Genomic DNA, 115,343 nt, shown 5'->3' on the forward strand with positions numbered 1-115,343 from the left:
TCGGCGTCGTCCTGCGTGGGACAGGCCACCCGGACGATCTGGCAGCCGGACGCCGTCAGCTCGGCGATCTGCTGGAGCGTCGCCCCGATGTCGGAGGTGCGGGTCGTGGTCATGGACTGCACCGACACGGGGGCGTCGCCGCCCACCGCCACGGGCCCGACCTGGATCTGCCGGCTCTTGCGGCGCTCCGCGAGCCTGGTCGGAACGTCCGGCATGCCGAGAGAAATCGCAGTCATCTGCTGTGCAACCCCAAGTCGTGGATCAAGGTCCGGTCCCGTTCAGCGGCGGGCTCCGGCCTTCGAGATTACGGCACGGACCTGGACGCCGGGCACACGGCGTACGGGAGATGCACCCTTTGGCGTCCAGTTGCCGGGCGGACGGAGTGAAGCCCGGCCCGGAGGGACATGCTCTCCGGATCGGGCTTCTCATCGGATCGTCCGGATGGTCCGCACATCAGGTGACGCGGGCGGTGGGCACGTCAGGTGATCCGGACCGGGTTGACGACGTCCGCCACCAGCACGAGCAGCGTGAAGCAGACGAAGACGCCCGCCACCACATAGGCCACCGGCATCAGCTTCGCCACGTCGAAGGGCCCGGGGTCGGGCCTGCGCAGCACCTTGGCCGCGCTGCGGCGCAGCGACTCCCACAGCGCGCCCGCGATGTGACCGCCGTCGAGCGGCAGCAGCGGAAGCATGTTGAACAGGAACAGGGAGAGGTTGAAGCCGGCCACCAGCATGACGAACATGGCGAGCTGCTGGGTGGGCGGTATGTCCAGGGTGGCGATCTCGCCGCCGACGCGGGCGGCACCGACGACGCCCATCGGGGAGTCGGCCTCGCGGGGGCCGTCGCCGAAGGCCGCGTCCCACAGGGCCGGGATCTTGGCGGGCAGCGCGGCGAGGGAGTCGACGGCGTCGCCGATCCGGTCGCCCATCCAGGTCACGGACTGGCCGAAGTCCTGTTTGACCACGCCGGTGGCGGCGCTGAAGCCGAGGAAGCCGGCGGTGACGTACTCGCCCTGGACGATCTGCCCGTCGGAGTCCTTCTTGGCGACCTTGTTGGTGGCGATGGTCGCGTGGAGGGTGATCTCCTCGCCCTTGCGCTCGACGACGATCGGCACGTCCTCGCCGGGGTTGGCGCGGATCAGGTCGGACAGCCGGTCCCAGTCGTCGGTCCGTACGCCGTCGAAGGCGATGATCTCGTCGCCCGCCCTGAGGCCCGCGGCCGCGGCCGGGGAGGCCGGGTCGGACCTGGTGCAGTCGTCGCGGTTCTCGGACTGCGAGATGACGCACCGGGAGACGGAGCTGACGGTGGTGGTCTGCTGCGAGATGCCGAAGCCCATCAGCACGGTGAGGAAGAGCACCACCGCGAGGACGAGGTTCATGAACGGGCCGGCGAACATCACGATGACGCGCTTCCACGGCTTGCGCGTGTAGAAGAGGCGCTTGTCGTCACCGGGCTGGAGTTCCTCGAAGGCGGCCGAGCGGGCGTCCTCGATCATGCCGCGCCAGGGCGAGGTGGAGCGGGCCTCCATACGGCCGTCGGGGCCGGGCGGGAACATGCCGATCATGCGGATGTAGCCGCCGAACGGGATGGCCTTGACGCCGTACTCGGTGTCGCCCTTCCTCTTCGAGAAGATCGTCGGCCCGAAGCCCACCATGTACTGCGGCACGCGGATGCCGAACAGCTTGGCCGTGGACAGGTGGCCCAGTTCGTGCCAGGCGATGGAGAACAGCAGGCCCACGGCGAAGAGGACTATGCCGAGGATGAACATCAGGGTCGTCATGCACGGGCCTCCGCCGTCTGTGCCGCCAGTTGCCGGGTCCGGGCGCGTGCCCAGGACTCCGCTTCGAGGACGTCCGCGACGGTGAGCGAGGTTCCCGTACCGGGGGTGCCGTGCTCCTCGACCACCCGCGTGACGGTCTCCATGATTCCGAGATACGGCAGCGCGCCGCAGCGGAACGCCTCGACGCACTCCTCATTGGCGGCATTGAACACCGCCGGGGCCGTGCCCGCGAGCTGTCCGACGTGCCGGGCCAGGTTCACCGAGGGGAAGGCCTCGTTGTCGAGAGGGAAGAACTCCCAGGTCGAGGCCTTGCTCCAGTCGAAGGAGGGGGCGGCGCCGGGAACGCGTTCGGGCCAGCCGAGGCCGATGGCGATGGGCCCGCCCATGTCGGGGGGCGTCGCCTGGGCCAGGGTCGATCCGTCCGTGAACTCAACCATCGAGTGGACATACGACTGGGGGTGCACGACCACCTCAATGCGGTCGAAGGGAATGTCGTAGAGCAGGTGGGCCTCGATCACCTCCAGGCCCTTGTTGACGAGGGTCGCGGAGTTGATCGTGATCACCGGGCCCATGGCCCAGGTGGGATGGGCGAGGGCCTCCTCGACGGTGACGCCGGCCAGCTGCTCCCTGGTACGCCCCCGGAACGGGCCGCCGGACGCGGTGACGACCAGTTTGCGCACGTCGGTGCGGGTGCCGGCGGCCAGTGCCTGGAAGAGCGCGGCGTGCTCGGAGTCGACCGGGATGATCTGGCCCGGCTTGGCCAGTGCCTTGACCAGCGGGCCGCCGACGATGAGCGACTCCTTGTTGGCGAGAGCGAGGGTGCGGCCCGCCTCCAGGGCGGCCAGGGTCGGCGCGAGTCCGATGGAGCCGGTGATGCCGTTGAGGACGGTGTGGCAGTCGGAGGCGGCGAGCCGCGTGGCCGCGTCCGGCCCGGCGAGGATCTCGGGGAGCGGCTCGCCCGTGCCGTACTGGGCGGTGAGCGCCTCCCGCAGCGCCGGTACGACGTCCTCGCGGGCGACGGCGACGGTCCGCGCCCTCAGCCGGTACGCCTGCTCGGCGAGGAGGGCGACCCTGCCGCCGTTGGCGGACACGGCGGTGACCCGGAAGCGGTCCGGGTTGCGCAGCACGAGGTCGATGGCCTGGGTCCCGATCGACCCGGTGGACCCGAGGATCACCACGTCCTTCGGGCCGTCGCCCGCCACCGGGTCGTAGACGAGGTGGGGGTCGGCGAGTGGGGCTGGACTGTCGCTCATCCCCCCATTGTGGCCGCAACGGCCCTCCGGGAGGACAGCGCGTCCCTCGCACGGGTGTCGGGGGCGCGGACCGGCGGCCCGCCGTCCCGCACGCGCGCCTGGGCACCGGCGACCGGCGCCCCGCTCGCGGCACCGCGCACCGACGGGGCGATCCCGTCCTGTCCGACGGGGCGGTCCCGTCCTGTCCGGCAGGGCGATCCAGGCGCGTCCGGCAGAGAGGGCCCGGCACTCCGCCCGGCAGCGCAACCGGGTACCACCCGGCAGAGCAACCGGCACACCCACCCGGCACCGTGCCCCGGACTCGCCGACAGGGCGGCCCGGGCGCACCCGACGGGGCGATCCCGTCCTGTCCGGCAGGGCGATCCAGGCGCGCCCGGCAGAGAGGGCCCCGCACTCCGCCCGGCAGCGCAACCGGGTACCACCCGGCAGAGCAACCGGCACACCCACCCGGCACCGTGCCCCGGACTCGCCGACAGGGCGGCCCGGGCGCACCCGACGGGGCGATCCGGTCCTGTCCGGCGGTGCGGTCCTGGCGCGCCCGGCCGGATCGCCCCGCCGGTCAGCCGATGCGGCGACGCGCGTTTTCCCGCCGGGCGGGGCCCGGTGCCGCGTCCGCGATCCAGGGGCCGTCGCCGGACGGGTCGACGACGCCCTGCTCCAGCCACTCGTAGGCGCCGCCCAGCACGCCCTTGACGACCTTGCGGTCGAGGTCGTCGGTGTTGGTCCACAGGCGGCCGAAGAGTTCCTCGACGCGGATGCGGGACTGGCGGCAGAAGGCGTCGGCGAGCTGGTAGGCCTCGCGGCCGTGCTCGTCCCTGGTCCGCAGGTGCTCGGCCCGCACGCAGGCGGCGCTCATCGCGAACAGCTCCGCACCGATGTCGACGATCCGGCCCAGGAAGCCCTGCTTGGTCTCCATCCGGCCCTGCCAGCGGGACATGGCGTAGAAGGTGGAGCGGGCGAGCTTGCGGGCGGTGCGTTCGACGTAGCGCAGGTGCCCGGACAGGTCCGGGTGGCCGGAAGGGTGGAAGTCGGCGTACGAGCGCGGGAGTTGGCCCGGCCCGGCGACCAGCTTCGGGAGCCACTTGGCGTAGAAGACGCCTGCCTGCGCGCCCGCCTTCGCCTTGTCGGACAGCGTCTTGTCGGGGTCGATCAGGTCGCCGGCGACGGAGAGGTGGGCGTCGACGGCCTCGCGCGCGATGAGCAGGTGCATGATCTCGGTGGAGCCCTCGAAGATCCGGTTGATGCGCAGGTCGCGCAGGATCTGCTCGGCGGGGACCGCGCGCTCGCCGCGGGCTTCGAGGGAGGCCGCGGTCTCGAAGCCCCGGCCGCCGCGGATCTGGACCAGTTCGTCGGCCATCAGGCAGGCCATCTCGGAGCCGTAGAGCTTGGCGAGGGCGGCCTCGATGCGGATGTCGTTGCGGTCCTCGTCGGCCATCTGGGAGGAGAGGTCCAGGACGGCCTCCAGGGCGAAGGTGGTCGCCGCGATGAAGGAGATCTTGGCGCCGACCGCCTCGTGCAGCGCGACCGGCTTGCCCCACTGCTCGCGCACCGCCGACCACTCGCGGGCGATCTTCAGGCACCACTTGCCGGCGCCGACGCACATGGCGGGCAGCGAGAGGCGGCCGGTGTTGAGGGTGGTGAGGGCGATCTTCAGGCCGGCGCCCTCGCGGCCGATGCGGTTGGCTGCCGGCACGCGCACCCGGTGGAAGCGGGTGACGCCGTTCTCCAGGCCGCGCAGGCCCATGAAGGCGTTGCGGTTCTCGACCGTGATGCCCTCGGAGTCGGCCTCCACGACGAAGGCGGTGATGCCGCCCTTGCGGTCCTCGGTCTTCGGGACGCGGGCCATGACGACGAGGAGGTCGGCGACGACGCCGTTGGTCGTCCAGAGCTTCACCCCGTCGAGGACGTAGTCGTCCCCGTCCGGTACCGCGGTGGTGGCCAGCCGGGCCGGGTCGGAACCGACGTCCGGCTCGGTCAGCAGGAACGCCGAGATGTCGGTGCGGGCGCAGCGCGGCAGGAAGGTGTCCTTCTGCTCCTGGGTGCCGAACATCTTCAGCGGCTGGGGCACGCCGATCGACTGGTGGGCGGAGAGCAGTGCGCCGATCGCGGGGTTCGCCGATCCGGCCAGAGCGAGGGACTTGTTGTAGTAGACCTGGGTCAGGCCCAGGCCGCCGTACTTCGTGTCGATCTTCATGCCGAAGGCGCCCAGCTCCTTCAGCCCGGTGATCACGTCGTCGGGGATCCGTGCGTCGCGCTCGATCACGGCCCCGTCGATCTTCGTCTCGCAGAAGTCGCGCAGTTTGGCGAGGAACTCCTCACCGCGCTGCACGTCCTCGTCGGCCGGGAGCGGGTGGGGGTGGAGGAGGTCGAGGCGGAAGCGGCCGAGGAACAGTTCCTTGGCGAAGCTGGGCTTGCGCCAGTCCTGTTCCCGGGCCGCCTCCGCGACCTGACGGGCCTCACGTTCGGTGACGGTGGGTCGGGAGGAGGGGGTGGTTGGTGCGGACATGAGGCTCACCTCGCCGCGAATCGGCATCGGGGGAAGGTACGGTCCGAACGATCGCGGTGGTGCGTTCCGCGCGAACGAGCGGACGTACGTTACTAGTCGGTGCTACCCGATCGTATGTACCCGATCCGGGGCGACCCCACCACCCTTCGTGCGGCCGTTCGGCCGATGGCCCGGCGGGAGGCGGGGAGAGGAAGAGACAGGAAGGGGCGCGGAGAAAGGCGTCGAAGCGCTTCGACGTGCCCTGGACACTCATGCCTGCCGAGGCTACTGTCGGACCACCCTCACCTGCCATTGTCCACCCTGCGCTCTGTCGAAGCGCTTCACTTAGCTTGGAGAGCCGGATGGTCACCCTCGCGGAGGTCGCCCAGCACGCCGGAGTCTCGGCGAGCACCGTGAGCTATGTCCTCAGTGGCAAGCGGTCCATCTCCACCACCACCAGGCAGCGGGTCGAGGAGAGCATCAGGAAGCTCGGCTACCACCCGAACGCCGGCGCCCGCGCACTGGCCAGCAGCAGGTCGAACATCATCGCCCTCATGATCCCACTGCGCACCGACATGTACGTGCCGGTGATGATGGAGATCGCCATCGCGGTGGCGACCAGTGCGCGCACCCACGGGTACGACATCCTGCTGCTCACCGGGGAAGAAGGTCCCGACGCGGTACGCCGGGTCACCGGCAGCGGGCTCGCCGACGCCATGATCCTCATGGACGTCGAACTCGACGACGAGCGGCTGCCCCTGCTGCGCGGCACCGACCAGCCGTCCGTACTGATCGGCCTGCCCGCCGACACCACCGGGCTCACCTGCGTCGACCTCGACTTCCGGGCGACCGGCGCGCTGTGCGTGGAGCACCTGGCGGAGCTGGGACACCGCGACATCGCCGTCATCGGCGAGGCACCCGCGGTCTACGAGCGGCACACCGGCTTCGCCGAGCGCACCCTCGACGGTCTGCGCACCCGCGCGCGGGAACTGGAGCTGCGGCTGCTGCACCGGCCCTGCGAGGGCGGGTACGACGCGATGGCCGCGACCCTGGCCCGGGTCTTCGACGAGCGTCCGGACACGACCGGGTTCGTGGTCCAGAACGAGTCGGCGGTGGAGCCGTTGCTCGCCCTGCTGCGCCAGCAGGGCCGGGCCGTGCCGGAGGACGTGTCGGTGGTCGCGGTCTGTCCCGAGCAGGTCGCCGTCCAGGCCTCGGTACGGCTCACCTCGGTCGCGCTGCCCGCCCAGGAGATGGGCCGGCACGCCGTGGAGCAGCTGCTCGCCAAGCTCGACGGCCGCGGGAGCGACGAGGTCGTGCTGCTCGCGCCGGAGCTGACCGTCCGGGCCAGCTCGGGCCCGGCGCCCGTCCGGCCGTAACACCGCCCGGTCCCGCTGTTCTGCGGGACGGGACGGGACGCGGCTGCCGGTCGCGGAGGAGGCGGGAGGGGCCGGGCGGGACCGGCCCCTCGGCGTGGCGCGGTGGGTCAGCCGCCGCTGACCGTCAGGTGGTTGGTGCGGAAGTCCAGACCCCCGGGCGACGAGGTGACCTCGTAGCCGAACTGCACGTCACCGATGGTCTCGTTGCCCATCCAGCCCTTGGTGTCCTTGATCCACTTCAGGATCGGCAGGATGTCGACCGTGCCCGAGTTCGAGTCCGAGGTGCGCAGGAACGAGAAGACCTCGTTGGCGCCGTTGTTCCCCTTGTAGACGTTCCAGGAGTGGCCGCCGAGGCGGACGGTTCCCTGCGAGGTGCCGAGCGGGCCGACGGCTCCGTTGTGGTTGACCCACAGCATGATCTCGTAGTCGTAGTCCGTGTCCCAGATGTCGTACGACGTGTTGTACGCGCCGGAGGACGGGACCGTGACGTTGTAGCTGCTGCCGAGGGAACCGAGGGAGGTGATCGGCTTGTTGATCACCTTCTTGGCGTTCGGGTAGGACTTGATGCCGCCCGTGCCCGGGTGGTCGGCCCAGACGCCCCAGTTGGTGCCGGAGTTGGCCCAGACGCACTGGCCGCCGGCTCCGGAGCCCCAGATGTTGTTGTAGAGGGTGTAGCCGTTCAGGCTCGTGTTGCCCCACTGGTCGCAGGAGTTCCAGACGGCGGCCTGGGCGGGGGCGGAGGCGAGTCCGACGGTGGCGCCGAGCGCGAGGGCCGGGGCGAGGAGGGCGGTCAGGGTGCGGATGCGTGGTGCCATGGGGTTTCCTTCCATGGGTGGGGGGAGTTGCGGTGCCGCTGCCGCGCCGTGACGCTGATGACGCGGTCCTCTCCGGCGACCAGGTCGAGCGGTTCGGCGCCGGAGGAGGTCCTGAGTTCGATGCGGTGGGTGCGGCCGGGGCGCAGGACGGCCGTCGCGTGGCCGTCGGGGGCCCAGGTGAGGTCGACCCGGGCCCCGAAGCGGGTGCACACGCCCCTGAGTTCGCCCTCGGGGCAGGACTCCGGGAGCGCGGGCAGCAGGACCAGCCGGTCGGGCGTGGACTGCACCAGCATCTCGACGAGCACCGCCGGGAGGGCGTGTGCGGCGTCCGCGTTGTAGACGTCGCGGTGGGGGTAGTGCGCGCTCATCAGGGACGCGTGGAAGTAGTCGCCGTCGAGCACCTGGCCCAGGGCATGGGCGACCCGGGCGCCGTCCCGGAGGCGGGCCGCGACCAGGGCGTGGTGCAGGTGGCCGTGGGCGGAGTCGTTCTCGGCGCCGCGCAGTGCGAGGGCGCGGTGGGCGGCCCCGGCGAGTACGGGGGTGTCGTACGGGTTGATCTCGTCGAGCGGCCAGACGCCGTAGAGGTGGCTGAGGTGGCGGTGGTCGTAGGTGTCCGCGAGGTCCGGCCGCGCCCACTCCGCGAGGGCGCCGTCGGCGTTGACGCGGTGCGATGGGAGGCGTTCGGCCAGGGCCCGCCAGCGGTGGGCGTGCTCGGGGTGGCGGTCGGCGGCGGTCAGCAGGGCGTGCCGGGCGGCGGAGAGGTCCATGGCCGCGTCGAGTGCGCCCCAGCTCGCGTTGGCCGGGCGGTTCTCCGGCGAGTAGGAGGGGACGACGACCAGGTGTCCGTCGGCGTCGGTCCGGGTGAGGAAGTCCTCGTAGAACAGGGCCGTTTCGGCGAGCGCGGCGGTGGTGCGGGGGTCACGGGTGCCGTGTGTCTCGTCGTGGTCGACGAGGGGCTTGAGCAGCCAGTCGGCGCCCGCGGTCCACAGGTGCAGGGGGTACTCGCGGCTGAAGTGGTAAGTGTGCCCGGTCACGCCGTCGGTGTGCGCGGGGGCGACGACGCCGCGGGTACCGAAGAGCGCGCGGGCGTTGTCCCGCCAGTCGGGGAGCTGCCGGTGGACCAGCGCGGCATGCGCCTCGGTGACCTCGGGGAGGGCGGCAGCGGCGGCGGACGCGGTCTGGAGGTTGAGGTTGGCGTTGGTGGTGAAGGCGCCGGACCAGGCGGTGTTCCAGTCGCCGGTCCACAGGCCGGTCAGGCGGGGCGGGAACAGGCCGCTCGCCGACAGCAGATGGTAGCGGCCGGCGGCGAAGAGCCGTTCCAGCAGGGCCGTGCTCCGGGGGCGTGCGAGCAGTTCCGAGCCCGGCAGGGCGCGCTCGGCGGGATCGGCCGCGAGGTCGAGGGTGACGCGGCCGTAGGCGGTGCGGTGCGGGGCGAGGTGGCGGCCGAGGAGTGTGTCGTACGACGCCCCGTCCGGCAGCAGGGCGCGCAGGGCGCGGCCCTCGGCGACCACGTCCAGTTCGCCCGTGTGCCGCCGCACCCGGGTCAGGACCAGCACCTCGGTGGCGTCCTCGACGAGCACGCCGGGCGGCACGAGTCTCGTGGTGCCGCCGGTGACGGCGATCAGGGTGACGCCCGTGTACGCCAGGTCGCTGCCGGGATATCGGGCGCGCAGGCTGAGCAGGGCGCCCTCGGGGACGAGGACGGCGCCGTGGCCGACGCCCAGCCCGGCGGGGGCGCCGGGGAGGTGGGGGTCGAGGGACAGGTCGAGGGTGAGGTGCGGGGCGGTGACCTGCTGGACGATCACGTCGTCGGCGCGGGAGACGAAGACCCGGCTGGTCCAGTCGGCGCGGGAGGCCGTCGCCTCGCCGGTGGTGAAGTCGACCGAGCGGCGGTAGGGGGCGCGGGGGTGGCCGGACGGCCTGTTCAGGCGGAGCTGGAAGGCCGGATGGAAGGGGCGTACCCAGCGCAGCGGGCGGCCGTCGGTGAAGGCCTCGGCGGCGGTGGCGTCGCCGGCCAGCAGGCGGTCCCGGAGGGCGGGGAGCCCGGCGGCGAGCTCGGGCGGACGGCGGTGCTCGTCGTCGCCGTCCGGGCGGACCAGGGTGTGATGGGTGACGACGACCCGGTCAGCGTCCGGATCACCGAACACGAGGGCGCCGTGGTGGCCGTTGCCGCTCAGGAAGGCGTCCTCCCAGCGGGTGGCGGGCTCCGCCTCCCAGGTGCCGTGCACGGGCCCGCCGGACAGGGGTGTACCGGTCATGAGGTCCGCTCCGGTTCCGCCTGGGTGAGGACCGCCACGCCGTGGCGGCCGAGGGTGACGCGGTCGGTGACGGTCGCGTCGGTGAGCAGGTCACGGTGGGTGCCCGGGACGTCGACGGCGACCGGGTCACGGCCGTGGTGGAGGAGGAACAGCAGGTCGCCGCGGCGTACGGCCTCGACGTCGGCCGGGAGTCCGTCGAGCGCCGGGCGGGCACCGGCACCGGCGGCGGCCCGGGTGAGCAGGTCGCGCAGCGCCGCCGGCTCGGGAAGGGTGGAGAGGTACCAGGCGCGGCCCTTGCGCAGCACGGCCGGAAGTCCGTCCAGCTCGCCGCCCTTGTACGGGATGGTCTCGTCGGCGGTGCCGTCGGGTTCGATCTCCTCCGACCACAGGGTGCCGCGGAAGCCGTCGCAGTCGGCGGTCTCGTCCGCCTCCAGGGGCCACCACTCGTGCAGGGTGCGGATGCCGAACAGCTCCCGCAGCCGTGCGTCCATGCCGCCGGGCCGCACGCGGTCGTCCATGTCGGCGACGCCGGTGAGGAAGCCGCAGACGAGGGTGCCGCCGCCGCGGACATAGGCGAGGAGGCGCTCGACCGCCGCGTCGGAGAGCGCGTAGAGCTGCGGGACGACGACGGCCTTGTACGGGGCGAGGTCGTGCTCCGGGTGGGCGAAGTCGGTGGTGAGGTGGGCCTGCCACAGTGCGCGGTGCCAGGCACGCAGGACGTCCGCGTGGTCGACGCGGTGGGAGGGGCGGGCCTCCTGGGCGGCGGCCCACCAGGAGTGCCAGTCGTGCAGGACGGCGACGTCGGCCTCGACCGTGCGGTCCGCCGCGTACGGGCCGAGCCTGGCGAGGTCGGCGCCCAGCTGGACGACCTCCTGGTACGTACGCCCCCGCTCCCCCGCGTGGGAGACCATCCCGGAGTGGAACTTCTCGGCGCCCTGCCTCGACTGGCGCCACTGGAAGTAGCAGACGGCGTCGGCACCGCGGGCCACGGCCTGGAGGGACCACAGGCGGTTGAGCCCGCGGGGCTTGGGGTGGTTCACGCCGCGCCAGTTGACGGGTCCGGCCGCCTGTTCCATGAGCATCCACGGGCCGCGTGCCTGGGAACGGGTCATGTCCTGGACGAGGGCACCCTCCTGGGCGCCGAACGGATCGCGCGGGTCGGGGTAGAGGTCGACGGAGACGACGTCCTCCTCCTCGGCCCAGCGCCAGGCGTCCTGGCCCGGCCACAGCGGCATGAAGTTGGTGGTGACCGGGATGTGCGGGGTGTGGCGGCGGACGATGTCGCGCTCGGCGGCGTAGCACTCCAGGAGCATGTCGGAGGTGAAGCGCCGGAAGTCCAGGACCTGGGTGGGGTTCCTCAGGTAGTGGGCGTGGCGGGGTGGCGCGACCTCCGCCCAGTCGCCGTAGCCCTGGCTCCAGAAGGCGGTGCCCCAGGCGGTGTTCAGGGCGCCGAGGGTGCCGTACCGCTCCCGGAGCCAGCGGCGGAAGCGGGTGGCGGCCTCGTCGCCGTAGTCGTAGGTGCAGTACTCGTTGTTGACGTGCCACAGGGTGAGGGCGGGGTGGTCGGCGTAGCGCGCGGCGAGGGCCTCGGTGACGGCGGCGGCGTGGCGGCGGTAGGTGCTGCTGGAGTGCGAGAAGTGCTGCCGGCCGCCCCACCACTCGGTGCGGCCGTCCGCGTCGCGGGGCAGGGTGTCGGGGTGCAGGTGGCCCAGCCAGGGCGGGGGTGAGGCGGTGGGGGTGGCGAGGACGACGCCCACGCCGCCCTCGTGCAGCAGGTCCATGAGGCGGTCGAGCCAGGCGAAGTCGTACGCGCCGGGGCGGGGTTCGAGCTTCGACCAGGAGAAGACACCGAGGGTGACGGAGTTGACTCCGGCGGCCCTCATCAGGCGGACGTCCTCGGGCCAGGTTTCCTCGGGCCACTGCTCGGGGTTGTAGTCGCCGCCGTAGAGGATGCGGTGGCGGGTGGCGTCCGACAGGTTCGGCATCAGCCCTTCACCGCCCCCGTGAGCATCCCCTTCCTGAAGTGGCGCTGGACGAACGGCGACAGGACGGCGACCGGCAGCAGGGCCATGACCATCACGGCCATCTGGACGGCCAGGCCGGACAGTTGACCGGTCTTGATGGCCTGGCCGAGGCCGACCGGGGCCTCCTGCTTCTGTACGAGCTGGATCATGACGTTCTGCAGGGGCAGCATGTCCTGGTCGTTCAGGTACAGGGAGGCGTTGAACCAGGCGCTCCAGTAGCCGACGGCGTAGAACAGCGTGATCACCGCGACGACCGCACGGGAGAGCGGCAGGACGATCTGCCACAGGATGCGCAGGTCCCCCGCGCCGTCGATGCGGGCGCTGTCGATGAGCTCCTGCGAGATGCCCATGAAGAAGCCGCGCAGTACCAGGATGTTGAAGACGCTGACGGCGCTGGGCAGGATCAGCGCGAGGTAGCTGTCGGTCAGCCCGAGGGACTGCACCAGCAGGTAGGTGGGGATGAGGCCCGCGCTGAAGAACATCGTGGCCAGCAGCACCATCAGGATCCAGCGGTGGCCCAGCGAGCCGCTGCGGGAGAGCCCGTAGGCGCACAGCACCGACACCGCCATCGAGAACAGGGTGCCGGCGAGGGTGACGCCGATGCTGACGAGCGCGGCGCGGGTGACCTGGCCGCCGCTGAGGAGCTCCTGGTAGGCGACGAAGGTGATGTCCTTCGGGATCATCACCAGGCCGCCGGCCTCGTCGATGCTTCTGCGGGAGGACAGGCTGGTGACGACGACGATCCACAGCGGGAACAGGATGCCCAGGCAGGCCAGGAGGAGCACGAGTCCCTTGGCGGCGAGTCCGGCCCGGCCGGGCCTCTCCTCCCACACCGGCCGGGGCGGGGCCGTCCACCGGCCGGGCGTGCGCGCGGGTTTGTCGACGACCGCGGTCGTGGCGGTCGCTTCCGGTACGGCGGTCACTTCTTGTACACCCCCTGCTCGCCCATGAGGTGGGCCACCTTGTTCGCCACCAGGACCAGACCGAGACTGATGACGCCCTTGACGAGACCCGCGGCGGCCGCGTAGCCGAAGTCCTGGTTGCGCACGCCGTTCCACCACACGAAGGTGTCGAGGACCTCCGCGGCTCCCGGCCCGACGGCGTCGCGTTGCAGCAGGATCTGTTCGAAGCCGACCGTCAGGGCGTCGCCGACGCGCAGCACCAGCAGCAGGGCGATCACGGGGCGCAGCGCGGGCAGGGTGACGTGCCACATGCGGCGCCAGCGGTTCGCGCCGTCCATCGCGGCGGCCTCGTACAGGTCGGGGCTGACCGAGGCGAGGGCGGCGAGGAAGACGATGATCCCCCAGCCCGCGTCCTTCCACACGCTCTGCGCGGTGACCAGGAACTTGAAGGTGTCCGGGTCGGTCATGAGGCTGAGCCCGTCGTACCCGTGGTCGCGCAGCAGCTGGGACAGCAGCCCGGCCCCGCCGAGCAGTTGCTGGAAGACGGCGATGACCAGCACCCACGAGAAGAAGTGCGGCAGATAGAGGATGGCCTGCGAGATCGCCCGCACCCGGGGCCTGACCACGCTGTTGATGAGCAGCGCGAGCGCGACGGGGATCGGGAAGTACAGCACGAGCTGGAGCAGGAAGAGCACGAGCGTGTTCCGCACGGAGTTCCAGAAGGCGGAATCCTCGAAGATCCGCTGGAAGTTCTCCGGGCCCACCCAGGGGCTGTGCAGGATGGAGACGATCCCGTTGTCGCTGATGTAGGGGTCGTACTCCTGGAAGGCGACGACGTTGCCGAGGATCGGTACGTAGTTGAAGAGCAGCACCAGCAGCACGGCCGGCAGCGTCATCAGCAGCAGTACGCGGTCACGCCGCAGCCGCAGCCGCAGGCCGGCTCTGCCCGGGTGCGGCCTTCCTCCGCGGGGGCCGGCGGCGTCGCCGGACGCCACCGGGGTGTTCTTCGTCGCATCGGCCTCGGCCCTGGTCCGAGGCACCGTGCTGTGGGACACGGCGGTTCTCCTTGCCTCGGTACCGGTCAGCTCGCCGCCGTGCCGTTCTCGTCGAGGATCTTCTGGTACCAGTCGCGGAGCTCGTTCCCGCCCTTGCTCTTCCAGTCCGAGACGGCCTGCTGCATGTCGCCGATCCTCTTGCGGCCGCGGACGATGTCGTCCTCCAGCTGCTCGAAGTCGTTGGCGAGGTTGGTGTAGCGGGCGGGCTCGGTGATCTGCATGCCGTAGAAGGCGGGCTTCCTGGTGACGGCGCCCATCCGCTGCTGCCACTCGACCTGGCCCTTGGCGACCTCGGGGAAGTCGGGGTGGGCGATGGTGGCGGCGGGGCTCGCCACCATCACGAACGCGTTCATCACGTCGATGTTGCCCTGCTCGGTCTTGGTGGGCACGCCGTCCCTGACGGTGTAGTGAGTGCCCTCCACGCCGTAGTTGGTGGCCATGTACTCCTTGGTGCCGTACGGCGCGGCGGTGACGTTGGCGACGGCCAGCACGTCGCGGATCACGGACTCGGACGCCTTCTTGTTGACGAAGGCGAAGATGCTCGCCGGGTTCTGCGCCCACAGGGTGGGGTCGCCGCCGTCGTGGCCGAAGATGTCCATGCCCCAGATCCTGAACTCGGGATTCTGTGCCGCCTGTTCGGCGGTACGGCTCCACCACTGCGAGGTGTCTTGGTTGTAGATGAGGAACTCGCCGGCCGCGAACTTGGGGCCCGGGTCGGCGGCGTTGCTCTTGCCCAGCTCGGCGTCGGGGTGGACGACGCCTGCGGCGAACAGCTTGCGCGTCCACTCCAGGGCCTCGAGGTACTCGTCGGTCTCGATGCGATGGACCAGCTTGCCGTCCACCTCGTTCCAGCCGAGCGACTTCTCGTTGCCGGAGAGCACGCCGAAGGCGTTGAAGGCGGTCCACTTCATGTCCAGGCAGGCCCAGCGCTTGGCCCTGGCATTGGTGGCCTCCTTGGCCAGCGCCATGAACGCGTCGCAGGACCGCGGGACCTCGTAACCCTCCTTCTCGAAGATGTCCTGCCGGTACAGGGGCACGATGCCGGTCACGTAGGAGGACGGCATCGGCAGGCCGCGGAGCTTGCCGCCGAAGATGGACCGCCGCCAGGCGTCGGTGGGGATCGCGGCGAGGTTCGGATACTCCTTGACCGCGTCGCCGGAGAGGTAGGGGCCGAGGTCGGCGAACTTGCCGATGACGGCGCTGGGGATCTTCCCCGTCATGTTCCAGCCGGGCACGACCACCACGTCGGGCACCTCGCTGGAGGCGAGGACCGCGCCGAGCTTCTGGTCGTAGGTGTTGCCGTCCTGGTTCTGCCACGACACGTCGACGCCGATGAGGTCGTTCATCGCCCGGTAGTAGGCGTTGTCCTCCTTGGGCGGCGAGCCCCAGAACGGCGACATGACGGTGACCTCGCCGCCCTTGCCGAGCTTCTCCGGCACCGAGGTCTTCAGGTCCGCGAGGTCGAGCCTGCTCGTGAAGCCGACCGCGGAGCCGTTCCTGCTCGGGATGTCGGGGGTGACCACGTTGCCCGCCACGTACGCCGGCAGCAGCTTCCCGGCGTCCTTGCCGGACGTGGTGCCCTCCCGCGAACCGCCGTCGGATCCGCCGCAGGCGGAGAGCAGCGGCATCCCTCCCGCCACCGCTGCGGTGGCGGCCGCCGTGGAGGCGAGGAACTTTCTCCGGCTGGGGCCGGAGGCGGCGTTCGGCGTCATTGCGTCAACCCTTCGTGGCGCACCAGGACACCCCGGCGGTGGCCGTCGGCCGCGGTGTCTCGAGTGGAACTGGCTGAGCCGAAGCGGTCCTCGGAGGAGTGCCCGGTCCTCGTCGCACCTCAGGTGCGTTTCCGGGTGGGAGCCTCGCAGTCGAAGCGCTTCGAAGTTGCTGCGAGGTTAAGTGAACGCCTGGGGGTGCACAAGGGTCGATTCCATAATTCCTCCGAGGTATCGAGAGAACGAGACCGACCGAACACCTACATGTGGTATCTGGGTTGTAACGAGAAGTCGGAGGTGGTGCGGACAAGTGGCTTGACACCCGTCCCTGCGACGATTGAGCATCGAAGCGCTTCGAAAGCGCCCGGCCGCTCCAATGCAAGGGGGACCCCACGTGACCGCGCCCACGCCGCCCACGCCGCCTTTCCGTGATCCGCACCTGCCGTTCGCGAAGCGCGTCGACGACCTGATGTCGCGGCTCACGCTCGACGAGAAGACCGGCTTCCTGCACCAGTTCGTGCCCGCCGTCGAGCGCCTCGGCATCGCCGCCTTCCGCACCGGCCAGGAGGCACTGCACGGCGTGGCCTGGATGGGCCCGGCGACGGTCTTCCCCCAGGCCGTGGGCCTCGGCGCCACCTGGAACGACGAACTGGTGCGCCGGGTCGGCGAGGCGGTGTCCAAGGAGGCCCGGGCGATGCGCGCCCGCGACGACCGCGTCGGCCTCAACGTCTGGTCCCCGACGGTCAACCTGCTGCGCCACCCCCTGTGGGGCCGGAACGAGGAGGGCTACTCCGAGGACCCGGGACTCACCTCGGCCATCGCCACCGCCTACACCCGCGGCCTGCGCGGCGAGCACCCGTCGTACTGGCGCACCGCGCCCGTCCTCAAGCACTGGCTCGCGCACAACAACGAGACCGGCCGGGACACCTCTTCGGCCTCCGTCCGTCCGCGCGTCCTGCACGAGTACGATCTGCGCGCCTTCCGCGAGACGGTCGAGGCGGGCGCGGTGGCCGGCGTGATGCCCGCCTACAACCTGGTCAACGGCCGCCCCAACCACCTCTCGCCGTACCTCGGACGGCAGCTGCGCGACTGGACGGCGGACGATCTCCTGGTCTGCTCGGACGCGGGCGCACCCTCCAACCTGGTCGACTCCGAGCACTACTTCGACACCCACGAGGAGGCGACCGCCGCCGCGCTGCGGGCCGGGGTGGACAGCTTCACCGACCACGGCACGGACTCCTCGCAGATCGTCGCGCGCGTCCGGGGCGCCCTGGAGCGGGGCCTGCTGACCGAGGCGGACATCGACGCGGCCGTGCGCCGGCAGCTGTCGGTCCGCTTCCGGCTCGGCGAGTTCGACCCGGAGCACGACCCGCACGCCGTCACGGCGGACACCGCCACCGCTTTCGACACGCCGGAGCACCGGGCGCTCGCGCGGGAGGCGGCCGAGCAGGCGGTGGTCCTGCTCAAGAACGACGCCGGCGTCCTGCCGCTGGCCCCCGGCACCCGCGTCGCCGTCGTCGGACTGCTCGCCGACGAGTGCAAGCTCGACTGGTACAGCGGCACGCTCATCCACCGCTCCACCCCGCTGGAGGGCCTGTACGAGCGGTTCGGCGCCCCACACGTGAGCTTCGCGGAGGGCGTGGACCGGGTCCGGCTGCGCGCGGCCGACGGTACGTTCCTGCACGTCCTGCCGTCGGACGACTCCCCCGGCCGGGCGCCCGGCACCGAGGGCGCCCTGGACCCGGCCCTCCTCGCCGGCCGCACCGACCTGCCGCCCCTCACCACCGAAACCACCGGCACCGAGCTGGCGCTCATCGACTGGGGCGAGGGCGTCCTCACCCTGCGCGCCCCCGACGGCCGCTACCTCTCGGTCGCCGAGGACGGCTTCGTCCGGGCCTCCGCCGACCAGCCCGGCGGCTGGGTCGTACAGGAGACGTTCCGCCTGGAGCCCCACGGGAACGGGCACCTCCTGAGGCACAGGGGGACGGGTCGACACGTCCAGGTCGCCGCCGACGGCGTGAAGGTTGCCGCCTCGTCCCCCGGGACGCCGGAGGTCTTCGAGCTGGTCGTCACCGAGCGCGGCGAGGACGCGGTGGCGCGGGCGGCCGCCGGGGCCGACGTGGTCGTGGTGGTCGCGGGCAACGACCCGCACATCAACGGCCGGGAGACCGAGGACCGTACGACGCTGCGGCTGCCCGGCCACCAGGAGCGCCTGCTGCGCGCGGCCCGCGCCGCCAACCCGGCGACCGTCCTCGCACTGGTGTCCGCCTACCCGTACGCGGTCGACGTGGAGGCGCTCCCGGCGGTGCTGTGGACCGCGCACGGCGGCCAGGCGGCCGGCACCGCGCTGGCCCGGGTCCTCGCGGGCGACGTCTCCCCCGCCGGACGGCTCCCGCAGAGCTGGTACGCCGACGACGCCGACCTGCCCGACCTGCTGGACTACGACATCATCGGCGGCCGCCAGACGTACCTGTACTTCGAGGGGACACCGCTGTTCCCGTTCGGGCACGGTCTGTCCTACGCGTCCTTCGGGTACGCGGACCTGTCGGCACGGGTGGAGGAGGGGACGGTGTCCGTGTCCTTCTCGGTCACCAACACCGGGGAGGTGGCCGCCGACGAGGTGGCCCAGCTCTACGTCCGCGCCGAGGACCCGTCGGTTCCGCGCCCGCGCCGCGAGCTGCTGGCCCACCGCCGGTTCGCCCTCGCCCCGGGCGCGTCGGAGACGGTCTCCTTCGAGGTCCCGCTGTCCGCCCTCGCGTTCCGGGACGTCGCGCACGACCGGTGGCGGCTGGAGCCGGGCCCGTACGCCCTGCTGGTGGGTGCCTCCAGCGAGGACGTGCGCCTGTCCACGACCGTGATCCTCGACGGCGAGGCCGCCGCACCGCGCCCGGTCGGCGTACGCGGTCTGGAGGCGGCCGACTTCGACGAACAGAGCGGCACGGAGATCGTCGACCGGACGAAGGCCGTGGGCGACGCGGTGACGCCGGTCGCCGGACGGACGGGCGAACTCCTCTACCGCGACTGCGACTTCGGCACCGGTGTCACGGGGGTGACCGTGTCGGTCGCGGGCGGCGGCACCGTCGAGGTCGGCCTCGACGGGGGCCCGTGGGTGGCGGCCCTGTCACCGGCCGCACCCGCACCGGGCCCGTACGACTACGTGGAACTCGGCACCGCGTTCGCCGCCGAGGGTGTCCACGATCTCCGCGTCAGGCTGCGCGGCGCACTGCGGCTCGCGCACGTCGGCTTCCCCGGCTGAGGGTCCGCAGGAGGCCGGCAGGAGGACGGGGCCCGGTGCCGGATGGCGCGGTACCGTGCCCCTGGCTCACCGTCCGCACACCGCGATATCCGCTTGCGCCGTCCCGTACCGCGGGTCACCGTCTCCCGTACACCCCAGGAAGGCGGGGAAGATGACCGCGCGGACCCACCCCGTCGACCACGAACTCGTCCGGGGCCGCGGCGGACGTCGCCCGCACCCGTTGCCGGGGCGACAACCACACCATGGCGGCCCTGCGGCCCGTACCCGGGACGGCCGGATCGTCACGGCGGTCAACGCCTACCCCTTCACCGGCGGGCCCTGCGCCGAGCTGGTGCTCGTCGGCGCCGCGGCGGCCCGGGGCGCCTACGAGCTGGAGACGATCGTCGCCGTCGGCGACCGCGACCGCGGGGTCGTTCCGCCGCGCGGCCGGTGCCGCCGGGTCCTGCTCGACTACTTTCCCGGCCTCATGGTGATCGTCGGCGACGGGGAGCACGTCCGCGCCCTCCCCGTCACCGACCCGCTCCCCGAGACCTACGTCCGGGCCGGCCACCAGCCCGACGCCGGGCGACCGGGCGTCAGAGCGCGAGCCCCGTCAGGACCAGCACCCGCTCGTAGGTGTAGTCGTCCATCGCGAACCGCACGCCCTCGCGGCCCACGCCGGACTGCTTGGCGCCGCCGTACGGCATCTGGTCGGCGCGGTAGGAGGGGACGTCGCCGATGACCACGCCGCCGACCTCGAGAGCGCGGTGGGCGCGGAAGGCGGCCTGCACGTCGTGGGTGAACACGCCCGCCTGGAGGCCGTACTTGGAGTCGTTGACGGCGGCGAACGCCTCGGCCTCGCCTGTCACCCTCTGCACGCTCAGGACGGGTCCGAACACCTCCTCGCGTGCGAGGGTGGTGTCGGCCGGAAGACCGGTCAGGACGGTCGGCGCGTACGAGGCGCCGTCGCGCTTGCCGCCGGTGTGCAGCGTGGCACCCGCGTCGACGGCCTCGCGCACCCACGCCTCGACGCGCTCGGCGGCGGCCTCGCTCACCAGCGGGCCGACGTCCGTCGCGTCGTCGTTCGGGTCACCGGTGACCTGGGCCTCGACGGCGGCGACGACGAGCGGCAGCAGACGGTCGTACACGGCGGAATCGGCGATCACGCGCTGCACGGAGATGCAGGACTGGCCGCCCTGGTAGTTGGAGAAGGTCGCGATGCGGTTCGCGGCCCGTGTCAGGTCCTCGTCGCTCGCCCAGTCGCCGAGGACGACGGCCGCGCCGTTGCCGCCCAGCTCCAGCGTGCAGTGCTTGCGCGGCACCGAGTCCATGATCGCGTAACCGACGGTCTCCGAGCCGGTGAAGGAGATCACCGGGAGCCGCTCGTCCTGGACCAGGGCGGGCATGCGGTCGTTGGGCACCGGGAGGATGCTCCAGGAGCCGGGGGGCAGCTCGGTCTCGGCGAGCAGCTCGCCGAGGACCAGGCCGGACAGGGGGGTGGCGGGGGCCGGCTTCAGGATGATCGGGGCGCCGGCGGCGATCGCGGGGGCGATCTTGTGGGCGCACAGGTTCAACGGGAAGTTGAAGGGCGCGATGCCGAGGACGACGCCCTTGGGGAAGCGGCGGGTGAGGGCGAGACGTCCCCGGCCGCCTGCGTCGGTGTCCAGACGCTGGGCCTCGCCGCCGTTGAAGCGGCGGGCCTCCTCGGCCGCGAAGCGGAAGACGGAGACGGCGCGGCCGACCTCGCCGCGGGCCCACTTGACCGGCTTGCCGTTCTCGGCGGAGATCAGGCGGGCGATCTCCTCGGTGCGCTCCGCCAGGCGGCGGCTGACATGGTCGAGCGCGGCGGCCCGGACGTGGGCGGGGGTGGCGGCGAACTCGTCCCGTACGGCGTACGCGGCGGCCACGGCCTCCTCCACCTGGGCGTCGGTCGGGAGGCTCACCGTGCCGACGTGGCTGCCGTCCCAGGGGGACGTGACGTCGAGGTCCGCCTCGCCGGTGGCCGGGCGGCCGGCGAGCCAGAAGGCGTGGGTGGAGGTCATTGTGAGTTCCGGCCCTTCCGCGTGGGGTGCGTGTGCGTGTACGGGGTTGCGGGTCCACGGTAGGGCGCGGGGCGGCCAGGGGCGCTTGGCCGGTGTGTAGTGCTGGGGGCGGGTTGTTCGACGGTGTGGCCAGGTGAGGGCGGGTGGGGGCGGCGCGAGTGGGAGCGCCGGGGCGAGCAGGCGCGGCGGCGCGAGTGGGGGGCGGCAACCCGAGCAGGCCCGGCGGCCCGAAAAGCAGGCGGCGGCCCGAGTGGGGCGCTGGGCGCGGCGGTCGTCTTCCCGCCCCGCCGGACGCGTTCATTCGGCCGATGTCGCCTTCAGCGCCAGCCAGAGTTCCATCCGTACGTCCGGGTCGTCCAGGGAGCGGCCGAGGATCTCCTCGACCCGCCGCATCCGGTAGCGCAGGGTGTGGCGGTGGACGCCGAGGTCGGCCGCGGCGGCGTCCCACTGGCCGTGGCGGGAGAGCCAGGCGCGCAGCGAGGCCACCAGGTCGCCCCGGCCGGTGGCATCGTGGTCGCGCAGCGCCCGCAGCAGGCCGTCGGCGAAGGCGCGCACCGCGTCGTCGGCGAGCAGCGGCAGTACCGAGCCGGCCGCCAGGTGCTCGTGCTCCACGCAGACGCGTCCGCGCCGGCGGGCCACCGACAGGGCCTGTTCGGCCTGTCGGTAGGCGGTGGACGCGGCGATGGGCCCGGACGGCGCCGACAGACCGACGACCAGGCCCTCCTGGTCACCGCCCGTCATCGGCTCCGGCGCCGGACGGCCTGCCTCCAGCGCCGACGCGTGCTCGGCGCAGGCGGCGACGGCCGCGCCCCCGTCGGTGGCCAGCACCACCAGCCGTTCGCCCTCGGGGACGACCAGCACCGCCTCACCGGACCGGGCCGCCGCCGACTCCACCACCTCGACGAGCGTTCCCAGCGCGCCGAGCGGTTCGCCGGCCGGGCCTGCGGTCGACGAGGCGTCGGTGCCGGGCCCGCTCCTCGCGGCGGCCGCGCGCGCGTGCGGCCCGGCGTGCGCCCGCGCGGCGGAAGCGGAGGCCTGTTCGGCGACGATCATCCGGAACGGCGCGTCCAGCAGGCCGCCGTACAGGTCCCCGGCGACCGTGCGCGCGTGGTCGGGTTCGCCGGCCAGCAGCATGCGCAGCACGGCGGCGTCGATGCGCAGCCCGGCCTCGTGCAGCGAGCGGGAGCGTTCCGTGGTGAGGGTCAGCAGGGCGATGGCGGAGTGGACGGCGTACCGCTCGGCGGTACCGAGGGCGGCGGCGGTGCCGACGGCGAGCGCGGAGCGGGGCCTGCGGGAGGTGCCCAGGGAGTGCAGCTCGACCCGGTCGGCGTTCTCGGGGTGCTCGGCGTTCCCGGTTCCGCCGACGACGGAGGAGGCGGGCGCCGGCCGCTCGCGCAGCCGCTGTACGTCCGCGGTGAGCCGCGCGGCCCTGCGGCCCGCCCACTCCGGTGCGGTGGCGACGACGGCGCCCGAGGCGTCGTACAGCGCGGCCCAGCCGTCGACCTGGGCGGCTAGCGCGGCCAGCAGACCCTCCGGGCCGTGGGCCAGGGTCTGCCGGGTCAGCTCCCGCTGGGCGGCGAAGCCCGCGGTCACCGCGCGGTACTGGTCGGCGGCGATCGCGGCGGAGACGGCCTTGCTGATGGCGAGGAAGGGGGTGCGGCGCGGCACTTCGAGGAGCGGCAGCCCTTCCTGCCGGGCCGCTGCGACCAGCGCCTCGGGAACCTCGTCGTAGTTGACCCCGACGGCGAATCCCAGGCCCACCACCCCGGCGCCCGCCAGCCGCTTCACGTACCGGTGCATCGCCTCGGAATCCTCGGCGTCCAGCTTCAGGGCGGTGATCAGCAGCAGTTCCCCGCCCTCCATGTAGGGCACGGGGTCGGCGAGTTCGCTGACGTGCGCCCAGCGCACCGGGACGTCGAGACGGTCCTCGCCCGCGCGCACGGTCAGCTTGAGCGCCGAGTGGTGGACGAGCGAGGCGAGCGTGGGGGCCATGGGAGCCTGGGCCTTCGGGTCTGCGTCAGGTGGGCGGGACGATCGCGCGGCCCCGAGTGCGGCCGCTGTGATCTTTTGGCCGCCGCGTATGAACGACCTGTGTCGATTCTGCCTCACTGTACGGTCCCGGGGCGCCCCGCCCAGGACGGTCACCCGCGCAGATCCACCAGCAGCGGCGGCGCGTGCTCCCCCTCGACGCTGGTCAGCGACAGCACCGCGTGCCCGGCCGGCACGGCGTGCGCCAGCTCGGACGCGGACCAGCGCTCCCGTTCGACCTGGCGCACGGTCACCGCGTCCGTCGTCACCGCCTTGCCCGTCACCAGCTTGCGCACGGCGTGGAAGAAGCGCGTCATCGGCTGGTCGGCGAAGACCGTGTGCTTGGCGACCTCCGTCGTCTCCACCCACTCGGTGCCCCAGGCCTGCGCGAACCGGCTGCCGTCCCAGGTGGAAACGCCGCAGAAGGCCATGCGGCAGCCCACGGCACCGTAGAGCGGACCGTGCAGCGCCTCGGGGACGTCGGCGACGGTTCGCAGCGCCAGCAGCACGCCCGCGTTCTGCGAGCGCAGTCGCTGGATGCGGCGCACGGACTCCGGAGTGACCGCGCCCGTCGCGTCGTCCAGGACCAGGCAGGCGAAGTGCTCGCGCCTGCCCTCCCTGACGACGGCGTGGAACTGCGCGAGGATCAGCCGGGTGATCAGCCGGGAGGCCTCGTCGTGTCCTCGCTCGGGCACATCGATCCGCACCCGCAGGGGGTGGTGCGCCACCGCGCGCAGGGAGAACGACCGGCCCGGTCCGCCGCCGCCGAAGAAGTCGGCGAACGCCGGCCGGTTCAGCAGCGCCAGCCGGTCGGCCAGGGCCCGGCCCGCATCGCCCGGCACGCCGGTCTGCCGGACGCGCGCGTCGAGTTCGCGGCGCATGACGTCGTTCCCGCTCGCGGCAAGCGCCTCCCCCAGCCGGGCCAGCTCCGTCTCCTCGCCCTCCAGCAGCCCGTGCAGCTCCGGCAGGGAGGGAAATCGGCCGTGCACCGCCCGGAACGGGCCCAGCAGCTGGGCCAACGCGGTGACGGCGCCCTGCGCGCCCACCGTGTCGAGGTCGCCCACCAGGGCCTCGGCAAGAATCGCGGCCGCGTGGTCCGGGTCGTCGGATTCGGCGTACGGGTCGAGGTCGTGCACCGAGGAGGGATCACCGATTCGTACGATCACGTCGAAGGCGTCGTCCTCGCAGACGCCGCTCCCGGGGGCGGACACCGCCACGACGGCGCAGCCCCCGGCGAGCGCCCGGAGCGCGAGTGCCTCGGTCACCGGCTCGACGAGGGTCCGGGTCTTGCCGGACCCCGAGGGGCCGACGGCGAGCAGCGAGGTGCCGAGTACGTCGGGGCCGAGGGCCGCCCCGGCGTCGTGGTACGGCAGCGGGGCTTGCTGGGCGGCCGTCCAGCGGCCGATGCGCACCTGCCCGGCCAGCAGGTCGTGGCGGGCGGCCCGGCGCGGCAGGTCCCGGGCACCGGACGGGTGGGTCCAGGCCGCACCGCCCTGGCGCAGGACGGTGTCACGGAAAGCGTCCAGGGTGGCGCGGCGCCGGGCGGCGGCGAGGGCGTTCTCGACTCGGGCGCAGTCGACGTCGTTCATGCTGCCGCGGGCGACCTCGCGGGTGAGCAGCTCAGCGGCCTCGTACTGGCCGATGTCACGGAGGGCGGGCCACTGGGAGCGGGGTCGCGCGGGCACCGGAACGCCGTGGGCGACGCTGGTCCCGCGGGCGGCGAACCGCGTGCGCGCATACGGCAGCCAGCCTCCGAGGCGGGCGAACGGCCACACCACGAGCAGGGTGACGACCGCGTACAGCGTGTCCGTGTACAGGCGGGACGTCATCAGACCGTAGCCGTCGGAGACCAGCACGGTGAGCGAGAGAAGCGGATCGACGAGCGGCACCGCGGACCATCCGACGACCGGAAAGGCGTCGGGGAAGACGAAGCTGAGGGCGACGAGGGCGAGGATGGCCGCGATCAGGGCGCGGGCAGGCTGGGGTCTGCGGATCACGTAGTGGCTGACGACGGCGCGCCAACTGCCGAGCACTGCCACCAGGAGGACGAGCACGGCGAAGGCGAGGCCCTCGTAGATCACCAGGGCTTCCGCCCCGGGGGCCGCCACCTCCCGCCCGTCGAACACCCTGGGCGACACGAGCGTGCCGCCCCACCACCAGTCGTCCGGCGTGAACAACCGCAGGGGTGCGTACTGGTACGACGTGACACCGCGCCGCCACAGCGACCACACCAGCATCGCCAAGGCGAGTGGGACCAGCATGCCGACGACCGTCACCGGGGCGACCCTCTCCGGAGCCCCCTTGGGCGGCCGGTAGCCGAACCGCCAGATCCCGGGGCGGGCGGGCGGCCGCTCCGCGTCCAGCCAGGCGGCAACGGCGGAGGAGGGCCGAGGAGCCTGTTCGGGCACGGGAGGCGCGCCCGGCGCCCGCGTCGGCCGTGGCGGCACCGCGGGTGCCTGCGCGGGCGCCTCGGGAGGCCCCGCCGGGCGCGGCACAGGATTCGCATGCGTGCCCCGCGCGTCCCGGTTCCCGTCGCCGTCCATCGCCCTTGCCCCCTGACCAGCCGCTCCGTCCACCATCAGCGAGCCAATCTAACGCCCTCCCAAGGGGAGTTCACCGCTTACGCGGCCGGGCTCGCGTCGACGTGTCCATTTGTCGCCGTACCCACCACCTGTCCACGACGGACAACCGGCCTCCCGGACAACGCCCACATGGAGCATGCCCACCCCACCCCGCCGGTCCTAGCCTGCGAGAAAAGAAGGCAAGCGTCCGTAAGATCCCGCGGAACCCGCGGCCACACCAGGTGCCGCGGATCCGGCAAGACCCCAGGAGCCCCCATGACCGCACTTCCGCAGGAGCGCCGCGTCGTCACCGCCATTCCCGGCCCGAGGTCGCAGGAGCTGCAGGCCCGCCGTACGGCCGTGGTCGCGCAGGGTGTGGGCTCCACGCTGCCGGTCTTCGTCGCGCGCGCCGGCGGCGGCGTCATCGAGGACGTCGACGGCAACCGTCTGATCGACTTCGGCTCCGGTATCGCGGTGACCTCCGTCGGCGCCTCCGCCGAGGCCGTCGTGCGCAGGGCGTCCGCTCAGCTCGCCGACTTCACCCACACCTGTTTCATGGTCACGCCGTACGAGGGCTACGTCGCCGTCGCCGAGGCGCTGGCCGAGCTGACGCCGGGCGACCACGCCAAGAAGTCGGCCCTGTTCAACAGTGGCGCCGAGGCCGTCGAGAACGCCGTCAAGATCGCCCGTGCGTACACCGGGCGGCAGGCCGTCGTCGTCTTCGACCACGGGTACCACGGCCGGACCAACCTGACGATGGCGCTGACCGCGAAGAACATGCCGTACAAGCACGGCTTCGGCCCGTTCGCGCCCGAGGTGTACCGGGTCCCGGTGGCCTACGGCTACCGCTGGCCGACCGGCCCGGAGAACGCCGGTCCCGAGGCCGCCGCCCAGGCGATCGACCAGATCACCAAGCAGGTCGGCGCGGAGAACGTGGCCGCGATCATCATCGAGCCGGTGCTCGGCGAGGGCGGCTTCATCGAGCCGGCCAAGGGCTTCCTGCCCGCGATCCGCGAGTTCGCCTCGGACAGCGGCATCGTCTTCGTCGCCGACGAGATCCAGTCCGGCTTCTGCCGCACGGGCCAGTGGTTCGCCTGCGAGGACGAGGGCATCGTCCCGGACCTGATCACGACGGCGAAGGGCATCGCGGGCGGTCTGCCGCTGTCCGCCGTCACCGGCCGCGCCGAGATCATGGACGCCGCGCACTCCGGCGGTCTCGGCGGTACCTACGGCGGCAACCCGGTGGCCTGCGCGGGCGCGCTCGGTGCCATCGAGACGATGAAGGAGCTGGACCTCAACGCCCGGGCGAAGCACATCGAGGCGGTCATGAAGTCCCGTCTCGCCGCCATGGCCGAGAAGTTCGACGTCATCGGCGACATCCGGGGCCGCGGCGCGATGATCGCGGTCGAGCTGGTCAAGGACCGCGACACCAAGGAGCCCGACCCGGCGGCGACCGCCGCGCTCGCCAAGGCCTGCCACCAGGAGGGCCTGCTGGTCCTGACCTGCGGCACCTACGGCAACGTGCTGCGCTTCCTGCCTCCGCTGGTGATCGGGGACGATCTGCTGAACGAGGGTCTCGACATCATCGGGCAGGGCTTCGCCGGCCTCTGAGCGAGGCCGGGAGCGCCCTTGTCCCAGGTCGCTCCCGAGCACCCGCACCGGCGTCCGGACGCGCATCCGAGCCGCGTTCCGCACGCCTGGCGCGGCGAGCGGCAGAGCGTGTGAAGAACGTGTGCGAGGTGGATGTCAGTACGCCGATGACACTGTCCTGAGCGCACCCCCTGCCGTAGGTTCTACGCAGATGAGAGATACACCCCGCCCACAGGGGACTGTGGGCGGACCGTCAGGACGGGGCTTCCCCAGCTTCGACCTGGTCGTGCCTCGCGCACACAACCGGAGCCCTGGGCTCCGGCTTCCTCACCGATCGGACGGTCGCCCGCCCCAGACCCCCCGGGGCGCGCGGCGTTCCGGTCAGGACGGCCGCCTCGGCACTCGGGGCGGCGGTTCACCGAAGGGCCGGCACACTCCCCCCCTTGTGCCGGCCCTTCGGTGTTCACTCGCCCGGTTCTCCTCGGGACTCCTCGCGTGGCTCCTCCCCGGTGACGCGGGCGAGCAGAGCGCGCGCCTCGCCGAGGCGCGGATGGGAGGGGTGCAGCTGCCGCTCGCAGTCGGTCAGCGCGCGCCGTGCGGTCGTCTCCGCCTCGGCGCGGCGTCCCAGGCCGGACAGGGCCTCGGCGGTGACCAGGTCCACGTACCCGCCGGCGTAGCGGGGCGGGTGCGGCACACTCCGGCGGACCTCGGTCAGCGCCTCCTCGTGGCGGCCCTGGCCGTTCAGACTGCGCGCCAGCGTGGCGTACAGGACGGCGACGGCGGGACCGTCCGTCCGGGGCAGGTTCCCGCGCGCGACGGCCTCCGCCTCCTCGTGGCGGGCCAGCCCGCACAGCACGGCGGCCAGGTGCCCCAGGGTGTTCGCCTCCAGCCGCGACACCGGGGCGCGGTGGGCGATGCGGCTCAGTCCGCGCAGGATGCCGAGCGCCTCGGTCTCCGCCTCCGCGTACCGCCGCAGGCCGGACAGGGCGACCACTCGGTTGCCGCGGGCGGTCAGTCGCAGCATCTGCGAGTTGAGGCCGACCGGCTCCAGTTCCGCGATCAGCCGGTCCAGTTCGTCCAGCGCCTCGGTCACGCGGCCGTGCATGACGGCCGTTCCCGTGGCCAGTACCCGCGCCTCCCAGTGCGGCGGACGCCTCCGCCAGGGGCGTCGCGGGAGCGCGGCCAGGGCCCGGGCCTCGGCCTCGACCTCCTCGTACCGGCCCTGCCTGGTCATGGTCCGCAGCCGTACGAAGGTCTCTTGCCACTCGCTGTCCCGTGCCGTTCGTATGCTCGTCACGGGCGGTGAGACTACGCGAGGGCGGGCCTGCGAAGCTGGGCGTCATGCCGGTCTCCGCCCCTTTTCGCACACTGTCCGCCCTCGTCGGGCTTCCCCTGCTCCTGTTCGCGCTGATCACCTGGCAGGTCGTCGCCGACGGCCCGCTGGTAGGGGTGGACGAGCGGCTGAGCGGGGCGCTCGTCCACCCGGACCGGCTCTCCGAACTGCTGGCCGACCTCGGCAACGTGCAGGTGGCCGTGCCCGTCCTGGTCGTGGCGCTGGCGTACGCCGCGTGGCACGGGCGGGCCACGGGTGTGGACCGCTGGTGGCTGCCGCCCCTCGCGGGGGCACTCGTGATGGTCCTGGTGCCGGCGCTGGTCGTTCCGCTGAAGGAGTGGACCGGCCGCCCCGGCACCCCGGCGGTGCCCCCGGCGGTCGGCTACTACCCCTCGGGCCACACCGCCACGGCGGTGGTCGCGTACGGCACGGCGACGCTGCTGCTGCTCGGGCGGCTGCGCTCGCCGGGTGCACGCCGGGCGCTGGTCGTGCTGTGTGCCGTGCTGGTCCTGGGCACCTCCTACGGGCTGGTGCGGCGGGGCTACCACTGGCCGCTTGACGTGGTGGCCAGTTGGTGCCTGGGGGCGGTGCTGCTGGCCGGGGCCGGGCGGGTGGCCCGCCGGGCCGGGCCGACGGTCAGCCGAAGTACGCGTCGAAGTTCTTCTGGAACTCCCAGTCCGAGTACCGGTCCCAGTTGATCGACCACGTCATCAGGCCGCGCAGGGCGGGCCAGGTGCCGTGGGTCGCGTACGAGCCGCAGTCGGTCTTCTTCGTCAGGCAGTTCAGGGTCTTGGTGACCTCGGCCGGGGAGACGTGGCCGTTGCCGGCGTTGGTGGAGGCCGGCATGCCGATCGCGACCTGGTCCGGGCGCAGCGCCGGGAAGACGTTGTCCGCGTCGCCCGCGACCGGGAAGCCGGTGAGCAGCATGTCGGTCATGGCGATGTGGAAGTCGGCGCCGCCCATGGAGTGGTACTGGTTGTCGAGCCCCATGATCGGGCCCGAGTTGTAGTCCTGGACGTGCAGCAGGGTCAGGGCGTCGCGCAGGGCGTGGATCACGGGCAGGTACGCCCCCGCCCTCGGGTCCTGGCCGCCCCACTTGCCGGTGCCGTAGTACTGGTGTCCGAGCTGGACGAAGAAGGTCTCCGGGGCCATGGTCAGCACGAAGTCGGCGCCGTACCTGGCCTTGAGGGTCTTCACGGCCGAGATGAGGTTGACGATGACGGGGGTCTTCGGGTTCTTGAAGTCCGTGTCGTCGGCGTCCAGGGAGAGCGAGTGGCCCTCGAAGTCGATGTCGAGGCCGTCGAGGCCGTACGTGTCGATGATCGCGGAGACGGACGAGACGAACTTGTCGCGGGCGGCGGCGCTCGTCAGCCGCACCTGGCCGTTCTGGCCGCCGATGGAGATCAGCACCTTCTTGCCGGCCGCCTGCTTGGCCTTGATCGCGGCCTTGAACTCGGCGTCGCTCTCCACGGTGGGGCATTCGGTGACCGGGCAGCGCTCGAAGCGGATGTCGCCGGAGGTGACCGAGGTGGGCTCGCCGAAGGCCAGGTCGATGACGTCCCAGCTGTCGGGCACGTCGGCCATGCGCGTGTAGCCGGAGCCGTTGGCGAAGCCGGCGTGAAGGTAGCCGACCAGGGCGTGGGCCGGGAGGCCGGACGATCCGCCACCGTCGTCCGGGCGCTGGGCGGTGGTCGCCGTGACCGTGGCGGACCGCGCCGACTCGCCCGCGTCGTTGACCGCGGCGACCTGGAAGGCGTACGCCGTCGAGGGGGTCAGCCCGGTCACGGTGGTGGAGGTGCCGGTGACCGTGCCCGCCTTGGTGCCGTCGCGGTAGACGGCGTAGCCCGTCGCGCCCGGCGCCGGGGACCAGGACAGGGCGACGCTGGTGGAGGTCACGGAGCCGGTCGTCAGACCGCCGGGAGCCGCCGGGGGCTGCCCCGTCCCGCCGCCGGGGCCGGTGAGGGAGATGTCGTCGGCGTGGTAGGCGCCGGTGCCGTACCAGCCGTGGGTGTAGACCGTGACCCTGGTGGTCGACGGGCCGGTACGGAAGGTGGTCGTCAACTTCCGCCAGTCGGGGGCGGACTGGGCCCAGGTGGAGACGTCGGTGGTGCCGGTGCCGCTCGCGCCGAGGTAGACGTAGGTGCCGCGGACGTATGCGGAGAGCGTGTACGCGGAGTCCGGTCTCACGGACACCGTCTGGGCGCAGCGGGCGTTGTCGGCGCCGGCCGGGGTGGCCTTCAGGGCCGCCGTTCCGCTGTGGACGGGCGAGGTCACGGTCGTGCCCGCGGTACAGGTCCAGCCGTCGAGGGCGGACTCGAAGCCGCCGTTGCGGGCGAGGTCCGCGTCGGCCGCACGGGCGGCCGACGTGAGGGCGGTCAGGCCGGACACGGCGAGGGCAGCGGCCGTGAGCAGCGTGACGAGGGGTCGACGGGCGAGTGGTCTGGAGCGTTCCACAAGTGCCTCCGGACAGGGGGGAGATGGGGAGGGCGGAGCGCGCCCAACTTGGTCCAGACCAATTCTGTTGTCAACCCCTCGCGCGGCTCCTCGTCCGTCTCCTCGCACACCCTCCCGCGCCCCTCACCCCTCGTTCTCCTCCACCGCGAGAGCCGCCGCCGCCTCGTGCATCGCCAGCTCCAGGAGCGACGGATCGGTGAGGGTGCCGCTCCCGTCCGGCGGGATCAGCCAGCGGGTGCCGCCGGACGACAGCCCGCCGGGGTACGGCACCACGATCCAGGTGCCGGGTCCGGCCGTCCGGATGCCGGTGCCCAGCCAGCGGGCCGCCGTGCCGGGCGGCACGAAGAAGCCCGTGCGCGCGTCACCGAAGTCGGCGAGCACCGGGCCGGGCTGGTCCAGGACGCGGGAGAGCACGTCCAGGGTCGGATAGCCGAGCCTGCTCGGCAGGATGAGCACGTCCCAGGCCCTGCCCGCCGGGAGGAGCACGACGCCCGAGGGGTCGCGCTCCCACTCCCGGCGGCAGGACTCGGGATCCGGTGCGACGGATGCCAGCCAAGCGACCGCCGTCTTCGCACCAGGCATGTGAGACCTCCCCTTCACTCGTGGACGCGGGGTGCGTCACAAGGGAGAGGGAGGTCTCCCGGTGAGCATTACGCGGGTTGCCGCGCCTCGTTGGGGTGAACCGGGTCACACCCGGGGCGGAAACCGGCGACCGGGTCAGCTGTCGAAACCGAGCCCCAGCCGGTCCATCGTCCGCAGCCACAGGTTGCGCCGGCCGCCGTGCGCGTCGGCGCGGGCCAGCGACCACTTGGTGAGCGTGATGCCGGTCCAGGCGAAGGGCTCGGGCGGGAACGGCAGCGGCTTTTTGCGGACCATCTCCAGTTCGGTGCGCTCGGTGCGCTCCCCCGCCAGCAGGTCGAGCATCACCTCGGCGCCGAACCGGGTGGCGCCGACGCCGAGGCCGGTGTACCCGGCCGCGTAGGCGACCTTGCCCCGGTGCGCGGTGCCGAAGAACGCCGAGAAGCGCGAGCAGGTGTCGATGGCGCCGCCCCAGGCGTGGGTGAAGCGGACGCCTTCCAGCTGCGGGAAGCAGGTGAAGAAGTGCCCGGCGAGCTTGGCGTAGGTCTCGGGGCGGTCGTCGTACTCGGCGCGCACCCGGCCGCCGTACGGGTAGACCGCGTCGTAACCGCCCCACAGGATCCGGTTGTCGGCGGAGAGGCGGAAGTAGTGGAACTGGTTGGCGCTGTCCCCGAGGCCCTGCCGGTTCCTCCAGCCGATCGAGGCCAGCTGCCCGTCGGTGAGCGGCTCGGTCATCAGGGCGTAGTCGTAGACGGGAACGGTGTACGGGCGCACCCGCCGGACCAGGTTCGGGAAGATGTTGGTGCCGAGCGCGACCGTGCGGGCGCGGACACCGCCGTACGGGGTGCGGACGGCCATGCCGGCGCCGTACGGCCGCAGGGTGAGCGCCGGGGTGTTCTCGTGGACGCGCACGCCGAGTCGGAGGCAGGCGCGCTTGAGGCCCCAGGCCAGCTTGGCGGGGTTCACCATCGCCACGCCCCGCCGGTCGTGCAGTCCCGCCCGGAAGGTGGGTGAGTCGACCTGTTCCCGTACGGCTTCGGCGTCCAGGTAGTCGATGCCCTCGGCGAGGCCCTCGGCACGGATCTGCCCGTACCAGTCCTCGAGTTCCCGGGCCTGGTAGGGCTCGGTGGCGACGTCGATCTCGCCGGTGCGTTCGAAGTCGCAGTCGAGTCGGTGGCGGGCGACCGCCGCCTCGATGGCGTCGAGGTTGCGGGCGCCCAGTTCCTCCAGCCGGTGGATCTCGTCGGGCCAACGGGTGAGGCCGTTGGCCAGGCCGTGGGTGAGGGAGGCGGCGCAGAAGCCGCCGTTGCGGCCGGAGGCGGCCCAGCCCACCTCGCGGCCCTCGGTGAGCACCACGTCCCGCCCCGGGTCGCGCTCCTTGGCGATCAGCGCGGTCCACAGTCCGCTGTAGCCGCCGCCGACGACCAGCAGGTCGCAGGTGTCGGTGCCGGTGAGCGCGGCCTCGGGGCGGGGGCGGCCGGGGTCGTCCAGCCAGTACGGGACCGGCTGGGCGTCGGAAAGGGATCTCGTCCAGTCGTTGCTGCGGCTCATGGCGCTCGGGGCCATGATTTCAACTCCCTACGAATGCGCTGATGCGCTGTGTTCCGTGCTGCTTACGCCTGCGCCCTACGCCTTACGGCGATTTCGGCGGTTGCCGATGACCATGGAGGCCAGCACGAACAGTACGGCGACGACGAACATGGCCGTACCGACGACATTGATCTGAACGGGCGTTCCGCGCTGGGCCGATCCCCAGACGAACATGGGGAAGGTGACGGTGGAACCCGCGTTGAAATTGGTGATGATGAAATCGTCGAAGGACAGCGCGAAGGCGAGCAGCGCGCCGGCCGCGATCCCGGGAGCCGCGAGGGGCAGCGTGACCCGGACGAAGGTCTGGAAGGGACCGGCGTACAGGTCCTGTGCCGCCTGCTCCAGGCGGGGGTCCATCGACATCACGCGCGCCTTGACGGCCGTCACCACGAAGCTGAGGCAGAACATGATGTGGGCGATCAGAATCGTCCAGAAGCCCAGCTGAGCGCCCATGTTGAGGAAGAGGGTGAGCAGCGAGGCGGCCATCACGACCTCGGGCATCGCCATCGGCAGGAAGATCAGCGAGTTGATCGCGCCCCGTGCGCGGAAGCGGTAGCGGACCAGCGCGAAGGCGATCGCGGTGCCCAGCGCGGTGGCGCCCAGCGTCGCCCAGAAGGCGATCCGGAGGCTGAGCGACAGCGAACCGCACAGCCCGGCCACCCCGCAGGGGTCTCTCCAGGCATCCGTGGAGAACTGCTGCCAGGCGTAGTTGAAGCGCCCGTTCGGCTTGTTGAACGAGAACACCGTGACGACGGCGTTGGGCAGCAGCAGATACGCGAGCGTCAGCAGTCCGGCGATCACGACCATATTGCGCTTGAACCAGTTGACGAAGGCCATTTAAACCAGATCCTCCGTCCCCGACTTGCGGATGTAGATGGTGACCATGGCGAGGATCGCGGCCATCAGGATGAAGGAGAGCGCCGCCGCCGTCGGATAGTCCAGCACCCTGAGGAACTGGGACTGGATCACGTTCCCGATCATTCCCGTGTCGGCCGAGCCGAGCAGCGACGCGTTGACGTAGTCGCCGGTGGCCGGGATGAAGGTCAGCAGCGTGCCGGAGACGACGCCCGGCATCGAGAGCGGGAAGGTGACCTTGCGGAAGACCGTGGACGGCCTCGCGTACAGGTCCCCCGCCGCCTCGTGCAGCCGGCCGTCGACGCGCTCCAGGGAGGTGTAGAGCGGCAGGATCATGAAGGGCAGGAAGTTGTACGTCAGACCGCAGACCACCGCGAGCGGCGTGGCCAGCACGCGGTCGCCGGACGTCCAGCCCAGCCAAGCGGTCACGTCCAGGACGTGCAGCGTGTTCAGGGCACCGACCACCGGGCCGCCGTCCGCGAAGATCGTCTTCCAGGCCAGGGTGCGGATCAGGAAGCTGGTGAAGAACGGCGCGACCACCAGGATCATGATCAGGTTCCGCCAGCGGCCCGCGCGGAAGGCGATCAGATAGGCGAGCGGGTAACCGAGCAGCAGGCACAGCACGGTCGCGGAGGCCGCGTAGGCGACCGAGCGCAGGAACTGCGGCCAGTACTCGGACAGCGCGTCCCAGTAGGTGGCGAAGTGCCAGGTGACCTTGTAGCCCTCCTCCAGCGAGCCCGTCTGCACGGAGGTGGAGGCCTGGTAGACCATCGGCGCCGCGAAGAAGACGACCAGCCACAGCAGGCCGGGCAGCAGCAGCCAGTACGGCGTCCAGCGGCCCCTTGCGCGCGGGGGCTTCTTCTGCGGCGCGGTCGGGGTGAGCGGCGGTGGCGCCTCGGTGAGCGTGGACATCAGGCGGCCTCGCCCTCGGTCACGCCCGCGTCGATGTCCTGGCCGGCGTCCAGGCAGAAGGTGTGCGCCGGGTTCCAGTGCAGGACGACGTCGGCGCCGGGTGCGAGGCGGGCGTCGCGGTCGATGTTCTGGGCGTAGACCTCGAATTCGGGGCAGGCCGCGCAGTCGACCACGTACTGCGTGGAGACGCCTATGAAACTGGTGTTGCTGATCTTGCCGGTGACGCGGTTGCGGCCCTCGGGGATCGATCCGGCGTCGTCCGCGTGGGTGAGGCTGATCTTCTCCGGGCGCACGCCGACCAGTACCTTGCCGCCCGCCTGCGCCGGCGCGGAACACCGGGCGCCGGGCAGGACGAGTCTGTCACCGGCCGCCCGCACCACGATGTCGTCGCCGCCGCGGGTGTCGACCTCGGCCTCGATGAGGTTGGAGGTGCCGAGGAAGTTGGCGACGAACGTGGTCCGCGGGTTCTCGTACAGGTCCGCGGGGGCGCCCAGTTGCTCGACGCGGCCCGCGTTCATCACCGCGACCCGGTCGGCCATCGTCATGGCCTCCTCCTGGTCGTGCGTGACGTGCACGAAGGTGATGCCGACCTCGGTCTGGATGCGCTTGAGCTCCAGCTGCATCTGGCGGCGCAGCTTGAGGTCGAGGGCGCCGAGCGGTTCGTCCAGGAGCAGCACCTTGGGGTGGTTGATCAGGGCGCGGGCGACCGCGACGCGCTGCTGCTGGCCGCCGGAGAGCTGGTGCGGCCTCTTGCGCGCCTGTTCGCCGAGCTGGACCAGGTCGAGCATCTCCCCGACCTGCTTCTTCACGCTCTTGATGCCGCGCCGGCGCAGGCCGAAGGCGACGTTCTCGAAGATGTCGAGGTGCGGGAAGAGGGCATAGGACTGGAAGACCGTGTTGACCGGCCGTTTGTACGGCGGCAGCGCGGTCACGTCCTGGTCGCCGAGGTGGACGGTGCCGCCGCTCGGCTCCTCCAGTCCGGCGATCATGCGCAGGGTCGTGGTCTTGCCGCAGCCGGAGGCGCCGAGCAGGGCGAAGAAGGAGCCCTGAGGAACGGTCAGGTCGAGCGGGTGCACGGCGGTGAAGGAGCCGTAGGTCTTGCTGATGCCGGCGAGGCGGACGTCGCCGCCGCGGTCCGTCGCATCCGTCCGGGCCTTGGTCGTATTCGTCGTCATCGTCGTCACGCCCCAGTGAGCTTCGCGAATTTTTCTTCGTAGGCCGTCTCTTCCTTCGCGCTCAGGGAGCGGAAGGCATGGGACTTCGCCTGCATGGCCCCGTCGGGGATGATCAGCGGGTTGTTCGCCGCATCCTCGTCGATCTTCGCGAGCTCGTCCTTCACACCGTCGACGGGACAGACGTAGTTGATGTAGGCGGCGAGCTGCGCTGCCGGGCCCGGCTCGTAGTAGTAGTCCATGAGCCGCTCGGCGTTGGTCTTGTGCCGGGCCTTGTTGGGGACCAGCATGTTGTCGCTGGACGTGATGTATCCGCTGTCCGGGATGAGGAAGTCGACGTCCGGGTTGTCCGCCTTGAGCTGGACGACGTCCCCGGCCCAGGCCAGACAGGCCGCGAAGTCGCCCTTGCTGATGTCGGCGGTGTAGTCGTTGCCGGTGAAGCGGCGGATCTGGCCGCGGTCGACGCCCTTCTGGAGGCGGGCGATCGCCGCGTCGTAGTCGTCGTCGGAGAAGCGGGCGGGGTCCTTGCCCATGTCGAGCAGCGTCATGCCGACGGTGTCGCGCATCTCGGTGAGGAAGCCGACGCGTCCCTTGAGCTTCGGGTTGTCGAGCAGGTCGGAGACCGAGGCGACCTCGATGCCGTCCAGCGCCTTCCTGTTGTAGGCGATGACCGTCGAGATGCCCTGCCAGGGGTACGAGTAGGCGCGGCCCGGGTCCCAGTCGGGGTCGCGGAACTGGGGCGACAGGTTGGCGAAGGCGTGCGGCAGGTGGGCCGGGTCCAGTTTCTGGACCCAGCCGAGGCGGATCAGGCGGGCGGCCAGCCAGTCGGTGAGGACGATGATGTCGCGGCCGGTCTCCTGGCCCGCGGCGAGCTGCGGCTGGATCTTGCCGAAGAACTCGCTGTTGTCGTTGATGTCCTCGGTGTACTTGACCTTGATGCCGGTACGCCCGGTGAACGCGTCCAGGGTCGGGTGCCGCTTGCCGCTGTCGTCGACGTCCATGTACTCGGTCCAGTTGGAGAAGGAGACCTCCTTCTCCTCCTTCGACCGGTCCTCGGAGGACACGCCTCCCTCGGTCTTGCCGGCCGCCGGGATGCCGCAGCCGCTCAGCAGGCCGAGTCCGCCGACCGCGAGCGCGCCGCCCGTGGAGGCGCGCAACAGCGAACGGCGGGTGAGGGCGGCTCTGCCGCCCGTGAGACTGCGCCGCATGGCGGCCGCTCGGGCCGGGGACAGGCGGTCGGGCTCGTACTGCTCCATGCGCGTGGTTGCCCTTTCGGGTGGGTCGGCCGTGGTCGGCGGCCTGGCGTGATGGCTATCGGTCCCCGAAGACGGTGCGGTGCCAGTCCTTGGCCGCCACCGCGGTGTTGTCGAACATGACGTGCTTGACCTGCGTGTACTCCTCGAAGGAGTAGGCGGACATGTCCTTGCCGAAGCCGGACGCCCGGTATCCGCCGTGGGGCATCTCGCTGATGATCGGGATGTGGTCGTTGATCCACACGCAGCCCGCCTTGATCTCGCGGGTGGCGCGGTTGGCCCGGTACACGTCCCGGCTCCAGGCGGAGGCGGCGAGCCCGTACGGCGTGTCGTTGGCCAGACGGATGCCTTCGTCGTCGCCGTCGAAGGGCAGCACGACCAGCACCGGACCGAAGATCTCGGCCTGGACGGCCTCGCTGTCCTGCGCGGCGTCCGCGATGAGGGTGGGCCGGTAGTAGGCGCCGTCCACGAGGTCGCCCTGCGGTGCCTCGCCGCCGGTCACCACGCGCGCGTAGGAGCGGGCCCGGTCGACGAAGCCGGCGACGCGGTCGCGCTGCACATGGCTGACCAGCGGGCCGAGGTCGGTGCCGGGGGCGAAGGGGTCGCCGACCCGGACGGTGTCCATGAGCGCGGCGGTCTTCTCGACGAAGGCCTCGTACAGGGGCCGCTGTACGTACGCGCGCGTGGCGGCCGTGCAGTCCTGGCCGGTGTTGATGAGCGCCCCCGCGACCGCGCCGTGGACGGCCGCGTCGAGGTCGGCGTCGTCGAAGACGAGGAAGGGGGCCTTGCCGCCCAGCTCCAGGTGGAGGCGCTTGACGGTGGCGGTGGCGACCTCGGCGACGCGCTTGCCGACACCGGTGGACCCGGTGAAGGAGGTCATGGCGACGTCGGGGTGGGCGACGAGGCGCTCCCCGGCCTCCCGTCCGGTGCCGCTGACGACGTTGATCACGCCGTCCGGGACGCCGGCCACGGTCGCCGCCTGCGCGAACATCAGGGAGGTGAACGGGGTGATCTCGGCGGGCTTGAGCACGATGGTGTTGCCGGCCGCGATCGCCGGGAGGACCTTCCAGGCGGCCATCTGGAGGGGGTAGTTCCAGGGCGCGATGGACCCGACGACGCCGATCGGCTCGCGGCGGACGTACGAGGTGTGGTCGGCGGAGTACTCCCCCGCCGACTGGCCCTGCAGATGCCGGGCGGCACCGGCGAAGAAGGACGCGTTGTCGACCGTGCCCGGCACGTCGAACTCGCGGGTCAGCTTCAGCGGCTTCCCGCACTGCAGGGACTCGGCCCGGGCGAATTCCTCGGCGCGCTCCGCGAGCACGGCGGCGAACCGGTGCAGGGCGTCCGAGCGCTCGCCGGGGGTGGCACCGGCCCAGCCGGGGAAGGCCGCCCGCGCGGCGGCGACGGCCGCGTCGACGTCGTCCGGACCGGCGAGCTCGTAGGTCAGGACGTCCTCGCCGGTCGCCGGGTCGACGACGGTGTGCGTGTGTCCGGAGGTGCCCTTCGTGAGACGGCCCGCGATGTACTGGGCCCCGTCCGCGAAGCGGTCCTGGGCCGGGAATCGGTCCGGGGTGGCGTTGCCCGGGTTGTGCATGTCGGCTCTCCTCGGTCTCCCCGTGGCGGGGGCCGGCGTGGCTCAGGCTCGATGTGAGTGCCGATCCTGACAGAGCACTAGGCCTCCAACAAGTGATTCCGTTGTTGCCATTTGGTTACGCGACGGAATCTGTCGACCAGGTGTCGAGTCGCCACGGAAAAGGGCGGACGGAGTGTCAGTGGCGCGTGCCACACTCGCGTGCATGAAAAGGACCACGGGGGCGGACCGGATCGCGGAGGCGGAGCGGACCGCGGGAGCGGCGGTGGAGGGCGTCGACGGCTGGGAAGCGCTGGTCGGGCGGGTCGGGGCGGGGGCGCGGATCAAGTACCTGTGCTTCTGGGGTCACCGGCCGCTCCCGGACGGCCGGCTCGGGCCGGGCTGTCTCAGCCAGTGGTGGCCGTCGCCCTTCACCGTGGCCGGCGTGGAGTACGCGACCGCCGAGCACTGGATGATGGCGGGCAAGGCCCGCCTCTTCGGGGACGCGGAGGCCGAGCGGCGGGTGCTGGCGGCCGCTCACCCCGCCGAGGCGAAGAGGGCGGGCCGGCTGGTGCGCGGCTTCGAGGAGGCGGTGTGGGAGCGGGAGCGGTTCCGGATCGTGGTGGAGGGCAGCGTCCACAAGTTCGCCTCGGACCCGGCGCTGCGGGCGTTCCTGCTGGACACGGGCGAGAGGGTGCTGGTGGAGGCGAGCCCCGTGGACCGGGTGTGGGGCATCGGCCTGGCCGCGGACGACGAGGCGGCGAGAGACCCGGAGCGCTGGCAGGGGCCGAATCTGCTGGGGTTCGCGCTGATGGCGGCCCGTGCGCGGCTGCGCGCGAGCGACTGAGGGGGCGGCCCGCGGGGCCACCCCCTTCGCCGGCTACCGGGCCGGTCCCCTACGGACCCGGCTCGGGCGCGGGACCTGGCTCCGGACCGGGACCACGCTCCCGGTCGTGATCGGACTCCGACTCGGAAGGCTCCGACTCGGAATCGGGACCGGGCTCAGGACCGGGCTCGGGCTCGGGCTCCGACCCGGAATCGGGCTCAGGCTCGGGCTCCGACCCGGAATCGGGCTCAGGCTCGGGCTCCGACCCGGAATCGGGCTCAGGCTCGGAATCGGGCTCAGGCTCGGGCTCCGACTCGAAACCGGGCTCAGGCTCAGGCCACGCTCATCAGGCTCGCGAAGGCGAGGAAGCCGAGCAGCGGCAGGATCACGGTGGCCGTGATGCCGAGCACGAGCCCGGCGGTCGCGGCGCCCTTGTTGGTGGCCTCGCCCCGGTTGGCCTTCCCCCGGCCGATCGCGCCGAAGATGATCGCGAGGATGCCCAGGATGACGCCGAAGAACCACAGGAAGAAGGTCAGGCTGCAGACCACGCCGATGATGCCCAGCACCAGCCCCGTGGTCCCCAGACCATTGCTCGGCTGCGCCGGCATGGCATAGCCGGGGGCCTGCGGGTAGCCGACCGGTGGGGCGGCCGGGTACGCCGGTCCCTGGTTCGGATAGCCGTACCCGGGCGCGGACTGCGGATAGGCGTATCCCCCGGCGGGCGGCTGGCCCGGCTGCGACGGCGGCCCGGAACCCCCGGGTCCGGGATTGTTCTGCGACATGAACTGCTCTCCCCTCGTTGGCGCTTGACATCGTAGAGGCATCCCTGCGGAGGAGAGCTCAGAATTCCGCCGTCACCGAGACCGGCACCGGGCGCGAGGACCCGTAGTAGGGGTCGTCGTAGTCCGAGTCGTCGTTGATCGCGGCGGTGATCCCGACGGCGATCAGCACGATCACGGCGATGCCGAGGACGATGCCCACGATGCCCATGACGAATCCGGCCTGCGCCTGCCCGTGGTTGCTGGCCAGCCCGCGCTCCGCCTTCCGGCGGCCCTTGATCCCGAAGACCACGGCGAGGACGCCGAGCACCAGGGAGACCACGCCGTACAGGCAGAACAGGGCGCAGGCGAGGATGCCCAGCACCATCGACGCGGTGCCCAGGCCGTTCTGCGGAGGCATCGGCATGCCGGACCAGCCGTAGCCCTGGCCGTATCCGGGGTAGCCGTACCCGCCCGGGGCACCGGCACCACCGGGCGCGACCGGCGGCGGGGGCACCGCGGATTCGGGGGCGCCGAACCCCGCGGCGGGCATCGACGTGACCGTGGCCTGGTCGTGCACGGCCGGCGGCGGCTGCCAGGGCGGCGGCGCGCCGGAAACGGGAGGCCGCGGCTCCTGCGGCTGCCCCGCCCCGGCGCCGGCGCCCTTGTCCAGGGACGGCCCGCTGTCCGGGGGCGCCCAGGGGTCGTGGTCACCGGCGGGGTCCCCGTCCGGCCGTATCGCGTCCGTCATTCCTTGCCCCCTGGGTCGTTCGTGCCCGTCATGCTACGGTCCCGGGCCGCCGCGCGTGAGACCGGCCTACGATGATCCCCGAAACACCGATCAGCCGATCACCCGCGTCCCACCGCCGCCGCGCGCGGCCCGGGACGCCACCGCGGGGAGGAACCCTTGACCGAGCACCTCGTCGACCCCGACGTTCCGAGCGACCTGCACGCCTTCATCGCCGGGCTGCCCAAGGCCGAGCTGCACGTCCACCACGTCGGCTCCGCCTCCCCGCGCATCGTGTCGGAACTGGCCGCGCGGCACCCCGACTCCAAGGTCCCCACCGACCCCGAGGCACTGGTCGACTACTTCACCTTCACGGACTTCGCGCACTTCATCGACGTGTACCTGTCCGTCGTCGACCTGATCCGCACCCCGGAGGACGTCCGGCTGCTGACGTACGAGGTGGCCCGGGAGATGGCCCGGCAGCAGGTGCGGTACGCCGAGCTGACCATCACACCCTTCTCCTCCACCCGGCGCGGCATCGACGAGGGCGCCTTCATGGACGCGATCGAGGACGCCCGCAAGGCGGCCGAGGCCGAGTTCGGGACCGTACTGCGCTGGTGCTTCGACATTCCCGGCGAGGCCGGTCTGGAGTCGGCCGAGGAGACGGCGCGGCTCGCCACCGACGACCGGGTGCGCCCGGAGGGCCTGGTCTCCTTCGGGCTCGGCGGTCCCGAGGTCGGCGTGGCCCGCCCGCAGTTCAAGCCGTACTTCGACCGGGCGATCGCCGCGGGCCTGCACTCGGTGCCGCACGCAGGCGAGACCACCGGACCGCAGACGGTGTGGGACGCCCTCACGGACCTGCGTGCCGAGCGCATCGGGCACGGCACCAGCTCCGCGCAGGACCCGAGGCTGCTGGCCCACCTCGCCGAGCGGCGCATTCCGCTGGAGGTGTGCCCGACCTCGAACATCGCCACCCGCGCGGTGCGCACCCTGGACGAGCACCCGATCGGGGCGTTCGTCCGTGCCGGTGTCCTCGTCACGGTCAACTCCGACGACCCGCCGATGTTCGGCACCGACCTCAACAACGAGTACGCCGTCGCCGCCCGGCTCCTCGGCCTCGACGAGCGGGGCCTCGCCGGCCTGGCCAGGAACGGCGTCGAGGCCTCGTTCCTCGACGCGCCGGGCAAGGCGCGGATCATCGACGAGATCGACACGTACACCGCCGCCTGGCTCGCCTCCTGAGGGTTGCCGCCATCATGAACACCCCGCGCGGTCTGACCGCCGTCGCCCACCGCGGCGACCCCTACCGGCACCGCGAGAACACGATCGACTCGCTGTGTTCCGCCCTGGACCGCGGCGCGGACGCGGTCGAGACCGACGTACGCCTCACCCGGGACGGCGTGCCGGTGCTGCTGCACGACGAGACGCTGAAGCGGTTGTGGCAGCGGGACCGGCCGCTGCGCTCCCTGTCCGCGGACGAGGTGCGCGGTCTGACGGCGGGCGGGGTGCCCACGCTCGCTCGGGCGCTGGCCGCGACCGGGGGCGGCCGGCTGATGCTCGACCTGCCGGGGGCGCCGGGTGAGCGAGCGGTGCGGCGCGTCGTGGACGTGGTCCGCGAGTGCGGGGCGCGGGACCGCGTGTACTACACCGCGGGTGCCGCCGCCATGCTCGCCGTGCGAGCCGCGGACCCCGCCGCCGAGATCGCCCTGACCTGGACGACGGCCGCCCCGCCCCGGCCCGCGCTGCTGGCGGCCGTGCGGCCGCGGTGGCTCAACTACCGCTTCGGCCTTGTGGACCGGGCACTGGCCGACCGGGTCCACGGCGACGGCTTCCTGCTGTCCGTGTGGACGCCCGACACCCGCCGCACCATGCGCCGCCTGCGGACCCTGAACGTCGACTCGATCACGACCAACCGCATCGACGTCCTGTGCGCGCTGCGCGACGCGCCTGTGGGCCGGCGGCACGTCCCGTAAGGGAGATCCCGGACAAGTCGTCTGCCGTGTAGGGGAGTTCCCCGACCCTCCCACCGGGGCGGGGACCCTCCTCGCCGACGATCCGGTGCTGGGCACGGCGTATGAGGATGATCGGCGACCGTCCCGCCCCGGAACCTGGAGCCGTCGATGCGTGCCCGTACTTCCTCCGTCCTCGCCGCTTCCCTGGTGCTCGCCCTGTCCGCGGGCCCACTGGCCGCGCCCGCGTTCGCCGCGCCGGCCGTCGCTGCCGCCGGCACGTCCCGGCCGGCCGGACCGAACGGGGAGGCGCTGCGTGCCGCCCTCGCCATGGTCCCGGGTGAGCACGCCACGGCCGCCCTCGTACGGGTCGGCGGCAGCGACGGCGGCTGGCGCGGCAGCGCGGGCGTGCGCGACCTGGCCAGTGGCCGGCCGGCGTACCCTCATGCCCTCTTCCGGGCCGGTTCGATCACCAAGGTCGTCACGGCCGCCACCGTGCTGCGGCTCGCGGCGCAGGACCGGCTCGACCTGGACGCACCGGTGCAGCGCTACCTTCCCGGCCTGTTCACCCCGGCCTTCGACGAGCCGATCAGCGTGCGCCGGTTGCTGAACCACACCAGTGGCATCCAGGCGGGCGACGGGCTCGGCGACGACTTCGCGGAGCTGTACGCGCACCGTTTCGACACCCTCACCCCGCAGGAGGTCGCGGCGTCGGCGATCGCCAGGGGACCGGAGTTCGGCCCGGGCGAGCGGCAGCACTACCTCAACATCAACTACACGATCCTCGGCCTGCTGATCGAGAAGGTGACGGGACGCTCCTACGCCGCCGAGGCCACGCGCCTGGTCCTGCGCCCGGCCGGGATGCGGCACACGTACTTCCCGGGCACCGACCCCGCCGTCCGGGGCCCGCACAACCGGGGTTACCAGACGGTGGAGCGGCCGGACGGGACGACGGAGCTGTTCGACGTGACCCAGTGGAACCAGGCGGACCGCTGGGCGGCCGGTGACATGATCTCGACGGCGGCCGACCTGGAACGGCTGCTCACCTCGCTGTTCCGCGGGCGGATCGTGCCCGAGCCGCAGTTGGAGGAGATGTTCACGACCCCGGCGAACCTGCCGGACGCGACCCGCAGCGCGGGACTGGAGTACAAGGAGGTCGGCGGCGAGATCTTCTGGGGCAAGTCCGGCTCCCGCTACGGCTACAGCGCGCTCGTCGGCGGCACCCGCGACCTGTCCCGCACCCTCGTCTACTCGGTCAACGCCACGGACGCCAAGAGCGCGGAACCGAATCCGGTGCTCGACCGGATCACCGCGGCCGCGCTGCGGTAGCGCCCGTCGGCCGCAGTGCCGCCGTGCCGCCGTGTGGGACACGACCGTCGCCGCCGCGCGAGACCGAGCGCCCGCGCGAGGTCGCGCGGGCGCGTGGGGCGCAGGACACCGGTGCGGCGCGGCGGGAGATGCCCGTGCGCTCCTCGAACGCCTCCGGGGCGGCCCGGCGGCCCGGACGCTCGTCGTCGGTGTCGATGTGGAGCGGCCGGTTCGCCCGCGTCAGCCGTCGCTCGGTGGCCGACCGGCGCGACGTACGCGGCGGGGACATCGCAGCCGGCCGGTGCGCCGGGCACGGCGGAGCCGCCCGGGCCGTGTGGCAGGGACCGGCGGGAGGGCGGGGCGTCTTCGGGCGCAGGGGTATGGCACGGCGATCTCGCGGCCCGCGCTCACCCGGGACGCTCGACGCCGGGCCGAGCGCGCCCGGCCCGGGCCGACACCCCGTCGACCGCGCGGAGTGCCCGGCGCGCACACGCCGCGGCCCCGGACGGAGGCTTCCCGGCCTGCGTCGGGGGCCGCGCGAACCGCTGGGGCATCGCCGCGGGTTCAGACGTCCAGCGACGTCATCACGTGCTTGACCCGCGTGTAGTCGTCGAAGCCGTACGACGACAGGTCCTTGCCGTAACCGGACTTCTTGAAGCCGCCGTGCGGCATCTCGGCGACCAGCGGGATGTGCGTGTTGATCCACACGCAGCCGAAGTCCAGCTTCTTGGACATCCGCATGGCGCGGCCGTGGTCCTTGGTCCACACCGAGGAGGCCAGCGCGTACTCGACGCCGTTGGCCCACTCGACCGCCTGGTCCTCGTCGCGGAAGGACTGGACGGTGATGACCGGGCCGAAGACCTCCTGCTGGATGATCTCGTCGTCCTGCTTGAGGCCGGAGACGACGGTCGGGGCGTAGAAGTAGCCCTGGTCGCCGACCCGGTGGCCGCCCGCCTCGACCTTGGCGTGGGCGGGCAGGCGCTCGATGAACCCGGCGACCTGCTTGAGCTGGTTGGGGTTGTTGAGCGGGCCGTACAGCACGTCCTCGTCGTCCGGGTGACCGGTCCTGGTCTCGGCGGCGGCCTTCGCGAGGGCGGTGACGAACTCGTCGTGGATCGACTCGTGGACCAGCACTCGGGTGGCCGCCGTGCAGTCCTGTCCGGCGTTGAAGTAGCCCGCGACCGAGATGTCCTCGACGGCCTTGGGGATGTCGGTGTCCTCGAAGACCACGACGGGGGCCTTGCCGCCCAGCTCCAGGTGGACGCGCTTGAGGTCCTTCGACGCCGACTCGGCGACCGACATGCCGGCCCGCACGGAGCCGGTGATGGAGGCCATCGCCGGGGTCTCGTGCTCGACCATCAGGCGGCCGGTGTCGCGGTCGCCGCAGACGACGTTGAAGACGCCCCTGGGGACGATCGAGCCGATGATGTCGGCCATCAGGGCCGTGGAGGCGGGGGTGGTGTCCGAGGGCTTGAGGACGACGGTGTTGCCCGCGGCGAGCGCCGGGGCGAACTTCCACACGGCCATCATCATCGGGTAGTTCCACGGCGCGACCTGCGCGCAGACGCCGATCGGCTCGCGGCGCACGAAGGAGGTCAGACCCTCCATGTACTCACCGGCGCCGCGCCCCTCCAGCATCCGCGCCGCACCCGCGAAGAAGCGGATCTGGTCGACCATCGGCGGAATCTCCTCGGAGCGGGTCAGCCCGATGGGCTTGCCCGTGTTCTCCACCTCGGCCGCGATCAGTTCCTCGGCGCGCTCCTCGAACGCGTCCGCGATCTTCAGCAGGGCCTTCTGCCGTTCGGCCGGGGTCGTGTCCCGCCACGCCGGGAAGGCCGCCGCGGCGGCCGCCATCGCGGCGTCCACGTCCGCCTGCCGGGACAGGGGAGCGGTCGCGTACGCCTCGCCCGTGGCGGGGTTGACCACTTCCGTGGTCCGTCCGTCGGCGGCGTCCCGGAACTCACCGTCGACGTAGTTTCGTAGTGTGCGCAGCCGACCCAGCTCGGTACTCACTGCCGGCCCTCCAAGTTCGGGTGTCCAATCACTGAGACACCCACCCTAGACGGAGTTCCGACGTTTTCAACACCCCCACCGGCCCCTGTGTTGCGATATCCGCACATTGAAGCGATTGAAACAACGAATTTCATCGATCGGACCTTGCGAAACTGTCGATACGTCGTGCACAGTGAAGCCGTGGCCAGTCGAAGCGCAGACCAGAAGGACTCCCGCGAGTCCAGGAACGGCGGTCCCCAGTTGGACGCCGTCTCCCTCGCCATCGTCGAGCAGCTCCAGGAGGACGGCCGCCGGCCGTACGCCGCGATCGGCAAGGCCGTCGGCCTGTCGGAGGCGGCCGTGCGCCAGCGTGTCCAGAAGCTGCTCGACCAGGGTGTGATGCAGATCGTCGCCGTCACGGACCCGCTCACCGTGGGCTTCCGGCGTCAGGCGATGGTCGGCGTCAATGTCGAGGGGGACGTGGAGTCCGTCGCCGAGGCGCTGGCGGCCATGTCCGAATGCGAGTACGTGGTGATGACCGCGGGCTCCTTCGACCTGATGGTGGAGGTCGTCTGCGAGGACGACGACCACCTCCTGGAGGTCATCAACCGACGCGTCCGGGCCGTCCCCGGCGTGCGCTCCACCGAGAGCTTCGTCTACCTCAAGCTCAAGAAGCAGACCTATATGTGGGGAACCCGATAATCGTGAGCACCGACAGCCCCAAGGACCTCAGCAGGACCGCCTACGACCACCTGTGGATGCACTTCACCCGCATGTCGTCGTACGAGAACGCCCCCGTCCCCACCATCGTCCGCGGTGAGGGCACCCACATCTACGACGACAAGGGCAGGCGCTACCTCGACGGCCTCGCCGGTCTGTTCGTGGTCCAGGCCGGACACGGCCGCACGGAGCTTGCCGAGGCCGCCGCGAAGCAGGCGCAGGAGCTCGCCTTCTTCCCGGTGTGGTCCTACGCCCACCCCAGGGCCGTCGAGCTGGCCGAGCGCCTCGCGAACGAGGCACCCGGCGACCTCAACAAGGTGTTCTTCACCACGGGCGGCGGCGAGGCGGTCGAGACCGCGTGGAAGCTCGCCAAGCAGTACTTCAAGCTGACCGGCAAGCCGACCAAGTACAAGGTCATCTCCCGCGCGGTGGCCTACCACGGCACCCCGCAGGGCGCTTTGTCCATCACCGGCCTGCCCGCCCTGAAGGCCCCGTTCGAGCCGCTGGTGCCCGGCGCGCACAAGGTGCCGAACACCAACATCTACCGCGCCCCGCTCTTCGGCGACGACCCCGAGGCATTCGGCCGCTGGGCCGCCGACCAGATCGAGCAGCAGATCCTCTTCGAGGGCCCCGAGACGGTCGCCGCGGTGTTCCTGGAGCCGGTGCAGAACGCGGGCGGCTGCTTCCCGCCCCCGGCCGGCTACTTCCAGCGGGTGCGCGAGATCTGCGACCAGTACGACGTGCTGCTCGTCTCGGACGAGGTCATCTGCGCCTTCGGCCGCCTCGGCACGACCTTCGCCTGCGACAAGTTCGGCTACGTCCCGGACATGATCACCTGCGCCAAGGGCATGACCTCGGGCTACTCGCCGATCGGCGCCTGTGTCGTCTCCGACCGCCTGGCCGAGCCGTTCTACAAGGGCGACAACACCTTCCTGCACGGCTACACCTTCGGCGGCCACCCGGTCTCCGCCGCGGTCGGCATCGCCAACCTCGATCTGTTCGAGCGCGAGGGCCTCAACCAGCACGTGCTGGACAACGAGGGCGCCTTCCGCGCCACCCTGGAGAAGCTGCACGACCTGCCGATCGTCGGCGACGTCCGCGGCAACGGCTTCTTCTACGGCATCGAGCTGGTGAAGGACAAGGCAACCAAGGAGTCCTTCAACGAGGAGGAGACCGAGCGCGTCCTGTACGGCTTCCTCTCCAAGAAGCTCTTCGAGAACGGCCTGTACTGCCGTGCCGACGACCGCGGCGACCCGGTCATCCAGCTCGCCCCGCCGCTGATCTCCAACCAGGAGACCTTCGACGAGATCGAGCAGATCCTGCGCGCCACGCTGACGGAGGCGTGGACGAAGCTCTGAGCGCCCGGTCCCGAGCGCTCCGTCCGAGCGCTCCGTTCCGAGTGCTCCGTCCGAGCGCTCCGTCCCGAGCACCCGGCCCTGATCGCCGGTCATCCTGTCCGATGATCATCACGGCCCCGGCGCCGCCCGTTCGAGTGAGACACGGCGGCCCGGGGCCTCGTGCTGTCCGGCCTCCCTCCGGGGACTGCTTAGCGTGCCCAGTGACCGATCGACCCCGTCTTCGTTCCCCCGGAAGGAGGACGTGACGGGGAAATACGGATCAGAACCGAGGTGTACGCCCATGGAGGCCCCGCCGGACAACGACGTGCTCTGGGCCCGCGCCCTGCACTTCAAGCACCACGACGGCTCCCCCGCGCTGCAAGGCGTGTCGCTCGGCGTCCGCGAGGGCGAGATCCTCGCCGTGAGCGGCCCGCGCGGCAGCGGCAAGACCACGCTGCTGCGCTGCCTGTCCGGACTGGTCCGGCCGCAGGACGGCGAGGTGTGGTTCAACAGCGTGCCGGTGCACACCATGGGGTCCCTCAGCCGCGAACGGCTGCGCCGTGACCGCTTCGGCTGGATCGACCCCGCCCCGGCGCTCGTCCCGGAGCTGAACGCCTGGGAGAACGCCGCGCTCCCCCTCATGCTGCGCGGCATCGGCCGGCGCCGGGCCAAGACCGCCGCCCTGGAATGGCTGGACCGCCTCGACGTCGGCGGCAAGGCGCGCAGGCGCCCCAACGAGCTCCAGCAGGCCGAACGGCAGCGCGTCTGCATCGCCCGCGCCCTCGCCGTCGCCCCGGCGGTCCTCTTCGCCGACGAGCCGACGGCCCCCCTGCACCGCGCCGACCGCGCCCATGTCCTGCGGACGCTCACCACGGCCGCCCGCTCGCACGGCATCACCGTCGTGCTCGCCACGCACGACGCGCAGACCGCCGCCCTGGCGGACCGCACGGTGGCGCTGCTGGACGGACGCCGGGTCCGGACCGTGCACCTGCCCCCGCTCGCCGAGACCACGGTGGCCACGGGTGCCGCCGGGACTCCCGGAACGGAAGGCCGGGCGGCGTGCTCGCTCTCCGCCTGACCCGCACCGCCCACCTCGCCGTCCACCTGCGCCGTCTGCTGGTCGCGGCGGCCTCGGCCGGCACGGGCTTCCTGCTGCTGTGCGCCCTCGGACACGCCCTGAGCCACCCGGAGGCGCCCGGTGCCTCCGCCCTCCGCCTGGCCTGGTGCGCGGCTCCCCTCGCCGCCGCGGTGTACCTCGCCGTCGCCGTGGCCCGCACCGATCCCGGTACCCGGCCCCGCTCGGGACTGTCGGCGATCGGTCTGGGGCCGGGCCGGCTGCTGGCCGTCTCGGCGACGACCACGGCCCTGTCCGGCGCGCTCGGTTCGGTGGGGGCCCTGCTCGTCTTCCTGCACCTGCGCGGTGACCTGACCGGTGGCCCGCCCTTCGACGGCGTGGCGGCCGACGCCCTGGCCGTCGGCCAGCCCCTCCCCGCCCCGGCCGCCCTGACGCTGCTGATCCTCGTACCGGCCATCGCGTCGGCCGCGGTGGCCCACACGCTGCGCCCGCGCGAGCCGCGGTCCGCCGCGCCGGCCGCGCCCCGCGGTTACGGCCGCTTCGGCGCGTACGGCTGGGGCAAGGCCCGCGAGACCTTCGGCGCCTACGGCCGCTTCGGTGCCCGCACCGCCGGGCCCGCGGACGGTCGCGCCGCCGGGGCGGCGGACGGGGAAGCCGAGAGCGGCCCCTCCACGGAAGGCGCCCTGCTGACGCGGGCGGGCGACACACGCCCGGCGACGGCGACGGCGACGGCGACGGCAACGGCAACGGCAACGGCAACGGCAACGGACGGCACCACGCGGACGCCGGACGCCCCGCCCGAGCAGGCCCCCCGCACGCAGAACACCAGCGCCCTCCCCTGGGGCGTCGCCGTGATCGCCGCGGGCCTCACCGTCGAGACCTACACCGGCAACGCGGCCACCGCGCCCACCCCCGGCGCCGCCCCCTCCGCCGGTGTCCTGCTCGGCTGGGCCGTCACCGCCCTGGGCCTCGCCCTGGCCGGGCCCGGCCTCACCCACCTGTGCGGCCGCCTGCTCCAGGCCGCCCGTCCCGGCGCCCTGCGCCTCCTGGCCGGCCGCGTCCTCATGGAGGAGTCGCACCGCATCGGCCGCCCCCTCGGCGTCGTGGCCGCAGTGGCCGCCGCGGGTTACGTGGCCAGCACGGTGTACGGCGGTGCCGGGCCGGCCTTCGGCCCGCTGAGCACCCTGGGCGCCCTCCTCGTGGCCGGCTGCGCGGTGGGCACGCTTCTCACCGCGGCCGTCGAGGCCAAGCACGCACGTGCCGACACCACGGACGCCCTGCTGCGGCTGGGTGCGCCCTCGTCGACCCTGCGGGGCGCCGCCGCCGTGCGCGCCGCCGCCCTGCTCGCCCTGTTCGGTCCGCTGACCCTGATCATCGCGGTGCTGGCGGCGCTGCCTCTGTCCCCCTGACTCCGCGCAGGACTTCTCGGAGAAACCCCGCGCACCGCCGATGAGTTTCCGGGTCCTCTTCCGTCTGTCCCTTCGAACGGCACGACAGCGACAGCGCATCCACGGGAGAAGCACCATGTACCAGCAGATGATCTTCCTGAACCTGGCCACCAACGACCTCGACGCCTCCAAGAAGTTCTTCACCGGGCTGGGGTGGGAGAGCAACGCCCGGTTCAGTGACGACTCCACCGTCTCGTTCCCGGTGAGTGAGACCATCGTCGTGATGGTGCACACGCCGCAGAAATACCGCGAGTTCACGAAGAAGGACATCGCGGACTCGACGAAGTCCAGCGAGGTGCTGATCGCGCTGAGCGCCGAGAGCCGCGAGAAGGTCGACGAGCTGGTGGAGAAGGCGGTCGCCGCCGGCGGCTCGATCTCCGGAGAGACCCAGGACCACGGCTTCATGTACGGCCGCGGTTTCGACGACCCCGACGGCCACACCTTCGAGGTCGTGTGGATGGACCCGGCGGCGGTCCAGGGCTGATCCGGGCGCGTGCCTAGCATGGGCGGGTGGAGCCGACACCCGCCCAGTCCAAGGCCCGGTCACAGCACGGGTCACCGTCCCAGTTCCAGTCCCATCACGCCTCCCGCGCCCGGGAGATCGAGAGCCTCGCCGAGTTCGACCGGATCGTCTCGGCGCACGGCACCCTCGCCCATCACCGCGTCCAGGCCGTCGACCTGACGGGTCGTACGGACGCTTTGCTCGCCGCCGACACCACCGGCGCCGTCTTCCTCGGCTGCCCGATGGACCCCGGGGCTGCCGCCCGCGTGCGCGCCGCCGGCGCCCTGGTCTTCCCGCCCATACCGGGTCTGCCCTTCGACCCCTACCGGGGGCACCTCTACTCCCCCGGCGAGCTCTACGCCTCCCTCGACGAGGGCTACGAGGCGACACCTGACGCCCTCGCCTACGACTGGTTCCAGCAGACCAAGGCCGACGGTGACGTGTTCGCCTCCATGCTGCGCGCGATCCACGACGACGCCGTGTCGGACGCGCTGGACGAACTCGTCGCCGGCGCCCGGGTGGTGGGCGTCATGGGCGGTCACGCCATGGCACGCGGCACCGCGCCGTACGCGGGCGCCGCGCGCCTGGGCCGCGAACTGGCCCGCGCGGGACTGACGGTGGCCACGGGCGGCGGTCCTGGCGCCATGGAGGCGGCGAACCTCGGCGCGTACGCCGCCCCGTTCGACGACGGCATGCTGGACGACGCCCTGATGGTGCTCGCCAAGGTCGCCTCGTTCACGCCGTCGGTCACCGACTGGGCGCGGTCCGCGTTCGAGGTGCGCGAACGCTGGCCCCGGGGCGGCGCCTCGATCGGCATTCCGACCTGGTTCTACGGCCACGAGCCGCCCAACGCCTTCGCCGCGCACACCGCCAAGTACTTCGCCAACGCCGTCCGCGAGGACGGCCTGCTGGCCCGCTCCAACGCGGGCGTGGTGTTCCTGCCGGGCGCGGCCGGCACCCTGCAGGAGATCTTCGACAACGCGACGCCCAACTACTACGAGTCGCGGGGCGAGCCCACGCCGATGGTGCTCGTGGACCGGGAGCACTGGACCCGGACCCTGCCGGCGTGGCCGCTGCTGTCGTCGCTCGCCGAGGGGCGGGCGATGGAGTCCCGGATCGCGCTGGTCGACCGGATCGAGGAGGCGCCCGAGGCCCTGAAACGTGCCGGTGGTTAATAAGACGGCAAAGTCAACGCGCTTGACAGGCATATGCGTTGACACTTCTTATGGTCCGCTTATAGACCAGTGAGGCTCGTGGGTGTGCTGATGCCGTGTCATCGAGCGTCAGCACCCTCTTCACCCCCCGCATACACGCTCCCGTAAAGGACAAACGTGGCAGTCCTGTCCATAATCAGCCGCACGGCGTCCCGCCGTAGCGTCCGCGCCCTCGGCGTCGTCGCCGCCTCCGCGGCCCTGGCGCTCAGTGCCTCCGGCAACGCCCTCGCCTGCAACATCAGCGAGTTCTCCGCCGCCGCCAAGTGCGACGGCGAAAAGGGTGTCATCACCGTCACCGACGTGGACCCCTCCGGCGTCCCCGCCACCGTCACCGTCTACCTGCAGAGCAGCGGCGAGAAGGTCGGCGAGCAGACGGTCAAGGGCTCGCGCGACGGCAGCACCATCACCTTCGCCGCGGACTGGAAGCCGGAGGCGGAGTACCGCATCCACGTCAAGGCCGACCGTTACGTCGACGAGGACATCGAGCCGAACCTCGTGACTCCGTCGACCCCCTGCAAGACCGAGGACACGCCGAGCCCGACCCCGTCGGAGAGCTCCTCCACCCCGTCCGACGAGACGGAGACCCCGGCCCCCGAGCCGTCCACGTCGGCCCCCGCGCCGTCGCAGAGCGAGAGCACCGCACCTGCGGCCGTGCCGAACGACAACGCCCCCTCCCCGGCCGCCGGTGAGTCCAACCTCGCCGAGACCGGTGCCAACTCCAACACCGGCATGATCGCCGGTATCGCGGCGGCCCTGGTCGTCGTCGGTGGCGGCGCCGTCTTCTTCGGCCTGCGCCGTCGCGGAGCGAACAGCACCCGCTGACGCCCGCACACCGGTTCGCCCGCAGCGGTGGCCCGCCCCCGACCGGGGGCGGGCCACCGTCGTGTCACCCGGCCGTCGCCTTCTCCGGCCAGGGTGCCGGCGGCTTGCGGTCGCCGGACACCCCGGCTCCCTGGGCGTCCGGACGCCGCCGGACGCCCAGGGACCGGCGGCACCTCCGTGAGCGGCCCGCGCAGGGCCGCGGTCGCCTTCTCGTGAGGTCCCTCCAGGGTCAGGTCCGGGCCCAGGGGCGGCACGGTGGCCGACGGGTCCGCAGCGGAGGCGATCACGCCCCTGAGCGGGCCCAACCGGCGGGGCGATCACCCGAGCACGACGATCTCCGCCGCGTCGAACTCCACCCCGACCGCGTCCCCGGCCTCCGGCGCCTCCCGCAGCCCGCACGCCGCCTCCAGGCGGGGCGCGTCCTCGGGCTGGAGGCGCACGGCGACATGTGTGCCGCGGAAGGTGCGGGCCGTGACGGTGCAGCGCAGGCCCTCGTCGGCGGGGACGACACGGACCCCGGCCGGCCGCACCAGCACCGTCCGCGCGCCCTGCGGGGCGCCCTCGGGGACCGGCACCTTGCCCCACGGGGTGTTCGCCGCCTGCCCGGCGACGGACGCCTCGACCACGTTGTCGAAGCCGAGGAAGCGGGCCACGAACGCGTCCGCCGGCCGCTGCCACACCTCGAGCGGGGTCCCGGACTGGGCGATCCGCCCGTCCCGCATCACCACGACCCGGTCGGCGAGCGCGAAGGCCTCGCCCTGGTCGTGTGTCACGGCGAGCACCGTGGTGCCCAGCCGGCCGAACAGCTCCCGCAGTTCGACCACGAGCCGCTCCCGCAGCGAGCGGTCCAGCTGGCCGAGCGGCTCGTCCAGCATCAGCAGCCGGGGCCGGGGCGCGAGGGCGCGGGCCAGCGCCACCCGCTGCTGCTCACCGCCGGAGAGCGCGGCGACGGACCGGCGGGCGGCGCCCGGCAGGCCGACCAGTTCCAGCAACTCCCCCACCCGGGCCTGCTGCTCGGCACGGGACGCGCCCCGCATCCGCGGCCCGAAAGCGATGTTCCCGGCCACGTCCCGCTGCGGGAACAGCTGGTGGTCCTGGAACATCAGCCCGACCTCACGCCGGTGCGCGGGCACCCCGGACTGGTCCCGCCCGTCGAGCGTCACCCGCCCGGCGTCCAGCGGCTGGAGCCCGGCGACCGCCCGCAGGAGCGTCGACTTGCCGCTGCCGCTCGGCCCCAGCACGCACACCACCTCGTGCTCGGCTACCGCCAGATCGACGTCGTCGAGCACGGCCCGCCCGCCGAAGCGAACGGTCGCGCCCTCAAGGCTCAGCAGCATCCCCGGATCACCCGCAAAGGTAGGCGCATCTCTAGAACTCCCCGCTCCGGTCGGTCCGCAGCCGCTCCAGCACCACCAGGGCCACGGCGCACACCAGCATCAGAATCGTCGAAAGGGCCATCGCCTGGCCGTAGTTCATGTCACCGGGCCGTCCCAGCAGCCGCGCCACGGCGACCGGCAGCGTCGGGTTGTCGGGCCGTGCGATGAACACGGTCGCCCCGAACTCCCCGAGCGACACCGCGAAGGCGAACCCGGCCGCGACCAGCAGCGCACGCCGCACCATCGGCAGGTCCACCTCACGCCACACCCGCCACGGCGACGCGCCCAGCACCGCCGCCGCCTCCCGCAGCCGTCCGTCCACCGCCCGCAGCACCGGCAGCATGGTCCGTACGACGAAGGGGACACCGACCAGCGCCTGTGCGAGCGGCACCAGGACCCAGGACGACCTGAGGTCCAGCGGAGGCTCGTCCAGCGCGATCAGGAAGCCGAACCCGACCGTCACGGCCGACACCCCGAGCGGCAGCATCAGCAGGGCGTCGAACCCGCGCACGTAGCGGCCCGCGTCGCGCCGGGTGAGCGCGGTCGCGGCCAGCGCGCCGATCACCACGGCGATGACGGTGGCGGCGACGGCGTACTGGAGGGAGTTGCCGATCGCCTCGATCGGCGGCACGAGGAAGGCGCCCCCGTCCTCCCGGGTCAGCGCCCGGTAGTAGCCGAAGCCGGACGCGCCCAGCGACCGCTGGACCAGCACCGCGAGCGGCAGCACCAGCAGGAGGGCGATGACGCCCAGGACCCCGGCCAGCAGCGTCCACTGCCCGGCTCCGCGCGGCCGGCGCGCGGTCGTGGCGGCGTCCACCAGCCGCAGGGCCGTCTCCCGGCGCCGTACCGTCCAGGCGTGCACGGCGAGGACGACGGCGACCGCCGCGAACTGGATCAGCGTCAGTACGGCGGCCGTGGACAGGTCGAAGACCTGTGAGGTCTGGCGGTAGATCTCCACCTCAAGCGTGGAGAAGGCGGGCCCGCCGAGGATCTGGACGACGCCGAAGGAGGTGAAGGTGAACAGGAACACCATCAGCGCGGCGGCGGCCACGGCGGGCGCGAGCGCGGGCAGCGTGACCTGCCGCCAGGCCCTGAGCCGTGAGGCGCCGAGCATCCGCGCCGCCTCCTCCTGCCGCGGGTCGAGCTGCGACCAGAGGCCGCCGACGGTGCGGACGACGACGGCGTAGTTGAAGAAGACGTGCGCGAGCAGGATGGCCCACACCGTGGTGTCCAGGCGTACGCCCCACAGCTCGTCCAGCAGCCCGCCGCGCCCGACCAACGCGAGGAACGCCGTCCCCACGACGACCGTCGGCAGTACGAACGGCACGGTCACCACGGCCCGCAGGACCTGTTTGCCGGGGAAGTCGAAGCGGGCGAAGACATACGCGCCGGGCAGCGCGATCAGCAGCGTGAGCGCGGTGGAGGCCAGCGCCTGCCAGGTGGTGAACCACAGCACGTGCCGCACGTCGGACTGCGCGAGCACGTCCCCGATCCGGCCGAGCCGCCAGACGCCGTCGGCCTTCAGACCGCGTGCGACGATCGCGGCGACAGGATAGGCGAAGAACACCGCGAAGAACGCGACGGGCCCGGCCATCAGGGCGAGCCGCACCGCACTCCCCCGACGGCTTCCACGCGGGGCCTTCTTCCTGCCCGGCCCGGTCGCTCCGGTCACTTCAGTACGAGCGAGGTCCACGACTTGACCCACTGGTCGCGGTTGTCGGCGATCTTCGCCGGGTCCAGGGTCTCCGGGTCCTGCGCCTGCGGCCCGAACTTCCGGAACGACTCGGGAACCTGCGCGCCCTCCCGCACCGGGTAGACGAACATGTTCAGCGGCATGTCGTCCTGGAAGGTCTTGCTCAGCATGAAGTCGAGGAGCGCCTTGCCGCCCCCGGGGTTCTCGGCGTTGCTGAGCAGGCCCGCGTACTCGACCTGCCGGAAGCAGGTGCCGTCGGCGACGCCCGTCGGCGCGGTGGCCGGCTGCGGGTCGGCGTAGACGACCTCGGCGGGCGGCGAGGAGGCGTAGGAGACGACGAGCGGACGGTCGCCCTTGGCCTTCTTGCCGCCGGACGACCCGGAGAACTCCTCGTTGTACGCCTGCTCCCAGCCGTCGACGACCTTGACCCCGTTCGCCTTGAGCTTCTTCCAGTAGTCCTGCCAGCCGTCGTCCCCGTACCGGGCGGCGGTGCCGAGCAGGAAGCCGAGGCCGGGCGAGGAGCTGCCCGCGTTCTCGGTGACGAGCAGGTCCTTGTACTCGGGCTCGACCAGGTCGTCGAAGGACTTCGGCGGGGTCAGACCGTGCTTGTCGAAGTACGCCTTGTCGTAGTTGACGCAGATGTCGCCGGTGTCGACGGGAGTGACCCGGTGCTTGTCCTGATCGGCCCGGTACCGGGGCAGGACCAGGTCCAGGCCCTTCGCCTCGTACGGCTGGAACAGCCCGTTGTCGAGCGCGCGGGACAGCAGCGTGTTGTCGACGCCGAAGAAGACGTCGCCCTGCGGGTTGTCCTTGGTGAGGATGGCCTTGTTGACGGCCTGCCCGGCGTCGCCGTCCTCCAGGACCTTGACCTTGTAGCCGGAGTTCTTCTCGAAGGCGGCGATGACGTCCTTCGACACGGCCCACGAGTCGTGACTGACGAGGGTCACGGTCCTGGAGTCCCCGGAGCCGTGCCCGGTGTCGTCGGACGACGATCCGCAGGCGGCCAGGGTGCCGACCATACCGAGGCCGACGGCGAGGACACTGACCTTCTTGGTGATGCTCACTGATTCCTCCTGGGTGACCAGGAGAAGACGCGGCCCCGCCCGAAACCCCTGGTGAGGGTCACGGGCAGGGCGCAGCAGCTCGAGTGATGACCGATCTCCCTACCCAGAATGACCTGGGCCAGGTTCGGAGGGTCTGCGGCCGGTTGCCGCACTCTCAGCGCTGTGGCGCTCCCCTGTCGGAATATGAAGATGTACTGACGTATGAAGATATGGCGACTATGACGATGTGCCGACTGTGAAGGTGTACTGCCGCCGGTCAGGTTACCGCTCGCTCGCGGCGAGCTGACCACACGCCCCGTCGATCTCCTGCCCACGGGTGTCCCGGATCGTCACCGGCACACCGTGCGCCGCGATCGCCTCCACGAACGCCTTCTCGTCCTCGGGCCGCGAGGCGGTCCACTTGGAGCCCGGCGTGGGGTTGAGCGGGATGAGGTTGACGTGCACGGGCTTGCCCCTGAGCAGCCGCCCGAGACGGTCGCCGCGCCAGGCCTGGTCGTTGATGTCGCGGATCAGCGCGTACTCGATGGACAGCCGGCGCCCGGACTTCGCCGCGTACTCGAAGCCGGCGTCCAGCACCTCGCGGACCTTCCACCGCGTGTTGACGGGGACGAGGGTGTCGCGCAGCTCGTCGTCCGGCGCGTGCAGCGAGATGGCGAGGCGGCACCTGAAGCCCTCGTCGGCGAAGCGGTGGACCGCGGGGACGAGGCCGACCGTGGAGACGGTGATGCCGCGCTGGGAGAGCCCCAGGCCGTCCGGCTCGGGGTCGGTGAGCCGACGGATGGAGCCGGTGACGCGGTTGTAGTTGGCGAGGGGCTCGCCCATGCCCATGAAGACGATGTTGCTGAGCCGCGCGGGCCCGCCCGGGACCTCGCCGTCCCTGAGCGCCCGCATGCCGTCCACGATCTGGTGCACGATCTCGGCGGTCGACAGGTTCCGGTCAAGGCCGGCCTGGCCGGTGGCGCAGAACGGGCAGTTCATGCCGCAGCCGGCCTGGGAGCTGATGCACATGGTCACCCGGTCCGGGTAGCGCATGAGGACGGACTCGACGAGCGTCCCGTCGAACAGCTTCCACAGCGTCTTGCGCGTGGTCCCCTCGTCGGTCGACAGATGCCGCACGACCCTCATCAGCTCGGGCAGCAGCGCCTCCCTGAGCCCCTGGCGCGAGCCGGCCGGGATGTCCGTCCACTGCTCGGGGTCGTGCGCGTACCGCGCGAAGTAGTGCTGCGAGAGCTGCTTCGCACGAAACGGCTTCTCACCGATCGCGGCGACAGCCTCCTTGCGCTCGGCGGGCGTGAGGTCGGCGAGATGCCGCGGCGGCTTCTTGGCTCCGCGGGGGGCGACGAATGTGAGTTCTCCGGGCTTAGGCATGGCTGTACCAGTGTCGCAGATCCGGACGGGTGGCCCGGAGCGGCTCGGAACAGGCCGGCGACCAGGGCGACGGCCGTGGTGACGTACTGCTTCGTGCGGTGCCGGCGACCGCGGTAGCGGCGTGCCCTGCGTCGGCCCGCCTGGTCGAGCGGTGCCTCGCACCACACGCAGGACAGGTCGCCGTGGTGTCCGCCGTCGTCTCCCCGCCTCGCCTGCGCCATGCCGGAACCGTAGAGGATCACCGGGCAGCGGCATAAGGGAACGGCCTCCGCCCTGTCGAGGCGGAGGCCGTTCACCGGAGCCGTTCCGGGTCACCCGGACCCGACGAAGACCACCAGCAGCAGCCACACCACCGGTGCCGTCGGCAGCAGGGAGTCCAGGCGGTCCATGATGCCGCCGTGGCCCGGCAGGAGGGTGCCCATGTCCTTGATGCCTAGGTCGCGCTTGATCATGGACTCGCCGAGGTCGCCCAGGGTGGCGCTGACGGCGACCGCGAGGCCGAGCAGCAGGCCCTGCCACCAGCTGCCGTCGTCGATCAGGAACTGCATGCACAGCGCGCCCGCCGCCATCGCGAAGCCCACCCCTCCCAGCAGCCCCTCACGGGTCTTGCCGGGGCTGATGCGCGGGGCGAGCTTCGTCCTGCCGAAGCGCCAGCCGACGGCGTAGGCCCCGGTGTCGCTGACGACCGTCAGTATCAGGAAGACCAGGACGCGCCAGGCACCGTCGTCCGCCATCAGCATCATGGCGACGAACGTGGCCAGGAACGGCACGTAGAACGCGGCGAACAGGCCCGCCGTGACGTCCCTGAGATAGCCCTCGGGCGGCTCGGTCATCCGCCACACGAAGATCGCGAGCGCCGTGAGCGCCATGGCGACCCACGCGCCCTCGGCGCCCCGCGCGTAACCGGCGACCACCATCGCCGCGCCGCCGATCGCGAGCGGCACAAGGGGAGCCTTGATGCCCTTGCGCTCCTCCAGCCGCCTGGTCAGCTCCCACAGACCCACCACGACGGCGACCGCGATCACGCCGACGAAGACGGCCTTGACGACGAACAGCGACGCGACGACCACCGCGCCGAGCCCGACACCGACCCCTATCGCGGCACCCAGGTCGCGCCCCGCGCTCTTCTTCTGCGGCGACGGCCGGGACTGCGCCGGCTGCGGGGCGTCGGACATGGGCTCCGGATTCTGCGGCACCGCCGCATACGGCTGCGCCGACGGATTCTGGTCGCGATACGGCTCGTCGCGAGCGGGCCGGTCGTGGGACGGCTCGTCCCGGAACAGGGGACCGCCCAGCCGAGCGGTCCCCTGGTCGTCGTCCTGGTCTCCGCCGTGTTCGGGTACGTCGGGCACGATGGGCATGGGGCGAGTCTGCTGCGCGTAGGGCGCATCATAGGCGGGACCCGCCGGGGCAGTGCCGTGGACAGGTCCCTGGTCGGACGGCCCCCAGTACCCGGCTTGTGGCGGCGCTCCCCAGGAAGAGTCGTTCATCAGACCTCGAGCAGCTCCGCTTCCTTGTGCTTCAGGAGCTCGTCCACCTGTGCGACGTACTTGGCGGTGGTGTCGTCGAGCTCCTTCTCCCCGCGGCGGCCCTCGTCCTCGCCGACCTCGCCGTCCTTGACCATCTTGTCGATGGCGTCCTTGGCCTTGCGGCGCACGGAGCGGATCGAGACCTTGGCGTCCTCGCCCTTGGCCTTGGCGACCTTGATGTACTCGCGGCGGCGCTCCTCGGTGAGCTCCGGGAACACCACCCGGATGATGTTGCCGTCGTTGCTCGGGTTGACGCCCAGGTCGGAGTCGCGGATCGCCTGCTCGATGTTGCGCAGGGCGCTCTTGTCGAAGGGGGTCACCACGGCCATGCGCGGCTCGGGCACGGAGAACGAGGCCAACTGGTTGATCGGCGTCAGCGCACCGTAGTAGTCGGCCACGATCTTGTTGAACATCGCCGGGTGCGCACGGCCGGTGCGGATCGCGGCGAAGTCCTCCTTGGCGACCACGACGGCCTTCTCCATCTTCTCCTCGGCCTCGAGGAGGGTCTCTTCGATCACCACTTGCTCCTGCGTGTCTTGAGTAGGCCCGACTGCGGTTCCCTGACGGGGCCGACGGCCGGCTGCGTCGCGTTCTTCCTGCACGGTTCCCGACCGGTGGGACATTGTCCATCCCCCGGCCCGGCCCCGTCCCGTCCGTCCCCCGGACAGGTGGCGTCCGCGGACGGGGGGGGTGTTCTCCGGTCAGTCCCGGCTGTCTTGGTCACCCACAAGCGTGCCGATCTTCTCACCCTTGACGGCGCGGGCGATATTGCCCTCCTTCAGCAGCTCGAAGACCACGATCGGGAGGCTGTTGTCGCGGCAGAGCGTGACGGCCGTGGCGTCGGCGACCTTCAGGTTCCGGGTGATGACCTCGCCGTAGCCGAGCGCGTCGAACTTCACGGCGTCCGGGTTGGTCTTCGGGTCGGAGTCGTAGACCCCGTCCACGCCGTTCTTGCCCATCAGCAGGGCCTCGGCGTCGATCTCGAGGGCGCGCTGGGCCGCGGTGGTGTCGGTGGAGAAGTAGGGCATGCCCATGCCGGCGCCGAAGATGACCACGCGGCCCTTCTCCAGATGGCGCACGGCGCGCAGCGGGATGTACGGCTCGGCGACCTGGCCCATGGTGATGGCGGTCTGCACGCGGCAGTCGACGCCCTCCTTCTCCAGGAAGTCCTGGAGGGCCAGGCAGTTCATCACGGTGCCGAGCATGCCCATGTAGTCGGAGCGGGCGCGGTCCATGCCGCGCACCTGCAGTTCGGCACCACGGAAGAAGTTGCCGCCGCCGATGACGATCGCGATCTGCGCGCCGTCCCGGACGACGGCCGCGATCTCGCGGGCGATGGCGTGCACCACGTCGGGGTCGACGCCCAGGCCCCCACCGCCGGAGAAGGCCTCTCCGGACAGCTTCAGCATGAAGCGGCCGCGTCCTTTGCCGTCGTCGCTCTTCTCGGCCTTGGTGGTGGTCATGGAGATCTCGCCTCTTCTACGTGGGTCACACACACGAAGAAGGCCACTGCCGGTGGGGGCGTGTTTCGCATCCCGTACTCGGCAATGGCCTCCTCGTCAGATCTGCTGTCGTCCGCCGCCACGCGCGCGTACGCGACGGCACACGCGAACGGCGCCGACGACTGCTGTCGACCCTACCGGGGTCGTGCGTCCGTCGCGGTACGGACTCAGATGCCGACCTTGATGCGCGAGAAGCGCTTCAGGCTGACACCGGCCTCTTCCAGCACCTTCTGGACGGACTTCTTGTTGTCCAGGGCGTAGGGCTGGCCGAGCAGGGTGGCGTCCTTGAAGAAGCCGTTGAGGCGACCCTCGACGATCTTCGGCAGGGCGGCCTCGGGCTTGCCCTCGGCGCGGGTGGTCTCCTCGGCGACGCGGCGCTCGGACTCGACGACCTCGGCCGGGACGTCGTCCTTGGAGAGGTACTTCGGCGCGAAGGCGGCGATGTGCTGGGCGACGCCCTTGGCGATCTCGGCGTTGGGCTTGTCCAGCTCGACGAGGACACCGATCTGCGGGGGCAGGTCGGGCATCGTGCGGTGCATGTACGCCGTCACGAAGCCGCCGGAGAACTGCGCGAAGCGGTCCAGGACGATCTTCTCGCCGAGGTTGGCGTTGGCCTCGTCCACGTACGCCTGGACGGTCTTGCCGGGCTCGATCTCGGAGGCGAGCAGGGCCTCGAGGTCGGCCGGGGCGGCCTTGGCGACGTGCTCGGCGATGGTGGTGGCGACGTTCTGGAACTTGTCGCCCTTGGCGACGAAGTCCGTCTCGCACTTCAGCTCGACGAGGACACCCGAGGTGTTGTCGTCGGCGATGAGCGAGACGACGGCGCCGTTCTCGGCAGAGCGGCCCTCGCGCTTGGCGACGCCCTTCTGGCCCTTGATGCGGAGCGCCTCGACGGCCTTCTCGACGTTGCCCTCGGCCTCGTCCAGCGCCTTCTTGCAGTCCATCATGCCGGCGCCGGTGAGCTCACGGAGCTTCTTGACGTCGGCGGCGGTGTAGTTCGCCATGATTGCGGAATCTCTCTCGAAGTCTGAAGATCTACGGGCCGGACGGCGGGGGCTTCGTGGGCCCCCGCCGTCCAGAACCCGAAGGTGGTGAGGGTCAGGCCTGCTCGGCGTCCGCGGCCGGGGCCTCGGCGGCGGGCGCCTCGGCGGGGGTGGCCTCGGCAGCCTCAGCGGGGGTGGCCTCGGCAGCCTCAGCGGCGGGGGCCTCGGCAGCCGGGGCGGCCTCGGCGACAGGAGCCTCGGCGGGCTTCTCGGCGGCCTCGGCGTCGTCCTTCTTCTCGGCCTTCTCGCCCTCGAGCAGGTCGCGCTCCCACTCGGCGAGCGGCTCGCCGGCGGCCTTCTCGCCCTTGGCGCCGCCGGCGGCACCGGAACGGGCGATGAGGCCCTCGGCGACGGCGTCGGCGATCACGCGGGTGAGCAGGGTGACGGAGCGGATCGCGTCGTCGTTGCCCGGGATCTTGTAGTCGACCTCGTCGGGGTCACAGTTGGTGTCGAGGATGGCGACGACCGGGATGTTGAGCTTCCGGGCCTCGCCGACCGCGATGTGCTCCTTCTTGGTGTCCACGATCCAGACGGCGCTGGGCACCTTGGACATCTCGCGGATACCGCCGAGGGTCTTCTCCAGCTTGGCCTTCTCGCGGGAGAGGACCAGCAGCTCCTTCTTGGTGAGGCCGGAGGCGGCCACGTCCTCGAAGTCGATCTGCTCGAGCTCCTTCAGGCGCTGCAGGCGCTTGTAGACGGTCGAGAAGTTGGTGAGCATGCCGCCCAGCCAGCGCTGGTTGACGTAGGGCATGCCGACGCGGGTGGCCTGCTCGGCGATGGCCTCCTGCGCCTGCTTCTTCGTGCCGACGAACATGACCGTGCCGCCGTGGGCGACGGTCTCCTTGACGAACTCGTAGGCGCGGTCGATGTACGACAGCGACTGGAGCAGGTCGATGATGTAGATGCCGTTGCGCTCGGTGAAGATGAAGCGCTTCATCTTCGGGTTCCAACGGCGGGTCTGGTGACCGAAGTGGACGCCGCTTTCCAGCAGCTCCCGCATCGTGACGACGGCCATGGCCGCATCTCCTTGATTTTCTCGGTTGTGCCGCGGAAGCCGGACGGCTCCCGCGCCTGACGCCCGCGATGCGCCGTGCCACAAGGGACCGAGGGGCGCTGACACCAGCCGTGGGAGGCCTCGTGTCGGGGCGTGCGAAGTCGACCCGGTGACCCGGATCGCCACCAGAAGTGTACGGGACCCGCGGGGCGCCGGGTGACGCGGCTGTCCACAATCGGAGCGCGGTCCACAGGGCCGGGCGGCGAACGGTCCCGGTGCGGGACGGTGTGCCCATGCGAACGAGTCGATGTGTGGGCGCGTGCACCTGGCTGGTACTCCTGCTGACCGTCCTGGCCCCGGGGCCGCCGCGCCCGGTTCCGGCGGCGGCCACTGCTGCGGCCGCCGTGCGGGGGATGCCGGCGGGGCGGGCGGCGGCCGCCGGTCGGGGCGCCCCGGACCCGCTGGTACCCGCGGTGGCCCGTCATTGGCCGGTCGGCGTCCGGCCCGCGGTACTGCGGGGCTGGGAGCCCCCGGCGACTCCGTACGGCCCCGGTCACCGCGGCGTGGACCTCGCGGCGGCGGGCGGGGCCCCGGTACGGGCGGTGGCCCCGGGCCGGGTGTCGTTCGCGGGAAGGGTCGCCGGACGGGGCGTCGTCTCGCTGGAGCTGACGGGGACGGGGACGGGTGAGCCTCCCCTGCGGACGACGTACGAGCCCGTCGAGGCGGCGGTGCAGGAGGGTGACGAGGTGGCGGCGGGCGAGATGCTCGGCACGGTGGAGGCGACGGGCTCCCACTGCACGGCCTGCCTGCACTGGGGGCTGCTGCGGGGCCAGGTCTATCTGAACCCGCTGTCCGTGCTCCCGCCGTGGCTGCTGTACGCGGGACCGTCGAGGCTGCTGCCGGTCCTGGGAGTTCCGTCGCCCGGACGCGCGGCGATCAGCCCCGCACGCCCCGCAACGCCATGGAGACCGCCGCCCGCGTGATGGCCGCCGGCTCCTCCGCCGCGCCCAGCTCGATCCGCCGCACGGCCGCGTCCACGACACCCTGGAGCAGCGTCGCCGCCAGCCGCGGCTGTCCGTGCCCCATCTCCCCCAGCGCCTCGACGATCATCGTGATCAGGCCACCGTGCGCCGCCCGGATCTTCTCCCGCGCGCCGGCGTCCAGCTCGCTGGCGGAGATGGCGACGACGGCCCGGTGCCGCCGGTCCCCGACCAGGTCGAGCTGCGTGCGCACATACGCCTCGACCTTGGCCTCGGGGGTCGCCCCGCGTTCCATCGCCGCCTCGACCTCCGCGGCCCAGACGGGGAAGTCGACGGCACACAGCTCCTCGACCACGGCCGCCCGCGACCGGAAGTACTCGTAGACGGACGACCGGGCAAGACCCGTCCGTTCGGCGAGGGCGGGGAAGGTCAGCGCCTCCGTTCCGCCGTCGGACAGCAGGGAGCGTGCCGCGTCCAGCAGGGCGGCACGCTGCATCGACCGGTGCTCGGCCACGGAGGCCGCTCGAATCCTTGGCACGTCACCACTTTACGGACGCGGCACCCCGCGCGGGAGTCGCTCACCCGGCCGCACGACCGCCGACGGGGTCACCGGCGAGGCGACCGGGTGCCGTAAAGCCAGGTCAGCGGCCGAATCCCGCCAGCTTGCCGCGCAGTTGCAACACCGATTTGGTATGGATCTGGCTGACCCGGCTCTCGGTCACCCCCAACACGTTCCCGATCTCGGCGAGCGTGAGGCCCTCGTAGTAGTACAGCGTGACGACGGTCTTCTCCCGTTCCGGCAGCGTGTTGATCGCCCGGGCCAGGAGCCGCCGCAGCTCCCGGTCCTCGGCGACCTCCACCGGGTTGTCGGCGGCGGTGTCCTCCAGCGTGTCCATCAGGCTCAGCCGGTCGCCGCCCTCGCCCCCCGCGTGCAGCAGCTCCTCCAGGGCCACCACGTTGGCCAGCGACAACTGACTGAAGACCGCGTGCAGGTCCTCCACCGCGATCCCCATCTCCGCGGCCACCTCACTCTCCGACGGGGTGCGGCGCAGCCGTGCCTCCAGCGTCGCGTACGCGCGCTCCACGTTCCGCGCCTTCTGCCGCACCGACCTCGGGATCCAGTCCAGCGCCCGCAGTTCGTCGATCATCGCGCCCCGGATCCGGGTGATCGCGTACGTCTCGAACTTGATCTCGCGGTCGACGTCGAACTTCTCGATGGCGTCGATCAGGCCGAACACCCCGGAGGAGACGAAGTCGGCCTGTTCGACATTGGGCGGCAGCCCCACGCTGACCCGGCCCGCCACGTACTTGACGAGGGGCGAGTAGTGCAGGATCAGCTGTTCTCGCAGCCGCTCGTCGCCGGTCGCCTTGTACGACCGCCACAGCTCGTCGAGCGTCGAGGGGGCGGACGGTCGCACGCTGCCACCGTCGCGGGCGGCTGGGGGGATCGCCGCCCGGTCGGACCCGGAGGTGTGCTGGGGCATTCGTCGCCTAGTGCCGTTCTGCCGTGATGTGGTGTGCCTGAGGCCGCCGGTCTGCTGTTTGGTTGTCGCCTGTGTCGGCCGTCTGCGTGGGGGTCATCGTGAGCGTAGCGTGACTGGACCGTCGCGGTGTGCGAAGGAACGGGTAGGGACCGTACGCAGATACGTTCCGCTGAACGCTCCACAGGGGGGACGATGATCGCTCCGGGTGATCACTCGACTACCTCAACTGCCGGAATCCCCAGGGGCGTCGGGGTTCCCCCGGACGGCCGAACACGGTGCGTCAGCACGGGCTCCGACCACTGCGGACCGGGACCATCGCCTGGCGTGTCAACTTCCAGCCGTCGCCGTGTCGTTCGACGTAACCGAGTGCTCGAAGCTCGTACAGTCTCGCGACCGCGTCGTCCTGGGTGGTCTGGGCGCGGCGTGCCACCTCCGCCGCCGTGGCCGTGCCTCGCGCGGGGAGCCCGGCGAGCACCTGACGGGTCCGGGCCTCCAGGAGGTCGGTGGGCAGGACCGGCCCGCGCCGCTCCGGAGGCAGCTCACCCATGTCGCCGACCAGTTCGACCACCTCGGCGGCGTCGCCGACGAGCACGGCGTCACCGCGCAGCAGTTCGTGCACACCCGCGGAGAGCACGCTGGTCGCCGGCCCCGGCACACCCATCACGTGCCGGCCCAGGCGCCGGGCCGCACGGGCGGTGACCAGCGAACCGCTCCGGTAGGCGGCCTCGACGACCACGGTCCCCCGGGTGAGCGCGGCGATCACGCGGTTGCGCAGGATGAATCTGCTCGGCGTCGGATGATCGCCCGGGGGCAGCTCGCCGACGACGAGGCCCTGTTCGGCGATCCTGTTGATCAGCGCGGTGTGCCCGGGAGGATAGGGGCGGTCGACACCGCAGGCGAGGACGGCCGCGGTGGCACCCCCGGCTCCGAGGGCACCCCGGTGGGCGGCGCCGTCGACCCCGTACGCGCCGCCGGACACCACGACCCAGCCGCGTTCGGCCAGGTCGGCGGCGAGGGTGGCGGCCATGTGGGCGCCGTACTCGGTGCAGGCGCGGGCGCCGACGACGGCGACCGACCTGAGCGCCCACATGCGCAGACTGGGACCGCCCCGCACCCACAGCCCGAGCGGCCGGGCGTCACCGAGGTCGTCGAGCTGCCCCGGCCACTCGGCGGTCCCGGGTACCACGAACCGCGCCCCCGCGGACCGCGCGACGGCCAGGTCCCGGCGGGGATCGGCCCGGCTCGCACGGGCACACAGCCCGGCCCACCGCTTCTCGCTCGCCCCCGGCAGGGCACGCCCGCCCCCGCGCAGACGCCGAGCCACCTCCAGTACACCGCGCTCCCGGACCCACCGTCCGCCCGCCTCGTCGCCGGGCTCGATGACCCGGGCGAGGAAGACCCGCCCGAGCAACTCGGCGTCCGCCGGGCCCACCGGTCCCTCACCGCACGGCCCGGTCCCGCCGGGAACCGTGCCGCCCCTGCGGGCACCGACGCGGTCGCCGGCGACGGCACCGACGGTCATCCCGGCGCCCCCGGTCGCGGCCTCGTCCCCGTTTCCGGCCTCGTCCCCGTTACCGGCACCGTCTCCTCCCGGACCGGCGTCTCTCGGACCGGCGCCTCTCGTCCCCGTGTTCTCCCCGTTCCCGGCGCCGCCGTCTCCCGGGTCGGCGCCCCTCGCCACGGCGCCACCCCCGGATCCGGCACGCGTCGCCGCCTCCCGCTCGGCCGGATCGCCGCCGAAGGACACGGTGTCCTCGCCGAACAAGGCGTCGTGCCCCGCCGGAACGTCGCCGCCCGTCGACCCTGCTGCCCCGCTCGCGGCGTCCCCGATCGACGCGGCGTCGGCGCTCACGTCAGTGCTCCCAGAGCCATCGGCACACCCCGCGGCACTCCCGTGCGCAGCTGTAGTGCCAGGGCGACGTCCCGCGCCTCGGGGCGGTCATGGCCGACGAGGTCCGCGACGGTCCAGGCGACGCGCAGGACCCGGTCGAGACCACGGGCGGTGAGCACGCCGCGTTCCAGGCTGCGCTCCGCCTCCTCCAGCGCACCGGGTGCGGCCCGCCAGCGACTGCGCAGCTCCCGGCCCGGCACCTCGCTGTTCGACCGCCACGGGGTGCCCGCGAGGCGTGCGGCCGCCCGCTCCCGTGCCGCGCGCACCCGGTCGGCGACCTTTGCGGTGGCGTCGCCCCGGGGACCGTCCCCCGCCAGCTGGCCACGCGTGACCCGGTCCACCTCGACCCGCAGGTCCACCCGGTCGAGCAGTGGGCCGGACAGCCTGGCCTGGTAGCGGCGGATCGCCGAGGGCGGGCACTCGCACGGTTCGTCCCTCTGGGAGAGCCTCCCGCACGGACAGGGATTGGCGGCGAGCACCATCAGAAACCGCGCCGGGAAGCGCACCACGCCCGCGCTGCGCGCGATGACGACGTGCCCGGCCTCCAGCGGCTGGCGCAGGGCGTCGAGCGCGTGGCTGCTGAACTCCGGGGTCTCGTCCAGAAACAGGACGCCTCGGTGCGCCAGCGACACGGCGCCCGGCCGCGCGATGCCGGGGCCGCCCCCGACGAGGGCCTGCATCGTGGCTGAGTGGTGCGGAGCGCAGTAGGGGGCCACGTCGATCAGGGGCTTGCCCGGCGGCAGCAGTCCCGACACCGAGTGCACGGCGGTCACCTCCAGGGACTCCGTGCGGCAGAGGCGGGGCAGGATGGCGGGCAGCCGTTCGGCGAGCATGGTCTTGCCGGCGCCGGGCGGTCCCTCCAGGAACAGGTGATGGCGGCCGGCCGCGGCTACCTCCACCGCCGTGCGCGCCGATTCCTGGCCGACCACGTCGGCGAGGTCGTGGCCGTGGTCGTGCTGGGCCGCTCCCATGCTGTGCATCCCGGTGGCCGCCCCCGTGCCGGGCATGCGCAGGCCGGCGAGGAGCGGGTCGGGGCGGCCCTGCCGGTCCTGTTCCTCCTCCGGCACGGGTTCGTCGGCGAGGACGGCGATCAGCTGGCGCAGGCTGCGCACGCCGAGCACCGACACGCCTGGCACCAGTGACGCCTCGGCGGCGGCGCACTCCGGGACGACCACCTGTTCGTATCCGGCCTCGGCCGCGGCCAGGACCGCCGGCAGGATGCCGCGCACCGGCCGCACCCGGCCGTCCAGACCCAGCTCCCCGATCATCACGATGTCGGCGAGCACCCGCGGGTCGATCCGCTCCGCGGCGCCCAGGACGGCCGCCGCGACGGCCACATCGAAGCCGCTGCCGCCCTTGGGCACCGAAGCCGGACTGAGTCCCACCGTCAGCTTCTTCTGCGGCCACTCCGCGCCCGAGTTCACCACCGCGGCCCGCACCCGGTCCCGGCTCTCCGTCAGGCTCTTGTCCGGCAGTCCCACCAGCGTGAACGCCGCCACGCCCGGTTCCAGGTCGGCCTGGACCTCGACCACCACGCCCTCGACGCCGACGAGCGCCACCGAGCACGTACGCGCGAACCCCATCACGCCACCCCTCGGACGTGCTCGACCACGGGGGCTCCGCGCTGCGGGAGGAGCACGCCGACCAGGTCGATGCGGACGCCGCCGGGCGGCGCTCCTCCGTGGGTCTGGACCCAGCGCTCGGCGAGCCTCCGCAGCCGCTCCGCCTTCTCCGGGGTCACGGCGGCCATCGGGTGCTCGAACGAGCCGCCCCGGCGCGTCTTGACCTCGCAGACGACCAGGGCGTCTCCGTCGCGGGCCACGATGTCGATCTCGCCGGTCCTGCCGCAGCGCCAGTTGCGCTCCACGACGGTCATCCCTGCACCGGTCAGCCGGCGGGCGGCGAGTGTCTCGCCGTACCTGCCCATCGCACCTCGTGCGTTCATGTCGGCACCACCTCCGGCGCCAACGATGAGGGCAGCTCAGCGAGCTATTGGATCTTGGTGGACGGTCGGACGGCTGTGGACAACCTCGTCACCCGTGCGAGTGGGACCCGTCGATCACGCGATCGTCCGGCTCGTCCGGCGGCTCCCACCACTCGGTCACCCACTACTTGATCACCCGCCGGCCGTCAGCCGCCGGCCGTCAGCCGCCGGGAAGCTCCAGGTCGCTCTTGTTCAGCTCCTCGATGTTCACGTCCTTGAACGTCAACACCCTCACCTGCTTGACGAACCGAGCCGGCCGATACATGTCCCAAACCCAGGCATCAGCCATGGAGACCTCGAAGAACACCTCACCCTGCACCGAGTGCACCTGCATCTCGTAGTCGTTGGTGAGGTAGAAGCGCCGCTCGGTCTCGATCACGTATTTGAACAGACCGACGACGTCGCGGTACTCCCGGTAGAGCTTGAGCTCCATCTCGGTCTCGTACTTCTCGAGGTCCTCGGCGCTCATGGCATGTTCCCCTTCAGCCGTGCGGTCCCACCATTGTGCGCCAGTCCCGCGCGCCCCTAGACGATTTCGGTGTCCAGGGTCACCGGCCCGGCCGGGGGACCTTCGTCGAGCAGCTTGAGCAGCAGCTCGGCGAGTCTGGTCGGATACACCGTCTCATGTGCCCGGGTCAGTTCCCGACACGTCCACCAGCGCGCTCCGGCGACGCTGCGCCGCTCCAGTTCGGTGAGGCCGACGGCCTCGGTGGCGGTCTGGGTGGTGCGGGCCAGGTAGTACCACTCGTCCTGGTCCCAGCGGCGGCCCGCGAAGGGAAAGGAACACCTGCGCCGCCACAGCACCGGGCCGAGCTCGACGTCGGTGATGCCGGTCTCCTCCAGGAGCTCGCGCCGGGCGGCCTCCTCCCGGGTCTCGTCGCCCTCCACGCCGCCGCCGGGGGTGAACCACCAGTCGTCGGCCGGATCGTCCGGTTCGTGGCCGTGCAGCAGCAGGATGCGGTCCTCCGGGTCGAGCAGCACGACCCGGGCGACCCGGCGCAGGCCGCCCTCGTAGGTGTCCTGCCCCGCCGGGGTCACGTCAGCGGCCACCGGTGGGCTCCGCTCCGCTCCGTGCGCGGGAGGCCCCGGCCCGCTTGGCGAGGGGGCCGTAGGCGGCGCCGCCCAGGATCAGCACCACCCCGGCGATCACCAGCGCGACGACCGTCCGCAGGGGGCCCGGCGAGGAGAGGCCGCCCAGGGCCCCGAAGCCGGTCGGCCGCTCCAGCATGCCGTTCATGGGCCAGACCACGGCGTCGACGCGGGCGCTCACGGCGCCGCGTGACACCGTGCCGCCGGCCGCGTCGGTGAGGTGAGCGGTGGAGTCCAGGGAGGTGTCGCGCTCGTCGCCGAGCAGGAAGAGGCGGCCCTCCGGGACGGTCACGGTCTGGAAGTCGCTGCTCTCGGCCGGTGTGCCGGCGGGCAGGTACGGCTCGTCGATCACCTTGCCGTTGACCTTCAGCTTGCCCTTCTGGCAGCAGGAGACGGTGTCCCCGCCGATGGCGACGACCCGCTTGACCATCGGGGCGTTGGCCCAGGTCGCGTCCTTGAACACGACGACGTCGCCGCGGCGGACGGCGGCACCGTCGATGCGCTGCGCCAGGACCCGGTCACCGGCGTCGATCGTCGGCGTCATCGAGCTGGTCGGCACGGTGTAGGGGCGGTAGACCACCGCTCCCCAGGCGAACCCGCCGAGGAACAGCACCAGGCCCAGCGCGACGGCGAGGCCGGACAGCCGCTGACCGGTCCGGCTGCCCACCGGACCCTTGTTCGCTCCGCCGCCGCGCGGGGCCGTACGTGTCGTGCTCTCGCCACCCATGGAGCCGCACCTTACCCGGCGGTACCGGAACGGGGCAGCCCCCTGCCCGGGGCCGGGAGGCGGCCGGGAGGGACCTGTCCCGTCGAGGACACACGGCCGATGCGGCTCAGCGGGCCTCGGCGCGAGCGGTGCGGCGACGGCGCCACCAGACGACCGGGACCACGCCGGCGACGGTCAGGCCCTGGGGTGCGACCGAGAGCGCGGCGGCGGCCGAGGGCCGGGCTGCCTGCAGACCGTCCTGGCCGAAGGTGTCGGGAACCGACAGGGTGTCCCAGTGGTTCATCGGCCAGGCGACCACGATGGCGCGGCCGACGACCTCGTCCACCGGGACCATGCCGCCGTTCTTGTCCGCCTGGTTGTAGCGCGAGTCCCGGGAGTTCTGCCGGTGGTCGCCCATGACCCAGATCCTGCCCTGGGGCACCGTGACCTTGAACCGGCCGCCCTGGTCGTCGTCGGAGCACGGCGTGTTGCCGGGGTAGACGTACGGCTCGTTCAGCGCCTTGCCGTTGACCTTGAGCGGGCCCGTCTTGTTGCACTCGACCGTGTCGCCGGCGACGCCGATGACACGCTTGATCAGGTCCTTCTCGTCCGCGGACGGCATGAGACCGATCCAGCTGAGGACCGTCTGCAGTGCGTTCGGGTCGGGTGTCGGCTCGCCCGCGAGCCAGTCGTCGGGGTCGTGGAAGACGACGACCTCGCCGCGCTCGGGCTCCGAGCCGAACCACGGGGTCAGCTTGTCGACCAGAACCCGGTCACCGATCCGAAGGGTGTTCTCCATCGAGGACGAGGGGATCGAGAACGCCTGCACCAGGAACGTCTTGATCAGCAGGGCGAGCACCAGCGCGATACCGATCAGGATCGGCAGCTCCTTCCAGAAGGAGCGCTGCTTCTTGTCCGCGGGGGGCGTCGCGGGAGGTGTCCCGCCGACTCCCTCGTCCTGGGTCCCGCCGTCGCGTCCGTTCGTCACCCTGCCGTCCTCGGTCCCGGAGCCGTACCCGGAGTCCGGGGCAGCGTCCGCGGCCTGGCCTGCGGTCTCCTCGGGGCGTCCGCGGTTCTCCTCGCCGTCGTGTCCGGACCGTGCGCCAACCGCCACATCCCCCACGCCAACTCCTTACTCTCTGCCACCGCCTGCCCCGGAAACGACGCAGGCCCACCACTCCCATAACGAGCGGGAGTTCCGCAGGGGTCGGGAGTTGAATCATCGCGTTCGGATCGTAGGGGGCAACCCTATGCGACAGCCGGGGAGCGGCGGTCGAACCGGGGGCCGAGTCGGACACGGACGCGTACGTCGTCGGTTCGTCCAGGGTGGTCCAGTGACCGAACGGCCAGGCGATCACCATGGCCCGCCCCACCACTTCGTCCTCCGACACCGTGCCGAAGTCGGTCTCCTGGTGGAAGCGGGAGTCGGCGGAGTTGGAGCGGTGGTCCCCCATCACCCACAGCCGCCCCTCGGGGACGGTGACGTCGAACGGCGTCCTGGACGGGGTGTCGCCGGGGTACAGGTAGTCCTCGTCCAGGGGAACGCCGTTGACGGTGAGGTGCCCCTGTTTGTCGCAGCACTCGACGTGGTCCCCGCCCACGCCGACGACCCGCTTGATGAGGTCCTTCTCGTCGTCGGACGGCAGCAGGCCGATGAAGGCGAGGCCCTCCTTGACCTGCTTGACGACGACGGGGTCGTCCTTCTTGGTGGTCTGCTCGCCCTGGAGCCAGCCACCGGGGTCCCGGAAGACCACCACGTCCCCGCGCTGCGGCTCGGAACCGAACCAGGGGGTGAGCTTGTCCACGAGGACGCGGTCGCCGATCCGGATGGTCTGCTCCATGGAGCCGGACGGGATCACGAAGGCCTGGACGAGGAAGGTCTTCAGCACCAGCGCTATGAGGACCGCGACGCCGATGAGGAGCGGGATCTCCTTGACGGCGCCGCGCCTGCGCCGCCGTTTGACCTTGCGCTGGAGTCTGCGGCGCTCGGCGCGCGAGCGGCCGCCGGACGGCGCGGCGGTGCGCCTCGATCCGGTGGGCAGCAGGTTCTCCGTGGGGCTGCTGGGCGCTCCCCGTGGCTTGCCCCGGCTACCCATCGGCGTCCCCGGCGTGCGCCGTCCCGGTCTCCGCGGCCGCCGAGGCCTCCGCGTCCGGCACGCGCGCGTAGGCCTCGGGACGGTCGAGGCGGGTGGCGTGACCCAAGGGCCAGACGATCCAGTCGGCGCGGCCGATCACGTCGTCCAGCGGGACCATCCCACCGCCCGGAGAGCCCAGGTGGTCGCGGGAGTCGCTGGAGTCGGCCCGGTGGTCGCCGAGGACGAAGAGGGTGCCGTCGGGGACGACGATGTCGAAGGGGACGGTGGACGGGCGGTTGCCGGGGTACAGGAACGCCGACTCGTCGACCGACTGGCCGTTCACCCGGACCCTCCCCTCCCTGTCGCAGCACACCACGTGGTCCCCGCCCACACCGACAACGCGTTTGATGTAGTCGCCGTGCCCGAAGACCCCGGTGCCGTCGAAGACGACGATGTCGCCCCGCTGCGGCCGGCCATCGAAACGGTACGCCAACTTGTTTACGAGAACCCGGTCACCGATCCTCAATCCGGGTTCCATCGATCCGCTGGGGATCTGGAACGGCTGCAACACGAAGGTGCTGAGGAGCAGCAGGAACAGCAGGAGGGTCAGCAGGGTCACGGTGATCCGGCCGCCCGGCACCCAGTCCCTGATCCGCCCCGTGAACGCGGAACGCGACCGTTCCTCCGGGCCCTCCGGATCCGAGGGCTGCTCGGAGTCGGAAGGGCGGGAGGAGCGGTCGCGCTCCGTGTGCTGTGCTTCGGTGTCCATCGGGGCCAGATGCTATCCGGCCCCGGCACGGACCTCGGAGGGCGCTCAGTTGTCGCGCTTCTCCTTGATCTTGGCGGCCTTGCCGCGCAGCTCGCGCAGGTAGTACAGCTTCGCGCGGCGGACGTCACCGCGGGTGACGAGCTCGATCTTCTCCACGATCGGGGTGTGCACCGGGAAGGTGCGCTCGACGCCGACGGAGAAGGAGACCTTGCGGACCGTGAAGGTCTCGCGCACGCCGGCGCCCTGGCGGCGGATGACTACGCCCTTGAACTGCTGCACACGGGAGCGGTTGCCCTCGATGACGCGCACGTGGACGTTGACGGTGTCGCCGGGGCGGAAGGCCGGGACGTCGCTGCGCAGCGACGCGGCGTCGACGGTGTCGAGCAGGTGAGACATTTCGTCTGCTTTCCTCGCTGATGCCACAGGTCATCAACGGAAACTAGGTGTTTCGGGAATCAGAGTCGTGCGCGTCGGGACGGGCGTCGTGTCCCCCTGCGGCAGGGGCGCGCTCCGGACGGACGCACAACAGCGGCCTATTCTTCCATGCCCGGGGTCCTGCGCCAAAATCGGCCGTACGGCTCCCCGTCCGGGTCGGGTTGCCAGCCCAGGATGGAGAGCATCTCGCGGTCCTTCTTGTCGAAGACCCCCGGATCGCACCGCTCGACGAGGTCCGGCCGGTTGGCCGTGGTGCGCCGCAGCGCCTCGTCGCGGCGCCAGCGGGCGATCCTTCCGTGGTGGCCGCTGAGCAGCACGTCCGGGATGCCGCGCCCGCGCCACAGGGGCGGCTTGGTGTGGACGGGGCCCTCCAGCAGGTTGGCCATGGCGCCGGGGGCGAAGGAGTCGTCCCGGTGGGACTCGGCGTTGCCGAGGACGCCGGGCAGCAGCCGGGCCACGGCCTCGGTGACGACGAGTACGGCCGCCTCGCCGCCGGCGAGGACGTAGTCGCCGATGGACACCTCGTACACGGGCATCCTGGTCGTGTACTCGTCGACGACGCGGCGGTCGATGCCCTCGTATCGGGCCGGTGTGAAGATCAGCCAGGGCCGCTCGGAGAGGTGGACGGCGAGTTCCTGGGTGAAGGGCCGGCCGCTGGGCGTGGGCACGATGAGGGCGGGCTCGCCGGAGCCGCCCTCGTAGCCGTCGGCCAGGACGGAGTCCAGCGCCTCGCCCCACGGCCCGGTCTTCATGACCATGCCGGGACCGCCGCCGTAGGGGGTGTCGTCGACCGTGTTGTGGCGGTCGTACGTCCAGTCGCGCAGGTCGTGCACGTGGACGCCGAGCTGTCCACGCGCGCGTGCCTTGCCGACGAGGGAGACGTTCAGCGGCTCCAGGTACTCGGGGAAGATCGTGACGACGTCGAGCCGCATCACGCCTCGTCCCCGGCGCTGTCCTCGGCGGCGGCGTCCCGCGCGGAGGCGATCTCGGCCCGGTCGTCGATCAGGCCGGGCGGCGGGTCGATGACCGCGCGCTGCCGGTCCAGGTCGATCTCGGTGACGATCTCGGAGACGAACGGCACGTAGACCTCGCCGCCGTCTGGACGCTCCACCACGAAGAGGTCCTGCGTGGGCAGGTGGGAGATCTCGCTGATCCGGCCGACCTCGGTGCCGTCGGCGGTCACCACGTCCAGGTCGACCAGCTGGTGGTCGTAGTACTCGTCCTCGTCCTCGGGGCGCTCGTCCGGGTCCACGTCGGCGATGAGGAGGGTGTTGCGCAGCGCCTCGGCTCCGGTGCGGTCGTGGACGCCGGCGAAGCGCAGCAGGAGGCGGCCGCTGTGCACGCGGCCGGTCTCGATGGTGAGCGGTCCGGTGGAGGCGGGATCGGTGGTCAGTACGGCACCGGGCCCGAGCCTCAGCTCCGGCTCGTCGGTGCGGACCTCGACGGTCACCTCGCCCTTGATCCCGTGGGCGCGGCCGATGCGCGCGACTACCAGCTGCACTGTGCTTGATCTCCTGTCGGAACTGCGACGAACCGGTACGGCTCGTACGGCACCGGTCACGACTCGTACGGCACCGGTCACGGCTCGTACGACCGCGGCTCATACGACTGCGGGCCGGGGACGGCCCAGTGGCCCTCCCCGGCCCGAGCCGGTGCTGCGATTGGCGTCAGCGGACGTGGTCCACGTCGACGAGGTCGACGCGGACACCGCGGCCGCCGATGGCGCCCACGACGGTGCGCAGCGCGCGTGCGGTGCGGCCGTTGCGGCCGATCACCTTGCCGAGGTCGTCCGGGTGGACCCGGACCTCGAGCACACGTCCGCGACGCAGGTCGCGCGAGGCGACCTGCACATCGTCAGGATTGTCGACGATGCCCTTCACGAGGTGCTCGAGAGCCTCCTCGAGCATGCTCAGGCCTCGGTCGACTCGGACGAGGAGGACTCAGCGGCGGCCTCGTCCTTCTTGTCGGCCTTCTTCTTCTGGGTGATCGCCTCACCCTTGCCCTCGTCCTCGCCACCGATCGCCTCGAAGGTCGGGCGGGCCGCCTTCTCGGCCGGCTGCAGCAGCGGCGCCGGGGCGGGCTCGCCCCTGTACTTCTGCCAGTCGCCGGTCTTCTTCAGGATGGCGAGCACGGGCTCGGTCGGCTGGGCGCCGACACCGAGCCAGTACGCGACACGCTCGGCGTCGACCTCCATCACCGACGGGTTGTACGTCGGGTGGTACTTGCCGATCTCCTCGATGGCCCGGCCGTCACGGCGGGTACGGGAGTCGGCGACGACGATGCGGTAGTGAGGCGAACGGATCTTGCCCAGACGCTTCAGCTTGATCTTGACTGCCACGGGAGTGGGTTCTCCTGGATTTGACGTGATTGGGCACGGCGAGAGAGCCGCGTGGGGTTGCGGTACCCGAGTGCCCGATGGACGCGTCAGCCGGAGGAGAGAGGGGTCCTGTGCGACTGTCGAGTACGGCTAGCCATTGTGCCACACGCGGACAGGGCCGTCGGACCGGGGGATCCGGGTCCGCACCGCTGGGCGGACCACTCGGCTCCGGGACGACGGCACCCGCCCCGATCCGGCTGCCACGAGCAGCCGGATCGTCAGCTCATCCCCGCGCCGACCACCTCCGGGATCCGGAACGGCTTGCCGCAGCCGCCGCACACGATGGGGGCCTGGGCCAGCACCGACGGGACGACCCGCACATTGCGCCCGCAGTCGCAGACCGCCTTCACGCGCACCCCTCCCCCGGAGGAGCCGTGGCGGGCGGCCGGACCGCGGAAGCTGCGGGCCGAGTCGGTCGCGGTGGCGGCGGTGTGGGCCTTCAGCGCACGCTGGAGGCGTTCGATCGTCGGCCGGTAGCGGCGCTTCGCCTCGGGAGTGAGCGTGACCAGCGAGAAGCCACTGCTGGGATGCGGCTCCTCGGGATGGTCCAGGCCCAGTTCCTCGGCGATCGCGAGGAATCGGCGGTTGTGGTAGCGCCCCGCGCGGGAGGTGTCGCGTACTCCGCGTGCGGCGGCGATGCCGTGGACTGCCTCATGAAGCAGTCGCTCGAAGGAGAGCGCGTGCCCGCAGGCGGACGACGACTCTCCGATCAGGGATTCGGGCGCGGCAAGATCGGGCAGCTCGGTGTGGTGCCGCTGAATGTCGGCCCACGCCTGCGCCAGCTCTGCGGCGAGAACAGGTGGTGTCGTGCTCACGTAATGACAACGAGCCGGAGTGCCGCTGTGTTCCTATTCCGGGGCATCTCAAATAATTTGCACGTACCCGTCAGTTGCCACTGATGCGTCCCGACGAGGGCGGGTGCGCTGATCTGCGGAGAAGCCTCACAGCTCATACCAAGCTGGTGCGTAGTCCGACGTACGCGCCGGCGCGTAGCCCCTGTCCACGCGCCGGGGGCGTGGAACCCGCGGGTGCGCAAGAGGCGTTTCGGTCGCTGTCGCGTCGGAGGAACATCGTCCGAGGGGCACATCGACCGATGCGACGTTACCCGGTGTGCCGCCGGCGGGCGGCACCGCCCCGCCCCCGGCGCGTCCGGGCACCGTGCGGTGACCGCCGGGCCCGCCGACCTTGGCCGGAACCGCCTCGTCGGCCTCGCGGCCACCCACTGTCATCGTCCACCGGCACGATCCGGCCATCCGGCCAAGGGGCGGACACGGGGCCACCCGGGATATCGCGCGGCCGGGCCACGTTGCCGGGAAGTGAAATCTCGCCACGCTGACGGGGATCGGGCAAACCGGGCCCCGCTACCACTGGACGCCACGGCAAGCCCGGAGTTTCCTGGCATACGGGGGGAGTGCGAGCGCACTGCACGGGGGCCACGGAATCGGGCACGGCGGCAACACTCGGCGATTGGGGCACTTTCCTATGACACCTACGCTCGTGCGGCAGCACCCATCTCACGCGGGGACGACACCTCACGTTGACCTGCGTGCACGCGCGCGTGACTGGTCCGAGATACAGGAGCGGATGCTCGTACCGCTCTACGAGGCCGTCTACGAGCGACTGGACGTGGGCGGCGGCACCCGGGTGCTGGGCCTGGGCTGCGGCTCCGGTCTCGCACTGCTGATGGCCGCCTCGCGCGGTGCCGCGGTGACCGGGGTCGACTCGCGCTCTCCGGAACTCCTGGCCCTGGCCCGGCAGCGCCTGCTGTCCGAGGACTCCGGGGCTCCGGAGCCACCCGGGGCACGGAGCACGCGCGCGCGTGCCGACGCACCACGGATCGTCGAGGGTTCGCCCCAGGACGCGGCGGACCCGTCGGCTCCGGCGTTCACCCTGGTGACCGCCTTCGAGCCCACCGGGTGCCCAGCGGGCGACTCGGAGGGGCTCGGTGAACTGCTCGCCGGGGCCACGCCGCTCGCCGCGCGGGGGGCGGCCGTGGTGCTGGCCGGCTGGGGCCCGCCGGAGCGGTGCGCCACGACGTCGGTGCTGCGGGTGGCCACCAAACTCGCCGACCCGCTGCGCAGCGCGGGCAGGTGGAGGCCCGCCCTGCGCGACGACCTGGAGGAGGTCGCCCAGCGGGCCGGGCTCAGGCCGGACGGCTCTGGCCGGGTGGCGTGCCCGTTCGGCTACGCGAACGCGGGCAGCGCGGTGCGCGGGCTGCTGTCGACCGGGCTGTTCGACGCGGCGGTCGCGGCGACCGACCGGGAGCAGGTCGACAAGGAGCTGACGGAGGCCCTGCATCCGCACCGGCGGCCGGACGGGACCGTGTGGATGCCGAACGTGTTCCGCTACCTGATCGCCCGGATCCCTTGAGGGCCCGTGCGACCCTTCCCGACGACTTCCTGTCGGTTCCGACCGGATACATGCGACACCTGTGCGGCTCTTGACGCACTTCTTCCGATGCAGGTGTGAATGGTGTGAAGAAGCAGGTCCCGGGCTTCTGCGGTTTCCCCCGGAGGATCATGGGCCTCTACTGTGATCGACCGTTCGGGGGAACAGACACATCTGCATACAGGAGCCTGTAGTGCCGTACCACACGACCGCGCTGCGTCTCGCCGCGCCCGTCGCCGTCCTCGCCCTGGCCCTCACCGCGTGCGGGGGCGGCGACGACGACGCCGGCGCAGACGCGAAGAGTTCGGCGACCACCGAGGCTTCGCCCTCGCCCTCTCAGGCGGCGTCGGGCGGTGACATGGCGAAGGGCGAGAGCGCGACGGGCAAGGTCGAGGAGGACCCCGGCGTGGTCACGTACGGCGTTGTGGCCCAGAAGGTCGAGGTGGGCACCGAGGCGGAGGCCGCGAAGGCGGTGGCGGACGCCGCGGACGCCGCGGACAGGGTGCTGGCCACCGCGTACCTCGAGTACACCCACAAGAGCGGACCGGCCCTGACCGAGGGCTCCGAGGTGCACGACGGTGCCACGGTGTTCGCCGACGGCCGACGCGGCGGCGTCCTCATCGGCGCTTCCGAGGACGCGCCGGGCTGCGAGGACCCGTACGACGTAGAGAGCTGGAAGCAGGGCGAGAGCCACGTCTTCTGCGAGACCTACGTGATCCCCGCGGACGCGACGAGCGTGGAGGTGCACTGGTCGGAGGACGACAGCGAGCCCTACGTCTGGAAGTTCCCGCAGAAGTAGGAGCGGCACCCGCGGCACCCGGTTGGAAAAGCCGCTCACCTCTCGTGGTCGTCCTTCGTCGGCCGGTCGCCCTCGTCGGCCTGTTTCGCTGAACTCCGTGCAGGAGAGGGCCGGCTCGTCACCCCCGTTGACGAAGGACGGCACGAGGTCGGCGATGAGGTGGACGATCAGCGCGGCCGGGACCGGGTTCCACCAGCCGCCGCGCATCCGTCTGCCGCCGGACGGCGGTCTGGTGGGGGTCCGGGGCCCGCCCGGGGGTGCCCTCGGTGCGCCGGAGCGGCTCCGGGGCCTTGCGCGGCGGGGACGGATGACCAGATCCGGACGCTACGACAGGGGAGCCGCGCGGGCATCTGCGTGTACGACGCCGGGGCGCCCCCTTGAGCGAGGGGACGCCCCGGCGTCGTGCACGTGCGGCAAACGGGCTGTCAGCCCATGAACTTCTTGAACTCGTCCGGCAGCTCGAAGTCCTGGCCGCCCTGCTGCGGCAGCCCGAGGGCGCCCCCGCTCTGCGCGGCGGCGGCGCGGCGGGCGGCCTCCTCCTGCTCCTGCTGCTTGCGCTTCATCGGGTTGCCGGAGCGCTGCTTGCCCTTGGCCTTCTTCTGCTGCTTCTTCTGCCGGCCGGGCCCGCCCCCCATGCCGGGCATCCCCGGCATACCGGGCATGCCGCCGCCCTGGGCCATGCGGGACATCATCTTGCGGGCCTCGAAGAACCGCTCGACCAGGTTCTTCACCGCGCTGACCTCGACACCGGAGCCCTTGGCGATACGTGCGCGGCGCGAGCCGTTGATGAGCGTGGGCTCCTGGCGCTCGGCCGGGGTCATCGACTTGATGATGGCGGCCGTGCGGTCGACGTCGCGCTCGTCGAGGTTGTTGATCTGGTCCTTCATCTGGCCCATGCCCGGCAGCATGCCGAGCAGCTTGGAGATGGAGCCCATCTTGCGGACCTGCTCCATCTGGGCCAGGAAGTCGTCCAGGGTGAAGTCCTGGCCCTTCTTGGACGCCAGCTTCGAGGCCATCGCCTCGGCTTCTTCCTGGCTGAACGTCTTCTCCGCCTGCTCGATCAGGGTGAGCAGGTCACCCATGTCGAGGATGCGGGAGGCCATCCGGTCCGGGTGGAAGGCGTCGAAGTCCTCGAGCTTCTCGCCGTTGGACGCGAACATGATCGGCTTGCCGGTCACCGAGGCGATCGACAGGGCCGCACCACCACGGGCGTCGCCGTCGAGCTTGGACAGCACCACGCCGTCGAAGCCGACGCCGTCGCGGAAGGCCTCGGCGGTGTTGACGGCGTCCTGGCCGATCATCGCGTCGACGACGAAGAGGATCTCGTCCGGCAAGACGGCGTCGCGGATGTCCGCGGCCTGCCGCATCAGCTCCTGGTCGATGCCCAGGCGGCCGGCGGTGTCGACGATGACCAGGTCGTGGACCTTGGCCTTGGCGAACTCGATGGAGTCCTCGGCCACCTTGACCGGGTCGCCGACGCCGTTGCCCGGCTCCGGCGCGTAGACCGCGACGCCGGCGCGCTCGGCGACGACGCTCAGCTGGTTGACGGCGTTGGGGCGCTGGAGGTCGCAGGCCACGAGCAGCGGAGAGTGGCCCTGCTCCTTGAGCCAGCGGCCCAGCTTGCCCGCGAGGGTGGTCTTACCGGCACCCTGCAGACCGGCCAGCATGATCACGGTCGGCGGCTGCTTGGCGAAGCGCAGGCGGCGGGTCTCACCGCCGAGGATGCCGACCAGTTCCTCGTTGACGATCTTGAGGACCTGCTGGGCGGGGTTGAGCGCCTTGGAGACCTCGGCGCCCAGGGAGCGTTCCTTGACGCGCTTGATGAACGCGCGCACGACGGGCAGGGCCACGTCGGCCTCGAGGAGCGCGATGCGGATCTCGCGGGCCGTGGCGTCGATGTCCGCCTCGGACAACCTGCCCTTGCCGCGGAGATTTTTGAAAGTCGCGCTAAGGCGGTCGGAGAGGGTATCGAACACGGTGGCGTCGGTCCTCGGAGTCGGGGGCGGTCTGAGCGTCTTCCAGGGTATCTGCCTCGGCAGGACATTCGTCCCCGCCCGCCGCATTCCGCGGGCGGATCCCGTCAGGACCGGCCCCGCAGCGCCTCCTCCAGTGTCCGCGCCACGTTCCCCGCCTCCTCCCCCGGCAGCCGCGCGCCCTGCGGGCCGGTGACGTAGAAGGCGTCCACCGCGTTCGCCCCCAGGGTCGACACGTGCGCGCTGCGGACCCGCACGCCCGCCGCCTCCAGCGCGCGCCCGATCCGGAACAGCAGGCCCGGCGCGTCCTGGGCGCGGACCTCGATCACCGTGGCAAGGCGGGACGCGGTCGGGGCGACGGCCACCCGGGGCGGGGGCGGCTCCACGCCCCGGCGCCGGGGATGGGCGGCGTCCCGCTCGGCGAGCCGCCCGGCGATGTCCAGGGTGCCGTCCAGGGCCCTGACCAGGTCGGCGCGGAGCCGGGCGACCTGGGGCAGGGAGCCGTACTGGGCGGCGACCCGCCAGTCGAGGAGCAGGACGGAGCCGTCGACGCCGTCCGGCAGCGGGAGGGAGCGCAGCTCGGCGGCGCGCACGGTCAGCCGGTGCATGGCCAGGACCCCGGCCACCGCCGGGAGCACACCCGCCTGGTCGGGTACGGCGATCAGCAGTTCCACGCCGAGCGGCTCGGGTCCGGTGACCGCCGCGGGGCCGGCCGACGGATGATCGCCCGGCGCGGGATCGGCCGGTGGCTGCGTCTGGGCGCGCAGCGCCAGTACGGGACCGCCCGTGCGGAAGGCCTCGACGGCGAGCCGCTCCTGCTCCGCGGTGGGCGTGGCCGCCGCGGGTTCGGCCTCCGGGTCGCCGGCCAGCACTCCCGCGACCCGTTTCACCAGGTCGGCGACGAGGGAGGCGCGCCAGGACGACCAGGCGGCCGGCCCGGTGGCCAGCGCGTCCGCCTCGGTCAGGGCGTGCAGCAGCTCCAGCGTGTGCTCCGAGCCGACCGCCCCCGCGACCGCGCGCACGGTGGCCGGGTCGTCGAGGTCGCGCCGGGTGGCGGTCTCCACGAGCAGGAGGTGGTGGCGCACGAGGGTGGCGAGTACGGCCGCGTCGGCACGGTCGAAGCCGATGCGGGCGGCGACGTCCCGGGCGATGGTCTCACCGGCCACGGAGTGGTCGCCGGGCCAGCCCTTGCCGATGTCGTGCAGCAGTGCGGCGACCAGGAGCAGGTCGGGGCGGTGCACACGGCGGGTGAATCCGGCGGCGCGGACGGCGGTCTCGATCAGGTGCCGGTCGACGGTCCACAGGTGCACGGCGTTGCGCTGCGGGCGGCAGCGGACCCGCTCCCAGTCGGGCAACAGCCGGGTGACCAGGCCCTCGGCCTCCAGCGCCTCCCAGACCGGCACCGTGGGCCGACCCGAACCCAGCAGGGTCACCAGTTGCTCACGGGCCTCGGCGGGCCAGGGCGTGGGCAGGGGGCGCGCGGTGACCGCAAGGCGCCGTACGGCGTGCAGGGAGAGCGGGAGCCCGGCCTGTGCGGCGGCGGCCGCGGCGCGCAGCGGGAGTACGGGATCACGTTCGGGGCGCGCGGTACGGGCGAGCACCACCTCGCCGTCCTGCTCCACGACGCCCTCGGCGAGCGGTGATCGATCCGCGGCCGGTTTCCCGCCGTTCATCATGGCGCGCAGCCGCGGCCGCACGGAGCGCGAGCGCAGCACGCGGCCCACCTCGCGCCAGGTGACGTCACCGGCATAGGAGATGACGCGGGCCGCCTCGTACACCTGCCGCAGCAGCGCGTCGGCGTCCAGCAGACCCAGCTCGGCCGCCACCTGGTCCTGTTCCTGCAGCGCCAGCCGGTCGGTCGCCCGGCCGGTCGTCAGGTGAAGCGCGTCGCGTACGTCGAGCAGTCGGCGCCGGGCGTCGGCGAGGCCCTCGCGCGGGGCGTCGGCGAGCCAGGAGGCGGCGACGGCACGCAGCGCGGTGGCGTCGCGCAGGCCGCCCCTGGCCTCCTTGAGATCGGGCTCCAGCAGGTACTGGAGTTCGCCCTGGCGTTCGGCGCGCCCGGCGCACAGATCGCGGAGTTCCGGGAGGCGCTTGGGGGCCTGGTTGCGCCAGTCGGCGAGGACGGCGGTGCGCAGGGCGGCGGTCAGGCCGAGGTCTCCGGCCAGGTGGCGGGCGTCCAGGAGACCGAGCTGGACCTTCAGGTCGTCGCCCGCGGTCTTCCGGGCCTGTTGGGGGGTGCGTACGGAGTGGTCGAGGGCGAGGCCGAGGTCCCAGACCGGGTACCAGAGGCGGTCGGCGAGGGCGGCGACCGCCTTGTCGTCACGGCCGTCGTGCAGCAGGAGGAGGTCCAGGTCGCTGCGCGGGGACAGCTCGCCGCGTCCGTAGCCGCCGACCGCGACGAGCGACACACCCGCGTGTCCCTCGGTGCCCGCGCCGAAGAGGCCCGCCAGCCAGTCGTCCGTCAGTTCGGCCAGCGCCCTACGGCGCGGCGGCCCGGACCGCGCCCCCTCGGTGAGGAGGCGCAGCCGGGCCGCCGCGTAGCCGCCGGGTCCCGAGTCCTCTGCTTCTCGCGTCACGTCCGTACTCGTCACCCGGCGACTCCTGTTCCGTTCCCGTGCCTCAGAACTGCCTCAGAGCGCGTCCGGACCGCGCTCACCGGTCCGGACCCGCACGGCCGTGTCGACGGGGACCGACCACACCTTGCCGTCACCGATCTTGCCGGTGCGGGCCGCCTTGATCACTACGTCGATCAGCTGCTCGGCGTCGTCGTCCTCGACCAGGACCTCGATACGGATCTTGGGGACCAGGTCGACGGTGTACTCGGCACCCCGGTAGACCTCGGTGTGTCCGCGCTGGCGGCCGTAGCCGCTGGCCTCGGTGACGGTCAGGCCGTGGACCCCGAAGGCCTGGAGGGCCTCCTTGATCTCGTCGAGCCGGTGCGGCTTGACGACGGCGGTGATGAGCTTCATGCGTCCACCTTCTTGCTCGGGGCCGACCCGGCCACGGAGGCGGCCGGCGTGGCGGTCGTGCGGGCGGCACCGCCGCCGGCGCCGCTGAAGTCGTATGCGGTCTCGGCGTGCTCGGCCTGGTCGATGCCGGCCACCTCGACGTCCTCCGGTACCCGCATGCCGATCGTCTTGTCCAGCAGGAGGGCGAGGACCGCGGAGACGACCAGGGAATAGGCGAGGATGCCGAAGACACCGGCGCACTGCTTCCAGAACTGGTCGAGGCCGCCGCCGTAGAAGAGGCCCTGGACGTCGGACTGGCCCTTGCCGCTGGCGAAGAGGCCGACGAGCAGCGAGCCGAGGATTCCGCCGACCATGTGCACGCCCACGACGTCGAGCGAGTCGTCGTAGCCGAACCGGTACTTCAGGCCGACGGCCATCGCGCAGACCACACCGGCGACGAGGCCGACGGCGATCGCGCCCAGCGGGGAGACCGCGCCACCGGCCGGGGTGATGGCCACCAGGCCGGAGACGGCGCCGGAGGCCGCGCCCAGGGTGGTGAAGGCACCGTGCCGGATCTTCTCGTAGGCGAGCCAGCCGAGGACGGCGGCACCGGTGGCGACCTGGGTGTTGACGAACATCAGCGCGCCGACGCCGTCGTCGTTGCCGAGCCACGAGCCGGCGTTGAAGCCGAACCAGCCGAACCACAGCAGGCCCGCGCCGAGCATGACCAGCGGCAGGCTGTGCGGGCGCATCGGGTCCTTCTTGAAGCCGACCCGTTTGCCGATGACCAGGATCACGCCGAGCGCCGCGGCACCGGCGTTGATGTGCACGGCCGTACCGCCCGCGAAGTCGATCACGCCCAGCTCGAAGGCCCAGCCTCCGGTGCCCCAGACCCAGTGGGCCACGGGGAAGTAGACGATCGTCACCCACAGGGCGATGAACAGCGCCCAGGCCGTGAACTTCACGCGGTCCGCGAGGGCACCGCTGATCAGGGCGGGGGTGAGGACGGCGAACATGAGCTGGAAGACCAGGAAGACGAAGACGGGGATGGTGTAGCCGTCCCACAGCTCGGTCAGGCCGATGTCGCTGAGCCCGACCCAGTCGGAGTTCCAGCCGACGAGGCTGCCGGAGTCGGTGCCGAACGCCATGGAGAAGCCGTAGAGCACCCACAGGACGGTGACGATGCCGAGGCTGATGAAGCTCATCATCAGCATGTTCAGGGTGCTTTTGACGCGGACCATGCCTCCGTAGAAGAAGGCCAGGGCCGGCGTCATGAGCATCACCAGGGCGGAGCAGATGAGCATGAAGCCTGTGTTGGCGGCAGAGAGCTGCGTCTCCGCGGCAAGCGTGATGGCTGGAGCCATCGGCGTCTCCTCGTCGTTGGTACGGCCCCGTGCGGGCGAAGCCTGTGCGGGCGTGAGGGGTGGGCCGGTTATGCGCCATGAGATTGGCGCAGCGCGGTTTCGGTGGACGCCCCCCGTTGTTTCGCCGCCGTGACGAAGGCGCCGTGCGTGTTACGCGTCGGTGAACTGCCGGGTGCGGGACCGGGCGGCCGTGTCGTGGTGCGAGGGCCCGGCCGGAACACGAGCCGGCCGCGGCGGGCCTCCGAATGACCTGGCATGGGGGAGCCGAGTCGGGCAGTTCGGGAGGGCCGGCCGCGGCCGGGGCTGGTGGGGGTCAGACCGCTTCGGCGGTCTCCGGCAGTTCGACGGCGAGCCGTTCGGTGAGGTCGACGACCTCGCCGAGGTCGCCGAAATCGCGTACGGCCGTGTCGACGGTTTTGCGGATGCGGGTGTTGACGCGTTCGGAGCGGACCTTCTTGGCGATCCCCATGGCCTCGACGACCAGGACGGTGCTCTCCTCGGCCTCGCGGCGCAGCAGGTGCACGGTGGCCATGCCGATCAGGTTCAGCGCGTAGGAGCGCTGGTGCTCGTCGTCCTTGGCGAACAGCTCCACGGCCCGGCGCATCAGGGGGTCGGCGAGGGAGGCGTAGGCGGGGCTGCGGCCGGCCACGTAGGCGAGGTCGCGGAAGGAGTGGCTGTTCTCCCCGTACAGCTCGGCCTCGGAGAAGAAGCGGATCCAGTCGGGGTCGGGCTCGTCCCACTCGTCGGCCTCGGCGAAGGTGTCCTCGGCCATGCGCACCGCCCGTTTGCAGCGGCCGGGCTGTCCCATGTTGGCGTAGGCGCGGGCCTCCATCGCGTACAGCATCGACTGGGTGCGGGGGCCGGCGCAGTCCCGGCTGCCGTACTGCGCGAGGTGGATCAGCTCCAGGGCGTCGTCGGGCCGGCCGAGATGGATCATCTGACGGCTCATGCTGGAGAGGATGTACGAGCCGAGCGGCCGGTCCCCGGCCTCCTTGGCGGCGTGCAGGGCGAGTACGAAGTACTTCTGCGCGGTGGGCTGGAGCCCCACGTCGTACGACATCCAGCCGGCCAGCTCGGCCAGCTCGGCGGCGACCTTGAAGAGCTTGGCGCGGGTCGTCTCGGTCTGGGGCTCCTGGAGCAGGTCGGTCACCTCGTGCAGCTGGCCGACCACCGCCTTGCGGCGCAGACCGCCGCCGCACTGTGCGTCCCAGCGGCGGAACATCACGGCCGTGGACTCCAGCAGGTCCAGCTCCGGCCTGGAGAGGCGGCCACGCGCGCGCGTGGTGGGCGCCGCGGGCTCCCGTGTGGTCGGCGAGGTGGCGGGGGGCGCGGGGACGAGCCAGCGCTGCATGGGCTCGATGAGGGACGGGCCCGCGGAGAGGGCCAGCGAGCTCCCGAGGAAGCCGCGCCGCGCCAGCATCAGGTCGCTGCGCGAGAACTCGCTGAGCAGGGCCACGGTCTGCGGGCCCGTCCAGGGGAGGTCGACGCCGGTCGCGGAGGGCGTCGGGCGGGTGGAGCGCAGGCCCAGGTCCTCGACGGACACGACGACGCCGAAGCGCTCGGAGAACAGCTCGGACAGGATCCGCGGGATCGGCTCGCGCGGGTTCTCGCCGTCGAGCCAGCGGCGCACCCGCGAGGTGTCGGTGGAGATGTGGCTGGCACCCAACTGGCGGGCCCGGCGGTTGACCTGGCGTGCCAGCTCGCCCTTGGACCAGCCGCTGCGGGCGAACCAGGAGGTGAGCAGCTCGTTCGAGCGCTTGTCAGCGTGCGACGCGCTCCCCGCGCTCGTACCGCTTCCGCCGTTGCCGCTCACTGGAACGCCCCCATCCCTGAGACCACCTGTCGCCGAGTGCGCCAAGCCCTATCAGAATGCCCGTGGTTACGGCCTTCCGTCCGGTGGTTGCCACCCTTCGAACGGAGGGCCGGGTTGCCTCCGGCATACCCACAAGTGCATGTGCCCCAAGGCTCCATGCACACAAAGTAGTCCTACGATCACGCGTCCAGCCATGGCGATTGCGGAATCGCCACCATTCGCCACCCCTTCGAATGAACTCGCGGTGGCCGGTACGCGATTCACTTGACACAGGCCCACCGGAAGCCGGTGCAACGGTGCACTCGGGGGCGCACGTCGTCGAGCGCACCACCCGGGGCACTTCCGGGCGCTGTCTGAACGGCGCCGGAGTGGGGAGTTGGAGACGGAGAGTCACGTTTCACGTCCGCTGCGTAACCGCCGCTGCGTCGGACCCGTTGGAGGGGGCATGGGCTTCACGATCGGCATCGGCAGCAGTCGGGGCACGCGCGAGATCCGGTCCGGCGCGCGCCGCCGCGGCCGCGCCTCGGAGTGCACCGTCGTGGCCGAGTGCACCGGGCTGTGGGGCTGGGACGTGGTGCCGGGCGCCCGGGCCGCCGCGGGTGCCTGCTCGTGCGGCCTGCCCGACTGTCCGGCGCCGGGCGCGCACCCCCTGGACTTCGCGCCCGAGGTTCCCGCCGGGGCGACGCTGGACGAGGCGGGCGAGGCCTGGGCCCAGTTCCCCGGGGCCGCGGTGATGCTGACGGTCGGCCGGACCTTCGACGTGATCGAGGTGGCCGAGCCCGCCGGGCTGCGGGCGCTGGCCCGGCTGGAACGCATGGGCCTCCCGCTCGGTCCGGTCGCGGCGACCCCGCAGGGCCGCGCCCACTTCTTCGTCGCGCCGGGCGCCGCGGCCGAACTGCCGGGGCTGCTCTACCGCATGGGCTGGGACGACCCGTCCGCCCTCGACCTGCACGGCCTCGGCCCCGGTACGTACGTCACGGCCCCGCCCTCCGACCGTGGTGGCCGTGGCCCGGTGCGCTGGCTGCGCCCCCCGGCCCTCGACTCGGCCACGAAGCCACCGGCGGCCCGACTGCTGCTGGGGACACTGGCGTACCTGGCCCACCGCTCACGGGCTTAGGCCGGCGCGACCACCGGCACGCCTGCACGCCGCAGGGCCGGGCTCCGGCCCTGCGGCCAGGAGCGTCGGCTCGTTCCCGTCCGCACCCCTCCGCGCTTCACGCGGCCGGACAGCGTCGCACGCACGCGGCACACGCACCCGTCGGACACCGGCAGGCGCCATCACCGGGTTTCCCGGGCCCGCACGCGCGGCCTCCGGGCCGCGGGTGCGCGCCGGGGAGCGGCAGGCGGCACGCCGGGCACCGGCGGCCGTCACCCGCGTCCGCCGCCACCACCCTCCGCACGCCACCGCACCGCCGCACACCACCACCGCACCAGCGCACCAGCACCCCACCCGCACATCCCGCACCCGGCTCGTGCTCAGGACCTGCCCGGCACCGGCAGGCTGCCAGACGGCCCCGGCGGCCCCAGACAGCCACGGCGGCCCCGGCGGGCAGCACGGCACGGCGAAGCGCCCGTCCCCCGGTCGGGGAGGCGGGCGCTTCGCCGTGCGCGCGTGCCGCGGTGCGCACGGCACCGGGAGGCGGCGTCACTCGCCGATGAGGGCATCCACGAAGGCCTCCGGTTCGAACGGTGCCAGGTCGTCCGCACCCTCGCCGAGTCCGATCAGCTTGACCGGCACACCCAGCTCGCGCTGCACGGCGACCACGATGCCGCCCTTGGCCGTGCCGTCCAGTTTGGTGAGCACGATGCCGCTGACGTCGACGACCTCGGCGAAGACCCGGGCCTGGATCAGCCCGTTCTGGCCGGTCGTGGCGTCGAGCACGAGCAGCACCTCGTCCAGCGGCGCGTGCTTCTCCACCACGCGCTTGACCTTGCCCAGCTCGTCCATGAGGCCGGTCTTGGTGTGCAGGCGGCCGGCCGTGTCGATGAGCACGACGTCGGAGCCCATCTCCTTGCCCTCCTTGACCGCGTCGAACGCGACGGAGGCCGGGTCGCCGCCCTCGGGCCCGCGCACGGTGTGCGCGCCGACCCGCTCGCCCCAGGTCTGCAGCTGGTCGGCGGCGGCGGCGCGGAAGGTGTCGGCGGCGCCGAGGACGACGCTGCGGCCGTCGGCCACCAGGACGCGGGCGAGCTTGCCGGTGGTGGTGGTCTTGCCGGTGCCGTTGACCCCGACGACCATCACGATGCCGGGCTTGCTCGCGGCGGGCTCGGTCTTGACCTCGCGGTCCATGTCGGGGCCGACCAGGGCGATCAGCTCCTCGCGCAGCAGGGTGCGCAGTTCCTCGGGCGTGCGGGTGCCGAGTACCTTCACCCGCTCGCGGAGCCGCTCGACCAGCTCCTGGGTGGGCAGCACGCCGACGTCGGCGGTGAGCAGCGTGTCCTCGATCTCCTCCCAGGTGTCCTCGTCGAGGTGCTCCCGCGACAGCAGGGTCAGCAGGCCCTTGCCGAGGGCGTTCTGCGAGCGGGAGAGGCGGGCACGGAGCCGGACCAGTCGGCCGGCGGTGGGCTCGGGAACCTCGATCCGCGGGATCTCGAGCTCTTCGACGACGGGCGGCTCCTCGACGGTGGCGGGAGCGGTGCCGCCGTCCGGGAGGTCGACCTCCTCTATCGTCCGGCGCGTTTCGTCGCGCGGCGTCTCGGCCTCGTCGCCGACGTGCGGCTCGGCCGGAGGGGCGGTGATGTCGGGCGTGGCGGGTGGCGGCGGAGGCAGCTGCTTCTTGCGGCGGGACCCCACGACCAGCCCGCCGAGCGCGCCGATCACGACCACGGCGATGACTACAGCAAGGATGACGATTTCCATAACGGGTCCAGTATGCGTGACCCCCGGCGCGGCCCCTCGCTGTCGACCCTGTGTGGTTTCCTCCGAAGGACAAAGGCCCCCGGAAGGAACGAGTCGGAGCAAAGTACGATGGAGGATGCCGCATCAACGCGCGTAGAGTCCCGAACGCCCCCTCTTCCCCACGATCGAGGCACGGACCCCCCACATGAGCAAGACCGCCGAGAACGAAGGCGCCCTGGAAACCCGCGGCATCGAGCAGGTGCCCGACCACGAGCGCACTGCCAGGACCCGCGAGCTGTTCCCGACCTGGGTCGGCGCCAACATCAGCGTGCTGCTGCTCACGATGGGCGCGAGCCTCGTCGTGGCGTACCGGCTCAACTTCTGGCAGGCCCTGGTCGTCGCCGGCGCCGCGCCCGTCGTGTCGTACGGGCTGGTCGGGCTGATCGGCATCGCCGGGAAACGCGGCGGCGCCCCCGGTATGGCGCTGTCGCGTGCCGTGTTCGGCCAGCGGGGCAACCTGCTGCCGGGTTCGCTGATCTGGGTCGCCCGCTGGGGCTGGGAGACGATCAACGCGGTGACCGGCGCCTACGCCGTGCTCACCGTGCTGGACATCGTGTTCGGCATCCGCGCCAACAGTGTGCTGGACCTGGTGACGCTGCTGGCCTTCGTGGTGGCGACGTTCGCGATCTCCGGACTCGGCATCAACGCCGTACAGAAGTGCAACAGGTACGCGGCGTACCTCTTCGGCGCCTTCTCGGTGCTGGTGCTCGGCTACCTGGTCGTCGACACCGACTGGTCCGCGGTGTTCGACCGGTCCGCCGGTTCGGTGGCCGCGATGATCACCGGCGTGGGTCTGATCGCGGCCGGTGGCGTCAGCTGGATCCCGTCCGCGCCGGACTTCACCCGGTACCTGCCGCGCACGGCCTCCTCGAAGGGCATCGTGGGTGTCACGGTCGGCGGTGCCGGCATCGTCGTCCTGCCGATGGTGCTGATGGGCGCGGTCATGGCGGTCTCCACCCCGGACCTGGCCTCGGCCGCCGACCCGGTCTCCTTCCTGGGCGAGATCCTGCCGACCTGGATCGCGGTGCCGTACCTGCTGGTCGCGCTGGTCGGCATGCTGCTGATCAACTCGATGTCGATGTACTCGGCCGGTTTCACCGCGCAGACCCTGGGCTTCAAGGTCCCGCGGCACTGGGCGGTCTCGGTGAACGCCGTGATCTCGCTGGTCTTCGGCGGCGTGCTGATGCTGGTGGCGACCAGCTTCATGGGGTCCTTCATCGCCTTCCTTTCGCTGCTCGCGGTCGCCTTCTCCGCCTGGGTCGGCGTGTTCGGCGCGGACATGCTGCGCCGCCGGGAGTACGACGGCGAGGCCCTGGCCGACACCGGCCGCACCAGCGCCTACTGGTACCGCGGCGGCTTCTCCCCCGCCGCCGTCGTCGCCTGGGCGGTGGGCCTGACCGCCGGTCTGATGTTCACCACGTCCGACTGGTTCACCGGCCCCCTCGCGGGCAACAACGTGATCGGCGAGTACGGCCTCGGCTGGGTGGCCACGGTGGTGATCTCCGGCCTGCTGTACGTCGTACTGCCGAAGCCGCCGGTGGTCGTCCCGGTGGTACCCGCGGACCGGACCGCGCGGCCCGAGACCGTGAGCGTCTGACGCGCCTGCGCACGAGCGGCCCGGCGTCCGCCCTTGTGCCGGCGGCCGACCGGGCCGTCCCGGCCACCACCCCGGTGTCACGACGCCCCTACGGCACCGCCGCCCCGCCCGGAGAGTGACCGGGCGGGGCGGCGGACGGTACGGGGAGAGGGGCAGCGGGGACTTGGCCTCCCTCCCCGGGCTCGGGGCGGGCGGGTCAGCCCATCTCCTCCAGCGCCTTGCCCTTCGTCTCCTTCACGAACTTGAGGACGAAGGGGATGGAGAGCGCGGCGAAGACCGTGTAGATCACGTAGGTGAGGGAGAGGTTCCAGTCGGCCAGCGACGGGAAGCTCGCGGTGATGGCCCAGTTGGCGATCCACTGCGCGGAGGCGGCCACGCCCAGGGCGGCGGCGCGGATCCGGTTGGGGAACATCTCGCCGAGGAAGACCCAGACGACCACACCCCACGACAGGGCGAAGAACAAGACGAAGACGTGGGCGGCGACCAGGGCGACCCAGCCCTGGGTGGCCGGGAGTTTGCCGTCGACGAGGTCGAAGGAGAAGGCCCAGGCCTCCAGTCCCAGACCGATCACCATGCCGACCGAGCCGATGAGGGCGAGCGGCTTGCGGCCGACGCGGTCCACGAAGATCATCGCGATCACGGTGCCGATGATGTTGATGATCGACGTCGTGAACGAGTAGAAGAACGACTGGGTCGGGTCGACGCCGACCGACTGCCACAGCGTCGCGGAGTAGTAGAACGCGACGTTGATGCCGACGAACTGCTGGAAGACCGACAGGCCGATACCGATCCAGACGATCGGCTTGAAGAAGAAGCTGCCGCCGAGCAGGTCCTTGAAGGAGGACCTCTCCTCGCGGTGCATGGCGTGCTCGATCTCGGCGACGCGGGCGTCGAAGTCGACGTCCTTGCCCTCGACCTCTTCGAGGATCTCCTTGGCGCGTTCGCGCTTGCCGACGGAGATCAGGAAGCGGGGGGACTCCGGGATGGCGAAGGACAGCAGGCCGTAGAGGACGGCCGGGACCACCATGACGCCGAGCATGACCTGCCAGGCCTCCAGGCCCATCAGCTCACCGCGCTGGTCGCCGCCTGCGGCGTTCAGCAGACCCCAGTTGACCAGCTGCGACACGGCGATGCCGATGACGATCGCGGCCTGCTGGAAGGAGCCGAGCCGGCCGCGGTAGGCGGGCGGGGAGACCTCGGCGATGTAGGCGGGGCCGATCACCGAGGCCATGCCGATGGCGAAGCCGCCGATGACGCGCCACATGGCGAGGTCCCACAGCGCGAAGGGCAGTGCGGACCCGACGGCGCTGACGGTGAAGAGGACGGCCGCGATCTGCATGCAGCGGATCCGGCCGATGCGGTCGGCGATACGGCCGGCGGTCGCGGCGCCGATGGCGCAGCCGATCAGGGCGACGGCGATGACCTGGGCCAGCACCGCGGAGCCGACGTCGTAGCGGTCCCGGATGGCCTCGACCGCGCCGTTGATCACGGAACTGTCGTAACCGAACAGGAAACCGCCCATCGCGGCCGCCGCCGCGATGAAGATGACGTGCCCGAGATGATCGGGGTGAGCCGTCCTGGCTCCTGGACTGGGCGCCTGCGATGTGCTGGCCACGTGTACTCCTCGGGCTACCGGCAACGCTGCCGGGGCGGTTCACCCTTCTAGGCACCACTGAAGGAACCTGAAGGTAAAAGCAACGTTGCAGAGAATATGCCTTCAAGTTCCGAAGTCAATAGCGCCGGAGCTATGAGTTCCGAGACACTGATCGGCACCTGACGATGAAAAGTGTTCAAGAGTTGAAGCTAGCGTGTTGGGTATGCCCGGACCTAGCGCAGCCGCTGACTGATGACCTTCGACACCCCGTCACCCTGCATGGACACGCCGTAGAGCGCGTCGGCGACCTCCATCGTGCGCTTCTGGTGCGTGATGACGATCAGCTGCGAGGCCTCCTGCAGCTCCTGCATGATCCGGATCAGCCGCTGCAGGTTGGTGTCGTCGAGCGCCGCCTCGACCTCGTCCATCACGTAGAACGGACTCGGCCGGGCCTTGAAGATCGACACCAGCATCGCCACCGCGGTCAGCGAGCGTTCCCCGCCGGAGAGCAGCGACAGCCGCTTGACCTTCTTGCCCGGGGGCCGGGCCTCGACATCCACGCCCGTGGTGAGCATGTTGCCGGGGTCGGTCAGGATCAGCCGCCCCTCGCCGCCCGGGAACAGCCGGCCGAAGACGCCCTCGAACTCCCGGGCCGTGTCCCGGAAGGCCTCGGTGAAGACCTGCTCGACGCGTTCGTCGACCTCCTTGACGACCTGGAGCAGGTCGGCTCGGGTCTTCTTCAGGTCCTCCAGCTGCTCGCTGAGGAACTGGTGCCGTTCCTCCAGCGCCGCGAACTCCTCCAGCGCCAGCGGGTTGACCTTGCCGAGCTGCTGGTAGGCGCGTTCGGCGGACCTCAGCCGTTTCTCCTGCTCGGAGCGGACGAAGGGCCGGGGAAGGTTGCGCGGGTGCTCGGGGTCCTCGGGGAGCTCCTCGCCCTCGGCGGGGGGCGAGGGCGGCACCGGTTGATGGGGGCCGTACTCGGCCGCGAGCCCCGCCGGTTCCACACCGAGTTCCTCCAGCGCCTTGGTCTCCAGCTGCTCGATGCGCAGCCGCTGCTCGGCGCCGAGTACCTCGCCCCGGTGAACTGAATCCGTCAACTTGTCGAGCTCCGCCTTGAGATCGCGCCCGGCGGCGCGCGCGGCGGTCAGTTCCTGTTCGCGCCGGGCCTTGGCCGCCTCGGCCAGGGTGCGCTCCTCGTCCGCGCGGGTCAGCGAGACGTCGACGTGGGCGAGCAGCTGCCTGGCCCCGGCTGCGACCGCCTCGGCGACGGCCGCCTCGTGCCGCAGCCTGGCCCGTCGCTGTTCGGCACGCGCGCGTGCCTCGCGTTCGGCGCGGGCGGCCCGGTCCAGGGAGTCGGCCCGCCCGGCGAGCCCCTTGACCCGCTCCTCGTGGGTGCGGACCTGGAGACGGGCCTCCATCTCGGTCTGGCGGGCGTTGGCGCCGTCGGCGGCGAGCCGGTCGCGTGCCGAGGTGTCGGGTTCCTCCTCGGCCGGCATCTCCTCGGCGGCGGTCAGGCGTTCGGCCAGCTCCTCGGCCTCCGTCAGCGCCTGGTCGAGCGCCTCCTGCGCCCGGGCCGCCGCGGCGGCGGACCGTTCCGCCTCTCCGGCGGCGCCCCGCGCCTGTCCCGCGAGCCGGCCCAGCTGCTGGGCGACGGACGACTTCTCCCGGTCGGCGGCGCGGCGCCGCTCCCCCAGCTCCTCGACGAGCGCCGCGCACTCGCGGCGCCGTGCGACGGCCGCGTCCTGCGCCCCGGCCAGTTCCTCGCACCGCACGCCCAGCTCCTCCAGCTCGGCGGCGGCCCGGTCGACGGACGCCTGCACCTCGAGGAGGCTGGGAGCCCCGGCGGATCCGCCCTGCGCGAAGTGGGCGCCCAGCAGGTCCCCCTCGGCGGTGACGGCGGTCAGCCCGGGGCGGGCGTGGACGAGGTCCTCGGCGTCCTCCAGGGTGGCGACGACGACGATCCCGCGCAGCAGCCGCCGTACGGCGGGCATCAGGTCCGCGGGCCCGCGGACGAGGTCGGCGGCGTACGGCGGTCCGCCGTCGCGCGTGTCGTGCGGTACCTCGTCGGGGGCACCGGCGAGCAGCAGGGCGGCCCGGCCGGAGTCCTGCTTGCGCAGCAGGCGGAGGGCGTCGGCGGCGGCCGCGGGGGAGGTCACCGCGAGGGCGTCGGCGGCGGCGCCGAAGGCGGTGGCCAGGGCCGCCTCGTGGCCCGGTGTCACGGTGAGGAGCCCGGCGGCCGGTCCGAGCAGGCCGGTGAGCCGGTCCTCGGCTGCGAGCAGTGCGCCGGTGCCGTCCTTGCGGCGCAGTCCGAGCGCGAGCACCTCGTGGCGGGCCTGCGTGGCCGCGCGTTCGCGTTCCGCCGCGGTGGCCGCCTCGCGGGCCGCGCCGAGGGCGGCCTCGGCTTCGGCCAGCCGGTGCTTGGCCGCCTCGTGCCGCTCGGCGAGTTCCAGGTCGTCGGCGTCGAGTCCGTCCACCTCGGCCTTGAGCGCCTCGTACTCCTCCTGGGCGGCGGCGGCCCGCTCCCTGGACTCGTCCCGGGCCTCGGCCAGCCGTTCGATCTCGGCCTGGGCGGAGACGGCGCGGGAGCGGGCGGCGCCGGCCTGGCCGTTGAGCCGGGCCAGGCCCTCACGGCGGTCGGCGATGGCCCGTGCGGCGTCCTTGAGACGGCGCTCCTCCATGGCCAGTTCGCGTTCGAGGTCGGCGCGGTGGGCGACCGTGTCCTCCAGGGCGTGCTCGGCCGCCTCCAGCGCCGCTTCGAGTCCGGCCTCCTGCTCGCGGACGCGGGCGGCCTCGCGCTCCAGTTCCTCCGGGTCGCGGCCCCGGCGCTCCTCGAGCGGCGCGGAGGTGGCGCTCTTCACCCGGGCGTCGGCCAGCGAGACGGTGCCGCGCACCCGTTCGGCGAGCTGGGAGAGCTCGTACCAGGTCTGCTGGGCCCGCTGGAGGCGCGGGGTGAGCCGGCGCACCTCGTCCTCCAGGTCCGCCTCGCGGCGCAGCGCCCGGCTCAGCTCCCGCTCGGCGGTCTCCTTGCGTTCCTTGAGCGCGGCCTCGTCGGCGATCTCGGCCTGGAGCGCCTCGCGCATGCGTACGAGGTCGTCGGCGAGGAGCCGGAGCCGGGCGTCCCGGAGGTCTGCCTGGATGACGGCGGCCCTTCGGGCCACCGCCGCCTGCCGGCCGAGCGGCTTGAGCCGGCGCCGCAACTCGTCGGTGAGATCCTGCACGCGCGCGAGGTTGGCCTGCATCGCGTCCAGCTTCCTGAGCGCCTTCTCCTTGCGCTTGCGGTGCTTGAGGACGCCGGCGGCCTCCTCGACGAAGGCGCGGCGGCCCATCGGGTCGGCGTGCAGGACGGAGTCGAGCTGGCCCTGTCCGACGATGACGTGCATCTCGCGGCCGATGCCGGAGTCGGAGAGGAGTTCCTGGATGTCCAGGAGGCGGCAGGTGTCGCCGTTGATCTGGTACTCGCTGCCGCCGTTGCGGAACATGATCCGCGTGATGGTGACCTCGGCGTACTCGATGGGCAGTGCCCCGTCGGAGTTGTCGATGGTCAGCGACACCTCGGCCCGGCCGAGCGGCGGGCGGCCGGTGGTGCCGGCGAAGATGACGTCCTCCATCTTGCCGCCGCGCAGTGACTTGGCGCCCTGTTCGCCCATGACCCAGCTGAGCGCGTCGACGACGTTGGACTTGCCCGAGCCGTTCGGGCCTACGACACAGGTGATGCCCGGCTCGAACCGGAGCGTGGTCGCCGAGGCGAACGACTTGAACCCGCGCAGGGTCAGGGCCTTCAGGTGCACGCCGTCGGACTCTACCTTTCGGGTGTGCCTCACTCGACGAACCGGTGGACCCCCGCGGTTTCACGGGTGAACGCGCAGGGCACATCAGACGTTGAAGAGGGTGAAAGGTTGCGCGGGGCTGGGACGGGACGGGCCGACGGGCCGGACGCCTTGACGCCTCAGGCGTAGAGGCCGGTCGAGGCGGGGAGCTAAGAAAGAAGGGACGCCGAAGCGTCCCTTGCAGACTCTGACACCTGAGCGGTTGTACGGACGGGCCCGACCACTGCGGTGCCGTAGTGGAGCGATGCAGTGATCAGGTGAGCGCAGGCTCCGCCTGGTGTGCGTCAACGCTCTCCATGCTCTCCATGATCCTGTCGTGAGAAGCGGCAGCCGCCAGCGCGTCGTTCTCAGCCTGGATTCGTCCGAGCTCGGATTCCAGGTCCTGGACGCGCTGCTGGAGCCGTCGCATCTCGGCGAGGAGTCGAGGGTCGGAGCCGCCGACGTAACCGAGAAGCGCCTTTGCCATGATGGATGGTCCTCCACAATGCGTGACCGACCGATGCGGTGTGGGTCGTGAGGGAATCGCACCCGCGGTGCTTGGCACTATGTAGTTTTTCTGCCGTTCAACCATGCCAAACAGCTAAGGTGCGCGGGGCTTTCAGCGTCTCACCAAAAAGTTTGACGGTCAACACGATCACGCCCCGTATTGGCGGGTGCCCGGGGTACGCGGCCGGGAAACGGCGACGCTGCGACTCCTGCGGGACACCTGGGGGCGTGACGATCATTCTGCGTGCGGAGCCTGCCACGAGCGGCCGTCCTTGGCAACCACCTGCCCGTTTTCCCCCGGCCCTCGTGCGGGGAGGGGTGTCCGGGACGTCCGCGGCTGCGCGTGCGGCAGGGCGTCAGCGGATGGCGAAGCCGTCGTAGCCCCCGCGGGGTGTGTCCCAGATCTCGGTGACACCGTCCACGCGTCCGGGCGTGTCGTCACCGTGCAGCCAGTCGAGCAACCCCTCGCAGCGCTCGCGCGGGCCCTCCGCGACGACCTGGACGCGCCCGTCGCCCAAATTGAGAGCAAAACCACTCATCCCGCCGAGTTCCAGCGCCCTGGCCCGCGTGAACCAGCGGAATCCCACGCCCTGGACCTGTCCGCGCACCCAGGCGACCAGCCGTACATCCTCGCTCATGACTGCAACCTAACCAGTCAATGTCTCGCGGAACACTTCACCCCCCGGCGCCATGCGGTACCGTCCCGACCCAGTGAATCGCACTTGAAACTCACTCGATCGTGTGAGTTCCGTGTTGATCGTGAGCAAGTCGACCGCGAGGGCACGCCCAGCGCGAGGACGAGGACGAGGAAGGCCAGGACATGGGACGCCACCGACGCTCCGCCGCCGGCCGCGCCGCGCAGGGCCGTCAGACGGACGGTACGCCGACCGGACGGGGCCGCGATCCGCTGGCGTCCGACGCGGGCGAGGCCCCCACGATGGGGATCGCGCCCTATCTGAACCCCGAGGCGTACGCCGAGGCCCGCGCCAGGAGCGACGCCTACCTGTTCGCGGACGGCGGGGACGGCGAGAGTCCGCAGGCCGGGCGCACCGTCGCCTTCCCCAGTACCGGCTACACACCCGACGGCGGCCCGCACCCCGGTGGAGGGCGCCGCCGCCGGAGGAGGACCGCCGCTCCGGTACGCACCGGCCTGCTCGGTGTGTCCGCCGCGGTCGCCATCGGGACGGTGGCGGTGGCCACGGGCGCGGTGCCCGGCCTCGACAACTACCGGATCGGCGGCGGCAGCGGCGGCGGCGACCGGGTGCAGGCCCGGGACACCCCGGCGAACAGCCCGTCCCAGCAGGGCGGAACCTCGGGCAGCGCCGACACCGGCCGCGGTGACGACGCCGCCACGAGCCGCGGCGGCGACCGCTCCTCCTCGCCCTCCCGGTCCGCTCCCTCCGGGGACTCCTCGTCCTCCGGAGCCTCCTCGTCCGACGGCTCGCCGTCCTCCTCGCCGCCCCCGGCCTCCCCCTCCCCTTCGGCACCGGCCTCGAAGCCCGCCGCCCCGGCCGAGACACCGTCGAAGACCAAGAAGCCGAAGACGGCCCCGGGCACGACGCCCACGCCCTCGCGCCCGGTCGCCGAGGAACCCGCGGAGCCCAGTGCGCCCCCCGCGGTCTCGAAGGAGGCCGTCGCCCAGGCCCAGGTGCTCAAGCTGGTCAACGACGAACGGGCCACGGCGGGCTGCAGCCCGGTGGCCGCGAACAGCGCCCTGCGCGAACTGGCCGAGGACTTCAGCGAGGCCATGGCCACCCAGGGCTTCTTCGACCACACCGACCCCGGCGGCGCGACCCCCTGGGACCGGGCGGCGGCAGCGGGCATAACCGGCCTCGGGGGCGAGAACATAGCCCGCGGCCAGGCCGACGCCCAGGCCGTGATGGACGCCTGGATGAACAGCCCCGACCATCGGGCCAACATCCTGAACTGCGACTTCCAGACCCTGGGAGTCGGAGTCCACTTCGGCTCCGGCGGCCCCTGGTGGACACAGGACTTCGGCTACTGACCCTCCCCGGCGGCGCCGGCCCCCGCCCAGCGCAACCTGCGGCGCAGCGCTGCGCTCACGTACGCTGGACGCATGTCGACCACGCAGGAGCGCACGGCGGAGCAGGACCTGCCGTACGACGTGTTCTCCCGGGCCTGTCCCTCGCGCGGCACCCTGGAGCACGTCACGGGGCGCTGGGGCGCGCTGACGCTCGGTGCGCTGTACGAGGGTCCGTTCCGGTTCAACGAACTGCGGCGCCGTGTCGACGGCGTCAGCGAGAAGATGCTGGCCCAGACCCTGCACGCGCTGGAGCGGGACGGGCTGGTGCACCGCGAGGCCCAGCCCACCAACCCTCCTCGCGTGGACTACGAACTCACGGCGCTCGGCCGTGAGGTGGCCGGTCGGCTGATCGCGCTCATCCAGAGCCTGGAAGGGCGGATGGACGAGGTGCTGGCGTCGCGCGAGCGGTACGACGCGCAGCGGATGCCTACGGCGTGACCCGCGGCGCCCGCTGGCACTTGGGGCAGAAGTAGCTGGAGCGGTTCATCCACGGCCGGCGGCGCATCGGTGTGGCGCAGCGGCGGCAGGGCAGGCCCTCACGTCCGTAGGCGTCGAGCGAGCGGTCGAAGTAGCCGGACTCGCCGTTGACGTTGACGTACAGGCTGTCGAAGCTGGTGCCGCCCACGGCGAGGGCGGCGTTCATCACGTCCCGGACGTGGTCGAGGAGTTCGGTGGTGCGGGGGCGGGTGAGAGTCGCCGTGGGGCGTTCGTAGTGCAGGCGGGCGCGCCACAGGGCCTCGTCCGCGTAGATGTTGCCGACGCCGCTGATCAGGGACTGGTCGAGCAGGGCCCGCTTGACCGTGGTGCGCTTGCGGCGCAGCGCCAGGTGGAAGGCCTCGTCGTCGAAGAGCGGGTCGAGGGGGTCGCGGGCGATGTGCGCGATGACGTCCGGCAGTCCGTCCGGGGTGGTGTCGTGCAGGGAGAGGCCACCGAAGGTGCGCTGGTCGACGAAGCGGAGCTCGGTGCCGAGGGCGTCGGTGAAACGGACGCGGACGCGCAGATGCCTCTCGGCGGGTGCCTCGTGCGCCTGGACCAGCAGCTGGCCGCTCATGCCGAGGTGCGCGAGGACCGCCTGGCCGGTGTCCTCCAGGGGCAGCCACAGGTACTTGCCGCGGCGGCCGGGCGTGCCGACGCGGTGGCCCTTCAGCCGGTGGGCGAAGTCGTCGGGGCCGGCGACGTGCCGGCGCACCGCACGCGGGTGCAGCACCTCCGCGTCGGCGACGGTCCGGTGGGCGACCCAGCGCTCAAGGCCGCGCCGTACGACCTCCACCTCTGGCAACTCGGGCATGGCCTCCCCCTCGGGCGGACGGTGGACGACGAGCCGAACGCCCGCCCCTGGCCGGGGACGGGCGTTCGGGACACGCGGTGTATCGGGTGGAACAGGTGAATCGGGCGGTCAGGCGGAGGCCGACGGTACTTCCGCGGCTTCGGCGGCCGGCTGGGCCGCCGCCTCCTCGGCACGCTCGTCCGCCGCGGCCCGGATGGACCGCCACGCGGATTCCGCGGCCTGCTGCTCCGCCTCCTTCTTGCTGCGGCCGGTGCCGGTGCCGTACGAGACGCCTCCGACGCGGGCGGCAGCAGTGAAGGTCTTCTCGTGGTCCGGGCCGGTCTCCGTGACCAGGTACTCGGGGACGCCGAGCCCTTCGGTCGCGGTGAGTTCCTGGAGGCTGGTCTTCCAGTCCAGGCCGGCACCGAGGTTCGAGGACTTCTCGATCAGCGGGTCGAACAGGCGGTGCACCAGTTCGGAGGCCGCGTCGAGGCCCTGGTCGAGATAGACCGCGCCGATCACCGCTTCGAGGGTGTCGGCGAGAATGGACGCCTTGTCCCGGCCGCCCGTGCCCTCTTCACCGCGGCCGAGCCGGATGAAGGAGCCGAGTTCGAGCCCACGGCCCACCTCCGCCAGCGCACGCGAGTTGACCACCGCGGCCCGCAACTTGGCCAGCTGGCCTTCGGGCAGGTCGGGGTGGGTGCGGTACAGCGTGTCCGTGACGACGAGGCCGAGGACGGAGTCACCGAGGAACTCCAGCCGCTCGTTCGTCGGCAGACCGCCGTTCTCGTACGCGTAGGAACGGTGGGTCAGCGCGCGCACCAGAAGGGCGGACTCGAGCTGATAGCCGAGCCGCCCTTCCAGAAGCGTGTGGGACGAGGCCTGGGTGTCCGCCTTCTTCTTGGCGGGTGGGTCCGCCTTGGCGTCTTCCGCCTTCTTGGGGACTGACACAGTGCCTCTCACCAGCCGCTCAGACCTCGAGGACCTGGCGCTTGTTGTAAGTGCCGCAAGACGGGCACGCGATGTGCTGCTGCTTGGGCTCGTGGCAGCGCTCGCACGCAACCAGGGTGGGGACCGCAGCCTTCCACTGCGACCGGCGGTGGCGCGTGTTGCTGCGCGACATCTTCCGCTTCGGAACAGCCACGGCTACTTCTCCTGCTTCTCGTCGACGCCAGGTTCGGCGCCGCTCAACTCGTCCTTCTCGCCGTCTCCGAGTGAACCGGCGAGTCCCTGCAAAGCCGCCCAACGGATGTCGACGGCGTCGTGGTGGTGGTCCGGGTCGTCCGCCAGGCGTGCTCCGCACTCGGAGCACAGACCCGGGCAGTCTTCCCGGCACACCGGCTGCATCGGCAGTGCGAGCACCACCGCGTCGCGCAGCACGGTTTCGAGGCCGATCAGTCCGTCCTCGACGAAGAGCCTGTCCTCGTCTTCCTCGGCGTCGTCGGCCGGTTCCGCCACAGGGCGGCCCCGGTCGTCGGCGTCAGGGTACGAGAACATCTCCTGGAAGTCCGCTTCGAGCTGCTGCTCAAGCGGCTCCAGACACCTTACGCACTCCCCCTCGGCCCTGGCACGGGCGGTGCCCGTGACGAGCACCCCTTCCATGACCGACTCGAGCCGGAGATCGAGTTCCACCGGGGCGCCTTCCGGCACTCCGATGACTCCCTGGACACCGAAGTCCTTGGGAGCGTCGACCGTGCGGGTCAGGCGCTGGAGCGCACCGGGCCGCCGTCCCAGCTCGTGTGTGTCGAACACGAGTGGGTCGCGGTGGTCGAGGCGCGCGTTCAGAACCATTCCTGCTTTCGGTCTTCGTGGGCTTGAGGGTGCCGCCCTTCGGTGTTCCCGGGCAGCGCCGATCGCGGACGTACACGCGACCGAAGAGCCAGGATACTGGACCATTGGCTCTCGGCCCAATCCGGGCCGGGACGGCCGGCCCGGCCCGGACGGGTGGGCGGGGCTCAGAGGCCGCGGCCCTGTTCGTACGCCCGCAGCTGCTCGGCGCTGATCATGCCGGTGTCGAAGAGGCTGGTCTCGTCGAGCGCCTGCGGCTGGGCCTGCGGCGGTTGCTGCGGCTGCTGGGGCTGGGCGTAGCCCTGCTGTCCGTCGTAGGTCTGCTGCTGGGTGTCGTACTGGTATGCGTACGGGTCGGCGCCCTGCTGCTGGTAGCCGTACGGGTCCTGCTGGCCGCCGTAGGTCTGCTGGTAGGCCGCGTACGGATCGGGCTGCTGCTGGGCGTAGCCGTACGCCGGTTCCTGGGCCGGCGTCTCCGGCACGGCCTGCGCCGCCGCGGGCTGCTGCTCGCCGTACTGGGGCTGCCGGGGCCGCTCGTCGGAGGCAGAGGCGGGGGCGGGGGCGCCGGAGTGGCCCGCGAGGCCCGCGAGGTAGTCGGCGTCGCTGGAGTGCTGGACGGTGGTCATGTCGTCCGCGAGGACGCCGAGGTCGTCGGTGGCGATCCGGCCGTGCAGCTTCTGGCGGCCCCGGCCGACCGCGTCCAGGGTCTTGGCCAGCACCGCCTCGAAGGCGCCGAGCTTGGTGTCGACGTAGCTGTCGGCGTCGCGGCGCAGGGTCTCCGGGTCGTGGCTGCGCTCGGGGGCGTCCTCGTCCTCGTAGCCGTTCTCGTCGAGGCCGGGTCCGGTGCCGAGCAGCTTCTCGCGGCCGCGGCCGACGGAGCCGAGGGTCTTGGTGAGGACGACCTCGAAGTTGGCGAGCTTGGAGTCGACGTAGTCGTCGGCCTCGGCTCGCACCTCCTCGGCCTCCTGGCGGGCCTCGGCGAGGATCCGGTCGGCCTCGGCCTGGGAACGGCGGGCGACCTCGGTGCCGGAGATCAGCGACCCGCGTTCGGCGTGCGCGCTCTCGATGATCCGGTCGGCCTCCTGGCGGGCCTGCGCGACCATCTGCTCGCGGTCGCCGATCAGCTCCTGGGCCCGGGCGAGGGAACCGGGCAGCTCGGCGCGCAGCTCTTCCAGCAGCGAGAGCAGGTCGGCGCGGTTGACCACGCACGAGGCCGACATGGGCATGGCGCGGGCGCCGGAGACCATCGCGGTGATCTCGTCGAGCTTGTTCTGCACGTCCACCGTGTGCTCGCCACTCTCTACAGCTGTGTTGGAGACGGACGGGACGACTGTACGACCCTGAGGTGTCCCGGGGACACCGGGTGACGGGTTGCCGGTCTCCGTGGGCTGCGCGGCGGGGCGGTCAGTGCTTCTTCAGCCGTTCCGACAGGACTCCGAGGACCAGCGGCGGCACCAGGTGGGAGACGTCGCCACCCCAGGTCGCGACCTCCTTGACCAGGGAGGACGACAGGAAGCTGTACGTGGGGTTGGTGGGGATGAAGAGGGTTTCCACGCCCGAGAGGCCGTTGTTCATCTGGGCCATCTGCAACTCGTAGTCGAAGTCGCTGACCGCCCGCAGGCCCTTGACGATGGCCGGGATCTCGCGCTGCTTGCAGAAGTCGACGAGCAGGCCGTGGAAGGACTCCACTCGGACGTTCCCGTACTCGGCGGTGACCTGGCGGATGAGGTCGATCCGCTCCTCGATCTCGAACAGGCCCCTCTTGGCCTGGTTGATCATCACCGCGACGTAGACCTCGTCGTAGAGGCTGGAGGCACGGGCGATGATGTCGAGATGTCCGTTGGTGATCGGGTCGAACGACCCGGGGCAGACGGCGCGGCGCACTTGAGTTCCCTCGCTCTCCGGTGGTCCGGTCATCGTGCGTCTTCGCACGTAGAGGCGGCGCGACCGTACCAAAACGTTCCCTCGCCGTAGCGACGGGCCCGGATCGCCTCGAAGCCGTCGGGCCAGCCGAATTCCCCGCCTCTGGTGCTGCGCTCCACGGTGACGAGCGCTTCCTGCGTGAGCCACCCCTCTGTACGGAGTGTGAGCAGGATCTCGCGAAGATCGTCGTCGGAGACGGCGTACGGCGGGTCCAGGAAGACGATGTCGTAGGGCTCCGCCGGGGCCGGGGTGCGAATGGCCTGTGCCGCCTTGCCCGCCCTGACCTCGGCACCGGGCAGGCCGAGGGCCTTGACGTTCTCCCGGACCGTGCGGACGGCGCGTGCGTCGGCCTCCACGAGCAGGACGTGCCCCGCACCGCGGGACAGCGCCTCCAGGCCCACGGCGCCGGAACCCGCGTAGAGGTCGAGGACCCGCTCGCCGTCCAGCGGGCCGCCGAGCAGGGACTGCCAGGTGGAGAACAGGCCCTCTCGCGCGCGGTCGGAGGTGGGGCGGGTGCCAGTTCCCGGCGGGACGGCCAGGCGACGTCCGCCGGCTCTGCCGGCGATCACGCGGGTCATCTGGGTTCCTTGGTTGTCAGCGGTTTACGTCCAGTGTGGCTGGTCGCGCAGTCCCCCGCGCCCCCGGGCCGGCGATGTTCAGCCCTTTTCCAGGTACTGCTCCCTCTCCTCGTCCAGCAGGGCGTCCAGGGCCGTCCGCAGTCCCGGCAGGCTGGTCAGCTCCGGGTCGGCGGCGACGACCGCGGCCGCCTCCTGTCTGGCCTCGGCGATGATCTCCTCGTCCTCGATGACGGCGAGCACACGCAGCGAGGTCCGGGCGCCGGACTGGGCCTGGCCGAGGACGTCGCCCTCACGGCGCTGTTCGAGGTCGATGCGGGAGAGCTCGAAGCCGTCGAGGGTGCCGGCGACCGCGTTCAGCCGCTGCCGGGCCGCGCTCGCCTCGGGCATCTCGCTGACCAGCAGGCACAGGCCGGGAGCGGAACCCCGCCCGACCCGGCCGCGCAGCTGGTGCAGCTGGGAGACGCCGAAGCGGTCGGCGTCCATGATCACCATCGCGGTGGCGTTGGGGACGTTGACCCCGACCTCGATGACCGTCGTGGCGACCAGGACGCCGGTCTCCCCCGCGGTGAAGCGGCGCATGACCGCTTCCTTGTCGTCGGGCTGCATACGGCCGTGCAGGATCTCGACCCCGAGTCCCTGGAGCGGCCCCTTGGCGAGCTGTTCGGCGACGTCGAGGACGGCGAGCGGGGGCCGCTTCTCGGTGTCGTCCTCGGGCGGCTTGCGCTGTGCGGCCTTCTTCTTCGGGCCGTCGTCCTCGTCGCCGATGCGCGGGCAGACGACATACGCCTGGTGGCCGTTGGACACCTCCTCGCGGACCCGCTCCCAGGCCCGCGCCAGGAAGTGCGGTTTGTCGGCGGCGGGGACGACATGGCTGGCGATCGGGGACCGGCCGGCCGGGAGCTGGTCCAGGACGGAGGTCTCCAGATCGCCGAAGACCGTCATGGCGACGGTGCGCGGGATGGGCGTGGCGGTCATGACGAGCAGGTGCGGGGGTTGCTTCCCCTTGCCGCGCAGGGCGTCGCGCTGCTCGACGCCGAAGCGGTGCTGTTCGTCGACGACGACCAGGCCCAGGTCGTGGAACTGCACCTTGTCCTCGATCAGCGCGTGGGTGCCGATGACGATGCCTGCCTCACCCGTGGCCAGGTCGAGTAGCGCGGACCGGCGGGCGGCGGCGCCCGTCGAGCCGGTGAGCAGCACCACCTTGGTGGCGTGCTCGGCGCCCCCCAGCATGCCGCCCTCGGCCAGCTCGCCCATCATCTCGACGACGGACCGGTGGTGCTGCTGGGCCAGCACCTCGGTGGGGGCCAGCAGCACGGCCTGCCCTCCCGTGTCCACGACGGCGAGCATGGCGCGCAGGGCGACCAGCGTCTTGCCGCTGCCCACCTCCCCCTGGAGCAGCCGGTGCATCGGGTGGTCGGTGGCGAGGTCGTCGAAGATCTCGCGGGAGACCTTCTGCTGGCCCTCGGTGAGGGTGAACGGCAGGCGGTCGTCGAAGGCCGTGAGCAGGCCGTCCGGGCTCGGTCGCCTCGGGACGGCGGGGAGTTGGGTCTCGGCGTGGCGGCGGCGGGCGAGGGCGACCTGGAGGACGAAGGCCTCGTCCCACTTCAGGCGGGCGCGGGCGTCCTCGATGTCCGCCTTGGTGTGCGGGCGGTGGATCTTGAGGAGGGCCTCGGGCAGGGAGACCAGGCCCCGGCCCTCGCGCAGGGAGCCGGGGAGGGGGTCGACGGCCTCCCGGACGCCGGGCAGCACCGTCTGGATCGCCTTGCCGATCTTCCAGGACTCCAGTTTGGCGGTGGCGGGGTAGAGGGGAATGAGTGCTCCCGCCCACGACTCGACGCTCTCGGCCGCCTCGCCGTCGTCGTCACTGCCGCGCAGCAACTCGTACGCCGGGTGGGCCAGTTGCAGTCGGCGGTTGAAGACGGACACCTTGCCCGCGAACATCGCGCGGGTGCCCGGGAGGAGTTCCTTGTGGGGCTTGTGGACTCCGTTGCCGAAGAAGACCAGTTGGAGGCGGCCGCTGCCGTCCGTGATGGTCACTTCGAGGCGCTGCCCCTTGCCGCGCGGTGCCTTCGACGAGGCGAAGGTGTGCAGGCGGGCGTCGGCGACCTGGGCCACCACCGTGACGTGCTCGTCCATGGGCAGGTCGGCGAGGTGGGTGAGCTGGCCGCGCTCCTCGTATCTGCGGGGGTAGTGGTGGAGCAGGTCGCCGACGGTGTGCAGGCCGAGATGCTCGGCCATCACCTTGGCGGTGGCGGGGCCGAGCACCTTCTTCAGGGGTTCTTGCAGTGCGGGCACGAGATCCATTGCACACCACGCCACTGACAACGGCCCGGGGAAGCGCCGTACTACTCCACGCCGACCAGCAGCAGCGCGCCCTGCCGGCCGCCCCGGTAGACCACCGTGTCGACGGCGAGATAGGCCTCCCTGACACGTGCCTCCAGGTGGTCGGCGACGCTCCGGGGCGCCGCGTCGCCCAGGACGAGGGTGACCAGCTCGCCGCCGGCCGACAGCATGCGGTCCAGGACGGTCGCGGCGACCTCCGCGACGTCCGCGCCGATCACGGCCACGTCTCCGTCGATCAGGCCGAGTACGTCACCGGCCTGGCAGATGCCCGCCGTGGTCCAGGACCGGCGCTCGGCGACGGTGACCTCGGCGTGCCGGGTGGCGCCGGCCGCCGAGGTCATCGCCACCACGTCCTCGTCGAAGCGCCGCTCGGACTCGTGCACGGCGAGCGCGGCGATGCCCTGGACTGCGGACCGGGTCGGGATGAGGGCGACGCGGATGCCCTCGGTACGGGCCTGCTCGGCGGCCGCGGCGGCGGTGTGGCGCAGTTCGGCGTCGTTGGGCAGCAGGACGACCTCGCGCGCGTGCGCCCGCCGGACGGCCTGGACCAGCTCGCCGCTCGCGGGCGGCTCCCCGGGGCGCGCGAGCAGGGTGGTCGCGCCCGCCCCGGTGTACAGCGCCGCCAGCCCCTCCCCCGGTACGACGGCCACCACGGCGCGCTGGGCGCGCTCCCCGGGCGGGCGCTCGGTCCCGGTGGTGTGCGCGTCGCCGTGCCCGAAGTGGGTGATGCGGATGCGGTACGGCCGCCCGGCCTCGACGCCCGCCTCCACGGCGGCGCCCGCGTCGTCGACGTGCACGTGGACGTTCCACAGTCCGTCGCCCCCGACCACGACGAGGGAGTCCCCGAGGGCGTCGAGCCGCTGCCGCAGCCGTGCCACGGCGGCGTCCTCGGCCTCCAGGAGGTAGATCACCTCGAAGGCGGGGCCGTCCTCCTCGCCCTCCTCGTCGCCCTCCTCGGTGGCGCGCTCCCCGGCAGCGCGCTCCTCCGCGAGGTCCTCGGCGCCGTGGTGCACGCGCGCGTGCGGCGCGGCGGCCGGCCCCGGCGCCCGGCCGGTGAACGTCTCCACGAGGGCCGCGAGGACCGTCACCAGACCGTGTCCGCCCGCGTCGACCACTCCGGCACGCTCCAGGACGGGCAGCTGGCCCGGGGTGGCGGCGAGCGCCGCGCGGGCGCCCTCGTACGCCGCGCGGGCCACCTGGGCGCAGTCGCCCGCGACACCGTCGGCCGCGTCGGCGGCGGCCGAGGCGACGGTCAGGACGGTGCCCTCGACCGGGTGGGCCACGGCCTGCCGGGCGGACGCGGCCGCGTGCCGCAGGGCCAGCCGCAGACCGGGGCCCTCGGTGTGGGCGGAGTCACCCCGCGCACCGAGCACCTGTGCCATCCCGCGCAGCAGCTGGGCCAGGATCGTCCCGGAGTTGCCCCGCGCGCCGATCAACGCTCCGTGCGCCATCGCGCCCACGGCTTCCGCCAGCGAGGGGCCGCCCGCGTCCGGCGCCCCGGCGTCCACCTCGTGCGCCGCGAAGACGGCCTCCACGGCGGCGACGGCCGACTCCACGGTCAGATAGAGGTTCGTGCCGGTGTCCCCGTCGGCGACGGGATAGACGTTGATCGCGTCGATCTCCTCGCGCGCCCGCCCCAGCGCGCGCAGCGACAGACCGCACCAGGTACGCACCGCCAGAGCGTCGAAGAACCTCTGCGGCACCTGCGCCACCTGCGCCTCCTTCAGCTGCGGACGTGGCTGGCAGCGTAGACCGTGGAAGGGGGCCCACCGGAAGAGGGCCGGGACGGTCCCCTGAGCTGCCGTGGTAGTTTCGTTGTACGGGAGCAGCCGTTGTATGCTGCTCCGGTTGCCCGATCCTGATCGGGCTCTCCCCCTGGCACCGCCACTCAGATCCCGGACCGTTCGCGACTCCGAGAGCTTGATCCCGGCATGCCGGGATCAACCGTAAGTGCATCTGAAGTCTTTGGAGTGACCCGTGGCTGCCAACTGCGACGTCTGCGGCAAGGGGCCGGGCTTCGGCAACAACATCTCGCACTCGCACCGCCGTACGTCCCGTCGCTGGAACCCGAACATCCAGCGTGTGCGTACCGTGGTGGGCGGGACGCCGAAGCGCGTGAACGCTTGCACCTCGTGCATCAAGGCCGGCAAGGTCTCGCGCTGACGCATCAGCTGAGCGCGCGGCCACTGCCTGGTCCGCTGCGAGAAGCCGGTCCACCTCTGGTGGGCCGGCTTTTTGCCGTACCCGGATTGTCCGCCGTGCCGGCCTCGCGCTCCTGCGTTCGGAACCGTTGACGTACGACCGCGGGGCCCGGCCGCGCGGAGGCGGATCCGGTGCGCGCGGCTCATGTGTGAAGGCCGACACAGGCGGCGGGCTCAGGAAGTGTCCCGCCTGAGCGCCCAGCCGTGGTCCACCGGCCCGATGCCGCCGCCGAGCGGGAACCCGGCGGTGATCGCCCCTGTGACGTATTCCTTGGCGGCCCTCGCCGCCTCCGGTACCGACTGTCCCTTCGCCAGCCCGCAGGCCACGGCCGAGGCGAGGGTGCAGCCCGTGCCGTGGGTGTGCCGGTTGTCGAGGCGGGGGGCGCGCAGCCAGTGTTCCTCGAAGCCGTCGGTGAGCAGGTCGACGGCGTCGCCGGCCAGGTGGCCGCCCTTGATCAGCACCCAGCGCGGCCCGTACTCCAGCACGGCCGCCGCGGCCCGGCGCAGGTCGGTGTCGGACTCGACGCGTACGCCGGTGAGTTGGGCGACCTCGTCGAGGTTGGGTGTGGCGACGGTCGCCACCGGGAGCAGCCTGGTGCGCACCGAGTCCAGGGCGGACGCGGCGAGCAGCGCGTCGCCGTGCTTGGAGACGCCGACCGGGTCGACGACGGCCGGGGCGTCGGTGTCGCCGATCAACTCGGCCACCGTGTCGACGAGTCCGGCGCAGGAGAGCATCCCGGTCTTGACCGCCTGGACGCCGATGTCGTCCACGACGCTGCGGTACTGGGCCCGCACCGCCTCCACGGGCAGCTCCCAGGCGCCCTGCACCCCGCGGGAGTTCTGCGCGGTGACCGCGGTGAGGACGCTCATGCCGTGGGTGCCGAGGGCGAGCATCGTCTTGAGGTCGGCCTGGATGCCGGCACCGCCGCCGGAGTCGGAGCCCGCCACGGTGAGGACCAGGGGCGGGATCCTGGCCGGGGTCACGGGCGGCGGGGTCACGCTTCCAGGTCCCCGCCGAAGTGGTCCCAGCCGCCCTTGCTGGTCCAGGGCGCCCCGTCCACGGTCACCTGGGGCAGTGCGGAGGGGTTGAGGACCTCGCCGATGACCTTCCAGCGGGCGGGCAGCTTCACGTCCGGCGGGAAGGTGGCGACGATCGCGTGGTCCTCGCCGCCGGTGAGCACCCACTGCATGGGGTCGACGCCGACGGCCTGGCCGATGTCGTTCATCTGGGACGGGATGTCGATCTGTCCGGAGCGCACGTCGATCCTGACCTTGCTGGCCTCGGCGATGTGCCCCAGGTCGGCGATGAGTCCGTCGCTCACGTCGCACATGGCGGTGGCGCCGAGGCCCGCGGCGGCCGGACCCGCGTGGTACGGCGGCTCGGGACGGCGGTGGGCCTCGACGAAGGCGCGCGGCGAGCGGAACCCGCGGGAGAGCACGGCGAACCCGGCCGCGGACCAGCCCAGCCAGCCGGTCACCGCGACGAGGTCACCGGGCTGGGCACCGCCCCGGGTCACGGGCTCCTGGTTGCGCAGGTCGCCGAGGGCGGTGATGGAGACGGTGATGGTGTCGCCGCCCACCACGTCGCCGCCGACCACGGAGGCGCCCGCGACCTGGCACTCGTCGCGCAGCCCGTCCATCAGCTCGGTCGGCCAGGTCACGGGCAGTTCGGCGGGCACGACCAGGCCGAGCAGCAGCGCGGTCGGCACGGCGCCCATCGCGGCGATGTCGGCGAGGTTCTGTGCCGCCGCCTTGCGGCCCACGTCGTACGCGGTGGACCAGTCGCGGCGGAAGTGCCGCCCCTCGACGAGGATGTCGGTGCTGGCCACCACCCTGCGGTCGGGCGCGGCCACCACCGCGGCGTCGTCGCCCGGACCGACCCGGACGGCCGGGGTGGTGGTGAGACGGGAGGTGAGCTCCCTGATGAGCCCGAACTCCCCCAGCTCACCAACAGTGCCCTTCATCGCCTTGGCTCCCCTTCTGTCCCTGTCCCTGTCCGTGCCCGGTCGCGCGTCATCTGTGTCCTCGTTACGGTCGGAATGACCGTCGCCACGGTCGGCGTGATCGTCAACCCGCGTCGTTCCGGCGCCCCGGCGCGCGAGGCCCGTGGCCCGCGGGTCTCCCCGCGGGGAGCGGCTACGCGATACCGTGGCGTTCCTTTTCCCCACATGATCCTCGTGGCCGCTCTGGAGGTTCCGTGGTACAGGCGTACATCCTGATCCAGACGGAGGTCGGCAAAGCGTCGGCCGTCGCCGAGACGATCAGCAAGCTCCCCGGCGTGATCCAGGCCGAGGACGTGACAGGACCCTACGACGTCATCGTCCGCGCCCAGTCCGACACCGTCGACGAACTGGGTCGCATGGTGGTCGCCAAGGTCCAGCAAGTGGACGGCATTACCCGTACTCTGACCTGCCCGGTCGTCCATCTCTAGCCCCCCTCTCCACCCGCTCGCTCTCGCCCTGTCGACCGCCGACGCAGGCTGCTCCTCGGCAGACGAGAGCGAGTCGGCGGCGGTTCCCGTCCCGGAGCCGGAACCACCAGGCTGTGGCGCAACCCGGACAACCGGACAAGGCGCTGCCGCCTGCGGGCAGCGGGCCGGGGAAACCCGCTGATCATACTGCGAGAAGGCGATCCCCCGGGGGGATCGCCTTCTTTGCCGTGCACGGGGCGGGGACCGTCAGCGCAGTCCCGTGGACCGCCGCAGCGCTGCCTGGACCAGCCGGTCCACCAGCTCCGGGTAGCTCACCCCGCTCGCCTGCCACATCTGCGGGTACATGGAGATCGGCGTGAAGCCCGGCATGGTGTTGATCTCGTTGATCACGAACTCGTCGTCCTCGGTGAGGAAGAAGTCCGCGCGCACCAGCCCCTCGCAGGAGGCCGCGTCGAACGCCGCCACCGCCAGCCGCTGGACCTCCGCGGTCTCCCCGGCCGTCAGCGGGGCCGGCACGACGCCGGGGGTGGAGTCGATGTACTTGGCCTCGAAGTCGTAGTAAGCGTGCTCCGAGGGCGGCGGGATCTCGGCGGGGACGGAGGCCCGGGGGCCGTCCTCGAACTCCAGCACCCCGCACTCGATCTCCCGGCCCCGCAGCGCCGCCTCGACCAGGATCTTCGGGTCGTGACGCCGGGCCTCCTCGATCGCCTCGTCGAGGCCGGAGAGGTCGTCGACCTTGGTGATGCCGATCGAGGAACCCGCGCGCGCGGGCTTCACGAACAGCGGCCAGCCGTGCTCGCCGGCGAAGTCGACGATCTTCCTGCGGGCTCCGGAACGGTCCTGCTCCCACTCGCGGGGCCGGATCACCGCGTACGGCCCGACCTTCAGACCGTAGGAGGTGAAGACCGCCTTCATGTACTCCTTGTCCTGGCCGACGGCGGAGGCGAGGACGCCCGCGCCCACGTAGGGCACGCCGGACAGCTCCAGCAGACCCTGGAGGGTGCCGTCCTCACCGTACGGGCCGTGCAGCACGGGGAAGACGACGTCGACCTCGCCCAGCGCCTTGGGCACCGAGCCGGGTTCGCTGTAGACGACCTCGCGGTTGGCCGGGTCGACGGGCAGCAGCACGCCGCCCTCGGTCGACTCGGCCAGTTCCTCGACGTCGGGCGTACGGCGCTCGGTGATCGCCATGCGTTCCGGTTCGTCGGC

Annotated in this window: 96 protein-coding genes, 2 pseudogenes and 1 riboswitch (1 of these 99 running past the window's edge); of the genes and pseudogenes, 25 read left to right on the top strand and 73 right to left on the bottom strand. The window is 72.0% G+C overall.

Annotated elements, in window-relative coordinates:
* The 4 genes from ACGFYH_RS13845 to ACGFYH_RS13860 form a co-directional block, all read right to left on the bottom strand.
* Positions 1-236 (bottom strand): flavodoxin-dependent (E)-4-hydroxy-3-methylbut-2-enyl-diphosphate synthase (locus tag ACGFYH_RS13845; RefSeq protein ID WP_354871447.1); only part of this gene is annotated, 236 nt, incomplete at its 3' end.
* A 242-nt stretch (positions 237-478) separates the two neighbouring features.
* Positions 479-1,771, bottom strand: coding sequence for a M50 family metallopeptidase (locus tag ACGFYH_RS13850; protein WP_393803532.1), 1,293 nt, complete (start codon positions 1,769-1,771; stop codon positions 479-481).
* An 8-nt stretch (positions 1,772-1,779) separates the two neighbouring features.
* Positions 1,780-3,036, bottom strand: coding sequence for a 1-deoxy-D-xylulose-5-phosphate reductoisomerase (gene dxr / locus ACGFYH_RS13855; protein ID WP_393803348.1), 1,257 nt, complete (start codon positions 3,034-3,036; stop codon positions 1,780-1,782).
* A 559-nt stretch (positions 3,037-3,595) separates the two neighbouring features.
* On the bottom strand, positions 3,596-5,542 hold the full coding sequence (locus ACGFYH_RS13860; RefSeq protein WP_393803349.1) for an acyl-CoA dehydrogenase family protein: 1,947 nt from the start codon (positions 5,540-5,542) through the stop codon (positions 3,596-3,598).
* Between the two features lie 341 nt (positions 5,543-5,883).
* Between ACGFYH_RS13860 and ACGFYH_RS13865 the strand changes: the two genes are divergently transcribed.
* Positions 5,884-6,897, top strand: a complete 1,014-nt coding sequence (locus ACGFYH_RS13865) for a LacI family DNA-binding transcriptional regulator (protein ID WP_393803350.1) — start codon at positions 5,884-5,886, stop codon at positions 6,895-6,897.
* A gap of 107 nt (positions 6,898-7,004) precedes the next feature.
* On the opposite strand, the gene ACGFYH_RS13870 is transcribed toward ACGFYH_RS13865, so the two are convergent.
* Genes ACGFYH_RS13870 through ACGFYH_RS13895 form a run of 6 tightly spaced genes read right to left on the bottom strand, consistent with a single transcriptional unit; the run spans position 7,005 to position 15,663 of the window.
* Complete coding sequence (locus ACGFYH_RS13870; RefSeq protein WP_393803351.1) at positions 7,005-7,712, bottom strand: hypothetical protein; 708 nt, start codon at positions 7,710-7,712, stop codon at positions 7,005-7,007.
* Positions 7,688-9,970 (bottom strand): glycoside hydrolase N-terminal domain-containing protein, encoded by a 2,283-nt coding sequence (locus ACGFYH_RS13875; protein ID WP_393803352.1) that lies wholly within the window; start codon positions 9,968-9,970, stop codon positions 7,688-7,690. Before ACGFYH_RS13875 ends, ACGFYH_RS13870 begins: the two co-directional genes overlap by 25 nt.
* Positions 9,967-11,955 (bottom strand): beta-galactosidase, encoded by a 1,989-nt coding sequence (locus tag ACGFYH_RS13880; protein ID WP_393803353.1) that lies wholly within the window; start codon positions 11,953-11,955, stop codon positions 9,967-9,969. The genes ACGFYH_RS13875 and ACGFYH_RS13880 overlap by 4 nt, the downstream gene beginning before the upstream one ends.
* Positions 11,955-12,917: a carbohydrate ABC transporter permease gene (locus tag ACGFYH_RS13885; RefSeq protein WP_393803354.1), complete on the bottom strand. Its 963-nt coding sequence runs from the start codon at positions 12,915-12,917 to the stop codon at positions 11,955-11,957. Before ACGFYH_RS13885 ends, ACGFYH_RS13880 begins: the two co-directional genes overlap by 1 nt.
* Complete coding sequence (locus ACGFYH_RS13890) at positions 12,914-13,951, bottom strand: ABC transporter permease (protein WP_393803355.1); 1,038 nt, start codon at positions 13,949-13,951, stop codon at positions 12,914-12,916. Before ACGFYH_RS13890 ends, ACGFYH_RS13885 begins: the two co-directional genes overlap by 4 nt.
* 26 nt (positions 13,952-13,977) lie before the next feature.
* On the bottom strand, positions 13,978-15,663 hold the full coding sequence (locus ACGFYH_RS13895; RefSeq protein ID WP_393803356.1) for an extracellular solute-binding protein: 1,686 nt from the start codon (positions 15,661-15,663) through the stop codon (positions 13,978-13,980).
* 391 nt (positions 15,664-16,054) lie between these two features.
* Between ACGFYH_RS13895 and ACGFYH_RS13900 the strand changes: the two genes are divergently transcribed.
* On the top strand, positions 16,055-18,916 hold the full coding sequence (locus tag ACGFYH_RS13900; RefSeq protein ID WP_393803357.1) for a glycoside hydrolase family 3 C-terminal domain-containing protein: 2,862 nt from the start codon (positions 16,055-16,057) through the stop codon (positions 18,914-18,916).
* 151 nt (positions 18,917-19,067) lie between these two features.
* Positions 19,068-19,481: pseudogene (locus tag ACGFYH_RS13905) on the top strand (cytidine deaminase); the annotation flags it as partial.
* A gap of 10 nt (positions 19,482-19,491) precedes the next feature.
* On the opposite strand, the gene ACGFYH_RS13910 reads toward ACGFYH_RS13905, so the two are convergent.
* From ACGFYH_RS13910 to ACGFYH_RS13920, 3 genes are all read right to left on the bottom strand, one after another.
* Positions 19,492-20,937, bottom strand: a complete 1,446-nt coding sequence (locus ACGFYH_RS13910) for an aldehyde dehydrogenase family protein (RefSeq protein WP_393803358.1) — start codon at positions 20,935-20,937, stop codon at positions 19,492-19,494.
* A 297-nt stretch (positions 20,938-21,234) separates the two neighbouring features.
* On the bottom strand, positions 21,235-22,929 hold the full coding sequence (locus ACGFYH_RS13915) for a PucR family transcriptional regulator (protein WP_393803359.1): 1,695 nt from the start codon (positions 22,927-22,929) through the stop codon (positions 21,235-21,237).
* A 149-nt stretch (positions 22,930-23,078) separates the two neighbouring features.
* The gene (locus ACGFYH_RS13920; protein ID WP_393803360.1) at positions 23,079-25,508 is read right to left on the bottom strand and encodes an ATP/GTP-binding protein; all 2,430 of its coding nucleotides are present in this window, start codon (positions 25,506-25,508) and stop codon (positions 23,079-23,081) included.
* A gap of 294 nt (positions 25,509-25,802) precedes the next feature.
* Between ACGFYH_RS13920 and gabT the strand changes: the two genes are divergently transcribed.
* Positions 25,803-27,137 carry a 4-aminobutyrate--2-oxoglutarate transaminase gene (gene gabT / locus ACGFYH_RS13925; RefSeq protein ID WP_393803361.1) on the top strand — a complete coding sequence of 445 codons (1,335 nt, stop codon included), beginning with the start codon at positions 25,803-25,805 and terminating at the stop codon, positions 27,135-27,137.
* Between the two features lie 442 nt (positions 27,138-27,579).
* On the opposite strand, the gene ACGFYH_RS13930 is transcribed toward gabT, so the two are convergent.
* On the bottom strand, positions 27,580-28,413 hold the full coding sequence (locus ACGFYH_RS13930) for a hypothetical protein (RefSeq protein ID WP_393803362.1): 834 nt from the start codon (positions 28,411-28,413) through the stop codon (positions 27,580-27,582).
* 44 nt (positions 28,414-28,457) lie between these two features.
* Between ACGFYH_RS13930 and ACGFYH_RS13935 the strand changes: the two genes are divergently transcribed.
* Positions 28,458-29,147, top strand: a complete 690-nt coding sequence (locus ACGFYH_RS13935; RefSeq protein ID WP_393803363.1) for a phosphatase PAP2 family protein — start codon at positions 28,458-28,460, stop codon at positions 29,145-29,147.
* Here the strand turns inward: ACGFYH_RS13935 and ACGFYH_RS13940 are convergent.
* The 8 genes from ACGFYH_RS13940 to ACGFYH_RS13975 all read right to left on the bottom strand — a co-directional run bounded on the left by ACGFYH_RS13940 (position 29,086) and on the right by ACGFYH_RS13975 (position 38,858).
* Positions 29,086-30,903 (bottom strand): chitinase, encoded by a 1,818-nt coding sequence (locus tag ACGFYH_RS13940; protein ID WP_393803364.1) that lies wholly within the window; start codon positions 30,901-30,903, stop codon positions 29,086-29,088. The two genes, ACGFYH_RS13935 and ACGFYH_RS13940, sit on opposite strands and share 62 nt — an antisense overlap.
* Before the next feature lie 123 nt (positions 30,904-31,026).
* Positions 31,027-31,485, bottom strand: coding sequence for a hypothetical protein (locus tag ACGFYH_RS13945; protein ID WP_393803365.1), 459 nt, complete (start codon positions 31,483-31,485; stop codon positions 31,027-31,029).
* 135 nt (positions 31,486-31,620) lie between these two features.
* Positions 31,621-33,048: an NAD(P)/FAD-dependent oxidoreductase gene (locus ACGFYH_RS13950; protein WP_393803366.1), complete on the bottom strand. Its 1,428-nt coding sequence runs from the start codon at positions 33,046-33,048 to the stop codon at positions 31,621-31,623.
* Positions 33,049-33,108: 60 nt separating this feature from the next.
* Complete coding sequence (locus tag ACGFYH_RS13955) at positions 33,109-33,909, bottom strand: ABC transporter permease (RefSeq protein WP_393803367.1); 801 nt, start codon at positions 33,907-33,909, stop codon at positions 33,109-33,111.
* Positions 33,910-34,839: an ABC transporter permease gene (locus ACGFYH_RS13960; protein ID WP_393803368.1), complete on the bottom strand. Its 930-nt coding sequence runs from the start codon at positions 34,837-34,839 to the stop codon at positions 33,910-33,912.
* On the bottom strand, positions 34,839-36,014 hold the full coding sequence (locus ACGFYH_RS13965; protein ID WP_393803369.1) for an ABC transporter ATP-binding protein: 1,176 nt from the start codon (positions 36,012-36,014) through the stop codon (positions 34,839-34,841). The genes ACGFYH_RS13960 and ACGFYH_RS13965 overlap by 1 nt, the downstream gene beginning before the upstream one ends.
* Before the next feature lie 5 nt (positions 36,015-36,019).
* Positions 36,020-37,267 carry a PotD/PotF family extracellular solute-binding protein gene (locus ACGFYH_RS13970; protein WP_393803370.1) on the bottom strand — a complete coding sequence of 416 codons (1,248 nt, stop codon included), beginning with the start codon at positions 37,265-37,267 and terminating at the stop codon, positions 36,020-36,022.
* A 55-nt stretch (positions 37,268-37,322) separates the two neighbouring features.
* The gene (locus ACGFYH_RS13975) at positions 37,323-38,858 is read right to left on the bottom strand and encodes a gamma-aminobutyraldehyde dehydrogenase (RefSeq protein ID WP_393803371.1); all 1,536 of its coding nucleotides are present in this window, start codon (positions 38,856-38,858) and stop codon (positions 37,323-37,325) included.
* A 202-nt stretch (positions 38,859-39,060) separates the two neighbouring features.
* Here ACGFYH_RS13975 and ACGFYH_RS13980 point away from each other — a divergent pair, with 202 nt between their 5' ends.
* On the top strand, positions 39,061-39,681 hold the full coding sequence (locus tag ACGFYH_RS13980) for an NADAR family protein (RefSeq protein ID WP_393803372.1): 621 nt from the start codon (positions 39,061-39,063) through the stop codon (positions 39,679-39,681).
* 311 nt (positions 39,682-39,992) lie between these two features.
* Here ACGFYH_RS13980 and ACGFYH_RS13985 read toward each other — a convergent pair whose 3' ends face one another.
* Together ACGFYH_RS13985 and ACGFYH_RS13990 are read right to left on the bottom strand one after the other, a co-directional pair.
* Positions 39,993-40,442 (bottom strand): DUF4190 domain-containing protein, encoded by a 450-nt coding sequence (locus ACGFYH_RS13985; protein WP_393803373.1) that lies wholly within the window; start codon positions 40,440-40,442, stop codon positions 39,993-39,995.
* A gap of 58 nt (positions 40,443-40,500) precedes the next feature.
* On the bottom strand, positions 40,501-41,169 hold the full coding sequence (locus tag ACGFYH_RS13990; protein ID WP_393803374.1) for a DUF4190 domain-containing protein: 669 nt from the start codon (positions 41,167-41,169) through the stop codon (positions 40,501-40,503).
* A gap of 156 nt (positions 41,170-41,325) precedes the next feature.
* On the opposite strand from ACGFYH_RS13990, the gene ACGFYH_RS13995 reads away from it, so the two are divergent.
* The 3 genes from ACGFYH_RS13995 (at position 41,326) to ACGFYH_RS14005 (ending at position 44,423) form a co-directional block, all read left to right on the top strand.
* Positions 41,326-42,387 carry an adenosine deaminase gene (locus tag ACGFYH_RS13995; RefSeq protein WP_393803375.1) on the top strand — a complete coding sequence of 354 codons (1,062 nt, stop codon included), beginning with the start codon at positions 41,326-41,328 and terminating at the stop codon, positions 42,385-42,387.
* A gap of 14 nt (positions 42,388-42,401) precedes the next feature.
* Positions 42,402-43,118: a glycerophosphodiester phosphodiesterase gene (locus ACGFYH_RS14000; protein WP_393803376.1), complete on the top strand. Its 717-nt coding sequence runs from the start codon at positions 42,402-42,404 to the stop codon at positions 43,116-43,118.
* Between the two features lie 147 nt (positions 43,119-43,265).
* A complete protein-coding gene (locus tag ACGFYH_RS14005) occupies positions 43,266-44,423 on the top strand; it encodes a serine hydrolase domain-containing protein (protein WP_393803377.1) in 1,158 nt (385 codons plus the stop codon).
* 543 nt (positions 44,424-44,966) lie between these two features.
* On the opposite strand, the gene ACGFYH_RS14010 is transcribed toward ACGFYH_RS14005, so the two are convergent.
* A complete protein-coding gene (locus ACGFYH_RS14010; protein ID WP_393803378.1) occupies positions 44,967-46,415 on the bottom strand; it encodes a gamma-aminobutyraldehyde dehydrogenase in 1,449 nt (482 codons plus the stop codon).
* 165 nt (positions 46,416-46,580) lie between these two features.
* Between ACGFYH_RS14010 and ACGFYH_RS14015 the strand changes: the two genes are divergently transcribed.
* The 7 genes from ACGFYH_RS14015 to ACGFYH_RS14045 all read left to right on the top strand — a co-directional run bounded on the left by ACGFYH_RS14015 (position 46,581) and on the right by ACGFYH_RS14045 (position 53,512).
* On the top strand, positions 46,581-47,096 hold the full coding sequence (locus ACGFYH_RS14015; protein WP_104632522.1) for an Lrp/AsnC family transcriptional regulator: 516 nt from the start codon (positions 46,581-46,583) through the stop codon (positions 47,094-47,096).
* A gap of 2 nt (positions 47,097-47,098) precedes the next feature.
* Positions 47,099-48,472 (top strand): aspartate aminotransferase family protein, encoded by a 1,374-nt coding sequence (locus ACGFYH_RS14020; RefSeq protein WP_393803379.1) that lies wholly within the window; start codon positions 47,099-47,101, stop codon positions 48,470-48,472.
* Positions 48,473-48,752: 280 nt separating this feature from the next.
* Complete coding sequence (locus ACGFYH_RS14025) at positions 48,753-49,529, top strand: ABC transporter ATP-binding protein (RefSeq protein WP_393803380.1); 777 nt, start codon at positions 48,753-48,755, stop codon at positions 49,527-49,529.
* Entirely contained in the window at positions 49,511-50,935 is a 1,425-nt protein-coding gene (locus ACGFYH_RS14030; protein WP_393803381.1) for a hypothetical protein, read from the top strand. The genes ACGFYH_RS14025 and ACGFYH_RS14030 overlap by 19 nt, the downstream gene beginning before the upstream one ends.
* Positions 50,936-51,050: 115 nt before the next feature.
* Entirely contained in the window at positions 51,051-51,458 is a 408-nt protein-coding gene (locus ACGFYH_RS14035) for a VOC family protein (RefSeq protein ID WP_393803382.1), read from the top strand.
* A 116-nt stretch (positions 51,459-51,574) separates the two neighbouring features.
* Positions 51,575-52,651, top strand: a complete 1,077-nt coding sequence (locus ACGFYH_RS14040; RefSeq protein ID WP_393803533.1) for an LOG family protein — start codon at positions 51,575-51,577, stop codon at positions 52,649-52,651.
* Positions 52,652-52,807: 156 nt separating this feature from the next.
* Entirely contained in the window at positions 52,808-53,512 is a 705-nt protein-coding gene (locus ACGFYH_RS14045; protein WP_393803383.1) for an LAETG motif-containing sortase-dependent surface protein, read from the top strand.
* A gap of 317 nt (positions 53,513-53,829) precedes the next feature.
* On the opposite strand, the gene ACGFYH_RS14050 is transcribed toward ACGFYH_RS14045, so the two are convergent.
* From ACGFYH_RS14050 to rpsB, 9 genes are all read right to left on the bottom strand, one after another.
* The gene (locus ACGFYH_RS14050) at positions 53,830-54,849 is read right to left on the bottom strand and encodes an ABC transporter ATP-binding protein (RefSeq protein WP_393803384.1); all 1,020 of its coding nucleotides are present in this window, start codon (positions 54,847-54,849) and stop codon (positions 53,830-53,832) included.
* 31 nt (positions 54,850-54,880) lie between these two features.
* A complete protein-coding gene (locus tag ACGFYH_RS14055; protein WP_393803385.1) occupies positions 54,881-56,581 on the bottom strand; it encodes an ABC transporter permease in 1,701 nt (566 codons plus the stop codon).
* Positions 56,557-57,645, bottom strand: a complete 1,089-nt coding sequence (locus ACGFYH_RS14060) for a thiamine ABC transporter substrate binding subunit (protein ID WP_393803386.1) — start codon at positions 57,643-57,645, stop codon at positions 56,557-56,559. The genes ACGFYH_RS14055 and ACGFYH_RS14060 overlap by 25 nt, the downstream gene beginning before the upstream one ends.
* A 78-nt stretch (positions 57,646-57,723) precedes the next feature.
* A riboswitch (TPP riboswitch) is annotated at positions 57,724-57,830 on the bottom strand.
* A gap of 76 nt (positions 57,831-57,906) precedes the next feature.
* Complete coding sequence (gene rlmN / locus ACGFYH_RS14065; RefSeq protein ID WP_393803387.1) at positions 57,907-59,013, bottom strand: 23S rRNA (adenine(2503)-C(2))-methyltransferase RlmN; 1,107 nt, start codon at positions 59,011-59,013, stop codon at positions 57,907-57,909.
* A gap of 311 nt (positions 59,014-59,324) precedes the next feature.
* Positions 59,325-60,503: a phosphatidate cytidylyltransferase gene (locus tag ACGFYH_RS14070; protein WP_393803388.1), complete on the bottom strand. Its 1,179-nt coding sequence runs from the start codon at positions 60,501-60,503 to the stop codon at positions 59,325-59,327.
* Complete coding sequence (frr, locus tag ACGFYH_RS14075; RefSeq protein ID WP_393803389.1) at positions 60,503-61,060, bottom strand: ribosome recycling factor; 558 nt, start codon at positions 61,058-61,060, stop codon at positions 60,503-60,505. Before frr ends, ACGFYH_RS14070 begins: the two co-directional genes overlap by 1 nt.
* A 183-nt stretch (positions 61,061-61,243) precedes the next feature.
* A complete protein-coding gene (gene pyrH, locus ACGFYH_RS14080) occupies positions 61,244-62,005 on the bottom strand; it encodes a UMP kinase (RefSeq protein ID WP_393803390.1) in 762 nt (253 codons plus the stop codon).
* A 206-nt stretch (positions 62,006-62,211) separates the two neighbouring features.
* Positions 62,212-63,048 carry a translation elongation factor Ts gene (gene tsf / locus ACGFYH_RS14085; RefSeq protein WP_393803391.1) on the bottom strand — a complete coding sequence of 279 codons (837 nt, stop codon included), beginning with the start codon at positions 63,046-63,048 and terminating at the stop codon, positions 62,212-62,214.
* 94 nt (positions 63,049-63,142) lie between these two features.
* Entirely contained in the window at positions 63,143-64,102 is a 960-nt protein-coding gene (gene rpsB, locus ACGFYH_RS14090) for a 30S ribosomal protein S2 (protein WP_393803392.1), read from the bottom strand.
* Between the two features lie 272 nt (positions 64,103-64,374).
* Between rpsB and ACGFYH_RS14095 the strand changes: the two genes are divergently transcribed.
* Complete coding sequence (locus ACGFYH_RS14095; protein WP_393803393.1) at positions 64,375-65,064, top strand: murein hydrolase activator EnvC family protein; 690 nt, start codon at positions 64,375-64,377, stop codon at positions 65,062-65,064.
* Here the strand turns inward: ACGFYH_RS14095 and ACGFYH_RS14100 are convergent.
* From ACGFYH_RS14100 to ACGFYH_RS14180, 17 genes and pseudogenes are all read right to left on the bottom strand, one after another.
* Positions 65,018-65,575 carry a TetR/AcrR family transcriptional regulator gene (locus tag ACGFYH_RS14100; RefSeq protein WP_393803534.1) on the bottom strand — a complete coding sequence of 186 codons (558 nt, stop codon included), beginning with the start codon at positions 65,573-65,575 and terminating at the stop codon, positions 65,018-65,020. The two genes, ACGFYH_RS14095 and ACGFYH_RS14100, sit on opposite strands and share 47 nt — an antisense overlap.
* 127 nt (positions 65,576-65,702) lie before the next feature.
* Entirely contained in the window at positions 65,703-66,545 is an 843-nt protein-coding gene (gene whiG, locus ACGFYH_RS14105; RefSeq protein ID WP_393803394.1) for an RNA polymerase sigma factor WhiG, read from the bottom strand.
* A 280-nt stretch (positions 66,546-66,825) separates the two neighbouring features.
* Positions 66,826-68,067, bottom strand: coding sequence for a DNA-processing protein DprA (gene dprA, locus ACGFYH_RS14110; RefSeq protein WP_393803535.1), 1,242 nt, complete (start codon positions 68,065-68,067; stop codon positions 66,826-66,828).
* A gap of 326 nt (positions 68,068-68,393) precedes the next feature.
* Positions 68,394-70,019 carry a YifB family Mg chelatase-like AAA ATPase gene (locus ACGFYH_RS14115; protein ID WP_393803395.1) on the bottom strand — a complete coding sequence of 542 codons (1,626 nt, stop codon included), beginning with the start codon at positions 70,017-70,019 and terminating at the stop codon, positions 68,394-68,396.
* Complete coding sequence (locus ACGFYH_RS14120) at positions 70,019-70,381, bottom strand: YraN family protein (protein ID WP_393803396.1); 363 nt, start codon at positions 70,379-70,381, stop codon at positions 70,019-70,021. Before ACGFYH_RS14120 ends, ACGFYH_RS14115 begins: the two co-directional genes overlap by 1 nt.
* Before the next feature lie 199 nt (positions 70,382-70,580).
* Positions 70,581-70,889, bottom strand: a complete 309-nt coding sequence (locus tag ACGFYH_RS14125) for a DUF2469 domain-containing protein (RefSeq protein WP_003965949.1) — start codon at positions 70,887-70,889, stop codon at positions 70,581-70,583.
* 56 nt (positions 70,890-70,945) lie between these two features.
* Positions 70,946-71,470: an NUDIX hydrolase gene (locus ACGFYH_RS14130; RefSeq protein ID WP_393803397.1), complete on the bottom strand. Its 525-nt coding sequence runs from the start codon at positions 71,468-71,470 to the stop codon at positions 70,946-70,948.
* Positions 71,460-72,236, bottom strand: a complete 777-nt coding sequence (gene lepB / locus ACGFYH_RS14135; RefSeq protein WP_393803398.1) for a signal peptidase I — start codon at positions 72,234-72,236, stop codon at positions 71,460-71,462. The genes ACGFYH_RS14130 and lepB (ACGFYH_RS14135) overlap by 11 nt, the downstream gene beginning before the upstream one ends.
* Before the next feature lie 106 nt (positions 72,237-72,342).
* Positions 72,343-73,338, bottom strand: coding sequence for a signal peptidase I (gene lepB / locus ACGFYH_RS14140; protein ID WP_393803399.1), 996 nt, complete (start codon positions 73,336-73,338; stop codon positions 72,343-72,345).
* Positions 73,229-74,311, bottom strand: a pseudogene (gene lepB / locus ACGFYH_RS14145) (signal peptidase I); the annotation flags it as partial. The gene lepB (ACGFYH_RS14140) and the pseudogene lepB (ACGFYH_RS14145), both read right to left, overlap by 110 nt.
* A complete protein-coding gene (gene lepB, locus ACGFYH_RS14150; RefSeq protein ID WP_393803400.1) occupies positions 74,304-75,059 on the bottom strand; it encodes a signal peptidase I in 756 nt (251 codons plus the stop codon). The gene lepB (ACGFYH_RS14150) and the pseudogene lepB (ACGFYH_RS14145), both read right to left, overlap by 8 nt.
* Before the next feature lie 45 nt (positions 75,060-75,104).
* Positions 75,105-75,455 (bottom strand): 50S ribosomal protein L19, encoded by a 351-nt coding sequence (rplS, locus tag ACGFYH_RS14155; protein WP_030943163.1) that lies wholly within the window; start codon positions 75,453-75,455, stop codon positions 75,105-75,107.
* A gap of 137 nt (positions 75,456-75,592) precedes the next feature.
* Entirely contained in the window at positions 75,593-76,426 is an 834-nt protein-coding gene (gene trmD / locus ACGFYH_RS14160) for a tRNA (guanosine(37)-N1)-methyltransferase TrmD (protein WP_393803401.1), read from the bottom strand.
* Entirely contained in the window at positions 76,426-76,995 is a 570-nt protein-coding gene (rimM, locus tag ACGFYH_RS14165; protein ID WP_393803402.1) for a ribosome maturation factor RimM, read from the bottom strand. Before rimM ends, trmD begins: the two co-directional genes overlap by 1 nt.
* 166 nt (positions 76,996-77,161) lie before the next feature.
* Positions 77,162-77,401 carry an RNA-binding protein gene (locus ACGFYH_RS14170; protein ID WP_005479813.1) on the bottom strand — a complete coding sequence of 80 codons (240 nt, stop codon included), beginning with the start codon at positions 77,399-77,401 and terminating at the stop codon, positions 77,162-77,164.
* Between the two features lie 2 nt (positions 77,402-77,403).
* Complete coding sequence (gene rpsP, locus ACGFYH_RS14175; RefSeq protein WP_393803403.1) at positions 77,404-77,832, bottom strand: 30S ribosomal protein S16; 429 nt, start codon at positions 77,830-77,832, stop codon at positions 77,404-77,406.
* A gap of 257 nt (positions 77,833-78,089) precedes the next feature.
* A complete protein-coding gene (locus ACGFYH_RS14180; RefSeq protein ID WP_393803404.1) occupies positions 78,090-78,686 on the bottom strand; it encodes a hypothetical protein in 597 nt (198 codons plus the stop codon).
* Between the two features lie 667 nt (positions 78,687-79,353).
* Here ACGFYH_RS14180 and ACGFYH_RS14185 point away from each other — a divergent pair.
* Together ACGFYH_RS14185 and ACGFYH_RS14190 are read left to right on the top strand one after the other, a co-directional pair.
* The gene (locus ACGFYH_RS14185) at positions 79,354-80,241 is read left to right on the top strand and encodes a class I SAM-dependent methyltransferase (RefSeq protein WP_393803405.1); all 888 of its coding nucleotides are present in this window, start codon (positions 79,354-79,356) and stop codon (positions 80,239-80,241) included.
* A 211-nt stretch (positions 80,242-80,452) separates the two neighbouring features.
* The gene (locus ACGFYH_RS14190; protein WP_393803406.1) at positions 80,453-81,058 is read left to right on the top strand and encodes a hypothetical protein; all 606 of its coding nucleotides are present in this window, start codon (positions 80,453-80,455) and stop codon (positions 81,056-81,058) included.
* A 425-nt stretch (positions 81,059-81,483) separates the two neighbouring features.
* Here the strand turns inward: ACGFYH_RS14190 and ffh are convergent, their stop codons facing one another.
* From ffh to ACGFYH_RS14215, 5 genes are all read right to left on the bottom strand, one after another.
* Entirely contained in the window at positions 81,484-83,034 is a 1,551-nt protein-coding gene (gene ffh / locus ACGFYH_RS14195; protein WP_393803407.1) for a signal recognition particle protein, read from the bottom strand.
* Between the two features lie 104 nt (positions 83,035-83,138).
* Complete coding sequence (locus tag ACGFYH_RS14200) at positions 83,139-85,622, bottom strand: [protein-PII] uridylyltransferase (RefSeq protein WP_393803408.1); 2,484 nt, start codon at positions 85,620-85,622, stop codon at positions 83,139-83,141.
* Between the two features lie 39 nt (positions 85,623-85,661).
* Positions 85,662-86,000 carry a P-II family nitrogen regulator gene (locus ACGFYH_RS14205; RefSeq protein ID WP_393803409.1) on the bottom strand — a complete coding sequence of 113 codons (339 nt, stop codon included), beginning with the start codon at positions 85,998-86,000 and terminating at the stop codon, positions 85,662-85,664.
* Positions 85,997-87,343 carry an ammonium transporter gene (locus ACGFYH_RS14210; protein WP_393803410.1) on the bottom strand — a complete coding sequence of 449 codons (1,347 nt, stop codon included), beginning with the start codon at positions 87,341-87,343 and terminating at the stop codon, positions 85,997-85,999. Before ACGFYH_RS14210 ends, ACGFYH_RS14205 begins: the two co-directional genes overlap by 4 nt.
* Before the next feature lie 313 nt (positions 87,344-87,656).
* Positions 87,657-89,156, bottom strand: a complete 1,500-nt coding sequence (locus ACGFYH_RS14215; protein ID WP_393803411.1) for a hypothetical protein — start codon at positions 89,154-89,156, stop codon at positions 87,657-87,659.
* Between the two features lie 445 nt (positions 89,157-89,601).
* On the opposite strand from ACGFYH_RS14215, the gene ACGFYH_RS14220 reads away from it, so the two are divergent.
* On the top strand, positions 89,602-90,273 hold the full coding sequence (locus ACGFYH_RS14220; protein ID WP_393803412.1) for a bifunctional DNA primase/polymerase: 672 nt from the start codon (positions 89,602-89,604) through the stop codon (positions 90,271-90,273).
* A gap of 528 nt (positions 90,274-90,801) precedes the next feature.
* On the opposite strand, the gene ftsY is transcribed toward ACGFYH_RS14220, so the two are convergent.
* Complete coding sequence (gene ftsY, locus ACGFYH_RS14225; protein ID WP_393803413.1) at positions 90,802-92,016, bottom strand: signal recognition particle-docking protein FtsY; 1,215 nt, start codon at positions 92,014-92,016, stop codon at positions 90,802-90,804.
* A 184-nt stretch (positions 92,017-92,200) separates the two neighbouring features.
* Between ftsY and ACGFYH_RS14230 the strand changes: the two genes are divergently transcribed.
* Positions 92,201-93,652 carry a cytosine permease gene (locus tag ACGFYH_RS14230; protein ID WP_393803414.1) on the top strand — a complete coding sequence of 484 codons (1,452 nt, stop codon included), beginning with the start codon at positions 92,201-92,203 and terminating at the stop codon, positions 93,650-93,652.
* A 196-nt stretch (positions 93,653-93,848) separates the two neighbouring features.
* Here the strand turns inward: ACGFYH_RS14230 and ACGFYH_RS14235 are convergent, their stop codons facing one another.
* The 4 genes from ACGFYH_RS14235 to ACGFYH_RS14250 form a co-directional block, all read right to left on the bottom strand.
* Positions 93,849-95,267 (bottom strand): sugar porter family MFS transporter, encoded by a 1,419-nt coding sequence (locus ACGFYH_RS14235; protein WP_393803415.1) that lies wholly within the window; start codon positions 95,265-95,267, stop codon positions 93,849-93,851.
* Positions 95,268-95,479: 212 nt separating this feature from the next.
* Positions 95,480-99,034, bottom strand: a complete 3,555-nt coding sequence (gene smc, locus ACGFYH_RS14240) for a chromosome segregation protein SMC (RefSeq protein ID WP_393803416.1) — start codon at positions 99,032-99,034, stop codon at positions 95,480-95,482.
* 292 nt (positions 99,035-99,326) lie between these two features.
* Positions 99,327-99,539: a hypothetical protein gene (locus ACGFYH_RS14245; protein ID WP_003973418.1), complete on the bottom strand. Its 213-nt coding sequence runs from the start codon at positions 99,537-99,539 to the stop codon at positions 99,327-99,329.
* A gap of 376 nt (positions 99,540-99,915) precedes the next feature.
* A complete protein-coding gene (locus ACGFYH_RS14250) occupies positions 99,916-100,197 on the bottom strand; it encodes an acylphosphatase (protein ID WP_393803417.1) in 282 nt (93 codons plus the stop codon).
* A gap of 182 nt (positions 100,198-100,379) precedes the next feature.
* Here ACGFYH_RS14250 and ACGFYH_RS14255 point away from each other — a divergent pair, with 182 nt between their 5' ends.
* Together ACGFYH_RS14255 and ACGFYH_RS14260 are read left to right on the top strand one after the other, a co-directional pair.
* Positions 100,380-101,564 (top strand): CAP domain-containing protein, encoded by a 1,185-nt coding sequence (locus ACGFYH_RS14255; RefSeq protein ID WP_393803418.1) that lies wholly within the window; start codon positions 100,380-100,382, stop codon positions 101,562-101,564.
* A 72-nt stretch (positions 101,565-101,636) separates the two neighbouring features.
* Entirely contained in the window at positions 101,637-102,041 is a 405-nt protein-coding gene (locus ACGFYH_RS14260) for a winged helix-turn-helix transcriptional regulator (RefSeq protein ID WP_393803419.1), read from the top strand.
* On the opposite strand, the gene mutM is transcribed toward ACGFYH_RS14260, so the two are convergent.
* The 9 genes from mutM to ACGFYH_RS14305 all read right to left on the bottom strand — a co-directional run bounded on the left by mutM (position 102,031) and on the right by ACGFYH_RS14305 (position 111,214).
* Positions 102,031-102,891 carry a bifunctional DNA-formamidopyrimidine glycosylase/DNA-(apurinic or apyrimidinic site) lyase gene (gene mutM, locus ACGFYH_RS14265; RefSeq protein WP_393803420.1) on the bottom strand — a complete coding sequence of 287 codons (861 nt, stop codon included), beginning with the start codon at positions 102,889-102,891 and terminating at the stop codon, positions 102,031-102,033. The genes ACGFYH_RS14260 and mutM overlap by 11 nt on opposite strands.
* Before the next feature lie 108 nt (positions 102,892-102,999).
* On the bottom strand, positions 103,000-103,833 hold the full coding sequence (gene rnc / locus ACGFYH_RS14270; protein ID WP_393803421.1) for a ribonuclease III: 834 nt from the start codon (positions 103,831-103,833) through the stop codon (positions 103,000-103,002).
* Between the two features lie 7 nt (positions 103,834-103,840).
* Complete coding sequence (gene rpmF, locus ACGFYH_RS14275; RefSeq protein WP_003951102.1) at positions 103,841-104,014, bottom strand: 50S ribosomal protein L32; 174 nt, start codon at positions 104,012-104,014, stop codon at positions 103,841-103,843.
* Between the two features lie 2 nt (positions 104,015-104,016).
* A complete protein-coding gene (locus ACGFYH_RS14280) occupies positions 104,017-104,661 on the bottom strand; it encodes a YceD family protein (RefSeq protein ID WP_393803422.1) in 645 nt (214 codons plus the stop codon).
* Between the two features lie 164 nt (positions 104,662-104,825).
* On the bottom strand, positions 104,826-105,941 hold the full coding sequence (locus ACGFYH_RS14285; RefSeq protein WP_393803423.1) for a cell division initiation protein: 1,116 nt from the start codon (positions 105,939-105,941) through the stop codon (positions 104,826-104,828).
* 121 nt (positions 105,942-106,062) lie between these two features.
* The gene (coaD, locus tag ACGFYH_RS14290; RefSeq protein WP_393803536.1) at positions 106,063-106,542 is read right to left on the bottom strand and encodes a pantetheine-phosphate adenylyltransferase; all 480 of its coding nucleotides are present in this window, start codon (positions 106,540-106,542) and stop codon (positions 106,063-106,065) included.
* Between the two features lie 29 nt (positions 106,543-106,571).
* Positions 106,572-107,159, bottom strand: coding sequence for a 16S rRNA (guanine(966)-N(2))-methyltransferase RsmD (gene rsmD / locus ACGFYH_RS14295; RefSeq protein ID WP_393803424.1), 588 nt, complete (start codon positions 107,157-107,159; stop codon positions 106,572-106,574).
* A 78-nt stretch (positions 107,160-107,237) separates the two neighbouring features.
* The gene (gene recG / locus ACGFYH_RS14300) at positions 107,238-109,463 is read right to left on the bottom strand and encodes an ATP-dependent DNA helicase RecG (RefSeq protein ID WP_393803425.1); all 2,226 of its coding nucleotides are present in this window, start codon (positions 109,461-109,463) and stop codon (positions 107,238-107,240) included.
* 41 nt (positions 109,464-109,504) lie between these two features.
* Complete coding sequence (locus ACGFYH_RS14305; RefSeq protein ID WP_393803426.1) at positions 109,505-111,214, bottom strand: DAK2 domain-containing protein; 1,710 nt, start codon at positions 111,212-111,214, stop codon at positions 109,505-109,507.
* Positions 111,215-111,479: 265 nt separating this feature from the next.
* Between ACGFYH_RS14305 and rpmB the strand changes: the two genes are divergently transcribed.
* A complete protein-coding gene (rpmB, locus tag ACGFYH_RS14310) occupies positions 111,480-111,665 on the top strand; it encodes a 50S ribosomal protein L28 (RefSeq protein ID WP_003993230.1) in 186 nt (61 codons plus the stop codon).
* 212 nt (positions 111,666-111,877) lie between these two features.
* On the opposite strand, the gene thiD is transcribed toward rpmB, so the two are convergent.
* Both thiD and ACGFYH_RS14320 read right to left on the bottom strand, forming a co-directional pair.
* Complete coding sequence (thiD, locus tag ACGFYH_RS14315) at positions 111,878-112,702, bottom strand: bifunctional hydroxymethylpyrimidine kinase/phosphomethylpyrimidine kinase (protein WP_393803427.1); 825 nt, start codon at positions 112,700-112,702, stop codon at positions 111,878-111,880.
* Positions 112,699-113,667 carry a thiamine-phosphate kinase gene (locus tag ACGFYH_RS14320; RefSeq protein WP_393803428.1) on the bottom strand — a complete coding sequence of 323 codons (969 nt, stop codon included), beginning with the start codon at positions 113,665-113,667 and terminating at the stop codon, positions 112,699-112,701. The genes thiD and ACGFYH_RS14320 overlap by 4 nt, the downstream gene beginning before the upstream one ends.
* Positions 113,668-113,900: 233 nt before the next feature.
* Between ACGFYH_RS14320 and ACGFYH_RS14325 the strand changes: the two genes are divergently transcribed.
* Positions 113,901-114,134: an Lrp/AsnC ligand binding domain-containing protein gene (locus ACGFYH_RS14325; RefSeq protein WP_356365625.1), complete on the top strand. Its 234-nt coding sequence runs from the start codon at positions 113,901-113,903 to the stop codon at positions 114,132-114,134.
* Positions 114,135-114,380: 246 nt separating this feature from the next.
* Here ACGFYH_RS14325 and ACGFYH_RS14330 read toward each other — a convergent pair whose 3' ends face one another.
* Positions 114,381-115,343, bottom strand: partial view of a D-alanine--D-alanine ligase family protein gene (locus tag ACGFYH_RS14330; protein ID WP_393803429.1) — the 3' portion only. It continues 195 nt past the right edge of the window; only the last 963 of its 1,158 coding nucleotides appear in the window; its start codon lies beyond the right edge, outside the window; the stop codon is at positions 114,381-114,383.

The organism is Streptomyces sp. NPDC048392 (assembly GCF_043200575.1).
Taxonomy (GTDB): Bacteria; Actinomycetota; Actinomycetes; order Streptomycetales; family Streptomycetaceae; genus Streptomyces.

Coding starts and splice junctions, on each gene's coding strand:
- ACGFYH_RS13850 (WP_393803532.1), bottom strand. CDS start 1,771: ATGTTCATCCTCGGCATAGTCCTCTTCGCCGTGGGCCTGCTGTTCTCC.
- dxr (WP_393803348.1), bottom strand. CDS start 3,036: ATGAGCGACAGTCCAGCCCCACTCGCCGACCCCCACCTCGTCTACGAC.
- ACGFYH_RS13860 (WP_393803349.1), bottom strand. CDS start 5,542: ATGTCCGCACCAACCACCCCCTCCTCCCGACCCACCGTCACCGAACGT.
- ACGFYH_RS13865 (WP_393803350.1), top strand. CDS start 5,884: ATGGTCACCCTCGCGGAGGTCGCCCAGCACGCCGGAGTCTCGGCGAGC.
- ACGFYH_RS13870 (WP_393803351.1), bottom strand. CDS start 7,712: ATGGCACCACGCATCCGCACCCTGACCGCCCTCCTCGCCCCGGCCCTC.
- ACGFYH_RS13875 (WP_393803352.1), bottom strand. CDS start 9,970: ATGACCGGTACACCCCTGTCCGGCGGGCCCGTGCACGGCACCTGGGAG.
- ACGFYH_RS13880 (WP_393803353.1), bottom strand. CDS start 11,955: ATGCCGAACCTGTCGGACGCCACCCGCCACCGCATCCTCTACGGCGGC.
- ACGFYH_RS13895 (WP_393803356.1), bottom strand. CDS start 15,663: ATGACGCCGAACGCCGCCTCCGGCCCCAGCCGGAGAAAGTTCCTCGCC.
- ACGFYH_RS13910 (WP_393803358.1), bottom strand. CDS start 20,937: ATGACCTCCACCCACGCCTTCTGGCTCGCCGGCCGCCCGGCCACCGGC.
- ACGFYH_RS13915 (WP_393803359.1), bottom strand. CDS start 22,929: ATGGCCCCCACGCTCGCCTCGCTCGTCCACCACTCGGCGCTCAAGCTG.
- ACGFYH_RS13920 (WP_393803360.1), bottom strand. CDS start 25,508: ATGGACGGCGACGGGAACCGGGACGCGCGGGGCACGCATGCGAATCCT.
- gabT (WP_393803361.1), top strand. CDS start 25,803: ATGACCGCACTTCCGCAGGAGCGCCGCGTCGTCACCGCCATTCCCGGC.
- ACGFYH_RS13935 (WP_393803363.1), top strand. CDS start 28,458: ATGCCGGTCTCCGCCCCTTTTCGCACACTGTCCGCCCTCGTCGGGCTT.
- ACGFYH_RS13945 (WP_393803365.1), bottom strand. CDS start 31,485: ATGCCTGGTGCGAAGACGGCGGTCGCTTGGCTGGCATCCGTCGCACCG.
- ACGFYH_RS13950 (WP_393803366.1), bottom strand. CDS start 33,048: ATGGCCCCGAGCGCCATGAGCCGCAGCAACGACTGGACGAGATCCCTT.
- ACGFYH_RS13955 (WP_393803367.1), bottom strand. CDS start 33,909: ATGGCCTTCGTCAACTGGTTCAAGCGCAATATGGTCGTGATCGCCGGA.
- ACGFYH_RS13960 (WP_393803368.1), bottom strand. CDS start 34,839: ATGTCCACGCTCACCGAGGCGCCACCGCCGCTCACCCCGACCGCGCCG.
- ACGFYH_RS13965 (WP_393803369.1), bottom strand. CDS start 36,014: ATGACGACGAATACGACCAAGGCCCGGACGGATGCGACGGACCGCGGC.
- ACGFYH_RS13970 (WP_393803370.1), bottom strand. CDS start 37,267: ATGGAGCAGTACGAGCCCGACCGCCTGTCCCCGGCCCGAGCGGCCGCC.
- ACGFYH_RS13975 (WP_393803371.1), bottom strand. CDS start 38,858: ATGCACAACCCGGGCAACGCCACCCCGGACCGATTCCCGGCCCAGGAC.
- ACGFYH_RS13980 (WP_393803372.1), top strand. CDS start 39,061: ATGAAAAGGACCACGGGGGCGGACCGGATCGCGGAGGCGGAGCGGACC.
- ACGFYH_RS13985 (WP_393803373.1), bottom strand. CDS start 40,442: ATGTCGCAGAACAATCCCGGACCCGGGGGTTCCGGGCCGCCGTCGCAG.
- ACGFYH_RS13990 (WP_393803374.1), bottom strand. CDS start 41,169: ATGACGGACGCGATACGGCCGGACGGGGACCCCGCCGGTGACCACGAC.
- ACGFYH_RS14000 (WP_393803376.1), top strand. CDS start 42,402: ATGAACACCCCGCGCGGTCTGACCGCCGTCGCCCACCGCGGCGACCCC.
- ACGFYH_RS14005 (WP_393803377.1), top strand. CDS start 43,266: ATGCGTGCCCGTACTTCCTCCGTCCTCGCCGCTTCCCTGGTGCTCGCC.
- ACGFYH_RS14025 (WP_393803380.1), top strand. CDS start 48,753: ATGGAGGCCCCGCCGGACAACGACGTGCTCTGGGCCCGCGCCCTGCAC.
- ACGFYH_RS14035 (WP_393803382.1), top strand. CDS start 51,051: ATGTACCAGCAGATGATCTTCCTGAACCTGGCCACCAACGACCTCGAC.
- ACGFYH_RS14050 (WP_393803384.1), bottom strand. CDS start 54,849: ATGCTGCTGAGCCTTGAGGGCGCGACCGTTCGCTTCGGCGGGCGGGCC.
- rlmN (WP_393803387.1), bottom strand. CDS start 59,013: ATGCCTAAGCCCGGAGAACTCACATTCGTCGCCCCCCGCGGAGCCAAG.
- ACGFYH_RS14070 (WP_393803388.1), bottom strand. CDS start 60,503: ATGAACGACTCTTCCTGGGGAGCGCCGCCACAAGCCGGGTACTGGGGG.
- pyrH (WP_393803390.1), bottom strand. CDS start 62,005: ATGACCACCACCAAGGCCGAGAAGAGCGACGACGGCAAAGGACGCGGC.
- tsf (WP_393803391.1), bottom strand. CDS start 63,048: ATGGCGAACTACACCGCCGCCGACGTCAAGAAGCTCCGTGAGCTCACC.
- rpsB (WP_393803392.1), bottom strand. CDS start 64,102: ATGGCCGTCGTCACGATGCGGGAGCTGCTGGAAAGCGGCGTCCACTTC.
- ACGFYH_RS14095 (WP_393803393.1), top strand. CDS start 64,375: ATGCGAACGAGTCGATGTGTGGGCGCGTGCACCTGGCTGGTACTCCTG.
- whiG (WP_393803394.1), bottom strand. CDS start 66,545: ATGCCCCAGCACACCTCCGGGTCCGACCGGGCGGCGATCCCCCCAGCC.
- dprA (WP_393803535.1), bottom strand. CDS start 68,067: ATGACCGTCGGTGCCGTCGCCGGCGACCGCGTCGGTGCCCGCAGGGGC.
- ACGFYH_RS14115 (WP_393803395.1), bottom strand. CDS start 70,019: ATGGGGTTCGCGCGTACGTGCTCGGTGGCGCTCGTCGGCGTCGAGGGC.
- ACGFYH_RS14120 (WP_393803396.1), bottom strand. CDS start 70,381: ATGAACGCACGAGGTGCGATGGGCAGGTACGGCGAGACACTCGCCGCC.
- ACGFYH_RS14125 (WP_003965949.1), bottom strand. CDS start 70,889: ATGAGCGCCGAGGACCTCGAGAAGTACGAGACCGAGATGGAGCTCAAG.
- lepB (WP_393803398.1), bottom strand. CDS start 72,236: ATGGGTGGCGAGAGCACGACACGTACGGCCCCGCGCGGCGGCGGAGCG.
- lepB (WP_393803400.1), bottom strand. CDS start 75,059: ATGGACACCGAAGCACAGCACACGGAGCGCGACCGCTCCTCCCGCCCT.
- rplS (WP_030943163.1), bottom strand. CDS start 75,455: ATGTCTCACCTGCTCGACACCGTCGACGCCGCGTCGCTGCGCAGCGAC.
- trmD (WP_393803401.1), bottom strand. CDS start 76,426: ATGCGGCTCGACGTCGTCACGATCTTCCCCGAGTACCTGGAGCCGCTG.
- ACGFYH_RS14170 (WP_005479813.1), bottom strand. CDS start 77,401: ATGCTCGAGGAGGCTCTCGAGCACCTCGTGAAGGGCATCGTCGACAAT.
- ACGFYH_RS14185 (WP_393803405.1), top strand. CDS start 79,354: ATGACACCTACGCTCGTGCGGCAGCACCCATCTCACGCGGGGACGACA.
- ACGFYH_RS14205 (WP_393803409.1), bottom strand. CDS start 86,000: ATGAAGCTCATCACCGCCGTCGTCAAGCCGCACCGGCTCGACGAGATC.
- ACGFYH_RS14210 (WP_393803410.1), bottom strand. CDS start 87,343: ATGGCTCCAGCCATCACGCTTGCCGCGGAGACGCAGCTCTCTGCCGCC.
- ACGFYH_RS14220 (WP_393803412.1), top strand. CDS start 89,602: ATGGGCTTCACGATCGGCATCGGCAGCAGTCGGGGCACGCGCGAGATC.
- ftsY (WP_393803413.1), bottom strand. CDS start 92,016: ATGGAAATCGTCATCCTTGCTGTAGTCATCGCCGTGGTCGTGATCGGC.
- ACGFYH_RS14230 (WP_393803414.1), top strand. CDS start 92,201: ATGAGCAAGACCGCCGAGAACGAAGGCGCCCTGGAAACCCGCGGCATC.
- ACGFYH_RS14245 (WP_003973418.1), bottom strand. CDS start 99,539: ATGGCAAAGGCGCTTCTCGGTTACGTCGGCGGCTCCGACCCTCGACTC.
- ACGFYH_RS14250 (WP_393803417.1), bottom strand. CDS start 100,197: ATGAGCGAGGATGTACGGCTGGTCGCCTGGGTGCGCGGACAGGTCCAG.
- ACGFYH_RS14255 (WP_393803418.1), top strand. CDS start 100,380: ATGGGACGCCACCGACGCTCCGCCGCCGGCCGCGCCGCGCAGGGCCGT.
- ACGFYH_RS14260 (WP_393803419.1), top strand. CDS start 101,637: ATGTCGACCACGCAGGAGCGCACGGCGGAGCAGGACCTGCCGTACGAC.
- mutM (WP_393803420.1), bottom strand. CDS start 102,891: ATGCCCGAGTTGCCAGAGGTGGAGGTCGTACGGCGCGGCCTTGAGCGC.
- ACGFYH_RS14280 (WP_393803422.1), bottom strand. CDS start 104,661: ATGGTTCTGAACGCGCGCCTCGACCACCGCGACCCACTCGTGTTCGAC.
- rsmD (WP_393803424.1), bottom strand. CDS start 107,159: ATGACCCGCGTGATCGCCGGCAGAGCCGGCGGACGTCGCCTGGCCGTC.
- recG (WP_393803425.1), bottom strand. CDS start 109,463: ATGGATCTCGTGCCCGCACTGCAAGAACCCCTGAAGAAGGTGCTCGGC.
- ACGFYH_RS14320 (WP_393803428.1), bottom strand. CDS start 113,667: ATGAAGGGCACTGTTGGTGAGCTGGGGGAGTTCGGGCTCATCAGGGAG.